General features: G+C 68.4%; 95 protein-coding genes, 2 tRNA genes and 2 riboswitches (1 of these 99 running past the window's edge). Of the genes, 45 read left to right on the plus strand and 52 right to left on the minus strand.

Annotation, left to right across the window (positions count from 1 at the left end; translation table 11 throughout):
• Both C560_RS0107185 and C560_RS0107190 read left to right on the plus strand, forming a co-directional pair.
• The coding region (locus C560_RS0107185; protein WP_026537666.1) for an IS3 family transposase at positions 1-289 on the plus strand (289 nt) is incomplete at its 5' end.
• 358 nt (positions 290-647) lie between these two features.
• Complete coding sequence (locus C560_RS0107190) at positions 648-1055, plus strand: hypothetical protein (RefSeq protein ID WP_026537667.1); 408 nt, start codon at positions 648-650, stop codon at positions 1053-1055.
• 120 nt (positions 1056-1175) lie between these two features.
• Here the strand turns inward: C560_RS0107190 and C560_RS0107195 are convergent.
• The 7 genes from C560_RS0107195 to C560_RS0107225 form a co-directional block, all read right to left on the minus strand.
• Positions 1176-1248 (minus strand) — tRNA-Asn (locus C560_RS0107195).
• 135 nt (positions 1249-1383) lie between these two features.
• A tRNA-Asn gene (locus tag C560_RS0107200) sits at positions 1384-1456 on the minus strand.
• A gap of 53 nt (positions 1457-1509) precedes the next feature.
• Positions 1510-3465: a DNA primase gene (dnaG, locus tag C560_RS0107205; protein WP_026537668.1), complete on the minus strand. Its 1956-nt coding sequence runs from the start codon at positions 3463-3465 to the stop codon at positions 1510-1512.
• A 52-nt stretch (positions 3466-3517) separates the two neighbouring features.
• Complete coding sequence (locus C560_RS0107210; RefSeq protein WP_026537669.1) at positions 3518-4807, minus strand: deoxyguanosinetriphosphate triphosphohydrolase; 1290 nt, start codon at positions 4805-4807, stop codon at positions 3518-3520.
• The gene (dusB, locus tag C560_RS0107215) at positions 4800-5978 is read right to left on the minus strand and encodes a tRNA dihydrouridine synthase DusB (protein WP_018774562.1); all 1179 of its coding nucleotides are present in this window, start codon (positions 5976-5978) and stop codon (positions 4800-4802) included. The genes C560_RS0107210 and dusB overlap by 8 nt, the downstream gene beginning before the upstream one ends.
• Positions 5979-6077: 99 nt before the next feature.
• Entirely contained in the window at positions 6078-7571 is a 1494-nt protein-coding gene (locus C560_RS0107220; protein WP_231494290.1) for a YibE/F family protein, read from the minus strand.
• A 69-nt stretch (positions 7572-7640) separates the two neighbouring features.
• A complete protein-coding gene (locus C560_RS0107225; RefSeq protein ID WP_026537671.1) occupies positions 7641-9014 on the minus strand; it encodes an FAD-binding oxidoreductase in 1374 nt (457 codons plus the stop codon).
• A 257-nt stretch (positions 9015-9271) separates the two neighbouring features.
• On the opposite strand from C560_RS0107225, the gene C560_RS21395 reads away from it, so the two are divergent.
• From C560_RS21395 to C560_RS0107250, 4 genes are all read left to right on the plus strand, one after another.
• Positions 9272-10036, plus strand: coding sequence for an alpha/beta hydrolase (locus tag C560_RS21395; protein WP_043422761.1), 765 nt, complete (start codon positions 9272-9274; stop codon positions 10034-10036).
• Positions 10036-10848, plus strand: a complete 813-nt coding sequence (locus tag C560_RS0107235; protein ID WP_026537672.1) for a DUF1295 domain-containing protein — start codon at positions 10036-10038, stop codon at positions 10846-10848. The genes C560_RS21395 and C560_RS0107235 overlap by 1 nt, the downstream gene beginning before the upstream one ends.
• Before the next feature lie 46 nt (positions 10849-10894).
• Positions 10895-11749 (plus strand): lysophospholipid acyltransferase family protein, encoded by an 855-nt coding sequence (locus C560_RS0107245; protein ID WP_026537673.1) that lies wholly within the window; start codon positions 10895-10897, stop codon positions 11747-11749.
• A gap of 70 nt (positions 11750-11819) precedes the next feature.
• Entirely contained in the window at positions 11820-13259 is a 1440-nt protein-coding gene (locus C560_RS0107250) for a short-chain fatty acid transporter (RefSeq protein WP_081801647.1), read from the plus strand.
• Between the two features lie 100 nt (positions 13260-13359).
• Here the strand turns inward: C560_RS0107250 and C560_RS0107255 are convergent, their stop codons facing one another.
• The 3 genes from C560_RS0107255 to C560_RS0107265 form a co-directional block, all read right to left on the minus strand.
• Positions 13360-14373, minus strand: coding sequence for a GNAT family N-acetyltransferase (locus tag C560_RS0107255; protein WP_026537675.1), 1014 nt, complete (start codon positions 14371-14373; stop codon positions 13360-13362).
• Positions 14374-14375: 2 nt separating this feature from the next.
• Entirely contained in the window at positions 14376-15761 is a 1386-nt protein-coding gene (locus C560_RS0107260) for a glycine--tRNA ligase (RefSeq protein ID WP_018774570.1), read from the minus strand.
• 150 nt (positions 15762-15911) lie between these two features.
• Entirely contained in the window at positions 15912-16877 is a 966-nt protein-coding gene (locus C560_RS0107265; RefSeq protein WP_026537676.1) for a DMT family transporter, read from the minus strand.
• A gap of 33 nt (positions 16878-16910) precedes the next feature.
• Between C560_RS0107265 and C560_RS0107270 the strand changes: the two genes are divergently transcribed.
• Positions 16911-17147 carry an RNA-binding S4 domain-containing protein gene (locus tag C560_RS0107270; RefSeq protein ID WP_018774572.1) on the plus strand — a complete coding sequence of 79 codons (237 nt, stop codon included), beginning with the start codon at positions 16911-16913 and terminating at the stop codon, positions 17145-17147.
• A 57-nt stretch (positions 17148-17204) separates the two neighbouring features.
• On the opposite strand, the gene C560_RS0107275 is transcribed toward C560_RS0107270, so the two are convergent.
• The gene (locus tag C560_RS0107275) at positions 17205-17861 is read right to left on the minus strand and encodes an alpha/beta hydrolase (RefSeq protein ID WP_026537677.1); all 657 of its coding nucleotides are present in this window, start codon (positions 17859-17861) and stop codon (positions 17205-17207) included.
• Positions 17862-17955: 94 nt separating this feature from the next.
• Here C560_RS0107275 and C560_RS0107280 point away from each other — a divergent pair, with 94 nt between their 5' ends.
• The gene (locus C560_RS0107280) at positions 17956-18825 is read left to right on the plus strand and encodes an SGNH/GDSL hydrolase family protein (RefSeq protein ID WP_026537678.1); all 870 of its coding nucleotides are present in this window, start codon (positions 17956-17958) and stop codon (positions 18823-18825) included.
• Between the two features lie 113 nt (positions 18826-18938).
• Positions 18939-19544: a hypothetical protein gene (locus C560_RS0107285; RefSeq protein WP_231494296.1), complete on the plus strand. Its 606-nt coding sequence runs from the start codon at positions 18939-18941 to the stop codon at positions 19542-19544.
• A gap of 18 nt (positions 19545-19562) precedes the next feature.
• Here C560_RS0107285 and C560_RS0107290 read toward each other — a convergent pair whose 3' ends face one another.
• The 3 genes from C560_RS0107290 to mmsB all read right to left on the minus strand — a co-directional run bounded on the left by C560_RS0107290 (position 19563) and on the right by mmsB (position 22687).
• Entirely contained in the window at positions 19563-20123 is a 561-nt protein-coding gene (locus C560_RS0107290; RefSeq protein WP_026537680.1) for an isochorismatase family protein, read from the minus strand.
• 138 nt (positions 20124-20261) lie between these two features.
• A complete protein-coding gene (locus C560_RS0107295) occupies positions 20262-21746 on the minus strand; it encodes a CoA-acylating methylmalonate-semialdehyde dehydrogenase (protein ID WP_026537681.1) in 1485 nt (494 codons plus the stop codon).
• Positions 21747-21784: 38 nt separating this feature from the next.
• Entirely contained in the window at positions 21785-22687 is a 903-nt protein-coding gene (mmsB, locus tag C560_RS0107300) for a 3-hydroxyisobutyrate dehydrogenase (RefSeq protein ID WP_018774577.1), read from the minus strand.
• Between the two features lie 204 nt (positions 22688-22891).
• Here mmsB and C560_RS0107305 point away from each other — a divergent pair, with 204 nt between their 5' ends.
• A complete protein-coding gene (locus C560_RS0107305; RefSeq protein ID WP_018774578.1) occupies positions 22892-23791 on the plus strand; it encodes a LysR family transcriptional regulator in 900 nt (299 codons plus the stop codon).
• Positions 23792-23932: 141 nt separating this feature from the next.
• Here C560_RS0107305 and C560_RS0107310 read toward each other — a convergent pair whose 3' ends face one another.
• The 3 genes from C560_RS0107310 to C560_RS0107325 all read right to left on the minus strand — a co-directional run bounded on the left by C560_RS0107310 (position 23933) and on the right by C560_RS0107325 (position 28168).
• Positions 23933-25315 carry an MFS transporter gene (locus C560_RS0107310; RefSeq protein WP_026537682.1) on the minus strand — a complete coding sequence of 461 codons (1383 nt, stop codon included), beginning with the start codon at positions 25313-25315 and terminating at the stop codon, positions 23933-23935.
• 166 nt (positions 25316-25481) lie between these two features.
• On the minus strand, positions 25482-26621 hold the full coding sequence (gene metX / locus C560_RS0107315) for a homoserine O-acetyltransferase MetX (protein ID WP_026537683.1): 1140 nt from the start codon (positions 26619-26621) through the stop codon (positions 25482-25484).
• 11 nt (positions 26622-26632) lie between these two features.
• A riboswitch (SAM riboswitch) is annotated at positions 26633-26748 on the minus strand.
• 103 nt (positions 26749-26851) lie between these two features.
• Positions 26852-28168: a bifunctional o-acetylhomoserine/o-acetylserine sulfhydrylase gene (locus C560_RS0107325; RefSeq protein WP_026537684.1), complete on the minus strand. Its 1317-nt coding sequence runs from the start codon at positions 28166-28168 to the stop codon at positions 26852-26854.
• A gap of 61 nt (positions 28169-28229) precedes the next feature.
• Positions 28230-28345: riboswitch (SAM riboswitch) on the minus strand.
• A gap of 182 nt (positions 28346-28527) precedes the next feature.
• Here C560_RS0107325 and C560_RS0107330 point away from each other — a divergent pair.
• Complete coding sequence (locus C560_RS0107330; RefSeq protein WP_026537685.1) at positions 28528-29166, plus strand: VOC family protein; 639 nt, start codon at positions 28528-28530, stop codon at positions 29164-29166.
• A 184-nt stretch (positions 29167-29350) separates the two neighbouring features.
• Here C560_RS0107330 and C560_RS0107335 read toward each other — a convergent pair whose 3' ends face one another.
• On the minus strand, positions 29351-30118 hold the full coding sequence (locus tag C560_RS0107335; protein ID WP_026537686.1) for a CPBP family intramembrane glutamic endopeptidase: 768 nt from the start codon (positions 30116-30118) through the stop codon (positions 29351-29353).
• 110 nt (positions 30119-30228) lie between these two features.
• Here C560_RS0107335 and C560_RS0107340 point away from each other — a divergent pair, with 110 nt between their 5' ends.
• The gene (locus C560_RS0107340) at positions 30229-30909 is read left to right on the plus strand and encodes a histidine phosphatase family protein (RefSeq protein WP_026537687.1); all 681 of its coding nucleotides are present in this window, start codon (positions 30229-30231) and stop codon (positions 30907-30909) included.
• Positions 30910-30934: 25 nt separating this feature from the next.
• Here the strand turns inward: C560_RS0107340 and C560_RS0107345 are convergent, their stop codons facing one another.
• From C560_RS0107345 to tdh, 5 genes are all read right to left on the minus strand, one after another.
• A complete protein-coding gene (locus C560_RS0107345) occupies positions 30935-32167 on the minus strand; it encodes an amidohydrolase family protein (RefSeq protein ID WP_026537688.1) in 1233 nt (410 codons plus the stop codon).
• Positions 32168-32178: 11 nt separating this feature from the next.
• A complete protein-coding gene (locus C560_RS0107350; protein WP_026537689.1) occupies positions 32179-33354 on the minus strand; it encodes an NAD(P)/FAD-dependent oxidoreductase in 1176 nt (391 codons plus the stop codon).
• A 25-nt stretch (positions 33355-33379) separates the two neighbouring features.
• Entirely contained in the window at positions 33380-35743 is a 2364-nt protein-coding gene (locus C560_RS0107355; RefSeq protein ID WP_051533047.1) for a SulP family inorganic anion transporter, read from the minus strand.
• A 715-nt stretch (positions 35744-36458) separates the two neighbouring features.
• Positions 36459-37670 (minus strand): glycine C-acetyltransferase, encoded by a 1212-nt coding sequence (locus C560_RS0107360; RefSeq protein ID WP_026537691.1) that lies wholly within the window; start codon positions 37668-37670, stop codon positions 36459-36461.
• An 83-nt stretch (positions 37671-37753) separates the two neighbouring features.
• Entirely contained in the window at positions 37754-38800 is a 1047-nt protein-coding gene (gene tdh, locus C560_RS0107365) for an L-threonine 3-dehydrogenase (RefSeq protein ID WP_026537692.1), read from the minus strand.
• 167 nt (positions 38801-38967) lie between these two features.
• Here tdh and C560_RS0107370 point away from each other — a divergent pair, with 167 nt between their 5' ends.
• Positions 38968-39876, plus strand: coding sequence for a LysR family transcriptional regulator (locus C560_RS0107370; protein WP_026537693.1), 909 nt, complete (start codon positions 38968-38970; stop codon positions 39874-39876).
• A 2-nt stretch (positions 39877-39878) separates the two neighbouring features.
• Here the strand turns inward: C560_RS0107370 and gatB are convergent, their stop codons facing one another.
• The 4 genes from gatB to C560_RS0107390 all read right to left on the minus strand — a co-directional run bounded on the left by gatB (position 39879) and on the right by C560_RS0107390 (position 44882).
• Entirely contained in the window at positions 39879-41384 is a 1506-nt protein-coding gene (gene gatB, locus C560_RS0107375) for an Asp-tRNA(Asn)/Glu-tRNA(Gln) amidotransferase subunit GatB (protein WP_026537694.1), read from the minus strand.
• Positions 41384-42937, minus strand: a complete 1554-nt coding sequence (gatA, locus tag C560_RS0107380) for an Asp-tRNA(Asn)/Glu-tRNA(Gln) amidotransferase subunit GatA (RefSeq protein ID WP_026537695.1) — start codon at positions 42935-42937, stop codon at positions 41384-41386. The genes gatB and gatA overlap by 1 nt, the downstream gene beginning before the upstream one ends.
• A gap of 4 nt (positions 42938-42941) precedes the next feature.
• Positions 42942-43238: an Asp-tRNA(Asn)/Glu-tRNA(Gln) amidotransferase subunit GatC gene (gatC, locus tag C560_RS0107385; protein ID WP_026537696.1), complete on the minus strand. Its 297-nt coding sequence runs from the start codon at positions 43236-43238 to the stop codon at positions 42942-42944.
• Positions 43239-43415: 177 nt separating this feature from the next.
• On the minus strand, positions 43416-44882 hold the full coding sequence (locus tag C560_RS0107390; RefSeq protein WP_026537697.1) for a CitMHS family transporter: 1467 nt from the start codon (positions 44880-44882) through the stop codon (positions 43416-43418).
• Between the two features lie 169 nt (positions 44883-45051).
• Between C560_RS0107390 and C560_RS0107395 the strand changes: the two genes are divergently transcribed.
• Entirely contained in the window at positions 45052-46836 is a 1785-nt protein-coding gene (locus C560_RS0107395) for a sensor histidine kinase (protein WP_026537698.1), read from the plus strand.
• A complete protein-coding gene (locus C560_RS0107400) occupies positions 46829-47500 on the plus strand; it encodes a response regulator (RefSeq protein ID WP_026537699.1) in 672 nt (223 codons plus the stop codon). The genes C560_RS0107395 and C560_RS0107400 overlap by 8 nt, the downstream gene beginning before the upstream one ends.
• Positions 47501-47593: 93 nt before the next feature.
• Here C560_RS0107400 and C560_RS0107405 read toward each other — a convergent pair whose 3' ends face one another.
• From C560_RS0107405 to C560_RS0107450, 10 genes are all read right to left on the minus strand, one after another.
• Complete coding sequence (locus C560_RS0107405; RefSeq protein WP_026537700.1) at positions 47594-49309, minus strand: SulP family inorganic anion transporter; 1716 nt, start codon at positions 49307-49309, stop codon at positions 47594-47596.
• Between the two features lie 116 nt (positions 49310-49425).
• Entirely contained in the window at positions 49426-49809 is a 384-nt protein-coding gene (locus C560_RS0107410) for a RidA family protein (RefSeq protein ID WP_026537701.1), read from the minus strand.
• A gap of 114 nt (positions 49810-49923) precedes the next feature.
• Positions 49924-50427, minus strand: a complete 504-nt coding sequence (locus tag C560_RS0107415) for a GNAT family N-acetyltransferase (protein ID WP_018774599.1) — start codon at positions 50425-50427, stop codon at positions 49924-49926.
• 123 nt (positions 50428-50550) lie between these two features.
• Positions 50551-51387, minus strand: coding sequence for an inositol monophosphatase family protein (locus C560_RS0107420; protein WP_051533048.1), 837 nt, complete (start codon positions 51385-51387; stop codon positions 50551-50553).
• Positions 51384-53747, minus strand: a complete 2364-nt coding sequence (ligA, locus tag C560_RS21400) for an NAD-dependent DNA ligase LigA (RefSeq protein ID WP_269320021.1) — start codon at positions 53745-53747, stop codon at positions 51384-51386. Before ligA ends, C560_RS0107420 begins: the two co-directional genes overlap by 4 nt.
• 91 nt (positions 53748-53838) lie before the next feature.
• Complete coding sequence (locus C560_RS0107430) at positions 53839-54627, minus strand: PP2C family protein-serine/threonine phosphatase (protein ID WP_026537703.1); 789 nt, start codon at positions 54625-54627, stop codon at positions 53839-53841.
• Positions 54628-54782: 155 nt separating this feature from the next.
• Entirely contained in the window at positions 54783-56081 is a 1299-nt protein-coding gene (locus tag C560_RS0107435) for an adenylate/guanylate cyclase domain-containing protein (protein ID WP_026537704.1), read from the minus strand.
• Positions 56071-56670 carry a PH domain-containing protein gene (locus C560_RS0107440; RefSeq protein WP_026537705.1) on the minus strand — a complete coding sequence of 200 codons (600 nt, stop codon included), beginning with the start codon at positions 56668-56670 and terminating at the stop codon, positions 56071-56073. Before C560_RS0107440 ends, C560_RS0107435 begins: the two co-directional genes overlap by 11 nt.
• Positions 56663-57595 carry a biotin--[acetyl-CoA-carboxylase] ligase gene (locus C560_RS0107445; protein WP_026537706.1) on the minus strand — a complete coding sequence of 311 codons (933 nt, stop codon included), beginning with the start codon at positions 57593-57595 and terminating at the stop codon, positions 56663-56665. Before C560_RS0107445 ends, C560_RS0107440 begins: the two co-directional genes overlap by 8 nt.
• A gap of 185 nt (positions 57596-57780) precedes the next feature.
• Positions 57781-58671 (minus strand): SDR family oxidoreductase, encoded by an 891-nt coding sequence (locus tag C560_RS0107450; protein ID WP_026537707.1) that lies wholly within the window; start codon positions 58669-58671, stop codon positions 57781-57783.
• A 204-nt stretch (positions 58672-58875) separates the two neighbouring features.
• On the opposite strand from C560_RS0107450, the gene C560_RS0107455 reads away from it, so the two are divergent.
• The 5 genes from C560_RS0107455 (at position 58876) to C560_RS0107475 (ending at position 66316) form a co-directional block, all read left to right on the plus strand.
• Entirely contained in the window at positions 58876-60459 is a 1584-nt protein-coding gene (locus tag C560_RS0107455) for an acyl-CoA carboxylase subunit beta (RefSeq protein WP_018774608.1), read from the plus strand.
• Positions 60456-60671, plus strand: a complete 216-nt coding sequence (locus C560_RS0107460; protein ID WP_026537708.1) for an acyl-CoA carboxylase subunit epsilon — start codon at positions 60456-60458, stop codon at positions 60669-60671. The genes C560_RS0107455 and C560_RS0107460 overlap by 4 nt, the downstream gene beginning before the upstream one ends.
• A 121-nt stretch (positions 60672-60792) precedes the next feature.
• Entirely contained in the window at positions 60793-62493 is a 1701-nt protein-coding gene (locus C560_RS0107465) for a DUF885 domain-containing protein (protein ID WP_442853145.1), read from the plus strand.
• A gap of 543 nt (positions 62494-63036) precedes the next feature.
• Positions 63037-64593, plus strand: coding sequence for a glycoside hydrolase family 71 protein (locus C560_RS0107470; protein ID WP_026537710.1), 1557 nt, complete (start codon positions 63037-63039; stop codon positions 64591-64593).
• A gap of 256 nt (positions 64594-64849) precedes the next feature.
• Positions 64850-66316, plus strand: a complete 1467-nt coding sequence (locus C560_RS0107475; RefSeq protein WP_026537711.1) for a dicarboxylate/amino acid:cation symporter — start codon at positions 64850-64852, stop codon at positions 66314-66316.
• 104 nt (positions 66317-66420) lie between these two features.
• On the opposite strand, the gene C560_RS0107480 is transcribed toward C560_RS0107475, so the two are convergent.
• Entirely contained in the window at positions 66421-66987 is a 567-nt protein-coding gene (locus C560_RS0107480; RefSeq protein WP_026537712.1) for a hypothetical protein, read from the minus strand.
• A 205-nt stretch (positions 66988-67192) separates the two neighbouring features.
• On the opposite strand from C560_RS0107480, the gene C560_RS21405 reads away from it, so the two are divergent.
• From C560_RS21405 to C560_RS21410, 4 genes are all read left to right on the plus strand, one after another.
• Positions 67193-67591 carry a YbjQ family protein gene (locus C560_RS21405; RefSeq protein WP_043422764.1) on the plus strand — a complete coding sequence of 133 codons (399 nt, stop codon included), beginning with the start codon at positions 67193-67195 and terminating at the stop codon, positions 67589-67591.
• An 83-nt stretch (positions 67592-67674) separates the two neighbouring features.
• Complete coding sequence (locus C560_RS0107490; protein WP_026537713.1) at positions 67675-68376, plus strand: TetR/AcrR family transcriptional regulator; 702 nt, start codon at positions 67675-67677, stop codon at positions 68374-68376.
• A gap of 1 nt (position 68377) precedes the next feature.
• Positions 68378-70924, plus strand: coding sequence for an MMPL family transporter (locus C560_RS0107495; RefSeq protein WP_026537714.1), 2547 nt, complete (start codon positions 68378-68380; stop codon positions 70922-70924).
• 223 nt (positions 70925-71147) lie between these two features.
• Complete coding sequence (locus C560_RS21410) at positions 71148-71723, plus strand: alpha/beta hydrolase (protein WP_051533049.1); 576 nt, start codon at positions 71148-71150, stop codon at positions 71721-71723.
• A 61-nt stretch (positions 71724-71784) separates the two neighbouring features.
• Here the strand turns inward: C560_RS21410 and C560_RS21415 are convergent, their stop codons facing one another.
• The gene (locus tag C560_RS21415; RefSeq protein WP_051533050.1) at positions 71785-73311 is read right to left on the minus strand and encodes an HNH endonuclease; all 1527 of its coding nucleotides are present in this window, start codon (positions 73309-73311) and stop codon (positions 71785-71787) included.
• A 133-nt stretch (positions 73312-73444) separates the two neighbouring features.
• Complete coding sequence (locus C560_RS0107510) at positions 73445-74200, minus strand: class I SAM-dependent methyltransferase (protein ID WP_026537715.1); 756 nt, start codon at positions 74198-74200, stop codon at positions 73445-73447.
• A 204-nt stretch (positions 74201-74404) separates the two neighbouring features.
• On the opposite strand from C560_RS0107510, the gene C560_RS0107515 reads away from it, so the two are divergent.
• From C560_RS0107515 to C560_RS0107525, 3 genes are all read left to right on the plus strand, one after another.
• Positions 74405-75091, plus strand: a complete 687-nt coding sequence (locus tag C560_RS0107515; protein WP_026537716.1) for a Maf family protein — start codon at positions 74405-74407, stop codon at positions 75089-75091.
• A gap of 169 nt (positions 75092-75260) precedes the next feature.
• Positions 75261-77114 carry an ATP-binding protein gene (locus tag C560_RS0107520; protein WP_026537717.1) on the plus strand — a complete coding sequence of 618 codons (1854 nt, stop codon included), beginning with the start codon at positions 75261-75263 and terminating at the stop codon, positions 77112-77114.
• Between the two features lie 96 nt (positions 77115-77210).
• Positions 77211-77942 (plus strand): glutamine amidotransferase, encoded by a 732-nt coding sequence (locus C560_RS0107525; RefSeq protein ID WP_018774622.1) that lies wholly within the window; start codon positions 77211-77213, stop codon positions 77940-77942.
• A gap of 101 nt (positions 77943-78043) precedes the next feature.
• On the opposite strand, the gene C560_RS0107530 is transcribed toward C560_RS0107525, so the two are convergent.
• A complete protein-coding gene (locus C560_RS0107530) occupies positions 78044-79456 on the minus strand; it encodes an MFS transporter (protein ID WP_026537718.1) in 1413 nt (470 codons plus the stop codon).
• Between the two features lie 318 nt (positions 79457-79774).
• Here C560_RS0107530 and C560_RS0107535 point away from each other — a divergent pair, with 318 nt between their 5' ends.
• The 5 genes from C560_RS0107535 to C560_RS0107555 all read left to right on the plus strand — a co-directional run bounded on the left by C560_RS0107535 (position 79775) and on the right by C560_RS0107555 (position 87088).
• The gene (locus tag C560_RS0107535; protein WP_370124960.1) at positions 79775-81166 is read left to right on the plus strand and encodes an MFS transporter; all 1392 of its coding nucleotides are present in this window, start codon (positions 79775-79777) and stop codon (positions 81164-81166) included.
• A gap of 1 nt (position 81167) precedes the next feature.
• Complete coding sequence (locus C560_RS0107540; protein ID WP_026537720.1) at positions 81168-83471, plus strand: molybdopterin oxidoreductase family protein; 2304 nt, start codon at positions 81168-81170, stop codon at positions 83469-83471.
• On the plus strand, positions 83468-85027 hold the full coding sequence (locus tag C560_RS0107545) for an FAD-dependent oxidoreductase (protein ID WP_026537721.1): 1560 nt from the start codon (positions 83468-83470) through the stop codon (positions 85025-85027). Before C560_RS0107540 ends, C560_RS0107545 begins: the two co-directional genes overlap by 4 nt.
• Positions 85028-85665: 638 nt before the next feature.
• Entirely contained in the window at positions 85666-86304 is a 639-nt protein-coding gene (locus C560_RS0107550; protein ID WP_026537722.1) for a hypothetical protein, read from the plus strand.
• Positions 86305-86380: 76 nt separating this feature from the next.
• Positions 86381-87088, plus strand: coding sequence for a hypothetical protein (locus tag C560_RS0107555; RefSeq protein WP_026537723.1), 708 nt, complete (start codon positions 86381-86383; stop codon positions 87086-87088).
• 16 nt (positions 87089-87104) lie between these two features.
• Here the strand turns inward: C560_RS0107555 and C560_RS0107560 are convergent, their stop codons facing one another.
• From C560_RS0107560 to C560_RS0107575, 4 genes are all read right to left on the minus strand, one after another.
• Positions 87105-87650, minus strand: a complete 546-nt coding sequence (locus tag C560_RS0107560) for a flavodoxin domain-containing protein (RefSeq protein WP_026537724.1) — start codon at positions 87648-87650, stop codon at positions 87105-87107.
• Positions 87651-87783: 133 nt separating this feature from the next.
• Positions 87784-88257: a DUF805 domain-containing protein gene (locus tag C560_RS0107565; RefSeq protein WP_018774634.1), complete on the minus strand. Its 474-nt coding sequence runs from the start codon at positions 88255-88257 to the stop codon at positions 87784-87786.
• 155 nt (positions 88258-88412) lie between these two features.
• Positions 88413-89111 (minus strand): hypothetical protein, encoded by a 699-nt coding sequence (locus C560_RS0107570; RefSeq protein WP_026537725.1) that lies wholly within the window; start codon positions 89109-89111, stop codon positions 88413-88415.
• A gap of 28 nt (positions 89112-89139) precedes the next feature.
• Positions 89140-90555: an NAD(P)H-quinone dehydrogenase gene (locus tag C560_RS0107575; protein ID WP_026266637.1), complete on the minus strand. Its 1416-nt coding sequence runs from the start codon at positions 90553-90555 to the stop codon at positions 89140-89142.
• Between the two features lie 105 nt (positions 90556-90660).
• Here C560_RS0107575 and C560_RS0107580 point away from each other — a divergent pair, with 105 nt between their 5' ends.
• Positions 90661-91479 carry a purine-nucleoside phosphorylase gene (locus C560_RS0107580; protein WP_026537726.1) on the plus strand — a complete coding sequence of 273 codons (819 nt, stop codon included), beginning with the start codon at positions 90661-90663 and terminating at the stop codon, positions 91477-91479.
• 69 nt (positions 91480-91548) lie between these two features.
• Here the strand turns inward: C560_RS0107580 and C560_RS0107585 are convergent, their stop codons facing one another.
• The gene (locus C560_RS0107585; RefSeq protein WP_018774638.1) at positions 91549-92028 is read right to left on the minus strand and encodes an RrF2 family transcriptional regulator; all 480 of its coding nucleotides are present in this window, start codon (positions 92026-92028) and stop codon (positions 91549-91551) included.
• Between the two features lie 127 nt (positions 92029-92155).
• Here C560_RS0107585 and C560_RS0107590 point away from each other — a divergent pair, with 127 nt between their 5' ends.
• Positions 92156-93895 carry a phospho-sugar mutase gene (locus C560_RS0107590; RefSeq protein ID WP_026537727.1) on the plus strand — a complete coding sequence of 580 codons (1740 nt, stop codon included), beginning with the start codon at positions 92156-92158 and terminating at the stop codon, positions 93893-93895.
• Here C560_RS0107590 and nirD read toward each other — a convergent pair.
• Positions 93892-94272 (minus strand): nitrite reductase small subunit NirD, encoded by a 381-nt coding sequence (nirD, locus tag C560_RS0107595; RefSeq protein WP_026537728.1) that lies wholly within the window; start codon positions 94270-94272, stop codon positions 93892-93894. The genes C560_RS0107590 and nirD overlap by 4 nt on opposite strands.
• Positions 94273-94528: 256 nt before the next feature.
• On the opposite strand from nirD, the gene nirB reads away from it, so the two are divergent.
• The 6 genes from nirB (at position 94529) to C560_RS0107625 (ending at position 101723) form a co-directional block, all read left to right on the plus strand.
• Complete coding sequence (nirB, locus tag C560_RS0107600) at positions 94529-97222, plus strand: nitrite reductase large subunit NirB (RefSeq protein ID WP_026537729.1); 2694 nt, start codon at positions 94529-94531, stop codon at positions 97220-97222.
• A 2-nt stretch (positions 97223-97224) separates the two neighbouring features.
• On the plus strand, positions 97225-98259 hold the full coding sequence (gene cobA / locus C560_RS0107605; RefSeq protein ID WP_026537730.1) for a uroporphyrinogen-III C-methyltransferase: 1035 nt from the start codon (positions 97225-97227) through the stop codon (positions 98257-98259).
• Between the two features lie 8 nt (positions 98260-98267).
• Complete coding sequence (locus C560_RS0107610; RefSeq protein ID WP_231494291.1) at positions 98268-99494, plus strand: uroporphyrinogen-III synthase; 1227 nt, start codon at positions 98268-98270, stop codon at positions 99492-99494.
• Positions 99495-99692: 198 nt separating this feature from the next.
• Complete coding sequence (locus C560_RS0107615; RefSeq protein ID WP_043422767.1) at positions 99693-100592, plus strand: FAD-dependent oxidoreductase; 900 nt, start codon at positions 99693-99695, stop codon at positions 100590-100592.
• A 160-nt stretch (positions 100593-100752) separates the two neighbouring features.
• Positions 100753-101451: a deoxyribose-phosphate aldolase gene (deoC, locus tag C560_RS0107620; protein WP_026537733.1), complete on the plus strand. Its 699-nt coding sequence runs from the start codon at positions 100753-100755 to the stop codon at positions 101449-101451.
• Positions 101452-101504: 53 nt separating this feature from the next.
• Complete coding sequence (locus tag C560_RS0107625; RefSeq protein ID WP_018774646.1) at positions 101505-101723, plus strand: hypothetical protein; 219 nt, start codon at positions 101505-101507, stop codon at positions 101721-101723.
• A 70-nt stretch (positions 101724-101793) separates the two neighbouring features.
• Here C560_RS0107625 and C560_RS0107630 read toward each other — a convergent pair whose 3' ends face one another.
• Entirely contained in the window at positions 101794-102624 is an 831-nt protein-coding gene (locus C560_RS0107630) for a metal-dependent hydrolase (RefSeq protein WP_026537734.1), read from the minus strand.
• 4 nt (positions 102625-102628) lie between these two features.
• Positions 102629-106315 carry a transcription-repair coupling factor gene (gene mfd, locus C560_RS0107635; RefSeq protein WP_026537735.1) on the minus strand — a complete coding sequence of 1229 codons (3687 nt, stop codon included), beginning with the start codon at positions 106313-106315 and terminating at the stop codon, positions 102629-102631.
• A 288-nt stretch (positions 106316-106603) separates the two neighbouring features.
• Here mfd and C560_RS0107640 point away from each other — a divergent pair, with 288 nt between their 5' ends.
• The 5 genes from C560_RS0107640 to C560_RS0107660 all read left to right on the plus strand — a co-directional run bounded on the left by C560_RS0107640 (position 106604) and on the right by C560_RS0107660 (position 110839).
• Positions 106604-108169 (plus strand): SDR family oxidoreductase, encoded by a 1566-nt coding sequence (locus C560_RS0107640; protein WP_026537736.1) that lies wholly within the window; start codon positions 106604-106606, stop codon positions 108167-108169.
• A gap of 48 nt (positions 108170-108217) precedes the next feature.
• Positions 108218-108715: a DUF2505 domain-containing protein gene (locus C560_RS0107645; RefSeq protein WP_026537737.1), complete on the plus strand. Its 498-nt coding sequence runs from the start codon at positions 108218-108220 to the stop codon at positions 108713-108715.
• A gap of 4 nt (positions 108716-108719) precedes the next feature.
• Positions 108720-108941, plus strand: a complete 222-nt coding sequence (locus tag C560_RS0107650) for an SCO4848 family membrane protein (protein ID WP_018774651.1) — start codon at positions 108720-108722, stop codon at positions 108939-108941.
• Positions 108942-109052: 111 nt separating this feature from the next.
• The gene (locus C560_RS0107655) at positions 109053-109496 is read left to right on the plus strand and encodes a VanZ family protein (protein WP_081801648.1); all 444 of its coding nucleotides are present in this window, start codon (positions 109053-109055) and stop codon (positions 109494-109496) included.
• Positions 109497-109525: 29 nt separating this feature from the next.
• The gene (locus C560_RS0107660; protein ID WP_026537739.1) at positions 109526-110839 is read left to right on the plus strand and encodes a UDP-glucose dehydrogenase family protein; all 1314 of its coding nucleotides are present in this window, start codon (positions 109526-109528) and stop codon (positions 110837-110839) included.
• Between the two features lie 10 nt (positions 110840-110849).
• Here C560_RS0107660 and sufU read toward each other — a convergent pair whose 3' ends face one another.
• The 3 genes from sufU to C560_RS0107675 all read right to left on the minus strand — a co-directional run.
• Positions 110850-111305, minus strand: a complete 456-nt coding sequence (gene sufU, locus C560_RS0107665) for a Fe-S cluster assembly sulfur transfer protein SufU (protein ID WP_026537740.1) — start codon at positions 111303-111305, stop codon at positions 110850-110852.
• Between the two features lie 11 nt (positions 111306-111316).
• Complete coding sequence (locus C560_RS0107670) at positions 111317-112624, minus strand: SufS family cysteine desulfurase (protein WP_026537741.1); 1308 nt, start codon at positions 112622-112624, stop codon at positions 111317-111319.
• Between the two features lie 861 nt (positions 112625-113485).
• Positions 113486-115343 carry the 3' portion of a helix-turn-helix transcriptional regulator gene (locus C560_RS0107675; RefSeq protein ID WP_026537742.1) on the minus strand. 866 nt of this gene lie beyond the right edge of the window, so the window shows 1858 of its 2724 coding nt (coding positions 867-2724); the start codon falls outside the window, past its right edge — the gene reads right to left on this strand; it ends in the stop codon at positions 113486-113488.

The raw sequence follows: 115343 nt of genomic DNA on the forward strand, positions 1-115343 counted from the left end.
TTCGGATCAGGGTTTCCAGTACCGGCACATCTCCTGGCGCGTTCTTCTGGAGGGTGCCGGCGCGGTTCAATCGATGTCCCGTAAGGGCAACTGCTACGACAACGCGGTGATCGAGAACTTCTTCGGTCACCTCAAGGAAGAGCTCTTCCACCATGTCCGGTTCATCAGCACCGACGCACTGGCAGAGGCGCTGCACGAGTACATCCGCTGGTACAACACCGAACGAATCTCAACAAAGCTCGAGGGCCTGAGCCCGCTGCAATACCGGACCCAGGCCCTCGCAGCCTAGGCTCTTACCAACCAGTCCAACTTTCGGGGACCAGTTCAGGACCACGGCTGGACATGTCCCCACCGGCATCCCGCCAGCACCGAGCATGCCCCCCCCGGGCAGCCGCGCTGAGCCGACCACATGCCGGGCATGCCCATTCTTCGCGGCTTCCCCGGCGGGGCATGCCCATTCTTGGCGCCCGGGGCTGGACATATCGGCACTATGTCCACCCGTCAGGACCACGACCGGACATGTCCCCCGGGCAGCCCGAATAGCGTGTACACCGGGCACAACCGCACCCAGAGCCCTGTCCCTGGCCCGCAGCCCTGCGCCCCGTCGCACCCTGTTCGACGTCCGCGGCGGGCGATAAAGTTATTTCATGCCCGACAGGCAGGATCACCCGCCCCTTCCGGCCACTTGGCAGCGGTGCGACGCCGGAATCCTGCCCCTGTGGTGGGATCGCTTGTGCGCCCAGACCAGTCCGCAGTCGGCGGCCCTGTTCGCCGCCGGCCTGTTCACCGAAGACCGCCGGCGCCCAATTGCCCAGTGGTACAACCCTGCCTATGACTCCGCCCTCCTCGTGGCACCGGAATCTTCCCCGGAGTGGCCGGTGCAACGGTTCGGCATCTTCTATGCGCCCCCGGGCGGCGGATTCACCCAGGTGCACTCGGCGCCGCATGAATGGCACCCGCGGGAGCCGCGGAAGTCACCCACCGAGCAGGAGGCCTTCCAGGCAGCGGTCGCCGAGGCCCAGCGCTTCCTCCAGGTGGAAATGTACTTCGTCTGATCCCGCCACCTGAACTGCCCTTGGGACGTCCGGCTGGAAGCCCAGCCCGCTGACGGAGTAACAAACGGAGAAATAAAAAAGGCCCCGCGGCTGGTTTTCACCGGCCGCGGGACCTGTCCGCTCCTCCTGCTGGACTTGAACCAGCAACCCTTCGATTAACAGTCGAATGCTCTGCCAATTGAGCTAAGGAGGAATGAAGCAGGTACGACATTAGCAAAGGTTTTGCCGGTAGGGAAATCGGCCGCGGAGCCGGCGCCAGCCAGTCACGAAATACCCCCTCCGGGTATAAAAAAGTCCCCGTTCCGGAACCCGGAACGGGGACTGCGCGCTCCTCCTGCTGGACTTGAACCAGCAACCCTTCGATTAACAGTCGAATGCTCTGCCAATTGAGCTAAGGAGGAATGAAGCGGGTATAAGCCTAGCAAACACCAGCCCGGGAAACGAAATCGGCGGCTCAGGCGTCCGAGCGCAGGGACCGCCGCTGCATCTCAAGCTGCATGAGTTCGCGATTCAGCCGCTGGAATTCCTCGGGGTCAGCCGAGGCGTCCAGGCGCTGCAGCTGGCCCATCTTCTCGGCCTTGACCCGGGTGATCTGGAGTTCGAACAAGCGGGCGAGGATGTCCTTGCAGTAGCGCAGGACGCCTTCGGGAGTGTTGGCCGGCAGGGGCACCACGGAGAGCTCGGACACGAGCGGGCGCAGCGGTTCAGGGACCTCCTGCAGCAACTGCTCGACCCAGCGCACCGGGTCGCCGGAAAACCCGAGTCCGGTGGCCCGGATGGCCTCGTGGATGGCCAGATAGGCGGGGGTGGAGAACCGCGCTTCCGAGAAGCGCTGCCAAGTCTCGCCCTCGAGCATGCCGGGTTCCTGCAGCGCGACCTCGAGCGCCTGACGCTCCATCGCCGCCACGGGGTCCCGGGGATCAGGGCGATTGAAGGACGGGAGTACGGCCGACGGCGGCAAGGGGGCAACGCCGGGCGCGGTCCCGGCGTAGCCGCGGCCGGACCCGGCATAGCCCTGCCCGCCGCCCTGCCCATGGCTCTGGGCCTGGCCGCCGCCCGGCGGAGCCGATGCGGCCTGCGCGGCGCGCTTGGTCGCCGCACCGACGGCCCTGCTGACCTCCTCGACCGGCATCCCCAGCCAGCCGGCGAGCTCCCGGGCATAGGCCGGCCGGATTCCGGCGTCGCGGATCTGCGCCACCACGGGCGCGGATTCACGCAGGGCCGCGATCCGGCCCTCGACGGTGTCCAGATTGTGCCGCTTCAGGGTGGCCCGGATGGCAAACTCAAACAGCGGTCGGCGGCTCCCGATCAAGTCCCGGACGGCGGAGTCGCCCTTGGACTGGCGCAGTTCGCAGGGGTCTGCGCCGTTGGGTTCGACCGCAACGAAGGTTTGCGCGACAAACCGCTGGTCCTCTTCGAAGGCGCGCAGGGCCGCCTTCTGCCCGGCGGCGTCGCCGTCGAAGGTGAAGATGACCTCTCCCCCGCTCCCGTCATCGGAGAGCAGCCGGCGGGCGATCTTGATGTGCTCGGTGCCGAAGGCGGTCCCGCACGTGGCTACGGCCGTCGGAATTCCGGCCAGGTGGCAGGCCATGACGTCGGTGTAGCCTTCGACGACCACCAGCTGGCGGTCCTTGGCGATGTTCCGCTTGGCGAGGTCGATTCCGTAGAGGACCTGGGACTTCTTATAGAGCGCGGTTTCGGGGGTGTTCAGGTACTTCGGACCTTGGTCGTCCTCGTAGAGCTTGCGTGCGCCGAAGCCGATGGTGTCGCCGGCGATGTCCCGGATCGGCCAGATCAGCCGGCCGCGGAAACGGTCATAAATCCCCCGGCCACCTTCTGAAAACATGCCTGTGAGCTTGAGCTCGGCGTCCGTGTAGCCGCGGCCGCGAAGGTGTTTGAGGAGCGAGTCCCAGCCCTGCGGTGCGTAGCCCACACCAAACTGTTCGGCCGCCGCACGGTCGAAGCCGCGCCCGTAGAGGAAGTTGCGGCCCTCCGCGGCGCCGGGGGTCAGCAGCTGGGCGCGGAAGAACTCGTCGGCCACCTTGTGCGCGTCCAGGAGACGCTGGCGCCGGCCGATGTCCTCCCGGTTGGGCCCGGACCCGCCGTCCTCGTAGTGGAGCTCGAAGCCGATCCGGTGGGCCAGCTTCTCGACGGCCTCGTGGAAGGAGATGTGGTCCAGCTTTTGGACGAAGGAGATGACGTCGCCGTCCTCGCCGCAGCCAAAGCAGTGGTACCGGCCAACCTGGGGGCGAACCGTGAAAGAGGGTGAGCGTTCGTCGTGGAAGGGGCACAGACCCTTGTAGGACCCCAGCCCGGCACCCTTGAGCGTCACGTAGCCATCGACGACTTCCTTGATGTCGGTGCGCTGGCGCACTTCATCGATGTCTTCACGTTTGATCAGGCCGGCCACAGTGCCATCCTAGTCCCCGGGTACGACGCCGACGGTCCGGTCATGGCGGTCTTCACCACAGCGACGGCAGGCTGCCCACGAGACGCTCGTACATGGCCAGCGCCGAGCCGTCCGTCAGCGACGCGACCTGATCGATGACGACGCGCAGCCGCGCGGCGTCGTCGCCCGCGTCGAGCCAGTCGGCGGCGAACATCGGCTCCAGGTGACGCTCCCCCGTGGCGCTGAGCGCAGTGACGAGGGCATGCAGGACCTCGCGCTGGCGCTCATAGATGGGCTGCCGGTGTTCGGTGGTCATCACGAAGGTAGTGGCGAGGCCCTTCATCACCGCGATTTCCATGACGGTCTCATCCGGGACGATCAGCTCCGCGTTGTAACGGGTCAGGTTTTCCGGGCCGTAGACCGTGCGGGTGGCCTCCAGCGCGCTCTGGCAGAAGCGGCCGATGAGCTGGCTGGTCATGTCCTTGAGCGCCGCCATGGCCTTACGGCTGCCGTCGGCCTCGCGCACCCAGACATCCGTGGCCTCGAGCCGGGCCAGCGCGGCGTCGATCGCGGCGGGATCGTTGTGCGGCAGATACCACTGCTTGGCGTAACCGACGACGCGGGCGCGGTGGTCCGGGTTGTCCATCCAGCGCAGCTGGAAATGCCCTGCCACGATCGCGTCCTCGACGTCGTGCACCGAGTAGGAGATATCGTCCGCCAGGTCCATGACCTGCGCTTCGAGGCAGGACCGGCGTTCCGGGGCGCCGTCGCGGATCCAGTCGAAAATGGGGAGGTCGTCCTCGTAGGCGCCGAACTTGCTGGTCCGCTCCCCGTGGATGACCGGGGCGTTTACAGCGGACCACGGGTATTTGGCAGCGGCGTCGAGGCTGGCCCGGGTCAGGTTCAGGCCGGCCGGCCGGCCGTCGGCGGCCAGGACCTTTGGCTCCAGCCGGCTCAGCAGCCGCAGCGTCTGGGCGTTGCCTTCGAAGCCTCCGATCGCGTGCGCCACCTCGTTGAGGGCCGCTTCGCCATTGTGGCCGAAAGGCGGGTGGCCCAGGTCATGGCTAAGGCATGCGGTGTCCACGACGTCGGGGTCACAGCCCAGCGCACGGCCCAGTTCGCGGCCCACCTGGGCGACTTCGAGGCTGTGGGTGAGCCGGGTCCGGACGAAGTCGTCGGTATCCGGGGCCACCACCTGGGTCTTCGCGCCGAGCCGGCGCAGCGCAGAGGAGTGCAGGACCCGTGCACGGTCACGCTCGAAGTCCGACCGGTAAGTGCTCTTGGGCGGCTCCTCAACCCAGCGGGCCCAGTCGCGGGAGGTGTAGCCGTCCAGGACGGGGGCGGTGGTCCGGGTCTCAGCCACCGGAGACGTCCAGTTCGGCGAAGGAGATGTCGCGGGTCTGCGCGTCGTCCAGCGTCCGGTTCAGCAGCCAGTCCTTCGGGAGTGCCGGTTTTTTCGGAGAGCCGGCGCGGCCGCGCGGACCCTCGGCGTCGCCTCCGGGATACGGCGAGTCGAGGTCCAGCTGGTCCAGGGTCCCGCGCAGCACCTCCAGGCTGGTGACGAGCGCCAGCTTGGTCCGCAGTTCGCTGCCGACCACGTAGCCCTTGAAGTACCAGGCAATGTGCTTGCGGATTTCGCGCAGGGCCTTGCCCTCGTCCCCGAACGTCTCGACCATGAGCTCGGCGTGCCGGTACACGCTCTCGGCCACCTGGCGCAGGTCCGGCCGGTGCCGCTGGTCGCTGCCTTCGAACGCGGCCATGAGGTCGCCGAACAGCCAGGGCCTGCCCTGGCAGCCGCGGCCGACGACGACGCCGTCCACACCCGTTTCGCGGACCATCCGGACCGCGTCCTCCGCGGACCAGATATCTCCGTTGCCGAGGACGGGAATGTCCGGCAGCGCCTCACGCAGCCGGGCAATGGCGGACCAGTCGGCCTGGCCGGAATAGAACTGGGCGGCCGTGCGGCCGTGAAGGGCGACGGCGGCGACGCCGGAATCGCGGGCGATCCGGCCGGCATCGAGGTAGGTCAGGTGGTCCTCGTCGATGCCCTTGCGCATCTTGATGGTCAGCGGGACGTTGCCCTTGGAGGCTTCCTTCACCGCTGTCTGGACGATCGAGGTGAAGAGGTCGATCTTCCACGGCAGGGCCGATCCGCCGCCGCGCCGGGTGACCTTGGGCACGGGGCAGCCGAAGTTGAGGTCGATGTGGTCCGCCCGGTCCTCCTCGACCAGCATCCGGACGGCCTGTCCGACGGTGACGGGGTCCACGCCGTACAGCTGGACGGAGCGGACTTTTTCGTCGTCGTCGTGCGAAATGATGCGCAGCGACTCCGGCGTGCGCTCGACGAGGGCGCGGGAGGTGACCATCTCCGCCACATACAGGCCGCCGCCGTATTCACGGCACAGCCTGCGGAAGGCGGAGTTGGTGATGCCCGCCATGGGCGCCAGGATCACGGGGGTGTCCACGGTGATCGGGCCCAGCTTCAGGGGCGGGAGTTCCAGCTTGGGGGCGGGAGGGGTTGCTACAACAGTCACCCGACCATTGTCTCAAAGACGGGCAAATCGGCCCGGTCCCGCTCCCGCTATGTGGAAATCTCCCCTCTACGGCAGCGTTTGGGCGCCGCAGATCCCCCGTCAGCCCCGCAGTGCGGCCCGCCGCCCGCGGCGGGTGGCAGCACCGGCGCCGTCGGACCCGCCCGATTCGGACCCGCCCGGTTCGGACCCGCCCCAATCCGGCGCGGTCCGGTCCGGCCGGCCCCGATCCGTCCGGCTCCGATCCGGCGCGTCCCCATCCAGACGGCCCACATCCGGCTGGCCCACATCCGATGCGGACCTTGCCACCACACCGCCCCTGATGCCGGTGGCCTTGACCACCAGCACAGCGATGAGGGTGGTGACCGGCACGGCCAGGACGAGTCCCACGGAGCCGACGAGGGTGCGGATGACTTCCTCGGAGAGCTCGGCGCTGGTCAGGGCGTCCCCGAGCGGCCGCTCGTAGAGCATGACCAGGATCAGCACCGGCAGGGCCGCACCGGCGTAGGCAAACGCGATGGTGTAGACGGTGGAGGCGATGTGGTCCCGGCCGATCCGCATGGCGGACGTGAAGAGCTGCCGGGCGCTGGTTTCGGGGGCGAGTTCCCACAGTTCCCAGACGGCCGAGGACTGCGTGATGGTGACGTCGTTGAGCACGCCCAGCCCGGAAATGATCAGTCCGCACAGGATGATGCCGGAAATCGAGATGTTGTCCGAGATGTTGGTCAGTGTGGCAGCGTCGTGGCTGCCCACACCGGCGAGGTTGGCGGCGTCGGTGGCCCAGGCCGCCAGCAGCGCTGTGATGGCGAGGCCGAACATCGTCCCGAGCAGCGCCGTCGACGTGCGGGCCGAGAAGCCGTGGGCGAAGTAGAGCACCCCGATCATGATCACCGTGGATCCCACGAGCGCCAGCAGCAGCGGCGGCTTGCCCTCGACCAGCCCGGGCAGCATGAATGAGACAAGCACGACGTAGGCGCCGACGAGTCCGATCAGCGCCCGCAGGCCGCGCCAGCGCGCCACGGCGATCACGACGACGGCGTAGAGCACGGCCAGGAAGATGATGGGCAGTGTCCGGACAAAGTCGACGAAGACGTAGGCCGGCGCGCCCTGGCCCGCGGCGCCCTGCACCCTCGAGAGGTTCAGGTAGCGGATGCCGTCCCCGGGCTTCACGCCGTGGGACTTCGCCACGTCGGGGTTGATGACCACCTTCACCGGGTTGCCGCCCTTGTCCGGCTCGGTGTAGGCAAACGTGCATTGCGAGCCCTCGTTCGGGGGCTGCGGCGCGGCGCCGGAACCGGGGGCGCCCTGCTGGGCCGCGGCGTCGCCGCCGGCCTGGACATCTGAACAGCTGCCGACGACGACCCGCTGGATCTTGCCGGTATCAAACGTCACCCCCGGGGCCGCCGCGTACGGGCTGGCCAGCGTGATGCCTTCCTTGCTTCCCGAGGGCCACATGAAGGCCATGGCCGCCAGGGTCAGCAGCGTCAGCGGGATCAGGATGGCCGCCAGGATCCAGTTGGCCTTCCTCCGCGCCGCCAGCATTTGAGGCGTGGGCTCCGGATGTTCGTTATGGGAGTGCGAGTGTCCGGCGCCCATCAGCAGTTCAACCTCATGCCGAAAACTCTACGGCGTGGGCGGGGCCGCCCCGGACCGATGGCGCCGCGCTTACGCCGGCGCGATGTTCTGGTTGACGTGGAAGAGGTTCTGCGGATCGTACTTGGCTTTGACCTCCCTCAGCCGCTTGTAGTTCTCCCCGTAGTTCTCCGCAATCCTGGGCAGATCATCCCCGTCCATGAAGTTGATGTAGCCGCCGGGAGCCGAATAGGGCCGCAGCGCGGCCGCGTAGTCCCGTACCCACGCGATGTTTGCCTCGTTTTCCGCGGGGTCCAGCCACTGCGCCGCGATCACGGGCGAGAACTTCACGTTCCGGTTGGCGAACGCCGTGTCCGTGGCGCCCACCCGCTGGACCGCACCATCGATGGGGTAGAGGTGAACCGCGGTCTGCACGCTGGGGACCTTGCTGCCGTGTTCGATGTGCGCGGCGATGGCGCCGTCGTTGAGCTCGGCCAGAAAATCCGCTTTCCAGTAGGCCTGCATGCCGGGGGGCTGCAGCGGGTCGAAAGCGGTGTTCAAGGCGGGGTACGGCATCGGCCCCACCATGGATCCCGCCGCCGGTGCGGCGTCCAGGAACGGCTGCCAGCGTGCCGGCCCTTCCGCCGGATCGCCGGTCCACATGCCGACGACGACGCACACCGGTTTGCCGTGCCACTCCTCGGGCAGGAACGGAACTGGCGGACCTTGGTGGAAGCCCAGGAATGCGCCAAACTCTTCGGGGGCGCTGGCCATGTGGTCCCGGTAGAACCTTGCCACCGTCTCAGCATGCTCGATGGGGTAAATGATGATGCCGGCGTGGACCATGTCCACGGGGTGCATCCTGTACTCGAACGATGTCACGACGCCGAAGTTCCCGCCGCCGCCGCGCAACGCCCAGAACAGGTCCTCGTTCTCGCTTTCGCTGGCGGTAAGGAACTTGCCCTCGGCCGTGACGACGTCGGCGGAGAGGAGGTTGTCGCAGCTGAGGCCGTACTTGCGGCTCAGGTACCCGATGCCGCCGCCGAGGGTCAGCCCGGCGATGCCGGTCGAGCCGACAATGCCGCCAGGAGTTGCCAGCCCGAAGGCATGGGTCGCGTGGTTGAAGTCGGCCCACGTCGCACCCGGCTCCGCGCGCGCCGTCGCGGCTGCGGGGTCGACCCGGACGCCGGTCATGTTGGAGAAGTCGATGACCAGGGCGTCATCCCAGGTGCCAAAGCCCGGGGCGCTGTGTCCTCCTCCGCGGACCGCCAGGTCCAGGGCGTTGTCCCGGGCGAAGTTGACGCAGGAGATGACATCGGCCACCTGGGATACCTGGGCCACCGCTGCCGGCCTTTTATCGATCATGCCGTTGAAGACCGCACGTGCCGCGTCGTAGCCGGCGTCGCCGGGCGTGATGATCTGTCCGCGGACTTGCCCGCGCAGGCTATCGAACTGTGTTCCGTTCATTTTCTATACCGTCGATTTCGTCGTGAGATTCGACCGGACGGTCCTCTGCGCTCCCAGCCGGCGTGGCGCCCGGAGGTTTACCTGCACATGCCTACTCTTACCGGATTCCCACGTCAAGGGTTCACGGCAAGCCGCACCCATCACCGGGGGCGCCGGCTCCGAATCCATACTGGGGGACCACCTGTCTTGACGGGAGGGGGCCGCAACCTATGGTTGGTAATTGACGGACGAAGGACCGGAAGGACACATACGTGGCTATGCGCAAACTCGACGACCGCGAGCCGGAGGCGGGCCGTTCCGGGCCTGCCGCCAAAGCCGTGCTGACCATCGCCGAAGCCGCCGGGGAGACCCGCGGAGTCGCGTTGGTCCTGCACGGCGGACGGGCCGACAGTTATGACGCCGTCCGCGGCCGGCACCTGAGCCCGGCCCGGATGGTGCCCTTCGCCCGGGCGCTTCACCGGCAGGGTGGCCCGCATGGGCTGGCCGTGTGGACCCTGCGCAACCGGTACCGCGGCTGGAACGGGGAGGACATGTCCCCCGTTCACGATGCCCGCTGGGCGCTCGCCCGGATCAACCAGGAACATCCCGGCGTGCCGGTGTACCTGCTGGGCCACTCCATGGGCGGTCTCACGGCGCTGTGCGTGGCCGACACCCCGCAGGTCGAGGCCGTCGTCGCGCTCGCCCCGTGGCTCAATCACAAAACCTCGGTCCAGCCTGTCGCAGGCCGCCGGGTCCTGATCGTCCACGGGACCGAGGACCGCTGGACCAGCCCGGCGAAATCCCTGGACTATGCCCGGCGAGCCGAGGGCGTCGCCGCGTCCGTTGACTACGTCTCGCTCAAGGCTGCCGGCCACTTCATGGTCCGCCGGCTGGCGCTGTGGAACGTGCTGGCGAACGGCTACGTCCTGGATGCCTTCGGCGAGGCAACAGGCGCCGAGATCTCCGGCGCCAGGGACGCATTGCGCGGCGCCCTCGGCAGCGCCCCGCCGGCAGCCGGAACACGTATGCCGGTGGTGTTGTGATGCCGCCGTTCCCGCTCGACGCTTTCCTGGCCAGCCTGCCATGGGTCATCGCGGGACTCGTGGTGCTGCTGGGAGTGACGTTCGCGGTTGCCGTGCGGCAGAACCGGCACTCGGTCATCGACACCGTCTGGGGCCTTGGCTTCGTGGTGGTGGCCGGCATCTCCTGGGGGCTTTCCGCCGGATACGGCGACGCCGGCAGGCGGCTGCTGCTGCTCGCCCTGGTTGCGGTCTGGGGTATCCGCCTCGCCGTCCACATCGGGGCACGCGCGCGCGGCGGCCACGAGGACCCGCGCTACGTGGACATGCTTTCCGCGGCGCCCGGATCACGCAACGTCTATGCCCTGCGGCGGGTCTACCTGCCCCAGGGGCTGGTGATGTTCTTCGTCTCGCTCACCATCCAGGTCGGCATGTTCGCCACGGGAGGCCTGGGCTGGCTGGCCTTTGCCGGCGTCCTGCTCTGGATCCTGGGCTTCGTGTTCGAGACGGTCGGCGACTGGCAGCTGGCGCAGTTCAAGGCCGATCCCGCCAGGCGCGGCACCGTCCTCAACACCGGCCTGTGGCGCTACACCCGCCACCCCAACTATTTCGGCGACGCCGCCGTCTGGGCAGGGCTCTTCCTCGTGGCCGCCGATTCCTGGCCGGGGGTCCTGACCATCCTCTCCCCCGCCCTGATGATCTGGACTCTTGCCGGCAAGACCGGGAAGCCGCTGACGGAAAAAGCAATGTCCGCCCGTCCCGGTTACAAGGAATACATCGAATCCACCTCCGGCTTCCTGCCCTGGCCGCCCCGGCGGCGGGTGGGCGGGCACTGACATGCGGGGCCCGGGAGGTGCCCGGCATGGGCTGGGCTGGCGGCCCGTGAAGTGGCGGCCGGAGCCCAGCGACCGGTTCTACCGTTTCATCGTCCGCACCGGGCTGGCGCTGCGCTGGCTGTTTCGGATCCGCGTCCTCGTCACGGGCCGGGAGCATCTGCCACCCGGGCCGCCCGGCGCATCAGTCCGCGGCGCATCCACCCGCGCCCCGTCCCGTCCGGTGGTGCCCGGCCGGGGCGCCGTCGTCGCGATCACGCACTTCGGCTACCTCGACTTTGCCTTTGCCGAGATGCTGCTGTGGTGGCACAGCCGGGCCCAGCTGCGTTTCCTCGTCACGCAGGGCGCCGCCGACCACTGGTTTGCCGGCCCCGCGGTCAGCGCCGCCGGGCATGTGGTGGTCGGGTACGGGTCGGGGGCACACGCCTACGACGCCGCCGTCGCCCGGCTGAGGGAGGGCGAATACGTCGCCGTCCTGCCCGAGGCCGGCGTGAGCCGCAGCTTCACGGTGCGCGAATGCAAGACCGGTGCGGTGCGGATGGCCGCCGAGGCCGGCGTGCCGATCATCCCGGTCTCCATCTGGGGCGCCCACCGGCTGATGACCCGCCACCATGCCTTCTCGCCGCGGCGCGCCTGGCGCGCCCCGGTCCGCATCCACGTCGGCGAACCGATCCTTCCCGGCTCGCTCCCGGACCCGGCCGACGACGCCCGGACGGCGACGGCGCGCCTGGCCAAGACGCTGCAGGACGGGATCGACGCCGGCATCGCCGACTTCCCCCTGCACCCGGCCCCCGGGGCCTGGTGGATGCCGGCAGGTCTCGGCGGAGGCGCCCCGACGGAGGAGGAACGACGCCGGCTCGACGAGGCCGACGGCCCCCGGCGCGCGGGTGCCCGGCGCCGATAAGCCCTACTTCCGCCATCGTCTTGACTAAACTCCATGGGGTACAAAAAGCACTCAATGGAGAGGGACACCTGTGGCAAGCACAGTCGTGACCAAGGGCGGAACCGAAGAACGCGGTCTCGCCCGGATAGCCCAACGAATGGCGGCGTGGACGGAGCGGTGGTTCCCGGACGCCTACATCTTCGCCCTCGCCGGCGTCGTCATCATCGCGGTGGCCGCCCTGGCCATCGGCGCCACGCCCCAGGCGATCGCCGACTCGTTCGGCAACGGCTTCTGGGACCTGACGGCCTTTACCCTGCAGATGGCCATGGTGGTCCTCACCGGCTACGTCGTAGCCACCTCCCCGCCCGTTGCGGGGCTGATCAGCAGGCTGGCCCTCGTGCCGTCAACGGCGCGGACCGCGGTGAGCTTCGTGGCCGTGCTGGCCATGTCCGTGTCCTTCCTCAACTGGGGGCTCAGCCTGATCTTCGGCGGGCTGCTGGCCCGCGCGATCGCCCGCCGCAAGGACCTGACGGTGGACTACCGGGCCCTGGGCGCGGCGGCCTTCATGGGCCTCGGCGCCGTCTGGGCCCTGGGGCTGTCCTCCTCTGCCGCGCAGCTGCAGGCCACGGCCGCGTCACTGCCGCCGGCGCTGCTGAAAATCACGGGCATCCTGGACTTCGGCACCACAATTTTCACCTGGCAGTCGCTGCTGACGCTGGCCATCCTGATGGCCCTGACCACGGTGATTGCGCACTTCTCCGCACCCCAGGGCGGTTCGATCCGCACCGCAGAGGATCTGGGCGTAGACCTGGACGATGAGCCGGCCGAGTCCGCGCCGCGTTCCCGGCCGGGCGAATGGCTCGAATACAGCCGGGTCCTGCCGATCCTGGCCGGCGTCCTCACGCTCGGCTGGCTCGTCTCGCAGTTCCTCACCAAGCCGTTCCTCAGCGTGGTCAGCAGCCTCAACGGCTACCTGCTGGTGTTCCTCATCCTGGGCCTGGTCCTGCACGGGACGCCGCGGAACTTCCTGCAGGCAGTCACGAAGGCCGTCCCGGCCACCGCGGGCATCCTCGTGCAGTTCCCGCTGTACGCGGCGATGGCGGCCATCCTGACCAAGGCCACGGGAGCCGGCGGTATGAGCCTGTCCACGCACCTCGCGGCGTTCTTCTCGGACATCGGCAGCGGCGGCGGCTTCGCCGTCGTCATTGCCCTGTACACGGCCGTGCTGGGCATCCTGGTCCCCTCCGGCGGCGGAAAATGGCTGGTGGAGGCGCCCTACGTGATGCAGTCGGCCACCGACGTGCAGATGAACCTCGGCTGGACCGTGCAGATCTACAACATCGCCGAGGCGCTGCCGAACCTGGTCAACCCGTTCTTCATGCTGCCGCTGCTCGCGGTGCTGCGCCTGCGCGCCCGGGACCTGGTGGGCTTCACCTTCCTGCAGTTCGTCTTCCACCTGCCAGTGGTCCTGCTGCTTGTCTGGCTGCTGGGCATGACCTTCGACTTCGTGCCGCCGGTGATGCCCAAATAACTGCGCCCCCAACCACTGTGTCTTAACGCAGGCTGACCCGCAGCTGCGGCCGTTATCAAGCTTCATTACGGCCGCAGCTGCGGGTCAGTCGGGGTGAGGCCTAGGCCGGGTCGGAGACGACGAGCGTTTCCGAGCCCTGGACGTGGGCCTTGCCGCTCTCGAGCAGCGGTTCGACGACGGTGCGCAGGGCGGTCATTGCGTCGTCCAGTTCGAGCATCACCGGGTGCTGGTAAGCGATCAGGGCCAAGAGGTCCCGGACGGCGGCCCGGGCTTCATCCGCGCCGAGCTTGGGTTCGTGCCCGAGGAAAACCTCAGTGGGCCCGGCCGAGCCGCCGGCGCCGGCACCTGCATCTGCGCCGCCGTCGGCCCCCGGAGTTGCCGCCGCGTAGCTGATGGCGAACCCCTCCAGCCGGCCCTTGCGGCTGGCCGCGATGCCGTGCCCGAAGGCGCTGGCCTTGGGCGCCCGCAGCACGATCGCTCCGTGGGCGCCGCTGAGGTCATCGAGGAACAGGCGCTGCACTGCGGCGACGCTCAGCTCCCCCGGGCTGTCCCAGCCGTGCACGGCGGTGTAGTAGCGTCCCACGACGTCGCTGAGCTCCACCGAGCCTGTGGCCAGGTCTTCGACCTGGTCGGTGGCCGCGGACTCCGACCCGTCGCCGAACACCGGCAGCTTGAGCGGTGCCGGGTCAACCACGACGAGGCGGGAACGCTGGATCGGGGCCAGGCCCGCGGCCTCGGCAAACGCCGCCCCGGGGGTGCCCGGCTCCACTTTGCAGCGCAGTCTGGATACGCCCGACGGCGCCTGGGCGGCCTCGTGCCGCAGCATGGTCAGCAGCGTGGACCCGAGGCCGGCGCGGCGGTGGTCCCGGGCGACCTCGACATACGCCCAGAGCCGTTCCGGGTGCAGCGAGGCCTCGTGGACCACGGCGGCCGCCACGGGAATGGCGACACCGTCCACGACGTCCTCGGCCACGATGCAGCGGCGCCACGGCGAGTTGCCCGAGGGCGCCAGCGTGCCGCGGAATTGTCCGGCCTGGACGGTCTCAGGGCCGCCCCAGATTTCCAGCAGGGCCAGGTCGTCGCCTTCCCGCCATTCCCGGTATGCGATGGCCATGATCAGGCGCCGATCAGCCGTGCGGCCAGGTAACCCTCCACCTTGTCCAGGGAGACGCGTTCCTGGCTCATGGTGTCGCGTTCGCGGATGGTGACGGCCTGGTCCTCGAGCGTGTCGAAGTCCACGGTGATGCAGAACGGGGTGCCGATCTCGTCCTGGCGGCGGTAGCGGCGGCCGATGGCGCCGGCGTCGTCGAACTCGATGTTCCAGCTCTTGCGCAGCTGCGCTGCGAGGTCCTTGGCCTTCGGGGACAGGTCCTCGTTGCGGCTCAGCGGCAGCACGGCAGCCTTCACCGGCGCCAGGCGCGGATCGAGCTTGAGCACGGTGCGGATGTCCACCCCGCCCTTGGCGTTGGGGGCCTCGTCCTCGGTGTAGGCATCGATCATGAAGGCCATGAACGAGCGGGTGAGGCCGGCGGCGGGCTCGATCACGTACGGGGTATAGCGCTCGTTGGTGGCCTGGTTGAAGTAGCTCAGGTCCGCGCCGGAGGCCTTGGCGTGGGTAGAGAGGTCAAAGTCGGTGCGGTTGGCGATGCCCTCGAGCTCGCCCCACTCCGAGCCCTGGAAGCCGAAACGGTATTCGATGTCCGTGGTGCCCTTGGAGTAGTGGCTGAGCTTGTCCAGCGGGTGCTCGAAGAAGCGCAGGTTCTCTTCGCGGATGCCCAGGCCCGTGTACCAGGACATGCGTTCCTTCATCCAGTACTCGTGCCACTGCTCGTCGGTGCCGGGCTCGACGAAGAATTCCATCTCCATCTGCTCGAACTCACGGGTGCGGAAGATGAAGTTGCCGGGCGTGATCTCGTTGCGGAAGGACTTGCCGATCTGGCCGATGCCGAAAGGCGGCTTCTTCCGCGAGGTGGTCAGGACGTTGCCGAAGTTCACGAAGATGCCCTGGGCCGTCTCGGGCCGCAGGTAGTGCAGGCCTTCTTCGCTGGCGACGGGGCCAAGGTAGGTCTTGAGCAGCCCGGAGAATTCGTGCGGCTCAGTCCACTGGCCGCGGGTGCCGCAGTTGGCGCAGGCGATGTCCTTGAGGCCGTTCTCGGCGGGACGGCCCTTCTTCTCCTCGTACTCTTCTTCGAGGTGGTCCGCGCGGTAGCGCTTGTGGCAGGACAGGCACTCCACCAGCGGGTCGGAGAACACATCGACGTGGCCGGAGGCCTCCCAGACCTGGCGGGGAAGGATGACGGAGGAATCCAGGCCTACGACGTCTTCGCGGCCGCGGACGACGGACTGCCACCACTGGCGCTTGATGTTTTCCTTGAGCTCGGCGCCGAGCGGCCCGTAGTCCCAGGCAGAACGGGAGCCACCATAGATTTCACCGGCCTGGAAAACGAATCCCCGGCGCTTGGCGAGGGAAATGATCTGGTCGAGGACGGATTTTGCTGCCATGGGAACTCCAATTTTCTACAGGGCCGCTGGGTGCGGTCCGTGGTGTTGGCCCCGGGACGCCGGCTGGTTGCCGGCCGGGACGATACGAACAAAGCGATACGAACAAAGCGGTACGAACAGTGCGATGCAAACTCCAAGCCTACCGGCCCGCTACCGCTTCAGCGCGCCCTTGGGCCAAGGCAGGGTGGCCAGGACGATGGCGCCGAGCGTCAGGACCGTGCCGAGGACTGTCGGGAGGGTGATCACCGTTCCGGGCACCGGCAGTATCAGGTCCAGCCCGAGGGACCCCAGCAGCTGGCCGGCGATCATCCCGAGGCCGGTGACCAGCACGCCCAGGCTGCGGACCAGGAGGGCGCCGATGCCGATGAAGATGCAGCCGAGCGGGCCGCCAAGGTAGTACCACCACTGCGCCGGGAGGGGGTTGCCGGCACCGGCCACGGCGAGTTTGATCAGCCATGCCACCCACAGCAGTGCCGCTCCGGCGATGAAGTTCACCAGTGTCGCGGCGATGGGGGTGCCGTAGTGCACGGTGGCTGTGCCGTTCATGGCCTGCTGGAAACTCATCAGGAACCCGGCCAGGAGCGGAAGCAGCACGGGAACCAGCAGCTGCAGCCCGGATTCCCCGGCGCTGAACCGGGGCGACACCGCCCAGGCGACGGCGGCGACGGTGAGCACACTGCCGAGCACCCGGATGCCGGTAATGGGCCTCTTTCCCGCCGGTCCGATCCCCATCCGGTCCACCAGCAGGCCGCTGAGGGTCTGCCCCGTCACGGCGGCCACCGTGAAGAGGGCGACGCCGAGCAGTCCCACGGTGAAGGACTGGGCGAAGACGAAGAGGGCGCCAATGCAGCCGGCCAGGACGTAGTACGGCGGAAACTGCCGTTCGCGCACGGCCGGCAGGATCCGTGCCAGCCCGGCCCGGCCCCGGGGCAATGCCAGGGAAATGGCCACCATGACGGCCAGCCCGGTGCTGAAGCTGACGACGGCGGCACCGATTCCGTCCCCCAGCGCCACCCCGAGCGCACCGTTGATCCGGCCCTGGATCGGGATGAACAGTCCGGTCGCGACGGCCATGGGCAGGCCGACGATCAGCGGCAGACGGGGGGTGTGGGTCATTGGTGTCACCTTAGGTCAGGCATCATTGCTTGTATGAGCAATCCGGAATTCGAAGACATCACCATCCGCGACAGCATGATCCGGCTGGGCCAGCTGCTGAAACTTGCGAATCTGGTGGAGGACGGCGTGGAGGCCGCGGAGCTGATCAAGAACGGGCTGGTGAAGGTCAACGGCGAAATCGATGAGCGCCGCGGCCGCCAGCTGCACGACGGCGACACCGTCACCGTAAACGGCCGGACCGTGCGGATCAGCGCGCCCCCGGCCGCCTAGCCGCCCGCCCGCTTCTCCGGTGCGGCTGCTTCTCCGGCGCACATTTCCCCGGCGCGGCTACTTCTTGGAGTTGAGCACCACGTGCGTGAGGAACTCCGAGACGTGACCGATTTCCTGCTGGTTGATGCCGTGCCACATGCCCGTGTAGAGGACTTTGGTGAGCTTCACATGCTTGCGGACCCAGCCGATGGTGTAGTCGATCTTGTCCTCGGTGATCACGGGGTCCTGCTGGTCCCGGCCCCAGAAAAGCGGCACAGTGCCGTCCAGTTCGCCGTCGCGGAAGCTGGGGTCATCACCGGCGTCGACGACAAACCCGGACAGGCCGACGACGGCGGCAAAGTCCCCCGGGCGCTGCCGCAACAACGTGGTCGCCATGGCCATGCCCATCGAGAATCCCAGCAGTGTCACCGACGGGTGGTTGGCTTTGACGCCGTCGAGCCAGTCCTGGACATACGCTGCGGCGACCTTGACGGCGTCGAGCGAATAGTCAATGGACGCTGTCAGCGGGAACCAGGTGAAGCCCGGACCCATGGCGATCGGGGCGCGCAACGAGGCCACCGCGAAGTCCTGCGGGAGCATTTCCGCCAGGCTGAGCAGATCCTGTTCGTTGGCGCCGTAGCCATGCAGCAGGACAAGAAGCGGCTTGCCGGCCCGTTCCTGCTCCGGCTGGGACCATTGGACGACAGGGGCGGGGAAGGCGTCAGCGTGAGTCATGGAACTATTCTTACAGTTACCCGTCGGTAACAACTGACGGTGGCGCAGCTTATCGGGAACGGTGCAGGATAAGGGGGTGAGCAATACCGATCCCATGGAAAATTCACCGGGCACCTCAGCCGCCGCCGCAGACACCGTCACCCACCCTTGGACCCGCTATGTGGCGATGGGCGACTCTTTCACGGAGGGCATCGGCGACCCGGAACCAGCCAGTCCGGGCGGCCACCGGGGCTGGGCAGACCGCGTGGCCGAAGAACTCAGCCGTGGGCACAACGACTTCGCTTACGCCAACCTGGCCGTCCGCGGCCGGCTCCTGCAGCAGATCGTGGACCAGCAAATGGCGCACTGCCTGTCCCTCAAACCGGACCTCATCACGCTCTCCGCAGGCGGCAACGACCTCATCCGCCCCGGCGGCGATCCGGACGTGCTGGCCGAAAAGCTGGACTCGGTGGTGCAGATCCTCAGCCTGGGCGGCGCCACCGTTGTCCTGTTCAACGGCCCGGATACCGGCTCCACGGTGCTTGGCCGCATCCGCAGCAAGGTGGCCATTTACAACGAGAACCTGCGCACGATCGCCGCCCGCCACGACGCCGTGATCGCGGACATGTGGTCGCTGCGCCAACTCAATGACCCGCAGATGTGGAACGTCGACCGGCTGCATTTCTCACCGCTGGGCCACCACACGATCGCGGCCATGGTGCTGGATTCGCTCAACGTCGAGCACACCCTCCAGCCCCTCTCCCCCAAACCGCTGCCACAGCGCAGTTGGCGCGAGGCGCGCAGCGGGGACCTGGTGTGGGCCAGGGAGTATTTCGTCCCCTGGGTGGTGCGGCGGCTGCGGCACCGCTCCTCCGGCGACGGCATGACGGCCAAGCGGCCGCTGGCCGGCCCGGTGTTCGGTCCCGGCGTTCCGCTTGGCTCCGGCGAAGGCCCGCCCGGCGCCGAGGCCCCCGTACGATCCTGAGGCTGCGGTCCTGAGCCTGCGGGGCATAAGCTGGAGGAACACTTCTCCGGCCCTACCGATGAGCCCGCAGATGAGAAGGCCCAGCAGCTGAAAGGCCCAGTACCGTGAGCAGTATGTTCTTCTGGATCATCGTGTTGTCGTTCCTGGTTCCCGTGGCGATGCGCCTCTACCGCAGGTCTGCCCGCGGCCGGAACCAGGGCACGCCGGGACAGTTCGGCCGGTTCCCCGGCAACCAGAACAACCCCGGCCAGGGCAACCAGCCGCGGGACGGCTACACCCAGCAGGACTACTTCGGCGGCTTTGGCCAGCTGGGCGCCCCGAAGCAGTCGGGCCCGGCCAACGAGCCGTACCCCAACCCGCAGTACCCCAACCCGCAGTATCCCAACGCGGGGTACCCGCAGCACCCCAGTCCCCGGTTCCCCGACCAGCCGTTCCCGAACCAGCCGTATCCCGGCCAGCAGTACCCGAACCCGGCCGGTTACCAGTCCCCCGTCCCGTACGAGGACAGCCCCGAGTACCTGAACAACCCGCCGCAACCGCAACGGCATGAACCGGCGCCGGGCGCGGGACAGCCGCAGGCGCCGCAGACTCCCCCGCCGCCGTCGGCCGGACAGGGCTACAGGGCCCGCAAACTGGCCGAACTCGACCAGCAGTACACCGACGGCAAGCTGTCCATGGAGGACTACATGGCCCAGCGCGCCGAAATCATGAAGGGCTAGGGTCCCGAAGGGCTAGGATCATGCAGTACCGGCGAAGCTGACGTCGGCCGCGTTGACCGTTCCCGCCGTCCGCCCCGGCGCCTTGTGGTACTGCCAGTACAGATTGGTGTGGGCCACCACCAGTGCCGGCGGCGGAGCGCCATAATCGGTCAGGTCCTCGGTGGTGTGGGCGTCCGCGACCAGCGTGACATCGTAGCCGCGGGTGATCGCGCCGTGCAGGGTCGAGCGGATGCACTCGTCGGTCTGCGCTCCGGCCAGGAAGACGCGGCCGATTCCCCGCCCGGCCAGCACGGACTCCAGGTCGGTGCCCTCGAAGGCGTCGCTGTACTCCTTGGCCACGAGCGGCTCCGAACTGCGGCGGGCGAGCTCCGGCACATACTGCCAGCCGTCGCTGCCGCGCGGCAGGTCCTCACCGCTGTGCTGGACCCAGACGACGTCCACCCCGGCGCCGCGCGCCTTGTCCACGAGGGCGGCGATAGTTGCGACGACGTCGTCGCGGCGGTAGGCCTCCGCGACGACGCCGACCTGCATATCGACGACGAGCAGTGCCGTGTTGGGGCGGTTGACGAGCGTGGTCATGGTGCCTCCCGGATCGTGGCTGTCCCTGCCTGCCTACTCTATTCCCCGCCCCTAAAGCAACGCGGGGTCACTTACGGCCCATGATCCGGTGTCGGATGGGCGCGAAGTGACCCCGCGTTGCTTGGAAGGGGTGGCGCGTCAGTCGACCTGGGGGAAGCCGAGGTCGATCACCGAGGTGGACGGGTCCGGCCAGCGGGTGGTGACCACCTTGCCGCGGGTGTAGAAGCGGATGCTTTCGGGCCCGTACATGTGGGTGTCGCCGAAGAGCGAATTCTTCCAGCCGCCGAAGGAGAAGGTGCCCACCGGCACCGGGATGGGCACGTTGACGCCCACCATGCCGGCCTCGACGTCGAACTCGAACTGGCGGGCGGCGCCGCCGTCGCGGGTGAAGATGGCCACGCCGTTGCCGAACTCGTTGTCGTTGACCAGCTTCACGGCGTCGGCGTAGGTCTCGACGCGGACCACCGAGAGGACGGGGCCGAAGATCTCGTCGTCGTAGACCTTCATCCCGGGCTTGACGTGGTCGATCAGGCTGACCCCGATGAAGAAGCCGTTGGAGTCGAATTTGTGCTCGCGGCCGTCCACCACCACGGTGGCGCCTTCGTTGGCCGCGCCAGCAACGTAGGAGGCCACCTTATCGCGGTGCTCGGCCGTGATGAGCGGGCCCATCTGGGAGGCCGGGTCCGTGCCCGGGCCGATCGTGAGGGCAGCCATGCGGGTGCTGATCGCCTCCACGAGGTCGTCGGCGATGCTGCCGACGGCGACGAGGACGCTGACCGCCATGCAGCGCTCCCCGGCGGAGCCGTAGGCGGCCGAGACGGCGGCGTCCGCGGCCATGTTGAGGTCCGCGTCCGGCAGGACCACCATGTGGTTCTTCGCACCTCCCAGGGCCTGGACGCGCTTGCCGTGATCGGCGGCGCGCTTGTAGATCGACTGGGCGATCGGCGTCGAACCGACAAAGCTGACGGCCTTCACCGCCGGGTGTTCCAGCAGGACGTCCACGGCTTCCTTGTCGCCGTGGACCACGTTGAGCACGCCGGCCGGCAGGCCGGCCTCGGCGAAGACCTGGGCGATGAAGACAGCCGAGGACGGGTCCTTCTCGCTCGGCTTGAGCAGCACGGTGTTTCCGCAGGCCAGGGCGCTGCCGATCATCCACAGCGGCACCATGGCGGGGAAGTTGAACGGCGTGATGCAGGCGACGACGCCGACCGGCTGGCGGACCGAGTGGACATCGACGCCGCCGGAGACCTGCTCGGAGCGCTCGCCTTTGAGCATGTGGGAGAGCCCGGTGGCGAATTCGATGTTCTCCAGGCCTCGGGTGATTTCACCTTCCGCGTCCGAGAGGACCTTGCCGTGCTCACTGGTCAGCAGGGCCGCGAGTTCGGGCCGGCGCTGCATGAGCAGTTCACGGACCTTGAAGAAGATGGCGGTGCGCCTGGCCAGGCTTGTGGCGCGCCAGCCGGGCAGGGCGGCGCGGGCGGCCTCGACGGCCTCCTCGACGCGGGCGGCGGAGGCCAGGGCGACCTTTTTCTCCTGCTCGCCGGTGGCCGGGTTGAACACGGGGCCGAAGCGCTCGGCGTCGGAAACCAGGGCGCCGTTGATGAAGTGCGGAATGCGTTCCATGGGTGGGTCTCTTTCGTGAAGGGGAGGGCCGTGAAGGGCTAGTTGGCGGACTCGAGGGTGCCGTCGACGAGCTTGACGATCATCGAGCAGTCCTGGCCGGACTGGCCGGAGTCGATGAGGCGCTGGAAGAGCTGCTGGACGTGCTCGCCGAGTTCCAGCGGGGTGCCGGTGTCCCGCGCGGCGCTGATGGCCAGGCCGATGTCCTTGTTGGCGAGTTCGGTGGTGAACGTCGGGGCGAAGTCGTTGTTGGACGCCGCAGTGGGCACAACGCCGGCCACGGGGTACCAGGTGCGCAGCGCCCAGCTGTCGCCGGAGGAGACCGACGCGATGTCCCAGAAGACCTGTTTGTCCAGGCCGAGGCGGTCGGCGAGGACCGCGCCCTCGGCGGTGGAGGCGAGGTTGATGAAGAGCATGAGGTTGTTGCAGATCTTCGCGGCCTGGCCGGTGGTGGCGCCGCCGGTGGGGATGATGTTCGCGGCCATGGGGCGGATGTATTCGGTGGCGTCGGCGACGGCGCCGGGCTCGCCGCCGATCATGAACGTCAAGGTGGCGGCCTTCGCGCCGCTCATGCCGCCGGAGACGGGAGCGTCGACGAAGCGGAAGCCGGCGGCAGCGGCGGCGTCGTGCAGGGCCTGCGCGGAGGCGATGTCGATGGTGGAGGAATCCACCAGGAGGGTCCGGGTGTCCGCGTGGGCAAGGACGCCGTCCTCCCCGAGGTACACGGCGCGGGCGTGCTCGCCCTTGGGGAGCATGGTGAAGACGACGTCGGCGCCGGCGACGGCCTCGGCGATGCTGCCGGCGGCCTTGACTCCTCCGGCCTCGGCGGCGGCGAGGGCTGCGCTGTTGAGGTCGAAACCGCGGACCTCGTGTCCGGCGTTTGAGAGGTTGACGGACATGGATCCGCCCATGTTTCCAAGTCCGATCCAGGCGATGACTGCCATGGCTTAAGCTCCTTTGCTTGATGTGCTGCCGGCGCCTTGACGCTCCGGCCTGAAAGCCGAAACCGCGGCGCCCCGGTGTCCACCATCACACCCTGTTAGAGTGCAATCAAGGTAAAAAATCACAGATGCCATGTGCACAGATGCACAATCATGGCTCTGGCTTCCTCATCCGCCACACTCGCTGCAAAGGGGACATGAGTGGACTTGCGCCGGCTTCCGAGCCCCGATGACCTGCTGATCCTGCTGACCGTGGCACGGCTGGGCCGGTTCAACGCCGTGGCGGAGACGCTCGGCACCACCCACACCACCATTTCCCGCCGCGTCCTGGCCCTGGACAAGCAGCTCGGCGGCCGGACGCTCGAACGCAGCCCGCACGGCTGGGAGCTGACCGAACTCGGCAGCCAGGCGGTCGCTGCGGCGGAAGCCATCGAGGGCACTCTCGGTGCCCTCTCCAGCAGCATTGCCCGCTCCGGCGATGTGGTCTCCGGCCTGGTCCGGATCAGCACCCCGGACGGCTTCGGCGCCGAATTCCTGGCCCCGGCCCTCGTGCGGCTCCAGCGCGCGAATCCGCTGCTCAACGTCGAGCTGCTCAGCGCCACCCGCAAGGTAAGCCAAAACCGCTCCGGCGTGGACCTGGAAGTGGTGGTGGGCAACATGGAGGTCACCACCGCCCGCGCCATCTTCCTTAGCAACTATTTCCTCAGGCTGTACGCCAGTCCCGGCTATGCGCAGGAGCACGGCCTTCCGGCAACGCTCGACGACGTCCGGCAGCACGGCTTTGTCTCCTATGTGGAATCGGCGCTCCAGGTGGCCGAGCTGGGCCACCGTTCCACGCAGCTGCCGGTGCCGCGGTCCAGCTTCCAGGCCACAAGCGTCTTCGCCCAGCTGGAGGCCGTCCGGCGGGGCGCCGGGATAGGCCTGCTCCCCAATTTCCTCGTGGCGGGCCGGCCGGGGTTCCTGCCCGTCCTGCCGGACGACTTCCAGCGCCAGCTGCCCATCTGGGCTGTGGCCCGGCCCGAGGCGCTGCGTTCGGCCCCGGTCCGTGCCGTGCTGGAGGCGATTCGCGGCGAAATCCGGGAGCGGCAGGATGTGCTGTCCGCCTGAGGCCGCGCCAGCGCAGCCAGACGTGGGCACGCGGCGACAGCCTGCCGTGTTGGCCTGCCGCGTTAACGCAGACTGCCCGGGTCCGCGCCGTGCGCGGATCCGGGCAGTCTGCCCCAACGGGTCTGATGGGGCCGGTGAGGATTACCGCTTGCTGGCGGCGAGGAGGTCAGCGGTGCCCTGGGCGTCGGCGGCGTCGACGTCCCGGAGCGAGATGCCGCGGGTTTCCTTAAGGAAGAAGACCGCAACCAAAGTGACCACACAGGCGCCGAGGAGGTAGATGGCGACCGGGACGGAGGACTTGTACTGGCCCAGGAGCGCGACGGCGATGATCGGCGCCAGCGAACCGGCCACAATCGAGGTGACCTGGTAGCCGAGCGAGACACCGGAGTAGCGCATCCGGGTCGGGAACATTTCGGCCATGAGCGCCGGCTGGCCGGCGTACATCAGGGAGTGGAACAGCAGGCCGATGGTGATCGCAGCGAGGATGATGAAGTCGTTCTTGGTGTCCATCATCGGGAAGGCGAAGAAGCCCCACGTGCCGCCGAGGATGGCGCCGGCCATGTAGACGGGCTTGCGGCCGACGTTGTCCGAGAGCCTGCCGACCATCGGGATCACGGCGAAGTGGATGAAGTGGGCCACGAGCAGCAGCAGCAGGATCCGGGAGGTGTCCGTCTGGACGACGACCTTCAGGTACGTGATCGAGAAGGTGACCACGAGGTAGTAGAGGATGTTCTCGGCGAAGCGCAGGCCCATCGCGGTGAAGACGCCCCGCGGGTAGCGGCGGAAGACTTCGGCCACGCCGTAGCCCTTGTTCTCGACTTCGACTTCCTTTTGGGCCTCCAGGAAGATAGGGGCGTCCTGGACCTTGGTGCGGATGTAGTAGCCGACCAACACGATCACGGCGGAGAGCCAGAAGGCGACGCGCCAGCCCCAGCTGAGGAAGTCGGCGGAGGACAGCAAGGAGGACAGCGTGAACAGCACGGCGGTGGCGAGCAGGTTGCCGAGCGGAACGGCCGACTGCGGCCAGCTGGACCAGAACCCGCGGGACTTGCTGGGGCTGTGCTCGGCGACGAGCAGGACGGCGCCGCCCCATTCGCCGCCGACGGCGAAGCCCTGGGCAAAGCGCAGGAAGACCAGCAGCGCCGGGGCCCAGTAGCCGATCTGCGCGAAGGTGGGCAGACAGCCCATCAGGAAGGTGGAGACGCCCACCAGGAGGATGCTGACCTGGAGCAGCTGCTTGCGGCCGAACTTGTCGCCGAAGTGGCCGAAGACGATGCCGCCGATCGGGCGGGCCACGAATCCGACGGCGTAGGTCAGGAACGCGGCGATAATGCCGTCGAGTTCCGTGCCCGAGTTGGGGAAGAACGTTTTGCCGAAGACCAGCGTGGCGGCGGAGGCGTAGAGGAAGAATTCATACCACTCAACCACCGTGCCGGCCATAGAGGCCGTTACTACCTTCTTCAGTCCGGACGTTTGGACGTCCGGCTCGTCTGCGCGCGTTGTCGCGGCGTTTTCCGTGCTCATGAGAACTCCTTCGGTGTCGCCTTCGACACCCTGCGGACCATTGGACTGAGGACGCCCGTGATGTAGGGCACATGGCGTCATTCCCCATGAGTATGGACGCTCCCGCGCTGAGCCTCAACGGCCATTAGTGCAGAGCGCATCTGCAAAAATGCACAAGCAGGCGGGCCTAGCGGCCGAAGAAGGTCTCCCGGAGCTGCCCGCTGAGCTGGCCTATTTCGGTCAGGAAGCCGTCGTGGCCGATCGGCGCTTCGATAATGTGCAGTTCCGCTCCGCCCGGCAGGGCCTCGGCCAGCTGGCGGGACTGGGCCGGGAAGTACAGGCGGTCCGAGTCCACCGCCGCCACGAGGAACTCTGCGGTGGCCGGGGCCAGGGCCTCCGAGAGGCTGCCGCGCCCGCGGCAGACATCGTGGCTCATGAGGGCTTCGGTAATGGCGATGTAGCTGTTGGCATCGAAGCGCCGGACCAGCTTGCTGCCCTGGTGGTCCAGGTAGCTTTCCACCTGGTAGCGCCCGCGTCCGGCCAGCGATCCGGCTTCCAGGGGCGTCTCGGACTCCTGGGCGTTCCGGCCAAACCGGCCGTCCAGTTCGGCCGCGGAACGGTAGGTGATGTGCGCGATGCGGCGGGCGAGGGCGAGCCCAGCCTCGGGCTCGGGGCCGCCGTAGTAGTTCCCGCCGTTGAAGTGGGGATCCTGGCGGATGGCCAGCGTCTGGGCCTGCGCAAAGGCAATCTGTTCGGCCGTGCTGCTGGGGCCGACGGAAATCACGGCGCAGCGTCGGACCCGGCTGGGGTAGGTGACGGCCCATTCAAGGGCGCGTGCGCCGCCAAGCGAGCCGCCCACCACGGCGTACCAGCAACCGATGCCCAGGGCGTCGGCCAGCCGCGCCTCGGCAGCGGTGGTGTCGCGCAGGGTCACGAGCGGGAAGCGCGATCCCCAGGGGCGCCCGTCGGGGGCCGGGGTGGAGGGTCCCGTGGAACCGTAGCAGCCGCCCAGGATGTTGATCGAGACGACGAAATACTTGTCCGTGTCCACGGGCGCTCCGGGTCCGGCGAGCTGTTCCCACCAGCCGGGTTCCCCGCTTTCGCCGCGGGTCACATGCGTGTCGCCGGTCAGGGCGTGTTCAATGAGGACAGCGTTGGAGGCGTCAGCGTTCAGGGTCCCCCACGTCTCGTAGGCGAGGACCACATCCGGCAGCAGGACCCCGGATTCGAGCTGCAGATCACCGATCCTGACGGACTGGACGGTCCCGTCCGGGGTCCGGGATGGTTTGGTTTCGGGTACACCCGTGCGGGTGACGGCAATCGTCATGTGAGGACCTATCTTCGCGCTTGCCTGCCGTCAGCTGACCGGCAGGCCAGGTCTTCACCCGGGGCACCCCGCCGCAAAAGGAGGGTTGCCGGCCAGCAAGCCGGGGCTGTCGCTGGCACTCATGACCTGGTACGAGTCTACGAAACACGGTGCGGAAATCACGAAGATTGTGACTTCCATGTGACAGCCCCCTGGCCGGCCGCCCCTTGCGGGGAGGCCGGCCGGGGTGGCTAGGCGGACTTGGCCGCGCGGAATCCGGCGTCGAGGTCCGCGAGGATGTCGTCGATGTGCTCCAGTCCCACCGACAGCCGCACCAGCCCGGGGTTCACGCCGGCGATCGTCTGCTGTTCGGGCGAGAGCTGGCTGTGGGTGGTCGACGCCGGGTGGATCACCAGGGACCGGACATCGCCGATGTTCGCGACGTGCGAGTGCAGTTCGAGGGCATCGACGAACCGCTTGCCTGCCTCCGCTCCCCCGGCGATGTTGAACGCCACGACGGCGCCGGTCCCCTTGGGCCCATACTTGCGGCCGCGCTCGTACCAGGGGCTGGAGGGCAGTCCGGCGTAGGCGACCGATTCGACGTCGTCCCGCCCCTCCAGCCATTGCGCCACCTTGGTGGCGTTGGCCACGTGGCGCTCGACGCGCAGGCTCAGCGTTTCGATGCCCTGGGCGATGAGGAAGGCGTTGAACGGGGACACCGCGGAGCCGAGGTCGCGCAGGAGCTGGACCCGGGCCTTGAGGATGTAGGAAAGGTTCGCGCCCAGTGCGCCGTCGGCGCCGAGGTCGCGGGCGTAGACCAGGCCGTTGTAGGTGGGGTCCGGGGTGTTGAAGCCGGGGAACCGCTCCGGGTCCTTCCCGAAGTCGAAGTTGCCGGAGTCCACGATCACGCCGGCGATTGCGGCGCCGTGCCCGCCGAGGTACTTGGTGGCGGAATGGACCACGATGTCCGCGCCCCACTCGATCGGCCGGATCAGGTAGGGGGTGGAGAGCGTGTTGTCGACCACCAGCGGCACGCCGGCCTCGTGCGCCACGCGGGAGACGCCCTCGATGTCCAGCACGTCCTGGCGGGGGTTGGAGACCACTTCGCCGAAGAACAGCTTGGTGTTGGGCTGGACGGCGTCCCGCCACTGGTCCAGGTTGTCCGGGTCCGCCACGAAGGTCACGGAGATGCCGAACTTCTTCAGCGTGTGGGCGAGCAGGTTGTAGGTTCCGCCGTAGAGGCTGGGGCTGGCCACCACGTGGTCCCCGGCCTCGGCGATATTGAGGATCGCGAACGTCTCGGCGGCCTGGCCGGAGCTGAGCAGCAGGGCCGCGAGGCCGCCTTCCAGGCTGGCCACGCGCTGTTCGACGGCGTCCTGGGTGGGGTTGCCGATCCTCGTGTAGATGGGCGCGAGTTCGGCGAGCGCGAAGCGGTTCGCGGCGCTTTCGGCGCTGGGGAACACGAACGACGTCGTCTGGTAGATGGGCAGGGAACGCGCGCCGGTGGCGCTGTCCGGCTCCTGGCCGGCGTGGATCTGGCGGGTTTCAAAGGACCAGGCGTTGGACATTGATGCTCCTCGAGTCACTGGGCACAGCACCGGCCGGGGCTTTCGGCCCGGACCGGGACAGGCGCCGCGCTTGCCCTCCGGCGGGCGCCGGACGGCCAGGTCTTCACCCGGGGCACCCCACCGCGATACGAGGGTTGCCGGCCAGCAAGCCGGGGCTGTGCGCTGGCACTCATGACCTGGCTTCAGTGTAGGAATGGCGGCGCGGCCCTGGATAGCTTTGTGACGAAGATGAAGACGGCCTCCGTGGCGGCGCGCTGATCGGCGCGTCCCGGGCCGCCCCGATCGGCGCGCCGGGACATCCCACGACGGTAAGGCGAGCCTAAGCTGAGAGGTCCATCACAAAGTGCCAAGATGATGGCATGCGCATGGATCACGTCTCTTACGCCTGTGAACACGATGGCTTGGCAGCCACCACTGAACGTATTGCGTCTGCCCTCGGCGTTGAAGCCGTGAAGGGTGGAGTGCACCCCCGTTTCGGGACACGCAACATGATTATCCCGCTCGCGGGACACAAGTACCTGGAAGTCGTGGAGGTCCTGAACCACCCGGCCTCCGACAAGGCCCCGTTCGGCCAGGCCGTCCGGGCACGCTCCGAGGCCGGCGGCGGCTGGATGGGCTGGTGCGTCGAGGTTGACGACCTGGCCCCGTTCGAGGAGCGGCTCGGCCGCGCCGCCGTCAACGGCAACCGGAAATTTCCCGACGGCCGCGAACTGGTCTGGAAGCAGATCGGCATCCTGGGGCTCATCGCCGACCCCCAGGTGCCCTACATGCTCAAGTGGGAGGGTGACCCGGAGCTGCACCCGTCCAACGCTTACGCGAGCGATGTCAAGATGTCCGCACTGACCATTGCCGGTTCGGCAGCCCGCGTCACGGAGTGGCTGGGCGAACAGGTTGAAAAGCCGCTGGAAGACGTTGCCGTGAACTGGATCGCGCCGCACGGTACTCCCGGCATTCTCTCCGTCACCTTCGAGACCGCCTCCGGAGCGGTCACGATCTAACGCTCCACCTGCCCCACGCTTCGGCCGCCATCTCTTAGGTGCCAACGATGTCACCTAGGAGACGGCGGCCGAGATCATTTAAGGCCGGGCAGGGTGCCGGCCCCTAAACGCAACGCGGGGTCACTTCTGGCCCATCCGGGGGCTCCGGATGGGCCAGAAGTGACCCCGCGTTGCTGTGTGAGGCTCAGCCCAGGCCCACGGCCTTGCCGAACAGGCTGAACCCCACGAACGCCACGGTGTCCAGGATGGCGTGGGCAATCACGAGCGGCATCACCCGTTTGGTCCGCGTGTACACCAGCGCGAAGACGACGCCCATCACCGCGTTGCCGATGAACGGCCCGAACCCCTGGTACAGGTGATAGCTGCCGCGGAGCAGGGCGCTGGCGGCAATGGCTGCCGGCACGCTCCAGCCCAGTTTCCCGAGCCGGTCCAGCAGGTACGCCACCACAATCACTTCCTCGACCACCGCGTGCCGGATCGCGGACAGGACCAGCACCGGCACGGTCCACCAGTACGCGTCCAGGGCGCTGGGGATGATCGCCGTCGTGATCCCCATCGCCCGGCCCGCCGCGTAGAGCCCCAGGGACGGAATGCCGATCAGCGCGGCGAGTCCCAGGCCCTGCAGCAGGTCCTTGCCGGGCCGGGCGAAGTCGAAGCCGATCCTTCGGAACGCCGAGGTCCCGCGCTGACCGGCCGGCCAGTGCTCGGTGAGGAAATAGATCACGAGGGCCACCGGGACCAAGGCGAAGACGATGTCCAGCAACTGGTACGTGAGGTCGAAGTATTCGCGCGCGCTCTGCGAACGGTTCAGGGTGGATGTCCCCTGGGCCAGCGGCGCCGTGGTCATCTTGTCCAGCAGCTGCACCAGGGAGTAGACCGCGGACTGCCCCAGCGACAACCCCAGGACAATCAACACTTCGAACCGCAGCCGACGGCGGGAGGGAACCAACATGGTTCTATCTTGCCTGCACTTGCCGATAGTTTGCTGGTGCCCGCGTGCGGCCGGCCGAACGGGGTTTCGCCTGCGGCGCTTGCTTTTTGGGAGCCCTATGCTTGGGGACTATGAGCGCGCCCCGGAAAATCATCATGATCCGGCACGGCCAGTCTGCCGCCAATGCCGACACCTCGATCTACAACCGTGTTCCGGACTACCGGATCCCGTTGACACCCCTTGGCCTGGAGCAGGCCACCGCGGCCGGGGACGAGGTCCGGCGCCAGCTGGACGGCCGCCCGGTGTGCGTCTACGTCTCCCCGTACCTGCGCGCCTACCAGACCCTGGAGGCGCTGAATCTCGGCCCGCTCGTGGAGCGGGTGATCGAGGAACCGCGCCTGCGCGAACAGGACTGGGCGAACTTTCAGATCGCCGGCGACATTGAGGACCAGAAGGAGCTCCGCAACGCCTACGGGCACTTCTTCTACCGCTTCCGCGAGGGCGAGTCCGGTTCCGATGTGTATGACAGGATTTCCTCCTTCATGGAAACCCTGCACCGGCACTGGTCCAAGCCCGGCTATGCCCCGAACGCGCTGTTCGTGACGCACGGCTTGACCATGCGGCTGTTCTGCATGCGCTGGTTCCACTGGTCGGTGGAATACTTCGAGTCCTTGAACAACCCGGAGAACGCCGAGGTCCGCACCCTGCTGCGCACCGCGCGTGGCAAGTACGAGCTCGACAAGCCCTTCACACAGTGGGAGAAGAGGCGCGTGGACGAAACCGTCCTGGACGCGCCGCCCATGATGTTCTAGGGCCGCCCGTCAGCGGACCGGCCGGCTAACGGATGGGCTGCGCTACGCCTGCCCGCCACACCGCGTGCGTCAAGGGGATGCCGGGCCGGTAGGCCAGGTGCGTGGCGGAAGGCGCGTTGAGCAGATGCAGGTCCGCCCGGTGTCCGACGGCGATCGAGCCCACCGCGCGTTCGCCGTCGACGTCGTTCCCGGACTCCCGGCCCAGGGCCAGCGCGCCGCCGTACGTCGCGGCGCGCACCGCCTCGTGGACGCTGAGCCGCATCTGCAGCACGGCGGTGGTGACGCAGAACGCCATGGAACTGGTGTAGGACGTGCCGGGGTTGCAGTTGGAGGCCAGCGCCAGCTGCACGCCCGCGTCGAGCAGTTCCCGGCCGGGGGCCAGCGGCTGCCGGGTGGAAAGATCGCAGGCCGGCAGGCAGGTGGCAACCGTGCCGCGCTGCCCGGATCCGGGGGTGCCGCTGCCGCCGGCGGCGTCCCACCCGGACCAGCTGGCGGCGAGGGCATCGACGTCCGCGGCCGAAAGGTAGTTCACGTGGTCCACGCTGGCGGCGCCGACTTCCACCGCCAGCCGGACGCCCGGGCCCTCGCCGAGCTGGTTGCCGTGGACGCGCAGCCCCAGCCCGGCGGCCTTGCAGGCCAGGAGCACCCGGCGGGACTGGTCCTCGTTGAAGGCGCCCTGTTCGCAGAAGACGTCGGCCCAGCGGACGTAGGGCCGGACTGCGGTGAGCATCGGCCCGCAGACCAGCTCCGTGTATTCCTCCGCGTCCATCCCGGCGGGCACGAGGTGCGCCCCCAGGTAGGTCACCTCGTCCGCCACGGTGGAGGCGATGCGGGCGCTGCGGGCCTCGTTCTCGAGGTCCAGCCCATAGCCGGTTTTGGTCTCCAGGTAGGTGGTGCCCTGCGACACGGCCTCCGCGACGCGGCCCATCGCCAGCCGGGTGAGGTCGAAGTCGCTCGTGCTCCGGGTGGCTCCGGTGGTGACGGCGATCCCGCCGGCGCTGTAGCTTTGTCCCGCCATCCGGGCCTCGAACTCGGCCGTGCGGTCCCCCGCGAAGATCAGGTGCGTGTGCGAGTCGACCCAGCCCGGCAGGAGCGCCCGGCCCCCGGCGTCCACCCGTTCGTCCGCGGCCGGGGCGTCGGCTGCGGGGCCGAGCCAGGAAATCCGCTCCCCCTCGATCACCACCGCCGCGTCGCGGAGGACGCGGTGTTCCGCGTCCTGGGTCATCAGTTCGGCGATATTGGTGATGAGGGTACTCATGGATCCATTCTTCAGCGCCGGATGGACCAGCGGGTCGCGGCCAGCGCCTCCGCTGTCCGGGATGCCGGACTGGCGTCCCGTGCCGGGGGCACCGACGGGGACACAGTCGGGGTCACAGCCGGGGGCACCGGCATAGCCGGGGCTGCGCCGGCGGGGCCCTGACCGGCCAGGATCAGCCCGGCGGCCAGTTCCGCGATGGCCGAGGAGGTCTGGAATCCGTAGCCGCCCTGGCCGGCGAGCCAGAAGAATCCGGTGGCTTCGGCGTCGAACCCCACCACCGGGACGCTGTCGGCGGCCTCCGTCCGCAGCCCCGTCCACGCCGTGCGGACGTTCCGGATCCCGAGTGTCGTGATCGTGTTGAGCCGGGCGATGAGCCGTTCGACGTCGCCCGGGTACGGCTGTGCGTCCTCCGGGCCGCTCGGGACGGATTCCGACGGCGAGATGAGGACGTGCGTTCCGTCGGGGCGGAAATAGAAGGATTCGTCGGCAGCGGCCACAAAGGGGCTGGACTCCGGGAGCGGATTCTCGACGTCGACGATCGCCGCGGTGCGCCGGTACGGCTGCAGCTGGACTTTTTCGACGCCGCTGAGGACGGCGAGCTCGTCGGCCCAGGCGCCGGCGGCGTTGACCACGACGGCGGACTGGAAGCCTTCCTGCCCGGCGCCCAGTTCCCAGCCGGTGCCGAGGCGCTGGGCCGAATGGACCCGGGCGCCGGTGATGATGTCCACGCCTCCCGCTTCGGCGCGGCGCCGGTGGTCCTCGAGCAGCACGGGGGCGTTGCAGGCGAAGGATCCGGTGTCCAGGCCGGCGGCGCTGAACGAGTCCGGGACCAGGGCCGGGCATAGGTCCAGTGCCTCGGCGTGGGTGATCCGGCGCATGTGGCCGCTGGCCTGAGCCCGGACGGTGGCATCGTCCCCGATCAGCATGAAGCTGCGCGGGGTGAGCACCGGTTCCGGACGGTCGGCGTCCTGGGCGGCGATGAGGTCGAGCGTCCGGACGGTCAGTTCCTGGACCACGGGCGGGCCGTAGCTGGGAATCAGTTGCCGGGCCGAGCGGGCCGAGGTGTGGTAGGCCAGGGTCTGCTCGGCTTCGATCAGGGCCACGCTGCATTGCCCGGCCAGGGCGGAGGCGAGGGACAGGCCGGCGATCCCGCCGCCGACAATTACGACATCGTAATGAGCTGACATGGTCCCATCCTTGCAGATTCTCGGGTCAGGCCGTGCCGCGACCTGCGCCCGGGCGGCCGGCGCCGTCGGTGGCCCGCGGAAGCGGGTCCAGATGGCTGATGCCCGCCGGAGTCACCTGCAACACCTGGGCCGTGGCGATGTCGTAGAACAGGCCCGTCAGATGCAGCTCGCCCGAGCGCAATGCCTGCCGCAGGCTGTGATGCCGCTGCAGTTGCTCCAGCTGGATGGCGACGTTGACCATGGCCAATTGATCCGTCTCCCCATACCCGGCATTCGCCGCCTCGGCCTGCACCGTGTGACCCGCGCGGAACGCTGCCATGCTCGGCCGGGCGTGGTCCAGCCAGACGTCGACGGGGTCGCGCCCGGTCCCTGCCATGGCAGTAGAGGGCTCCGGCGCCGTTGCCGCCTCGGCCATCAGGGCGGACATCGCTCCGCAGCCGGAGTGTCCGCAGATGACCACGGACTTGACGGAGAGTTCCTTGAGCGCGAATTCGAGGGCGGCCTCCACTGACGGATCGAGGCTGTCACCGCCCGCAGCGTTACCGACAACGTTGCCCACGTTGCGAACGGTAAAGAGGTCTCCGGGGCCGCTGCTGGTGATCAGGTTCGGCACCAGCCGGGAATCCGCGCAGGTAAGGAACAGCGTGTCCGGGTCCTGCCCGGCGGAGAGTTCCTGCACGTGGGGACGGAGCAGGTGAGCGTGGCGGCGGTGGTAGTTGTCCACGCCGGCCAGCACCGGACTGAGCGGGCCTGGCACTTCGGGCGTCGGGCCGGTGTGTCCGGTCCGCCCATGCCGCTGCCAGCTGCGCCAGGGGGCAAACCCGCCGCGAAGAGCCGAGCGTGAACTGCCGCGCGCCGGCGGGCGGTCTTGGGCCTCGCGAAGGGTGGCGGTGCCGCTTTCCTCGATCTCCACGGTGCCGCCGTTGATGACGTGGCGCCGGCGCCAGGCGTCCAGGGTGTCCTGGACCGGGTGATCAAGGAAGTCCACCTCCAGCTCGACGGTCACGTGCGATCCTGACGGCACGGACGCGAGCACGTGGCTGAGGCGGGGAAGCGCCAGGAAGCTGCAGGAGCCGTCAATGACCACACGCCAGCGCTGTTCGTCCCGCGCGCCGAGCGGTTCGGCGTGGATCCCGGCCCGGACCACGCGCCACAGCACAGCTGCCATGGCCAGGGCGAGCCCGGTGACCACCCCGGCCAGGAGGTTCACGAACACGACGGTCAAAACCGTGACAACGTAAATGGCCAGGTCTCCGGTTATGCGTGCCGTGGTGAAGTCAGCCACCTTCACCAGCCGCACGCCGATGATGATCAGCAGACCCGCCAAAACAGCCACCGGAACCAGTTCAATGACACCGGCCAGCAGAAGCGAGAAGAACAGCACCCAGACGCCGTGAAGAATAGCGGACTTGCGGGTCCGCGCCCCGGCTTCCAAGTTCGTGGCGCTGCGCACGATCACCCCGGTGATGGGAAGGCCGCCCAACATGCCGGAGGTGAGGTTTGCGGCGCCTTGGCCAACGAGTTCGCGGTTGAAATCGGTGCGTTCGCCCTGGTGCATCCGGTCCACGGCCACCGCGGAAAGCAGCGACTCGACGCTGGCCACCAAGGCGATGGTCACGATTCCGACGGCGACGGCGCTCCAGTGTCCGGCCGGAAGTTGCGGCAAGGACAGCGCGTCCAGCAGGGACCCGTCGAAGGTGATTCGGTCGACGTCGGACGCCAACGGGAGCGACAGCGCCGTGGCGGCGACTACCGCCACCAGCGGTGCGGGGACACGCCGCAGGGGTGCCGGCATGTACTTCCAGCCAAGCAGCAGCAGGATCACGGCGACGCCCAGAACCGCGGTCTGGGGGTCCAGCGAGGCGAAGCTGGCCGGGAGGGCTTTGACGTTCTGCCAGGCTGATTCCCCGGCCTCGGCGCCGAGCAGCACATGGGTCTGCTGCAGCACGATGATGATGCCGATTCCGGCCAGCATGGCGTGCACGACGACCGGTGCGATGGCCAGGGCGACACGGCCAACCCGGGCGAACCCGAGGAGCGCCTGCAGGACGCCTGCAGCCGCGGTGATGGCGCAGGTGGCCGGCCAGCCGAACTGTTCTATCAGGCCGGCGACAATGACGGTCAGGCCTGCGGCGGGGCCGCTCACCTGCAGGGGCGAGCCGCCCAGGGTGCCCGCCACGATCCCGCCGATGGCTGCTGCGATCAGGCCGGCCATCACCGGCGCGCCGGACGCCGCCGCGATGCCCAGCGACAGCGGGACCGCCACGAGGAACACCACAAGGGACGCCGGTAAATCCCAGCGAAGCCCGGAGGTCAGGACTGTTCGGAGGGGAATCCGGCTGCCGGTGGCAGCAGGGGTGCGTGGATCCGTGACGGCAGGTGCGGGCATGTCAGTCCTTGGCTCGTGGGGCGGGTCCTGATCCACGCTATTGACGCCGCCGCCGGGCCCGCAAGGATGTCTGTCGTGAGAAGAAACACGAGGTCAGAGCCGTAAGAATGCCCGTAACAGAGCCATATTGCCCGGTCCGGGCAGCGGCTCCGGCGCGGCCTCCGGCGGCCGCCACGGCCCCGAAGAAATCACGGACAAATTCAAGTCACATGGGAAACCGGGCGCCTTTATGGGGCCAGGCCTCAAAAAGAATTCACGTGCGCGGCGGCTGTTTACGGGAAATGAGCAGGGTGGCACACGGCGGGACACTAATCCGCGTCGTCCTTTACGAAGCACGAGCCGCCGGGACGCACTCCTTCACGACAGCGAGTCTGATCCGGTCCCGGGGGTGACGAGCCCAGTGGCCCACGGTGGTTTCGTCCTTCCCTGGTCCGCACGACTGGACATGTCCCCCTTTGCCGCGGGCCAGCCCGGGACATGCCCTTCGTTGCTCGTGGCCGTTGGACATAGTGGCATTATGTCCAGTCCTCGCCGGCGGAGCTGGGCATGTCCCGCGGACAAGCCAGTGAAGAAAGCCGGGTTGAACGCGCAAGGCCGGGCAAGGCCAGGATGAACGCGCAAGGCCGGGCCGGGCAAAGCCAGGGTGAACGGGCCGAGCCGGGCCCCTGGAGTGGGGCCCGGCCCCTGGAGTGGTGCCCGGCCTCAGGGATCCGGCCTAGGCTGCGGCCACCGCAGCGCGGCTGCGGACGAACGCCTGGACGCAGGCCTCGACGTCGTCGGGGCTGTGAGCGGCCGAGAGCTGGACGCGGATCCGGGCGGCGCCCTTGGGCACCACCGGGTAGCTGAACGCCGTGACGAAGACGCCGTTGTGGAGCATGGCGTCGGCCACCTTGGCCGCCATGACGGCGTCGCCGAACATCACCGGGACAATCGCGTGCTCGCCGGGGAGCAGGTCGAAGCCTTCCTCGGACATGCGGCTCCGGAACAGCTCCGCGTTCGCGAAAAGCTTGCCGCGCAGTTCGCCGGAGCTTTCCACGAGGTCCAGGGCCTTGAGCGTGGCGGCGACGATCGCCGGGGCCAGCGAGTTGGAGAACAGGTACGGGCGGGCCTTCTGGCGGAGCATCGCCACGACCTCGCCGCGGCCGGAGACGTAGCCGCCTGAGGCGCCGCCGAGGGCTTTGCCGAACGTGCCGGTGTAGATGTCCACACGGTCCGAGACGCCGGCGTGCTCCGGGGTGCCCGCACCGGTGGCGCCCATGAAGCCGACGGCGTGGGAATCGTCCACCATGACCAGGGCGTCGTACTTTTCGGCGAGGTCGCAGATCGCTTCGAGCGGGGCCAGGAAGCCGTCCATCGAGAAGACGCCGTCCGTGACGATGATCTTGCGGCGGGCCGGGTTCTCCTGGGTGGTGGCCTCGATAAGCTTCGATTCGAGATCCGCCATGTCCTGGTTGGCATAGCGGAAGCGCTGGGCCTTGCAGAGCCGGATGCCGTCAATGATGGACGCGTGGTTCAGGGCGTCCGAGATGACGGCGTCTTCCGGGCCGAAGAGGGACTCGAACACGCCGCCGTTGGCGTCGAAGCAGCTGGAGAACAGGATGGTGTCCTCGGTGCCGAGGAACGCCGAGACGCGCTTTTCCAGTGCCAGGTGCAGGTCCTGGGTGCCGCAGATGAAGCGGACGCTGGCCATGCCGAAGCCGCGCTCGTCCATCGCGGTCTTCGCCGCCGCGATAATGTCCGGGTGGTCGGCGAGGCCCAGGTAGTTGTTGGCGCAGAAGTTCAGCACGTCGGCGCCGGACTCGCCGATCTGCCCGGCCTTGATGCGGTTGGCCTGCGGCGAGTCGATGTGCCGCTCGGTCTTGAACAGACCGGCGCTGCGGATCTCATCGAGTTCGTGCTGCAGCTGGTCCTTGATGGCTGAATACATGGGTTGGCTCCTCGGCTGGTTGGATGCGGGGGCAGAATGCTGTGTCTAGCTGGGGCCCGGAAGCGGGCGGTCAGGAAAGGGGCCTAGAAAACGGTCCAGTCGAGGACCACCTTGCCGCCGACGCCGGCGCGGGCCACCTCGAAACCCTTTTCCCAGTCGGTGGCCGGCAGCGTGTCCGTGACCACGGCCGAGATGTTCGCGTGCAGGACCGGGTTGGAGGAGAGCATGGCGCTCATCGCGTACCAGGTCTCGAACATTTCGCGGCCGTAGATGCCCTTCATGGTCAGCATGTGAGTGACCACCTTGCCCCAGTTGATGTCGATGGACTGGCTGGGCAGTCCCAGCATCGCGATCCGGCCGCCGTGGTTCATGTTGTCGATCATCTCAGGCAGCGCGGTGGGGTGTCCCGACATTTCCATGCCGATGTCGAAGCCTTCGCGCATGCCGAGTTCGCGCTGGGCGTCCTTGACCCGCATCTTCGACACGTCGATCGCGAGGTCGACGCCGAGCCGGCGGGCCAGTTCCAGCCGGGGCGCGGAGACGTCGGTGATCGCGATCTTGCGGGCGCCCGCGTGCCGGGCGACGGCGATCGCCATCAGGCCGATGGGTCCGGCGCCGGTGATCAGGACGTCCTCACCGACCAGCGGGAAACTCAGGGCCGTGTGGACGGCGTTGCCGAACGGGTCGAAGATGGCGCCGAGCTCCGGGGTGACGGAGGGGTCCTGGTGGACCCAGACGTTGGTCTCGGGGATCACCACGTACTCGGCGAAGGCGCCGTCGCGCTGGACGCCGACGCTGACGGTATTGATGCACATCTGCCGGCGGCCGGCGCGGCAGTTGCGGCAGATTCCGCAGACAATGTGGCCCTCGCCGGAGACCCGGTCCCCCACTTTGACGTCCAGGACGTCCTCGCCGGTCTCCACGACCTCGCCGTAGAACTCGTGGCCGGCGATCAGCGGAGCGTTGATGATGCCCTGCGCCCAGGCGTCCCAGGACTGGATGTGCAGGTCGGTACCGCAGATGCCGGTGGTCATGACGCGGATCTTGACGTCGCCGGGGCCGGTCTCCGGCTCGGGACGGTCGACGAGCTCGAACCCTGCGTGGGCGCCGGCCTTGTAGAGAGCCTTCATGGGCCTTCCTAACTGTGCTTTTGGTGTTCTGCTCCGCGCGTTCTGTTCCGCCGTGCGGCGCGGGCGTGTGGGACAACTCACCCCATTAGACCCACCAGAAAGCATTAGCACAACCGAATTTTTCTCAATCGACGAATTAGCAATTGCTGTTGCATAGAATGGCTGGCATGGAAATCCACCAGCTGGAGATGTTGCGCGAACTCGGAGCCCTGGGCAGCGTCAAGGCCGTCGCCGAAACCCTCCTGGTGACGCCGTCGGCCGTGTCCCAGCAACTGGCCGCGCTGCAAAAGACCGTGGAGGTGCCGCTGACCCGCAAGGAGGGCCGGAATCTGGTGCTCACGGAGGCCGGCCAGGTCCTTGCGGACGCCGGCGCCGCGGTGGTCAGCGCGATGGCGGATGCGAAGATGGCGATCGGCGCCTACCACGGCTCGCCGGTCGCGCCGGTGACGCTCAGCGGTTTCCACAGTGCCGGGCAGGCCCTGTTCGCGCCGCTGGCCCGGTTCCTGGACGGCCCGGGCCAGCCGCGGATCCTGCTCTCCGACGAGGACGTCGCCCAGCAGGATTTCCCGGCGCTGACGGCGCGCTATGACCTGGTCCTGGCGCACCGGATGGACCACAGCCCGCGCTGGCCCGAGGAACGCGTCGCGGTGATCCCGCTCGCGCACGAGCCCCTGGACGTGGCGCTGCCGGCGGGACACCGGCTGGCCGGCCAGCGCGCGGTGACGGCCGACGACGTCGTGGGCGAACCGTGGGTGACGAGCCGCGCTGGCTACTCCCCCGCCGACGTGCTCTCCGCCGTCGCGGCGGTCTCCAGCCGTGAGCTGAACATCGTGCACCGCATCAACGACTACTCGACCGTGGCGGCGCTCGTGGCGGCCGGCGGCGTGATCGGCCTGCTGCCCCGGCACACCGCGCGGCCCGTGTTGAACCCGGACATTGTGCTCCGGCCGCTTGAGGGCATCAGCACCCGGCGCCGGATCGACCTCCTGGCCAGGCCGGAGAACCTTAAACGCACATCGGTCATGATGGTCTGCGAAGCTTTGCAGACCATCATGACCGATTTGGTGGGCGGCTAGGGCTAGCCCTCGACGCCGAGGCGTTCCAGGATCAGCTCCTTGACGCGGCCGGCGTCAGCCTGGCCGCGGGTGGCCTTCATGACGCCGCCGACGATCGCGCCGATCGCCTGGAGCTTGCCGGCACGGATCTTGTCCGCGACGTCGGGCTGCGCGGCGAGGGCCGCGTCGATGGCTTCCAGGAGGGGGGCGTCGTCGGAGACCACGGCGAGGCCGCGCTTCTCGACGATTTCCGCCGGGGTGCCCTCGCCGGCGAGCACGCCGTCCAGGACCTCGGAGGCCATCTTGTTGTTGATCTTGCCGTCCTCCACCATCTTGTTCAGTTCCACGATGGTGGCCGGTGCGACGCCGAGCTGGCCGGGATCGACGTCGGCGTTCTTGGCGCGTCCGACGATCTCGCCCATCCACCATTTGCGCGCCACGGTGGCGGTGGCGCCGGCGGCGATGGTTTCCTCGATCTCGTCCATGACGCCGGCGTTGACGACGTCGCGGAACTCCAGGTCCGAGTAGCCCCAGTCGGCCTGCAGCCGTTTGCGGCGCGCGGCCGGCGGCTCGGGCAGGGTGGCCCGGAGTTCCTCGACCCATTCGCGGGACGCGGTGATCGGGACCAGGTCAGGTTCCGGGAAGTAGCGGTAGTCGTCGGCGTCGGACTTGGCCCGGCCCGACGTCGTGGTCCGTGTGTCCTCGTGCCAGTGGCGGGTTTCCTGGATGACCGGCTCGCCGGAGTCCAGCACGGCGGCGTGCCGCTGGATCTCGTAGCGGACAGCGTGTTCGACGGCGCGCAGCGAGTTGACGTTCTTGGTCTCCGAGCGGATGCCGAAGCGTTCGCGGCCGTGCGGGCGCAGCGAGACGTTGGCGTCGCAGCGGACGTTGCCGCGTTCCATCTTCGCGTCCGAGACCCCGAGGTTCTTGACGATTTCGCGGACGGCGGCCACGTAGGCCTTGGCGAGTTCGGGGGCGCGGTTGCCGGCGCCTTCGATCGGCTTGGTGACGATCTCGACCAGCGGCACGCCGGAGCGGTTGTAGTCCACCAGGGAGTAGTCCGCGCCCTGGATGCGGCCGGTGGCGCCGCCCATGTGGGTCAGCTTGCCGGCGTCTTCCTCCATGTGCGCGCGTTCAATTTCGACGCGGAACACAGTTCCGTCGGAGAGTTCGATGTCCAGGTAGCCGTCGTACGCGATGGGCTCGTCGTACTGGGAGGTCTGGAAGTTCTTCGGGGTGTCCGGGTAGAAGTAGTTCTTCCGGGCGAAGCGGCACGTCTCGGCGATCTTGCAGTTCAGCGCCAGGCCGATCTTGATCGAGGACTCGATCGCGGTCTTGTTCACCACCGGCAGCACGCCGGGCATGCCGAGGTCCACCTCGTTGACGTTGGTGTTCGGCTCGTCGCCGAAGACGTTCGGCGCGGAGGAGAACATCTTGGTCTTGGTGTTGAGCTCCACGTGGACCTCGAAACCCAGGACGGGATCGTACTTGTCCATCGCCTCTTCGAAGCTGAGGGTTGCGTCAGTCATTAGTGTGAGCCTCCGTGGCTTGAAACGGCAGAATCAGTGAGCGAGGGGGCCTTGTCCAGCAGCGGGCCGCCCCACTGCGCCTCGAGCAGGGATTCCAGGACCGCGCCGACGCGGTACAGGCGGGCGTCCTGGCGGGCCGGTGCCAGAAGCTGGATGCCCACGGGCAGTCCGTCCTCGTCGGCCAGGCCGCCCGGCAGGGACAGGCCCGGGACGCCTGCCATGTTCGCCGGGATGGTGGCGACGTCGTTGAGGTACATCGCCAGCGGGTCGTTGAGCTTCTCGCCGAGCTTGAACGCCGTGGTCGGCGCCGTCGGGGAAATCAGCACGTCGGCCTTTTCAAACGCGGCGTCGAAGTCGCGCTGGATCAGGGTGCGCACCTTCTGGGCCGAGCCGTAGTAGGCGTCGTAGTAGCCGGCGCTCAGGGCGTAAGTGCCCAGGATGATGCGGCGCTTGACCTCGTCGCCGAAGCCGGCGGCGCGCGTGGCGCCCATGACCCGCTCGATGGTCATGGGACCGTCCTTGGGCAGGACCCGCAGGCCGTACCGGACGCCGTCGAACTTGGCCAGGTTGGAGGACGCCTCCGACGGCATGATCAGGTAGTAGGCACCCAGGGCGTACTTGAAGTTGGGGCAGGAGACCTCGACGATCTCGGCGCCCGCGCCCTTGAGCAGTTCGAGGGATTCATTGAAGCGGTTCTCGACGCCGGCCTGGTAGCCCTCGCCGTGGAGCTCCTTGATGATGCCGATCTTCATGCCCTTGACGTTGCCGGTCCGGGCCGCGGCCACGAGGTCCTCGAGCGGGTCCGGCAGCGAGGTGGAGTCGCGGGGGTCGTGCCCGCCGATCACCTGGTGCAGCAGGGCCGAGTCGAGGACGGTGCGCGAGACCGGGCCGATCTGGTCCAGCGAGGAGGCCATGGCGATGGCGCCGTAGCGGGAAACGCCGCCGTAGGTGGGCTTGACGCCGACCGTGCCGGTGACGGCGCCGGGCTGGCGGATAGAACCGCCGGTGTCCGTGCCGAGGGCCAGCGGGGCTTCGAAGGCCGCGACGGCGGCAGCGGAGCCGCCGCCGGAACCGCCGGGGATGCGGTCCAGGTCCCACGGGTTGTGCGTGGGCCCGTACGCGGAGTGTTCGGTGGAGGAGCCCATCGCGAACTCGTCGAGGTTCGTCTTGCCCAGGATCGGCATCTTGGCGGCGCGCAGGCGCTCGACGACGGTGGCGTCGTAGGGGCTGTGCCAGTTTTCTAGGATCTTCGAGCCGGCCGTGGTGGGCTGCCCGATTGTGACGATGAGGTCCTTGACGGCGATCGGGACGCCCGCGAGGACGTGGAGCTCCCCGGCTTCGGCACCGCCGGCGGCGCGGATCGCATCCACTTCGGCGGCGACAGCAAGCGCCTCGTCGGCGTTGACGTGGAGGAAGGCGTGGACCTTTCCGTCGACGGCGGCGATGCGGTCCAGGTAGGCCTGGGTGACCTCGACGGCGGTGATCTCGCGGGCGGCCAGCTTCTCGGCGAGCGCGGCGGCGGAGAGGCGGATCAGTTCGTTGTTTTCAGTCATGGTCTTAGTCCTCATCCAGGATTGCCGGGACCTTGAAACGGCCTTCGTACGCGTCGGGGGCACCGGAGAGGGACTGCTCGGCCGTAAACGTGTGGCCCACCACGTCCTCGCGGAACACATTGGTCAGCGGAATCGGGTGGGACGTGGCCGGGACGTCATCACCGGCGGCTTCACTGACGGACTTCACTGAATCCACGATGACGGCGAGTTCGCCGGCCATCCTGTCCAGCTCTTCAGCACTCATCTCGATGTGCGCGAGTTGCGCGAGATGCGCGACGTCGTCGCGGTTGATCGCAGCCATGGATCTCCCCTGCAAGGTATGGATAATTTTCCGTCCCAGTCTACGTGGGTTGAACTGCTGTTACCGTCCGGCGCCGAGAAGGACGACGACAAACAACGCGGGGTCACTTACGGCCTATCCGGAGGTCCGGGATGGGCGGTAAGTGACCCCGCGTTGCTTGGTGCAGGGGCGGGTTGGTCAGCCGATGCCGATGGCTCCGGTGAGGACGCCAACGCCGAGCATGACCAGGGAGATCACGGCCGTGCGCCACAGGACCTTCTTGTGGTGGTCACCCAGGTCCACCTTGGCGAGGGAGACCAGGAGCAGGATCGCCGGGACCAGGGGGCTCTGGAGGTGGAAGGGCTGGCCGGTGATGGAAGCGCGGGCCATGTCGGCGGCGCTGACGCCGTAGTGGGCCGCCGTTTCGCTCAGGACCGGCAGGACGCCGAAGTAGAAGGCGTCGTTGCTCATGAAGAACGTCATCGGGATGCTCAGGACGCCGGTGATCACGGCCATCAGCGGGCCCATGTCGGACGGGATGATCTGGACCAGCCATTCCGACATGGCCTTGACCATGCCCGTGCCGTTGAGGACGCCGGTCAGGACGGAGGCGGCCATGACCATGCTGACGACGGCGACAATCGAGGGAGCGTGCGCGATCAGCTGGGCGCTCTGGTCCTTGACCTTGGGGAAGTTGACCAGCAGGGCGATGGCGGAGCCAACCATGAAGACGAACGGGAGCGGAATGACGTTGGCGACGAGCGTCACCATGACCGCGACCGTCAGGCCGAGGTTGAACCAGAACAGTTTCGGACGGAGGGTCTTGCGGTTGGGGTCCAGGGCGGTGTCGGCCATGGCGGAGTCGCGGTCGTCAACGAGGGCATCGGCGCGCTCCAGCACTGCCACGGAGGATCCTTCCGGGGAGAGGGGCGAGACCCCGGGGCCCTTGCGGCCGCGGCGGATTCCGGTACCGCCGGCCGCGCTGCCGCCGGCTGAGTCGCCGTCGAACGCTGCAGCCGTATCCGGGACGCCCCAGATCTCGGGGGCAACGGCGCGGAGACGGTTGCGTTCCTGCAGGCCGAGCAGCCAGGAGAAGACCAGCACCACAATGAGTCCGGCGATGAGGGACGGGACCATGGGAACGAAGACATCGTTGACGTCGAGCTTCAGCGCGGAGGCGGCGCGGGCGGTGGGGCCGCCCCAGGGCAGGATGTTCATGGTGCCGTTGGCCAGGCCGGCCACGCAGGTCAGGACCACGGGGCTCATCTTCAGCCGCAGGTAGACCGGCAGCATCGCCGCGGTGGTGAGGATGAAGGTGGTGGAGCCGTCGCCGTCGAGGGAGACCGCTGCCGCGAGGATGGCCGTGCCCAGGACCACCTTGGCGGGGTCGTTGCCGAGCTTGCGCAGGATGAACCGGACCAGGGGGTCAAAGAGCCCGACGTCGATCATCAGCCCGAAGTAGATGATCGCGAACATCAGCAGCGCGGCGGTAGAGGTCATGGATTTCATGGAGTCCATGACCATCGGGCCGATGCCGAGGCCCGCGCCGGCGAAAAGCCCGAAGACTGTGGGAACAATGATGAGCGCCAGCACCGGCGTCAACTTCTTCGTCATGATCAGCACCATGAATACCGCGATCATGGCGAATCCTAGTAATACCAGCACGGCCGGCTCCTTCTTCGTTGAATGACACCACTCCGGTGTGATGCGCACTACAGACGTTAGAGTGGCGCCCGTCACGACTGGGCCTTTGGCTCAATTGATTGGCATACTGCTTATTGGATGCATTTTGCGCATTTTGCTCACGTCCGTACCAACCCCAGGCAGGAGCCCGATGAAGCGCCGCACAGCTCTGCCGGCCCTGCGCTTTTCGACCCAGACACTGTTGCTGCAGCTCGGCGTCGTGGCGCTGGTGGTGCTGCTGAGCAGCGCCGTCCACGCCTGGCTGAGCTATGACCGTCTGGGCCGCGAGGCGGAGAACCAGGCGCTGACCCTGGCCCGGACGGTGGCCTCGGACCCCTCGGTGCGGGCGGAGGTCCAGTCCATCAGCGCCCTTCCCGCCGCTCCCCCGGCGGCCGAGCTGTTGGCCGGTCCGTTGATGGCTGCCGCGGAGGGTGCCCGGACCCGCACCGGGGCCCTGTTCGTGGTCATTACGGACGAGACCGGCATCCGGCTGGCGCACCCGGACGCGGAGCGGCTCGGCGAAAAGGTCAGCACCGACCCCTCGGAGGCCCTCGCGGGCCGGGAGGTCACCACGCGGAACACGGGCACGCTGGGCCCGTCCGCCGGCGCCAAGGTCCCGGTGTACGCCCCGGGCTCGACGGCGGTGGTGGGTGAGGTGAGCGTGGGCTACTCCACCGAGACGATCAGCCAAAGCCTGGCCCGGGACATCATCCCCATCGCCGTCACGGCCGCCGGCGCGCTGCTGGCCGGCGTGCTGGCCTCCTTCCTGCTGCGGCGGCGGCTCCAGCGGCTGACCCTCGGGCTCGAACCCGAGGAGATCAGCACCCTGGTGCACGACCAGGTGGCCGTGTTGCAGGGCGTCGACGACGGCGTGATCGGCGTTTCGGCCGACGGCAGGGTCAGCGTGTTCAACGCCGCCGCCCAGCGGCTGCTCGGTGTCCCGGACCTCGCGGGCACGGCGTGGGCCGCCGCGCCGGTGCCGGAGCAGCTCAAGGCCTTGACCCGGGCCGATGCGGCCGAGGGTGAGGCGGTGGAACTCGTGGCCGGCGGCCGGGTGCTGGTGGTGAGTGCCCGCAAGGCCCTGCACGGCCGCGAGGACCTGGGCTGGGTGGTGATGCTGCGGGACCGGACCGAGCTGCAGCAGCTGACCCGCCAGCTCGACGCCGTCGGCACCATGTCCGCGGCCCTGCGGGCGCAGCGCCACGAGTTTGCCAACCAGCTGCACACGATCGCCGGCTTCATGAGCATCGGCCAGCCCCAGCAGGCCCAGGACTATCTCGCCAAACTGGCCGGCACCGGGCCGCTGGCATTCCCGGTGGACCAGGCCGAGCTGCTCCAGGACCCTTACCTTCAGGCCTTCCTCGGCGCCAAAGGCGTCGAGGCGGACGAGCGCGGCGTGAGCCTCCGCCTCGGCCCGGAATCCGTGGTCCGCGGCCACGTTACCGAACCCCAGGACGTCACCACAGTCCTGGGGAACCTGATCGACAACGCCGTGAACGCCGCCGTCGCCGGTTCCGCGGCCGAGCGCTGGGTGGAAGTCGAAGTGCTGGACGAACCGGGCATCAACGGAGGCGCCGGCACACTCCACATTGTGGTGGCCGATTCCGGCGACGGCCTGGGCGCCGGAATGACAGCCGCCGAGGCCGAGGCGGTCTTCGCGGAGGGCTACACGACCTCGGTTCGGCCGGCGCGCCCTGGCGCAGGGCAGGGTCTGGGGCTGGCGCTGTCCCGGCAGCTCGCGCGCCGCCGCGGCGGCGACGTGCGGGTGCTCGAAGCGGGCTCCCCCGGCGGCCCGGGCGCCGTTTTCGTCGCCACGCTTCCGGGAACCACCGAACCAGGGCCAACGCTGCAGGGACCCGCCCAACCGGTGACCCCTGAACTGCGAACCCCTGACCTGCGAACCCCCGAAACACGCCGAGAGGACAACGATGTCTGAGGATTTCAGGGTGCTGATTGTCGACGATGATTTCCACGTCGCCAAGCTGCATGCCGCCTACGTGGATTCGGTGGCCGGCTTCCTCGCGCTGCCGCCGGCCGGCTCGGCGTCCCAGGCGCTGCAGGCCATCCACAGCCTGCGCCCGGACCTGGTGCTGCTGGACGTCTACCTGCCGGACGCCTCGGGCCTGGACCTGCTGCACCAGCTGGACGTCGACACCGTGATCCTCAGCGCGGCCTCGGACACGGCCTCGCTGCGCCTCGCGTTCCGCCGCGGGGCACTGGGCTACCTGCTCAAGCCCTTCACAGCCGAATCCCTCTCGCAGCAGCTGCGCTCCTATGCACGCTACCGCCGGATCCTGGCCCAGCCGGGCTCCGTCAGCCAGGAGACGGTGGAGCGCGCCAAGCGCGCCCTGATCCCGGGCGACGTCGTCGCCTCGGCACGTCCCCGCTCCGCCACCGAGGCCGCGGTGCTCGAATCCCTGGTGCCCGGCGAGCAGTATTCGGCCGCCGACGTCGCCGCCCGGGTCGGCGTGTCCCGGGCCACCGCCCAGCGGTATCTGTCCGCGCTGGCGGACGACGGCGCCGTCGACATCCAGCTGCGCTACGGCACCACCGGGCGGCCCGAGCACCGCTACGGGATCCCGGCCCCGACCGGCCACTAGTCCGCCCTCCAGCCTCGCCAGCAGAAGCAACGCGGGGTCAGCTACGGCCCATCAGGACCGCCGGGATGGGCCGTAAGTGACCCCGCGTTGCTTCTAGGCGCCCTCGGGCCGTTTCTGTGCCGCCGCTTGCTCCGCCTGCACGGCCCTGTGGATGTTGCCGTGGATCATGTCCGCCCCGATGCGCTCGATCGCGCCGTCGCGCTCCAGGACCGCCCGAACCTCGGGCTTGAGCCGGGTCAGGCGCAGGTTGACGTCCGACTCGCGGGCGAGGTTCGCGATGTCCGCCATCTTTGTTGCCCCCTGCGAATCGACGAAATTGATCCCGCCGCAGTCGAGCACAATCCCGGTGAGCCCCGGCGTTGAATGGATGACCTCGCGCAGACGGTCCTCCAGCGCGTCGGCGGTGGCGAAGAACAGGCCGCCGTCGAACCGGATCACCGCAATGCCGGGAACGATCTCGTCGCCGGGGTGCCCATCGGCTTCACGGAAGACTTGGGTGCCCGGTTCGCGGCCGAGGGACGGCATCTCCGGGTGGGTGGCCACCCGGACGAGCCAGAAGAGCGAGAGCAAGATCCCTATCACGACGCCCGCCAGCACGCCGAAGATGAGGGTGCCGATGATCGCTGCGATCGCAATCCAGAAGTCAAACTTCTGCACCCGGGCAAGCCGCCGCATCTCGGGCACGTTCATCATGCCCATGACGACGGCCTCGATGATCAGCGCCGCCAGCACGGGCTTGGGCAGGTTCGAGAACAGCGGCGCCAGGAAGAGCAGCGTCAGCAGGACGGTGGCCCCGGAAGTGAGGGAGGCAAGCCCGGTCTTCGCCCCGGAGTGGTCGTTCAGCGAGCTCGCCGACAGGCTCGTCGAGACGGGCATCCCCTTGAAGAGTCCTGCGGCAATGTTGGCCAGCGACTGGGCAATCGATTCCTGGTTGATGTCGATCTGGTAGCGGTGCTTGGCAGCGAAAGCCCGCGCGTCCCCGGCGGTCTGGGAGAAGCCGATCAGGACCACTGCCACCGCCGCGAGCGCCACGGTGCCGATGTGGTCCCACATCAACTGGCCGTCCGGGACCTGAAGTGAGGGCAGGCCGCTGGGCACGTCGCCCACCAGGGCCACGCCTTTGGCCCCGAGATCGAACAGCGCCGCAGCCAGCAATCCGCCCACCACCAGGACCAGGGCGCCGGGGACTTGGGGAGCGACAGCTTTCAGCCCGAAGACGACAGCCAGCGCGATTGCCCCCACCACAACGGTGGTCGGCTGCGCCTCGCCAAGGGTCCCCAGCCATGACCACAGCTCCTGGATGGGGTTCGAGCCGGTGACCTCGGTCCCGGTGAGCTTGGGGAGCTCCCCGATCACGACGTCGATCGCCGCGCCGAAGAGGAAGCCGGTGACCACGGCCTTCGAGAGGAACTGCGCGATCCAGCCCATCTTGAGGACGGCAAGGAGCAGGAACAGGATCCCGGAGGCGAGCGTGATTCCCGCAACGAACGAGGCGACGTCCTGCTCTCCCGTGATGCCCGCCGCGAGGACGGCACTGGCAGCCACAGCCGCCAGCCCCGAGCTGGGGCCCATCGAGATCTGCCGGCAGGTGCCGAAGATCGCGTAGACGATGGCGCCGGCGGCCGCGGCATACAGGCCGTTCTGCAGCGGTATCCCGGCGATGCCTGCGTACCCGAGGTTCTTCGGAACGATCAGGGCCGCGACGGTGACCCCGGCGATCAGATCGCCGCGCAGCCACGAGCGGTCATAGGAGCGGAACTGGCCGATGAGGGGTACCCTGGTGGGCCCCTGCCCGGGTGCCTTGGTCATGGGCCTTTCATACCCCAAGTGCGGCCGTTCCGCCAGAGTTCCGGAAAGCAACGCGGGGTCACTTACAGCCTATGAAGGCGCCGTGGACCGGCCGTAAATGACCCCGTGTTGGTTTGCTAGGTGGCGCTCTTCTGGGCGACGAGTTCGATCTCTACGAGCATCTTGGGGTCCAGGAACGGCAGCACGTGAACGAGGGAGAGCGTGGGACGGATGTCGCCGAAGACCTCGCCGTGGGCCCGGCCGGCCTCTTCCCACTGGCTGATGTCCGTCAGGTACAGCTTGGACTGCACCACGTCCTCGAAGCCGAAGCCGGCGTCGGCCAGCACAGCGCCAAGCTTCTGCAGAATGTAGCTGGTCTGGGCATAGAAGTCCTCGCCCACGATTCCGTCCTCGCCGCTGGCGGCCGTCGCGGAGATGTAGAGGGTGTTGTCCACCTGGACAGCCCGGGAATAGCCGAGGGCCTGTTCCCAGGTGGAGCCGGTGCCGAAGGTCTTGCGCATGGTGGGCCTTTCGCAGTTGCCGCAGGGATCGGCACAACTGTAGGGCGCCGGGCGCCTGGGCCGCCAAACCGGGTTGTTTTATGTCGGCGGGACTGCGCGGGGCCTACGCCCGGGCTAGAGTTCCTGGCGGTAAACGAGCAGTTTGATGTCCGTGCCCGGCACGAGCCAGTCGCGCTCCGGCGCCCGGAGGAAGCCGGTCTTCTGGTAGAGGCCGTGGGCACTTTCCCAGCTCTCGCCCGTGGTCAGGGCCACAGCGTGGATACCGGGCAGGGCCCTGGCGTGCTCGATGATGGCCTGGACCATGGCCTTGCCGGCACCGCTGCGCTGCACGGACGGGTCCACCACGAGCATGCGGAACTCGAGCTCGTCGCTGAAGGCGATGTCCGCGTAGGGCTCGCCGGCGACCGCCAGCGTCACGGAGCCGAGGATCCGGCCCTCCCGCTCCGCGACCCAAACCGTCGCGGCCGCAGCGCGCTGCCCGACGTTCTGGATCTGCTGCATGTAGGGGTGGTCGGCGCTCTCAAAGTAGCCTGCCGCCAGGTAGGCGTCCCGGGTGATGCGCGCTATGGCGTCGAAGTCGGCCGGAACGGCGGGGCGAATGAGGATCTGCGAAGGCACCTGTCAATGGTACGGGCGCCCGGCCCGGGCGGTGCCCGGAAAGGCCGTTTCCGTGACTGAACTATCACTCAGGCCTATCATTCAGCCCCGGGGCCGGCCCCGTGCCGGTCCGGGGAGAGGGCTCTAGAGGGGGAATTTGCCGGAGAGTTCCAGCGGCCCGGCGCACGTCCATGCGGCCAGGCGCTCATCGTCGGAGGGGCCGCCGGCCAGGGGGCTGGTGAGCCGCGGCCGGCGCACCCAGCAGCCTGCCTCCTCGGCGATCAGGGCCCCGGCGGCGAAGTCGTGTTCGTTGAGCCCGCGCTCACCGTAGGCATCGTGCGTGCCGTCCGCCACGAGGCACAGGTCCAGTGCCGCGGACCCGAGTCGGCGCATGTCCGCGAAGCCGTCCATCAGGCTGCCGAGGCCCTCGGCCTGTTCCGCCCGCACGCCGGGATCGTAGCTGAAGCCCGTGGCCAGGATCTGGCCGGTCCGTCCGGGGATCGGGCCGAACAGGGCGGTCAGCTGGCCCTGTTCCTGGAGCCAGGCGCCCTCGCCGCGGGACGCGTAGTAGGTGCGTCCCAGCGCCGGTGCGCTGACGACGCCGGCCAGCCAGACGCCGTCGGCGTCGGCCACCGCCACGGAGGTGGCGTAGTAGACGATGTTGCGGATGAAATTGGTGGTGCCATCGAGCGGGTCGATCGACCAGCGGTAGCCGCTGGGCTCCGCCGGCAGGACGGTGCCGCCCTCCTCCCCCGTGATGATGTCCCACGGCCGGGCCGCGGTGATGACGTCCCGGACAGCGGCTTCGGCGGCGAGGTCGAAGGCGGTCACCCAGTCGCCGGAGTCGCCCTTGTTGCTGACGTCCAGGGCGGCAGTCTTCCGGGTGGCCAGGACGGCGGCCCCCGCCGCCGCGGCCGACTTGGCCAGTTCAAGCAGCCCGGGAATGCCGGGGGCGGGAGAACCCGCGGAGTGGGAACTCATTCGGCCGCCGCACCATCGGCGCCGGGAGCCTCGCCGTCGCCGGCCAGGACCGGGACACCGTCCGCGCCAGTGGCCTCGCCACCGTCCGCGCTGGCGTCCGCTCCGCCGCCGGCCGGCCCGTTCGCCAGCAGGGCGCGGAAGCCGTCCTCATCCAGGACCGGGACGCCGAGCTGTTCTGCTTTGTCCAGTTTGGTGCCGGCGTTCTCGCCCGCCACCACGTAGCTGGTGTTCTTCGACACCGATCCGGCCGCCTTGCCGCCGCGGATCAGGATGGCTTCCTTGGCCTCATCGCGGCTGAAGCCCTCGAGGCTTCCGGTCACCACCACGGTCAGCCCCTCCAGCGTCCTGGGCGTCGACTCGTCGCGTTCGTCCGCCATCCGGACGCCGGCATCCGCCCAGCGGTCCACGATGTCGCGGTGCCAGTCCTCGGCGAACCATTCGGTCAGCGCCTGGGCGATGACCGGGCCCACGCCGTCGACGTGGGCGAGCTCCTCCTCGGAGGCCTGCCGGATGGCGTCCATGCTGCCGAACGCGGTGGCGAGGGCGCGCGAGGCCCGCGGGCCGACGTGCCGGATGGACAGGGCCACCAGGATCCGCCACAGCGGCTGGGATTTCGCTTTTTCCAGCTCCCGGAAGAGCTTCTCCGTGGTGGCCGTGGGCTTGGACGGGGTCTTGGTGGTGGCCTTGGTGAAGAAGTAGGGCACCAGCTCGAACTCCCCGGTGCCGACGCCCTTGGAGCGCTTCTCCCGGCGGACTCGGACGTCCGCGAGCTGCTCCGGGGTCAGGTCGAAGAGGGTCGCCTCGGTGGTCAGCGGCGGTTCCGCGGGCTCGGCCGGCTGGGTCAGTGCGATGGCGGCTTCCCAGCCAAGGGCCTCGATGTCGAAGGCGCCGCGGCCGGCAAGGTGGAAGACGCGTTCGCGCAGCTGCGCCGGGCAGGACCGGGAGTTGGGGCAGCGGATGTCCACGTCCCCTTCCTTTCCGGGGGCCAGCGGCGTGCCGCACGCGGGGCATTCGGTGGGCATGATGAAGTCGCGGACGGGAGGGTCCTGCTGGTCCCGCAGCGCCAGCACCGGGCCGACAATTTCCGGAATGACGTCTCCGGCCTTGCGCAGCACCACGATGTCGCCGATCTTCACGCCTTTGGCCTTGACCACCTCCTGGTTGTGCAGGGTGGCCATTTCCACGGTGGAGCCGGCCACCTTGACCGGTTCCATCACGCCGTACGGGGTGACCCGGCCGGTGCGGCCGACGTTGACGGCGATGTCGAGCAGCTTGGTGTGGACCTCTTCGGGCGGGTACTTGTAGGCCACGGCCCAGCGCGGCACCCGGGTGGTGTAGCCCAAGGCCCGCTGAGTGGCGAAGTCGTCCACCTTGATCACAATGCCGTCGATCTCGTGGGTGAGGCTGTGCCGCTTGTCGCCGTAGCGCTTGATGAATTCGAGCACGTCCGCCAGCCCGGCCAGGACCTCGAAATACGGGCTCGTGGGCAGTCCCCACTCGGCGAGCTTCCGGTAGGTCTCGGACTGGCTGGCAGTGTCGAGTCCCTCGCGGGCGCCGATGCCGTGGACGTACATCCGCAGCGGACGCTTGGCCGTTTCCGCGGGGTCCTTCTGCCGCAGCGAACCTGCGGCGGCGTTGCGCGGGTTGGCCAGCGGCGCCTTGCCGGCCTCGATCAGGGCTTCGTTGAATTCCGCGAAGGCCTGCGACGGGATGAAGACTTCACCGCGGACTTCCATCTCAGCCGGGAAGCCGGTACCGCTGAGCTGCTGCGGGATTTCCTTGATGGTCAGGACGTTGTGCGTGATGTCCTCGCCGGTGGTGCCGTCCCCGCGGGTGGCGGCCCGGACCAGCGCCCCGTCGCGGTAGAGCAGGTTGACGGCCAGGCCGTCGATCTTCAGTTCGGTGAGCCAGGACGGCGGGTTGCCGCCGTTGCCGAGCTTGGCGACGCCCGCCTCGGCCTTGACCATCCAGGCCTCCAGCTCCTCGAGCGAGAAGACATCCTCCAGGCTGTACATGCGCTGCAGGTGTTGGACGGCGGCAAACGCCGCTGACACCTCGCCGCCGACTTCCTGCGTGGGCGAGTCGTTGGCCACCAGTTCCGGATGCATGGCTTCGAGCGTTTCCAGCCGCCGGTAGAGCTCGTCGAACTCGGCGTCGGAGATGATCGGCGCGTCCTGCTGGTAGTACGCGAAGCGGTGCTTGCGGACCTGCTCCACTAGGTCTTCGTACTCCGCACGGATGTCCCCGGAGGGGACCTGCTCCCCCGCGGGGTCTTGCGGATCCGTGCCATGCCGGGGGGCTGCTTCGGCTGCTTCGTCAGTCCCTGCTGCGGTCTCTGCTGCGGTCTTCCCTGTGCTCACAGACCTATCCTGCCCTAGATCCCGGACATTGTCCGGTCCAGGGTCCGGTCAGGGGTCCGCTTCCGCAGCAGGGCTGACGCCGACCACGAGGTCAGGCGGGCGCGTCCCCGTTTGCAGTCCGGGCATCGACAACGATCGCCGTGATGTTGTCCCGGCCGCCGCTGCGCAAGGCCGCCTGGATCAGCTCGTCCACGGCAGCCTGGGGGTCGGCCTCGGCCGCGAGGATGCCGGCGATCTTCTCATCGGTCAGTTCGCCATTGAGGCCGTCGGAGCACACCAGGATCCGGTCGCCGTCTTCAAGGGGAACCAGCCAGAAGTCGGCCTCGGAGTCATCCCCGGTTCCGAGCGCCCGGGTCACCACGTGCCTGCGCGGATACACGGCGGCCTCGGCCTCGGTGATCTGGCCGGTGTCCAGGAGTTCCTGAACCTCGGAATGGTCGACGCTGATCTGGGCGAGCCGGCCGTGGCTGTAACGGTAGGTGCGGGAGTCCCCGATGTTGAGGACAAGCCAGTACGGAACGTCCTGTTGTTCCACCACCACGACGCCGGACAGCGTGGTTCCGGCGCGCGAACCGGTGGCGTGACGGATGCCCGCATCAGCCATGAGCAGATACTCCTGCAGGATGTCCGCCGTCGCGTCCCGGCTGCCGGTCTTGAACTGTGGCAGCTCGGCCAGGGTGCGCACGCAGATGCTGCTGGCAACTTCGCCGGCCTCGTGCCCGCCCATGCCGTCCGCCACGGCGAAGACGGGGTCGGCGGCAATGAAGGCGTCCTCGTTCGCCTCGCGGCGCAGCCCCCGGTCCGTGCCGTACCCGCAGTGCAGCCGCGGTCCCTGTTTGCCGTCCGACGGCGGGATGGGGGCGTCTGGCGTTGCGTTCATGGCGGTCCTCAATACAGTGGTGCGCGGCTTCAGCGGTGCGCGAGGGCTGACGGCGGTCACAAACCCGGCCGGATCGCAACTGCCGGTCCGACTATTGCATATGCGCCGCTCAACTGAGAAGCCCGCCACGGGCTACCGCCGGGCTGATCCGGTGCTCAGTCCAGGATCAGGCCCCGCCCGCTGCCGGGCAGCAGCTGCACCGGGTGGATTTCGCCGAACCCCCGGACGTCCTCGGCCGGGCGGGGCACCAGGACGAAGCGTTCGTCCTGCTCCAAGGCGGCCGCGGTCATCGAATCCACCAGCACGGTTCCGGGGTCCGCTAGGGCAGTCAGGCGGGCGGCGAGGTTGACGGTGGGTCCGTAGATGTCACCGAGGCGGGAGAGGATGCGGCCCCAGACCATGGCCACGCGGGCCTGGGGCAGGATCTCGTCGTCGGTGAAGGCGCGGGACAGGGCCAGGGAAATCTCGGCTCCCGCCGCCGGAGTCTCGGCAATGTACAGGACTTCGTCGCCGACGGTCTTGACCAGCCGGCCGCCGCCGACCGAGATGATTTCGGCGCACTTGTTCTCGAAGCGCTGCACCAGCTGGGCGAGCGTCTTCTCGTTCATCCGGCGGGACAGGCTCGTGTAGGAGACAAGGTCGGCGAAGCCAACGGCCCGGGCCAACGGCAGGGGCGCATCGTCCTCGTCGCCTTCGCGGCCCTCTTCGCTGGACTGCAGCCCGGCTTCGGCCCGGACGGCCAGGCGCTGCACAGCGGCGTTGAGCTGGCGGCGCCAGGAGTAGGTGAGCATCTCCTCGAGGGGGTCGATCAGGTTCGGCAACTCGCTGACGAGCCGCTTGCGGGCAACGGCGTCAGTCACGCCCTGTTCCTGGACCATGTCCTCCACGAGGGCCTCGATCTGCCACACCACCATCCGGTCGGTCATCTGGCCGATGGCCCGGGTGATGGAAATGGCGGCTTCCTCGGTGAGCTTGCCGTCGCGCACCAGGTCCACGATGGTGGACAGGGCGGCCTGGTCACGCTCGGTGAAGGCCACGTCTTCATCCCCGAGGTTGGGAAAGCCAAGGGCGCGCCAAAGTTTCCGGGCAGAGAGCAGCGAGAGCCCGGCACCGGCGGCGACTTCACGACGCCGGAGCTTGCGCTCACCGCCCAGCAGCCGCGCTTCCAGGGCCTTGGCGGCGAGCCGTTCAGCGGACATCGTGCCGGTGGGCGGGGCCTCAGGTTCAGGTTCGGAGGGTTCGACGGCTTCGAATTCAGGTTCGGCGGGTTCGGCGGCTTCGAATTCAGGTTCGGAGGGTTCGACGAGCGCGCCTGCCTCGGTGTCGAAGGCGGTCCCGGCGTCGCTGTCGGCGGCAGCCGAACCGGCGGCAGCCGAACCGGCGGCGTCCTCGGGCTCCCGGGGCAATTCCGGGGCAGCGAGGTCGGTGTCCTGGTGGACGTTCTCAGCGTTCATCTCTTCCACCTTCTCTCGTCTCCCACGGCCAGGCCTCGCCTGGGTTGTAGGTCATGCCGTCGGCCCCGGACGCCTCGCCCTGGGGGAGGTCGTCGATGGCGTCCAGCAGGAAACTGCGGAATGTCGCCACCTCGGGGACATCGGGGACCACCGTTCCAAGGGGGTACCCGGTCTCCAAGGATATATTCCCGGAGTGCAATAGGCGCTGCAACAACGATTGCTCAATGGCCACATGGCGGACGGCCGCGAGGGGGATCTGCTCATCGCGCCGCCTTAACATGCCGTAGCGGGTAACTAAACGCTGGCTGGTGAGGATGTAGCGGGTGGCGTGCCATGCAATGACCCGCGGGAGGCAATAGCCCAGCAGCACCCATGCCGCCAACGCCAGGCACACGGCGACTCCCCAGGGAGTCCACTCCATGGGGATGAGGGGCAGGAGCCGCGTCGGGCCGCCCTTGACAACCCAGGCGCAGGCGTACGCGGCCGCAGCCGGAACAACAACGAACGTCAGCGCCGGGACAATGAGCATCCTGGGCTGGGGCCGGGTCACCACAATTACTTGCTCTCCCGGCAGGAGCACTTTACGCATAACCGCTTTCTGCCCCGCCGCTGCCCTGGCCGCCGGTCCCGGCCGGGTTCCACGGCCTCAGGTGCACGACGTCGCCGGCGGTCACCACGTGTTCATGGCCCGCGGCATCGACCACCAGGAGCGAGCCGTATTCGTCCAGCCGCGTGGCGTGGCCAATGATCTCGTGGTCGCCCGGGAGCTGGGCCCTGACCTGCTTGCCGAGGGTCGCGAGGAAGTGCTCCACCCGTTTGTGCAGCGACGGGCCACCGGCCAGGCCGGCGGTGGGGTCGCCGTCGGCGTTGCAGAAACTCCGGTAGAGGGTGGCGAAGCGGGACAGGTAGCTCTTCAGGAGCTCCGTCCGGTCCACTGTGTCCGGATTCTCCAGCAGCACGGAAGTGGCGGTGGGAACCGGGAGTTCGGGCTCTGTCAGCGTGACGTTCAGGCCGGTGCCGAGGATGACCGGCGGCGCGCCGCCGGCGCCGAGCGGGCCGAGCTGTGCCAGGATGCCGGCGATCTTCCGGCCCCGGACCAGGACGTCGTTGGGCCATTTGAGTTCCGCCGGAAGGCCTGCCGTTTCCGTCAGGGCCTCACGCAGGGCGAGGGCGGCCAGGAGGGACAGCCAGGAGTACCTGTGGGTCGGCAACGGCCGGCCGGCCCCGTTGACCGGCAGGAGCACGAGCGAGACGGAGACCGAGCTGCGGGCCGGCGCTTCCCACCGGCGGTCGAGCCGGCCGCGGGCGGCGCTCTGGTACTCGGCGGTCAGCACCGACAGGTCCGGCCATGCACGGGGATCCTCGGTCACCCCGCGGAGGAGATCGGCGTTGGTGGAGCCGGTGGATTCCAGCACCGTCAGGCGCGGAATTCCGTTGGCGGACAGGAACGCCTCATCGCTGAGGGCACTCAGGTCCAGGGGCGGACGGTCCGGGGTTTCCTGCACGGCTTCCATCCTTGAATCCTACCGAGGAAAGCGTGCCGGGGCCCCGGCCAGCCGACTCATATGCCTCCGCCGAAACTCCCCACCTTTGACCGGGACGTCCGGTGTGTCGGCCGGACACGCCGCAGATTCCGGGGTCCGGCCCTCAAATCAGGGGAAATTCCGCAGGGCAGGCGGTCGCAAAACACCCAGCAAGTTCAGAGGAAGATGTCCGGGACCAGCCGGGCCTCCGGCGCGCCGAGGCTGTACGGGCTGAAGTCCGTCACCCCTGCCGCCGCGAGAACCTGTTCATCGGTGTAGAAGTTGCCGCTCCGGCTCCCGCCGGCGGGGACCGCGTTGCCGCCGGTCAGCACGGCGTGGGCGGCGTCGGCCATGATGTCGGGGCTGCGGGCGCCCTTGACGATCATGTCGCCGCCGGGCATGTTGCGGATCGCCGCGGTGTCGATCAAGGTACGCGGCCAGAGTGAGTTCACGGCGACGCCGTCGGCCTTGAGCTCCTCGGCCAGCCCCAGCGTGGTCAGGCTCATGCCGTATTTGGCCATGGTGTAGGCCAGGTGCAGGCCGGCCCACTTCGGATCCAGGTTCAGGGGCGGGGAGAGCGTGAGGATGTGCCCGGCCGCGGAGACGCGCAGTGCCGGCAGCGCCATCTTCGAGAGCAGGAACGTGCCGCGCACGTTGATGTCCTGCATGAGGTCGTAGCGCTTCATGTCCACGTCGTCGGTGCTGGAGAGGTCGATCGCCGACGCATTGTTGATGACGACGTCGATCCCGCCAAAGCTGTCCACGGCGGCGCCGACAGCCCCGGCGACGTCGGCGTCGTTGCGCACGTCGCCGACCAGCGGCAAGGCCCGGCCGCCGGCGGCCTCGATCTGTTCGGCGGCGGTATACACGGTTCCCTCCAGCCTGGCGTGGGGCTGACCGGTCTTGGCCATCAGGACGACGTTGGCGCCGTCCCGGGCTGCGCGGAGCGCGATGGCCAGGCCGATGCCGCGGCTGCCCCCGGAGAGAAGGACAGTGCGGCCCTGGAGGGTACCGGCGGCCTGGTACGGCCCTGCGGCGGTGCCCGAAGCATCGTTGCTTGAAGTCATGCCCACACTCTAGCGGACCAATGTTACTCACGGGTAACAAAGCGGTGCGGGAGCTTCGCGGCGGGAAAATTGTAGGTTCCCTACAGCGGCACCGGCCAATACCGTCACTAGACTTGCCAGCAGAGCCCTGCTTTTGTGGATTCCAGCCAAAGGACCCCACATAACGGGCGCCGTACAACCTTGCGACAGAGCCGGAGAAACTTGATGAGCCACGATCTGACCACGACTGCGGGAAAGATTGCAGATTTCCGCGACCGCCAGGCCCGTGCCGAGCAGCCCTCCGGTCCGGAAGCGATCGCCAAGCAGCATGCGCGCGGCAAGAATACCGCCCGCGAGCGCATCGACCTGTTGCTGGATGCCGGCTCCTTCGTCGAATTCGACGCGCTGGCCGTGCACCGCTCCACCGCGTTCGGCATGGAGAAGAAGAAGCCCCTCGGCGACGGCCTCGTCTCCGGCTATGGCACGGTGGACGGCCGCCCGGTCGCGGTCTACAGCCAGGATTTCTCGGTCTACGGCGGCTCGCTGAGCCAGGTCAACGGCGAAAAAATCGTCAAGGTCCAGGAGTTCGCGCTGCGCAACGGCTGCCCCGTGGTCGGCATCCTCGACGGCGGCGGTGCCCGCATCCAGGAGGGCGTCGCCTCCCTGGCGATGTTCGCGGACATCTTCCGCAACAACGTCCACGCCTCCGGCGTCGTTCCGCAGATCTCGCTGATCATGGGCCCCTCCGCCGGCGGCGCGGCCTACTCCCCCGCCCTGACCGACTACGTGGTCATGGTGGACAAGACCTCGCACATGTTCATCACCGGCCCGGACGTCATCAAGACCGTCACCGGCGAAGACGTGGACATGGAAACCCTCGGCGGCGCCCGGCAGCACAACGCCAACACCGGCACCTCGACTTACCTGGCCTCCGACGAGGCCGACGCCGTCGAATTCGTCCGCGAGCTGCTCGACTTCCTGCCCTCCAACAACCTCGCCGAGGCCCCGGTGCTGGAGCACCAGCAGGAGCTGGAAATCGACGACGACGACCTCGCCCTGGACGCGCTGATCCCGGACTCGGCCAACCAGCCGTACGACATGCGCAAGGTCATCGAGCAGATTGTCGACGACGCCCACTTCCTCGAGATGCAGTCCCTCTATGCCCCGAACGTGATCATCGGCTACGGCCGGGTCGAGGGCCACACGGTGGGCATCGTGGCCAACCAGCCCATGCAGTTCGCCGGCACCCTGGACATCGCGGCCTCGGAAAAGGCCGCCCGCTTCGTCCGGCACTGCGATGCCTTCAACATCCCCATCATCACGCTCGTGGACGTGCCGGGCTTCCTGCCCGGCAAGGACCAGGAGTTCCAGGGCATTATCCGCCGCGGCGCCAAGCTGCTCTACGCGTACGCCGAGGCCACCGTGCCCAAGCTGACCGTGATCACCCGCAAGGCCTACGGTGGGGCCTACATCGTGATGGGCTCCAAGAAGCTCGGCGCGGACCTGAACCTCGCCTGGCCCACCGCCCAGATCGGCGTCATGGGCGCCCAGGGTGCCGTGAACATCCTGTACCGCCGCGAACTCGCCGCGGTGGCGGAGGACGGCGGCGACGTCGAAGCCAAGCGCGCCGAGGTGATCCGCCAGTACGAGGAAGAGCTGCTCAACCCCTACCAGGCCGCCCAGCTCGGCTACGTGGACGCCGTCGTCGCACCGTCCGAAACCCGGGTGCAGATCATCAAGGGCCTGCGCGCCCTCCGGGACAAGCGGGCCGCCCTGCCCGCCAAGAAGCACGGGAACATCCCGCTGTGAGCCCTGAGACTCCAGACGCACCTCTGCTTGCTGTCGTGAAGGGCGAGCCGACGCCGGAAGAGCTGGCGGCGCTGACCGCCGTCGTGCTGTCCCTGGGGCAGAGCCAGCAGGCGGCACCGGAAAGCCCCGGCGTCCGGCACTGGGTCCGCCGGCAGCAGCTTCGGCTGGCGCCCAGGCCGGGTCCGGAGGCCTGGCGCCGCAGCCTGGGCTGAGACGACCTGGTTGAGCGTCCCGGCTGGGCCAGCCCGCAGGCGAAATCTGCACGGAAAAAGTTGCGCGCGAAAAAGTTCAGTGACTCTTTCATAACCACCGCGGCCGGGCTAGTCTCGTCGGGTGACTACCGAAATCATCGCCTCAGACAACACTGCCCCCGCGCGCCAGCAGACCGCCATTGACGCCGTCGCCGACGCCTACACGGACACCCTGATCCGGCTCAACCCGAGCTTCGCCACCGAACTCGGCCTGCCCGGGCACGAGACCGAGTACCAGGACTTCTCCCCCTCCGGCCACGAGGAATTCGCGGCCGCCGCGCGCGAGGCACTCGCGGCGCTGGCCGGGCTGGAGCCGGTTGACGACGTCGACGCCGTCACCCTCGACGCCATGCACGAGCGGCTGGGCCTGCAGCTGGAAATCCACGAATCGGGCTGGGACACGGCCGACCTGAACAACATCGAGTCCCCGTCCCAGCAGATCCGCGCGATCTTTGACCTCATGCCGACCGATACCGCCGGGCAGTGGGAGCACATCGCGGGCCGGGCCCACAATGTCCCTGCAGCCATCGACGGATACATCGAGTCGCTGCGTTCGGCGATGCAGGACGGCAAGGTGGCCGCGGCCCGCCAGGTGTCGATCGTGATCGAGCAGGCCACCAAGCACGCCGCGGACGACGGCTTCTTCGCAAAGCTCGCCGCCGGCGCCAAGACTGCGGACGGCCCGCTCCCGGCGGAACTGCAGACCAGGCTCGACGCCGGCGTCGCGGACGCCCGGGTGGCCTACTCCCGGCTGGCAGGATTCCTCGAGTCCGAACTCCTGCCGGTTGCCCCCGCTAAAGACGCTGTGGGCCGTGAGCGCTACGCCCTGGCCTCGCGCGCCTTCCTCGGTGCCACCGTGGACCTGGAAGAGACCTACGCGTGGGGCGTGGAGGAGCTCGACCGCCTCATCGCCGAACAGGAACGGGTGGCCGGCGAAATCCGCCCCCGCGCCTCGATCGAAGAAGCCAAGGAGATCCTGAACAACGATCCCGCCCGGCAGCTCAAAGGCACCGACGCCCTCCAGGCCTGGATGCAGGAACTGTCGGACAAGGCCGTGGCCGAGCTCGCCGGCGTCCACTTCGAGATCCCGGACATCATGAAAACGCTGGAGTGCCGGATCGCGCCCACGGATGAGGGCGGCATCTACTACACGGGGCCCTCGGAGGACTTCAGCCGCCCCGGCCGGATGTGGTGGTCCGTGCCGGCCGGTGAAGACACCTTCACCACGTGGGCCGAAACCACCACGGTGTACCACGAGGGCGTTCCCGGCCACCACCTCCAGGTCGCCACCGCCACCTACCGCCGCGAGCTGCTGAACAAGTGGCGCCGCAGTGTGTGCTGGACCTCGGGCCACGGCGAAGGGTGGGCGCTCTATGCGGAAAAGCTCATGCAGGAACTCGGCTACCTCAATGATCCGGGCGACCACATGGGCATGCTGGACATGCAGCGCATGCGCGCGGCCCGCGTGGTGTTCGACATCGGCGTGCACCTGGAACTTGAGGTTCCCGAGCGCTGGGGCAGCGGCATCTGGACATCGGAGAAGGGCTTTGACTTCCTCCGCGCCAACCTGCCGATCAGCGAGGGGCAGCTGAAGTTCGAGTTCACCCGCTACCTGGGCTGGCCGGGACAGGCCCCGTCCTACAAGGTGGGCCAGCGGCTCTGGGAGCAGATCCGGGCGGAGCTCGAATCCCGCCCCGGCTTCGACCTCAAGGCGTTCCACACGAAGGCCCTGAACATCGGCTCGGTGGGCCTGGACACCCTCAAGCGCGCGCTCCTGGGGTAATCCGGGTTTCGGCGGCTGACCTGCACCGTCAGTGGCCAGACGGCCGGTTGGGGCGACTATTCGCGCAGCGAAGTCGCCGCAACCGGCCGTTCGCCTGTCCCGCGCCAAATGGACCTTGGACCAATAGTCGACTATTCTCTGGGGGACACATTTAGTGGGCTTTTCACGGCCCGGGTCGGCGGCTGGGGCTGCGACCCTAGTGTCCGGTGTACTTTGCTCTCCTGCAGGGCGCCGGTCATGCAAGTATCTCCGCAACTGCGGCATGGTCTTGCTGACCGTCAGTATGCGCGCGTCGGTCCTGCGGCACTTACGCGGGACGACGCCTATGAATCAGGCGCATGCAATAGAGGTACCAGCACCTTGGTCTCCGGTGCGAGCTATTGACAATAGAAACCCGCGTGAACGAATAGCGCCAGCATTCCGGCGCTCCCCGAGGAGCGCAGCGGAAAAGCTGTGCGCTGGGCTTCTGCCGAAACCTCACCGAGGGTTCCTGCAGCGGCTGACGATTGCCGGGCACAAACAAGACCCCATATTGGAGCCCCTATGAGGAATATCGCCTCATTCCTAAGACCACCGACCAATGACGCCGCGAAAGCGCGGACGCGGATCCGGAAGCGCACGGCGGCATCCGCGGTTGCGACGGCCGTCGTTGTGGCCGCCGCCACGATGAGCGCCCCGGCACCCCTGAACGCCGCGACGCCGACTGCCACGCCCACGGCAACGGCAACGGCCTGCAATCCGCTGCCCTTCAACCTCCCGGCGCCCGCGAACAGGCACACCTCGGCGAAGAAGGCGTGGGCCTACTACTTCCCGCCGTTCCCGCTCGCAGTCGACAGCCCCGACCCCACCCGCGACGTCTACCCGCGCTGGATGGATACCCACAACTCTCTCAACGGCGCGTACGACCTCCGGGATCGTCCGGTTGCTCCTCAGCGTGCAACCCAGACCACCTGGCGGCAGGCCGATTTCGAGAAGGAGGTCCGGCAGGCAGTCGGGGCAGGCCTGGACGGTTTCATCTGGGAATACAACAGCTCCACCGATATCCGCTGGCAGCAGCTGCCAGCGATGCTCGCCGCTGCCAAGGCAGTGGACCCGGGCTTCAAGATCATGCTCAGCCCGGACTTCATTACGGCCGCCGGCTCCACCTCTGACAGTGTCTACAACAACGTCATGAAGGTGAAGGACGACTCGTCGATCTACCGGAACAGTGCCGGCATCGTGCTCGCCCCGTTCTTCCCGGAGCGCAAGACACCCGCATGGTGGGATGGGCTCCGGAGCCGCCTCGCCTCCTCCGGCGTCAAATCCAACCTTGTACCCATCTTCATTTCCTGGGGCGGAGGAACACAGAAGACGGACTGGAACAACTCGGTGTCCGGGTATTCGCAATGGGGCACCCGCACCGCCAGCGGCGTTCCGACCCTCGCCAAGGAAAGCGCCGAAGCCCACCGCCGCGGCAAGACCTACATGCAGCCGGTGGCATTCGAGGATTCACGGTCCTACGACGGGCGATACTGGGAGTCATCCAACAGCTCCACCCTGCGCGATTCCCTGGCCTCGGCGGTCACCAGCAACGCCGACTCCATTGCGCTCATCGCCTGGAACGACTACACCGAGTCATGGGTGGCACCTTCCAAGCAACGCGGCTATGCAGTGCTGGACATGGCTGCCTACTACATTTCCTGGTTCAAGAACGGGGTCAAGCCCGCGATTACCCAGGATGCCCTGTACTGGAGCCACCGCTCGCACCCCACGAACGCTCCGTACTCGATGACCCCCATCGGTCGCAACGGCAAACCCGCACCGATGTACATCCCGAACGGTGACGCGGCGAAGAACGAAGTAGAACTCGTGGCCGTGCTGAAGACGCCGGGGCGCCTGACCATCACGCAGGGAAGCAACGTCAAGACCATGGATGCGCCGGCCGGGCTGACGTCCTTCAAGGTTCCGCTCGTGGCCGGGACCACGCCGTCCTTCAAGCTCGCACGCAGCGGAGCGACGGTCCAGACAGTCACGAGCAACACCCCGGTGCGCTCCTCCGTGGCGTACCAGGACATGATTTACCACGCAGGCGGCGGCGTCGCAGGCACCTGCGCACGCTAGGCCTTCCCGCACGAGAAGGCAGTTCGCGGCAGTGCTTCGCATGAACATTGCCGCGAACTGCCATCTCGCGTGGCCGGAGGCGGCCTGGCCCGCCCGGCGACGAGACAATCGCCACACCGCTTGCCGGAATAACTTCACAAAAGCCCCCGCCCGCGCGGAAATCCCGGGCGTTCCGCGGCGCAGGGCCAGCTGTGGCGCCGTAACATTTCTCAACATCCGTTCGTCATGCTATGCGCAACGGTCCTAGCGTGTTCCGGTGACCACTCAGACAAGCACCCCCGCACCCGCTGGAAAGACCGGGTTCCAGCTGCCCAAATGGGCCGGCTCGTTCGGCTTCCAGATCATTGCCGCCCTGATCGTCGGCCTGGGCCTTGGCCTGCTGGCCAAGTACACCGGCAGCACCAAGGCCAACCCCAACGCCCTCGGCACCACGCTGCAGACCATCGGCTCGAGCTACGTCTCGCTGCTGCAGACCGCCGTGGTTCCCCTGATCTTCACCGCCGTCGTCAGCTCCATCTCCAACCTGCGAGCCGTTTCCAATGCCGCCCGGCTGGCCTGGAACACACTGCTCTGGTTCGCGATCACCTCGCTGATCGCCGTGCTGATCGGCATCGGCCTGGGCGTGCTGCTGCAGCCCGGCGCCGGAACCGGCATCAACCAGGAAGCCAAGTACGCCGGCAAGTCCGGTGACTGGTGGGCCTTCCTGACCGGGCTGTTCCCGAAGAACTTCCTGGGCCTCGGCGCGACCACCACCGTCACTGACGGCGTCGCCACTACCGCCGTGAGCTTCAACGTCCTGCAGATCCTGGTGATCGCTATCGCCGTCGGCATCGCCGCGCTGAAAGTGGGCAAGGCCGCTGAACCGTTCCTGGCCCTGAACGCGTCCGCCCTCGCCGTCATCCAGAAGGTCCTCTGGTGGATCATCCGGATCGCGCCGCTCGGTACCGTCGGCCTGATCGGCAACGCCGTGGCCGTCTACGGCTGGGACACCATCGGCTCGCTCGGCAAATTCACCGTGGCGATCTACATCGGCCTGGCGCTAGTGCTGTTCGTGGTCTACCCGGCCTTGATCCGCAGCCACGGGCTGTCCGTCAGGCAGTACTTCTCCGGCGTGTGGCCGGCCGTGCAGCTGGCCTTCGTCTCCCGCTCCTCGATCGGCACGCTGCCGCTGACCCAGCGCGTGACCGAACGGAGCCTGGGTGTCCCCCGCGCCTACGCCTCCTTCGCGGTGCCGCTCGGCGCGACCACCAAGATGGACGGCTGCGCGGCGATCTACCCGGCCGTGGCGGCGATCTTCGTGGCCCAGTTCTTCGGCATCCAGCTCGACTTCACCCAGTACCTGCTGATCGCACTGGTGTCCGTGCTCGGCTCGGCCGCGACCGCCGGCACCACCGGCGCCGTCGTAATGCTGACGCTCACGCTCTCCACGCTGGGACTGCCGCTGGCCGGCGTCGGCCTGCTGCTGGCCATCGACCCGATCCTGGACATGGGACGCACCGCCGTCAACGTGGCCGGGCAGGCATTGATCCCGGCGATCGTGGCCAAACGCCAGGGCATCCTTGACGAAACGCTGTACAACGCGCCGCGGAACGGCGATCCGTTCAGCGAGGACAGCGAAGGCAGCGACAACGTCGACGACGTCGATGGCACCTCCGACCCCTCCGCCGCCGCAGCTCCCGCGGCCGGACGGGAAGAGCGGGACCTGGCTGACGCCAGGGCGTAACGGCTGAACGAGTGTTAACCAGAGAAGTCCCCGGCAATCCCCGGGGACTTCTCTGGTTTAACCGGCGTCGGCTTCAACCTGCGTCGGCTCCAGTCCGCACGGGCCTAGTGTCCGCCGATCACACCCTTTTCGGCGGCTTTGGTGACGGCGTCCGCTTCTGCCTGGGTCAGGGTGCCGTCCTTGACGGCCTGGTCCAGCCGGGGCTTCAGTGCGGCGGCGTGATTGGCCTGTTCCGCGGTACGCAATTCCGCCAGGGCAGCGGTGACCTTGGCTTCATCGATGCCGAGCGACTTCGCCAGGGAAGCGGCCAGGGCCTTCTGCATGGCGGCGCGGTCCGGCTTCTGCCCCGCGGCAGGTGGAGTGGCCGGCGGGGTGGCCGGCCTGTTGGCTTCGCGGAAAGTCTTCAGGGCGTCAGTGACCTTGGCCTCGTCGACGCCGAGCTTGTCGGCGAGCTCTTTGGCGCGGGCGCCGGACTCCGCACCGCCGTGGCCGCGGTGCCCACCGCGCATGCCGTGGCCGTCGGCGAAGTTGTTCCCCGGGGCACTCGAGCTGGGCGTCGGGGTGGGCGTCGGCGTCGTCGTGGCGGAGGCCATCCCGGCGACTCCGAGCCCTGCGCCCAGCGCCACGGCCGCGGCCCCGAGGCCTAGCGCGATTTTGGTTGTGCGTGACATCTGCTGTCTCCTGGATCTGCCGCGCGGTGACGGCGCTTGAAGCTGATGGTACGTGCGGGGAAGGCTGCTCCACGAGCACCTCCAGTCTGCACCTGCCCCAGCAGAGATAGCTGTTTCCCAGCTTTCACTTTCCTGTGAATCCGGCGGGGACGCCGGGAGGGCAAAAAGACGGCAAGAAGACGACAAAAGTCGATAGGCTCTGGGCATGCTGATCGTCACCTCGAACGACATTCCGGGCCACCGGATCGACGCCGTCTTCGGCGAAGTCATGGGCCTGACCGTCCGTTCCCGGGACATCACCGCCCAGGTCATGGCGGGCTTCCGTTCCCTGGGCGGCGGCGAGGTGCTGGAAATGACGCGGGCCCTCCACGACAGCCGGCAAGATGTCATGGCCCGGATGGTGGCCGAGGCCGAGCAGCGCGGCGCCAACGCCATCATCGCCATGCGCTTCGATACGTCAGCGATCGGGCAGAACTGGACGGAGGTCTGCGCTTACGGCACAGCCGTATTTGCCATTCCGCTCTCGCAGAACGAGCCCGGGGCCACTGGCCAGTCGATCTACCTGACCAATTCCGGCGACGAGGCAGCCCAGCTCAAGCCCTGAGCGCCGGGCCGCTTGCCAGCCCTACCGCTAGCAGCTTCCGAAAATACTTGCCCAGAGTGCAAACATGCACGTAGTGTAAGCGCGTGTTCCCATCGCCCTCCCCCTCCGCCGCCCAGGCCGCCGCATCCGGCGACCCCGGTGCCCCCTCGCGCCGCGAACTGAACAAGGCCGCTACCCGGCAGGCCATCACGGATGCCGCCATGGACCTGCTCCGCACGCGGGGACCCGGAAACTTCACCGTGGAGGACATCGCCGCCGCCGCCGGGATCTCCCGCCGCACCTTCTTCAACTACTTCGGCAGCACCGAGGCGGCGCTCGCCTCGGTGACGTTCGGCTTCCTGGACACGGCACTTCAGCAGTTCCGGCTCCGCCCGGCGGGCGAGCCCATCCTGGAATCTGCCCGCGCAGCCCTCGTGGAACTGGCCGATCCCATGACCGTGGCACCGGTGGCCGAGCTCTACAGCCTGGGCCAGACCAACCCCCAGCTCAGCCGCTCCGAGCTGGAAGCCTGGGACCACTGCACCGAACAGATCATCGACGCCGCCCGCGAACGCTTTGCGCTGACGGCGTCCGGCGACGTCGACGAGCTCTACCTCCGCGCCCTCGCCGGCTCCGTCATCTCGTGCGGAAAAGCCGCCATGGATGTCTGGTTTGCCCGCTGCGGCGGCGACCTGGCCCCCGAGTCCCTGTCCATCCTGCGCCAGCTCCTGATCGATTCCATGGGCCTCCTCGGCTCCGGATTCGCGTCCCACTCCCCCGCCACCCCTTCCCCAGATCGGCACTGACATGGCCCTGTTGCTCTACCGTCTCGGCAAGTTCTCCTACCGCCACCGCTGGCTCGTCATCTCCCTCTGGCTCGCCGTCCTGGTGGCCGTCGGCGGCGCGGCTGCGGCCTTCCACGGCACCATGTCCAACAACTTTCAGATCCCCGGCACCGAAACCCAGCAGATGGCGGACAAGCTCAAGCAGGAGCTGCCCAAGTCCTCCGGCGGCTCGGCCGGCATCGTGTTCGAGTCGCAGGACGGCCAGTTCACGCAGGCCGGCAAGGACGCGGTCTCGGCTGCGCTGACCAAGTTGAAAGCCCTCCCCGACGTTCAGGGCACCGTGGACCCTTTCGCCACCCAGGCCCAGCTGGACAAGGCCGTGACGGACCTTGCCGCCGGCGAGCAGCAGGCGTCCGCAGGGCGGGCGCAGCTGGACGCGTCGGCCGCCCGGCTGGCTGCTGGCAAGGCCCAGCTGGCCGCGGCCGAGCAGCAGATGACCGCGGCGGGCATGTCCGCCGAGGCCATCGACGCCCAGCTTGGCCAGCAGAAGGCTGCCCTCGCCGCGGGCCAGGAAAAGCTCGACGCCGGGACCAAGGAACTCGAAGCCGGCGCGGCCGAGCTCGCCCTGGCCAAGCGCCAACTGGAGGCCTCGCAGGGCATGCGGTTCGTGTCAGAGGACGGCACAGCGGCAATCGCCCAGGTCCAGTTCAAGACCTCGATCAACGGGCTGGCACCCGCTGTGCGCCAGCAGGTCCAGGACATCGCCCATGAAGTCTCCTCTGCCGGAGTGACCGCCCTGGCCAGCAAGGAAATCACGGAGGACGTCTCGGAGCTGTTCGGCATCTCCGAGATCCTCGGCATCGCCATCGCGGCGCTGGTGCTCATCGTCATGCTCGGAACCCTGATCGCCGCCGGGCTCCCCCTGCTGATGGCCCTGGTCGGAGTGGCAGTGGGCGTCGGCGGCACCTTCGCCCTCAGCGGCGCCGTCGACATGAGTTCCATCTCCCCGATGCTGGCGCTCATGCTGGGCCTCGCCGTCGGCATCGACTACTCGCTGTTCATCGTCAACCGGCACCGCGGCCAGCTCCTGGCCGGCATGGACGGCGAGGAATCCGTCGCCCTCGCCACCGGCACCTCCGGCAACGCGGTGCTGTTCGCCGGCCTGACCGTCATCATCGCCCTCGCGGCCCTTGTCATTCCGGGCCTTCCCTTCCTGGCCGTGATGGGCCTGTCCGCCGCCGCAACGGTGGCAGTCGCCGTCGTCGTCGCCCTGACCCTCACCCCTGCCGTGCTGTCCCTGATCGGACCCCGGCTGATCTCCCGCCGGGTCTGGGCGAAGGCGGAAAAGCACAACGCCGCCCCCGGCCACGAGAGCGCGGACCGTGCCCGGGACGAACGCCGCAGCCAACAGGGCTGGGGCGGGCTCGTCACCCGGCACCCGGTCCTGGCACTGCTGGCCGGTGTCCTGCTGTTGGGCATCGTGGCGCTGCCGGCCAGCCAGTTGCGGCTCGCGCTGCCCGACGGCGGGTCCGAGCCCGTGGAGTCGCAGGCGTTCAAGGCCTATGACGTCACCGGCCGCAGCTTCGGCGCAGGCATGACAGGCCCGATCGTGGTGGTGGGCGACTTCCCGGCCGGCCTGAGCGCGGACGAAGCCACGGCCAAGCAGCTCGACGTCGCCGACATCCTCCGCGGCACGGGCAACGTCACCGCCGCCGTTCCGGTGGCCCTGAGCGAGGACCGGCGCACCGCGGTGTTCCAGGTCATCCCCCGGGAGGGCCCGGCCAGCGCGAGCACGGTCCAGGTGGTCTCCGATCTGCGCGCCGAAAAGGACCGCATCAAGGAATCCGCCGGGGTCAGCATCGGGCTCACGGGGCAGACGGCCGGCAACGTCGACGTCTCCACCAAGCTCGGCGATGCCCTTCCCCCGTACCTGGCCATCGTCGTCGGGCTGTCCCTGATCCTGCTGCTGCTCGTGTTCCGCTCCATTGTGGTGCCGCTGCTGGCCACGGGCGGGTTCCTGCTCTCGCTCGCGGCCGCCTTCGGGGCCGTCGTCGCGGTCTACCAGTGGGGCTGGCTGGGGACGGTGTTCGGCGTCGAAAACCCGGGCGCCGTGCTGAGCTTCCTGCCGATCATCCTGATCGGCGTGCTTTTCGGGCTGGCCATGGACTACCAGGTGTTCATCACCTCGGGCATGCGTGAGTCCTTCATGCACGGCGAATCCGCCAGGCATGCGGTCCGCACCGGCTTCAGCCATGCAGCATCAGTGGTCACCGCCGCCGCCATCATCATGGTCAGCGTGTTCGCCGGCTTCATCTTCTCGCACCTGAACATGGTCCGGCCGCTGGGCTTCGCAATGGCCTTCGGTGTCCTGGTGGACGCGTTTGTGGTCCGCATGACGATCGTCCCGGCCGTGATGTACCTGCTCGGCGACAAGGCGTGGTGGCTCCCCCGCTGGCTGGACCGGATCCTGCCGGACGTCGACGTCGAAGGCGCCAAGCTCCGGCCCGGGGCTGCCGCCTCAGCCTCAGCCGACAGCGAGCCCGAGCCGGAGGAGATCGGCGCACGCTGACACTCACGGCTGGCCGATGAGTCGCCCTAAAGCCGAGTTGCCCTGAAGCCGCCCGCTGATCGTTTCGATCGGCGGGCGGCTTTTTCGTGCGTGCAAGCCCGAACAGTTCATGGGTCCGTTCGACGCCGATTTCTCACCAGGGTCGCAACGGCCACAGACGAACTTTGCTCACCAATTCCTGCCATCAGGCCGGAAAGCCAGCCCTGTATGTAGTATCTCCGGCATGGAAACTTTCCTCTGGCCGGGCTGTGAGCCCACTCACGGTGAGACCAAGGTCGCCGTGCTCGTGCCAGGTGCGGGGTACAAGGTCGAATCGCCTCTCCTCTACTGGCCTGCAGAACAGTTGAGGGACCGTGGCTGGCAAGTTCAGGCAATTCGCTGGACCGACGACGATGAACCTGGGGATGACCCCCACGGGTTCGCTGCCCGTGCAGTTCAGCAGGCGTTCGCCGAGTTTCCGCATGCCGACCATCGACTCATCGTGGCCAAGTCGTTTGGCACGTTCTCTATTCCGTGGGCGGAAGAGGCTCACGTGCCAGCCATTTGGCTCACTCCTATCCTCACGGATGATGTCATTCGGCGGACACTTGCTGAAACAAGTAAGCCGGATCTGCTCATCGGTGGATCCAAAGACAAGTTTTGGGCAACCGATGCGTTGTCAGAAACCGCACCGACGTTCGTTGACATTCTGGACGCCAATCACTCGTTGGAAGTCCCGAACGACTGGCGTGCCTCCTTAGCCGCTCACATTCAAGTGTTCACTGCCATCGAGCGCTTCCTAACCGGCCGACTCGTCTGACCGTCCCACTTCCTTCAACGGTAGAGAGTGCATCTCAAACCACCTCAAGCCTCCGGGCCGCTCAGGCCGCCAATGGGCCTGAGAGCCGCACACGCCTCAGCGTCTTCGCGCGGTGGCGCTCATCGCGGCGACGGCGGCGGGAATCCGGGCTCGCTTCGCCGGTGGGCGATCCGGGCAGGGGTGGCGCGGTGGAGTGGTAGGTGTTGCCGGTGGGGGTGGTGAGTTCGATGGTGTGCCTGCTGTTCCTGCCGTTGCCGGGTTCTGCTTCGGGGCTGGGGCGTGCGGTCCAGCCGGGGGCTTCTTTGGTGTGGTTGCAGGCTTCGCAGAGGCCGGCGCCGTTGGTGCCGGTTGTTTCTCCTCCGTGGTGCCAGGGGACGATGTGGTCCAGGTGGCGGATCGGGGCGTCGCAGTAGGGGGTGCGGCAGGTGTCGTCCCTGGCCTGGATGAAGCGGCGCAGGCCGGGTGGGAAGATCCGGGCCCGGGAGTCCATGCCGACGAGCTCGCCGGTGCCGGGGTGGGTATAGAGCCGGCGGAGCCAGAGCCGGAACGCGGCGTCGTCGGCCCTTCCTGCGGTGCTGCCCGGGTGAGGGGGATGGCCGGGTCCTGGTGGACCGCCGGCCAGGCTGCCCGGGGCCGGGGTGATGAGGGTGCGGGCCCAGCCGGGGACGGTGCCGTAGCCCGGGAGCCGGGCGGGTGCGGCGTCGGCCTGGAACAGGGTGCGGTCGGTCATGATGACCTGGATCTCGACGCCGCTGATCCCGCCGGGGGTGCCGGTGGTGCGTTCGACCAGGGCATCGGCCATCAGCTGCCCGCGGCCCCTCGGATCCCCGGCCGTGCGGAGGGTGTCGGCGTGCCCGCTGAGGGCCTTGTAGACGGCGACGCCGGCGGTCACGGGCAGCAGGGCGGTGAGGTGGCACATGGTGTCGGGGGCCGGGCGGAGGCTGACGTGCCGGGCGGATGCGGCGTGCGCGGCGCGCTGGGTCACGGAGCGGGGGTCACGCCGGTACGCGGCGGCCCGGGCCGCGGCGATCAGGGACCGGTCACCGGCGCCGGCGAACGTCCCGGTGTCGGGCGCGAGTTCGGCGTCGACGGCGGCCCGGTCCGCGGCGGTCAGGCAGGCGGTTTCGCGCACGAGCAGGGTGGCGCGCCATTCGTTGAGCTGCCCGGCCTGCAGCGCGGCGAGGGTGTGGGGCATTTCGGTCACGAGGGCCCTGGCCAGGCCCAGGAGCCGGCCGCCCCTGGCCGGGGATTCGCGCCGGGCCAAGGCAATCTGCGCGCCGATCCCGGCGCCGAGCTTCTCCGCCGGGACTCCGGCGGCGGCCTGTTCGCGGCGCTGCCGTGCATCACAGTCGAACGCTATCCGGGCCTGCAGGGCGGCCGCGGCCGACTTCATGTCCTCAAGCTCGCGAAGCTGGTCGATCATCCCGGCACTGTCCGTGGCCGGAAGGATCTCCGACATCATGCGGACCAGGTCCCTGACGGCCACCGGAGCACTGACCGGAACGGCGGCGGCGCGGCTCCCGGCGCGGCCGAGGCCGCCGTCGCCGTCTCCCGCCGGAACCACTTCGGGCCCCTGAATGCCGTCCATGAACCCAGTCTCCCAGAGACCTCCGACAATCTAAGCGACAGCTGGAAGAGACCCCGGAAAGCACGATTGGCCCACCTTTGGTGCCGCGTTCGTGCAGTCGATTTGTCGTCGCCGGGTTTGGGGAACTCGACCCTCAGCGTGCGGCCAGCCGGTAGACCGACACGTGACTGCGAGATTCCGCGGTGAATTCGCTGTGGTCCCAGTCTGCCCACCTGGACTCCAGCTCAAACCCGGCCATCCGGGCCATGAGATCGAGCTCGCTCGGCCAGATGTATCGGTGGGGTGTCCGTCCGATCCGCGCATCCCGCCCATCCGACAGTTCTGGGCCGAATCGCACATGGTGCGAGATGACATGCTGGCGGAGCACGTCATAGGTATCGACCAGAAGATACCCTGGCTCACTGACTTCGACTGTGGCGCGGTGTCCGGGTGGCAGCGAGCGCAGTTGCGGAACCCAGAGCTCAACAACGAAGCGCCCGCAACGTGCCAGGTGACGGGCAGCGTTCTGGAAACACCGGACCTGTTCGTCCTGCGTCAAGAGGTTGGCGATGGTGTTGAACACCAGGAACGCAAGCGAGAAATTTTCGCCCGCCGCGGCCTCGGTCATGTCGCCCTGAACGACTGGGATGTGGTCCTCGCCGACCTTCTCACGGAGGCGGGAGATCATGGCGTGAGACAGTTCGATGCCGCTGACCTGGACCCCCGCTTCCCAGAGGGGGATGGCGACTCGACCCGTGCCGATGGCAAACTCAACGGCCGGACCGTTACCCGCCAGCCTCGACAGCACCTCCACTGTGGGGCCTAGTACCTCGGGCGAGAACATTCCCTCTCCGGGCGTGTCGTACTGCTTCGCCGCGTCCTCGTCCCAGAGCTGTTGCTGGTTGATCATCCCGCCACTATCGCACCCCGCTGCGCAGATCATCCAGCGGCCGACGCCATCTGGTCGACCCAGGGCCCGCTGTCCGGCCCAGCCTGGGCATGTTGGTAGTACCGCGAACGTGGTTAGCGCATCGTCACAACGCAAACAGAGTCTTCCGGCCAGGCGCCTGTCCGGGGCTCCGGTCTCCACGCCCGCGTCAACTAGGCTGGAGCCGTGACCCGCCTCATTCTTGCCTCCCAGTCCCCCGCCCGCACCAAGCTGCTGCAGAACGCCGGCATCGCCCACGAGGTCCTCGTCTCGGACGTGGATGAGGACGCCGTGCAGGCCCGCTACGGCGTGACGGATCCGCATGACACGGCCCTGCTGCTTGCCCGGGCCAAGGCCGAGGCCGTCGCGTCCCTGCCCGAGGCGGACGGCGCAATCGTGATCGGCTGCGACTCGGTCTTCGAGTTCGACGGCGAGGCCCACGGCAAGCCGTACACGGCCGACGTCGCCCGGGAGCGCATGCTGCGCATGAGCGGCGGGATGGGTGTCCTGCACACCGGCCACTGGCTGGTCGACTGCCGCGACACGGACACCGACACAGAGGACGGCGACGGCGGCGCGCGCGGCACCGGCGCCACCCTGGGCTCTGTGTCCTCGGCCGAGGTGCACTTCATGGAAATGAGCACCGAGGAAATCGAAACCTACATCGCCACCGGCGAGCCGCTCCAGTGCGCCGGCTCCTTCACGATCGACGGCTACGGCGGGGCGTTCATCCGCAAGGTCGACGGCGATCCCCACACCGTCGTCGGGCTCTCCATCTCCACCCTGCGCGCCCTGCTCGGCCAGGCGAACGTGGGGATCACCGAGCTCTGGACCGGCGGGGCCGTGGACCCGGCGGACGTCCGCGCCGAGTAGCGACGGAATGCATGCCGGAGGAAAGACAGAGCGGGCGCGGAGTGAGCCAATTCGCCGCCCTTTGTGGCAACCCTACAAAGGAAGGGCCGTATACGCGCGGAATCCGCAAGTAATATCGGCGGAACCCTCAAAACCGCGCTAGGCTCCCTGAAGGAAAGAAGGAGACGCCTTGTCAGCAAATTCGGAGCAGTCCGCACCCACCGTGCCGGGATCAACGCAGTCATCTACAGCCGCGGGCATCCGCCGGCTGACCAAGGTGCTGATCGCCAACCGCGGAGAAATCGCGGTGCGCATCATCCGCGCCGCCCGCGATGAAGGCATCGCCTCGGTGGCTGTCTACGCGGACCCCGACCGCGACGCGCTGCACGCCCGGCTCGCGGACGAGGCCTACGCGCTCCGTGGCAACACCGCCGCGGAGTCCTACCTGGTGATGGACAAGATCATCGACGTCGCCCGCCAGTCCGGCGCGGACGCCATCCACCCCGGGTACGGGTTCCTGGCCGAGAACGCCGAGTTCGCCGCCAAGGTGATCGATGCCGGCATTACGTGGATCGGCCCCTCCCCCGAGGCGATCTCTGCCTTGGGCGACAAGGTCCAGGCCCGCCACATCGCCGAGAAGGTCGGCGCCCCCCAGGTCCCCGGCACCGCCGACCCGGTCGAGTCCGCCGAGGAAATCCTCGACTTCGTGGACAAGTTCGGCCTGCCCGTCGCCATCAAGGCGGCCTTCGGCGGCGGCGGACGCGGCATCAAGGTGGCCCGCACCCGCGAAGAAATCCCCGAACTCTTCGAATCCGCCGTGCGCGAGGCCACCGCCGCCTTCGGCCGCGGCGAGTGCTTCATCGAGCGCTTCCTGGACGCCCCGCGCCACGTCGAGACCCAGTGCCTCGCCGACGCCCACGGCAACGTCGTGGTGGTCTCCACCCGCGACTGCTCGCTCCAGCGCCGGAACCAGAAACTCGTCGAGGAAGCCCCGGCCCCGTTCCTCACCGAGGAACAGAACCGCAGGCTCTACGAATCTTCCAAGGCCATCCTCAAGGAGGCGGGCTACCTCGGCGCAGGCACCTGCGAATTCCTCGTCGGCCAGGACGGCACCATCTCCTTCCTCGAGGTCAACACCCGGCTTCAGGTGGAGCACTGCGTCTCCGAGGAAGTCACCGGGATCGACCTCGTCCGCGAACAGTTCCGGCTGGCCCGCGGCGAGGAGCTCGGCTACGGCGACCCGGAAGTCCGCGGCCACTCGATCGAATTCCGCATCACCGGCGAGGACCCGGGCCGGAACTTCATGCCCGCCCCCGGCACCATCACGCGACTGTTGAACCCCACCGGCCCCGGTATCCGCGTCGATTCGGGCGTGGAGCAGGGCGATGTCATCAGCGGCAACTTCGACTCCATGCTCTCCAAGCTGATCGTCACCGGCGCCACCCGCGCCCAGGCCCTGCAGCGCTCCCGGCGGGCGCTGGAGGAAATGGTGGTCGAAGGCATCCCCACCGTCATCCCCTTCGACCTCGCGGTGGTTTCCAATCCCGATTTCGCACCGGCCGAGGGCCCCTTCAAGGTCCACACCCGCTGGATCGAGACGGCCTTCGTCAACGACATTCCGGCCTGGACCCCGACGGGCACCGAGGCTGAAGCGGCCGACGCCGGTGACCGCCAGCGCGTCGTCGTCGAGGTCGGCGGCAAGCGCCTGGAAGTCGTGCTGCCGGCATCTCTGGGCTCGATCAGCAACGCCGCAGGCGCCAAGCCGGCCAAGGCCAAGAAGCGCACCCGCGGTGGCGGCGCACCCGCGGCCGCAAGCGGCAACGCCCTGACCTCCCCCATGCAGGGGACCATCGTGAAGGTGGCCGTCGCCGAAGGTGACACGGTCGCCGAGGGCGATCTCGTCGTCGTGCTTGAGGCCATGAAGATGGAACAGCCGCTCACCGCCCACCGCGCCGGGATCGTCATCGGCCTCGCCGCGGCGGCCGGCGAGACCGTGTCCGCCGGCGCCATCATCGCCATGATCGAGGACGGCGCCGCGGAGTAAGCGGCTCACAGTACGGCGACGGCGGACGGCAACCGCCACTGCCGGTCGCGGGCGCGCCTCTGGCGCCTCCGTGACCGGCCAGTAGAGACTTGGAGTGTGAAGCCATTCCTGCTCCTCGCCTCGCGCGCGGAAGACACCGCCGCCGAGGACGAATACCGCGCCTACCTTCGCTACTGCGGACTCCAGCCGGAGCAGCTGCACAGGATCCGGATGGAAGCCGCCCCGCTGCCCGAGCTGGAACTGTCCGACTATTCGGGCGTTATTGTGGGCGGCAGTCCGTTCACCTCCAGCGACCCTGCCGAGCACAAGAGCGCCACCCAGCACCGGGTGGAGCGCGAACTCGCCGGCCTGCTGGACAGGATCGTGGCCGAGGACTTCCCGTTCCTCGGCGCCTGCTACGGCGTCGGCACCCTTGGACTGCACCAGGGCGCCGTGATCGACCGGACCTACGGCGAGGGCCTCGGCGGCGTCACCATCAAACTGACGGCGGAGGGGCTGCAGGATCCCCTCCTGCGCGGGCTGCCGGAGAGCTTCACGGCGTTCACCGGCCACAAGGAAGCCTGCACCGTGCTGCCCTCCCATGCGGTGCTGCTGGCGAGCTCGGCCGCCTGCCCGGTGCACATGTTCCGGATCAAGACCAACTTGTACGCCACCCAGTTCCACCCCGAGCTCGATGCAGAAGGGCTCGTCACCAGGATCGACATCTACCGCCACGCCGGCTACTTCCCGCCGGAATCGGCCGAAATGCTCATGGCCGACGCCCGGCAGTTCACCGCGACGGAACCGATGAAAATCCTGCGGAACTTCGTGCAGCGCTACGCGCGCTGAGCCCCCGCGGCCCCGCCCCGCTGCCCCCGCCTGCGAACGAAGAAGCCCGGCGTGTTCACTGAACACACCGGGCTTCTCCCGTCAGGAATAGGGAACGGACGTTAGGCCACGTTGTTGGTGTAGTCGAGGTCCCGGGTTTCCTTGCTCACGAACAGGGCGATCAGCGTCAGCACCGCCATGGCGGCGAGGTAGACACCGACCAGCCCGGGGCTGCCCTTCCCCATTTCCCAGAGCCAGACGGCGATGAACGGGGCGACGGCCGCACCCAGGATGCTGGAGAAGTTGTAGCTGATGGCCGAGCCGGTGTACCGGACGTTCGTCGGGAACAGCTCCGGCAGGAGCGCACCCATGGGCCCGAAGGTCAGACCCATCAGGGAGAAGCCGATGATCAGCAGGGCCATGGTGCCCACGAACCCGGCGCTAAACAGCGGAACGAAGAGCAGGCCGAAGGCGATGATGCCGAAAGTTACAACGATCAGCATCTTGCGGCGGCCGTATTTCTCGGCCAGCGGGCCGGAGACCAGCGTGAAGATACCGAAGAATACGACGCCGGCGATCAGCATCCAGAGGAAGTCGTTGCGGGTGTAGCCCAGGCCCGGGACGAATGCGGCGGCGGCGGCCTCGGTCATCGGCTTGCCGGCCTTCTCCGCTGCGGCCTTCGCGGCGTCCAGGCTGGAGGCCCGGGTGCCGTAGGTCAGCGTGAACGTGGTCATCAGGTAGAAGAGCACGTAGGTGGCGAGCATGATGAACGTGCCCAGGATCAGCTTGCGCCAGCTGGACTTGAAGACCCGGGCCAGCGGCAGCTTGGCGACCTCATTGGATTCGATGACCTTGGTGAAGGCCGGGGTTTCGATCAGCTTGAGCCGGACGTAGAGGCCGATGATCACCATGACGGCGCTGAGCAGGAACGGTACACGCCAGCCCCAGGCCATGAAGGCGTCCGGCGTCAGGGCGTAGCTGAAGACCAGGAAGATCACGTTGGCGATGATGAAGCCGATCGGGGCACCCAGCTGCGGGAACGTGCCGTAGATGGCGCGCTTGTTCGACGGGGCGTTCTCGGTGGCGAGCAGGGCCGCGCCGCTCCATTCGCCGCCGAGCGCCAGGCCCTGGGCGAAGCGCATCACGACCAGCAGGGCCGGGGCCCAGAATTCCCAGCCCGGGACGGTCGCCGTCGGAAGGCATCCGATCAGGAAGGTGGCAATACCCATCGTCAGCAGCGAGGCCACAAGCGTGCCCTTGCGTCCGAACTTGTCACCGAAGTGGCCGAAGACCACCGAGCCGAGCGGGCGGGCGATGAACGCCACGCCGAACACGGCGAAGGATGCCAGCAGCTGGGTGGTCTCGTTCTGCCCGGGGAAGAAGAGCTTCGGGAAGACGAGCACAGCCGCGGTGGCGTAAACGTAGAAGTCATAGAACTCGACGGTGGTACCGATCAGGCTGGCGACAATCACGCGGCCGCGCGAATTCACCTGCTTGGTGGACCCATGCTCCGCGGAGGTTGCAGTGGATGACATGTAGTAACGCTTTCATGAAGACCGGTCGGATATTCCCCTAGAGCCCGATGCCCGGGGCCGCCGGCTAGGGATTCGTATACGTCTGATAATAGGTCCCACCGTCCAGTCAGTGGACAAATAGTCCGTCATTTGGACTTCGTGTCGCCGTCTCACGTGGTGGTCGTCACACCTATTCTCACACCGTCATAAAAGCCCCGATAGGCAAAAGTCACAGCGCGTTAATAAACCGCGTCCGTCCCGGAAACGCGGCGTCCCTACCTTTGAAGGACATCACCCCCCAAGGAGGTCTCCCAAGTGACTGCTGAACGCACCGCCGAAATCGGCACCGCAGAGGTCGGCGCCGCCAGTACCGGCGGCACCCTTACCCTCGACCACCGGCCCGGCCGCTGGATCGCCAACTGGGACGCAGAAAACAAGGAGCAGTGGGAGTCGGCCGGCCGCTCGATCGCCCGGCGCAACCTGAACTGGTCCATCTTCGCCGAGTTCCTGGGCTTCGTGGTCTGGCAGCTGTGGTCGATCGTGGTGGTCCAGCTTCCCTCCGCCGGCTTCAAGTTCTCCACCAACGAGATCTTCTGGCTGATCTCCATGCCAAGCCTCGTCGGCGCCACGCTCCGGATCCCCTACACGTTCATGGTTCCCCGCTTCGGCGGCCGCAACTGGACCATCGTCTCCGCCCTGTTGCTGCTGATCCCGACGATCGGCCTGGGCCTGTGCGTCGCCAACCCGGCCACCCCCTTCGGCGTCATGCTGTTCGTGGCAGCGCTGGCCGGATTCGGCGGCGGCAACTTCGCCAGCTCGATGGCGAACATCACCTTCTTCTACCCCGCACGGGAAAAGGGCTGGGCCCTGGGCCTGAACGCCGCCGGCGGAAACCTCGGTGCCGCCGTCGCACAGCTGGCCGTGCCGATCGCCATCACGCTGCTGGCAGCCGGCAGCGTGAACCTGCCCGTCGCAGGGTTCATGTGGGTTCCGCTGATCCTGCTGGCGGCCTTCGGTGCCTGGAAGTACATGGACAACCTCACCAGCGCCAAGGGTGACGTCGCAGGTTCGCTGGCCGCGATCAAAGAGCCGCACCTGTGGATCATGGCGCTGCTGTACATCGGCACCTTCGGCTCCTTCATCGGCTTCGCCGGCGTCTTCCCCAAGCTCATCAAGGACTACTTCCCGGCATTCTCCTCAATCTCCGTCGGCGCCGTGGCCCTGTCCCTGGCCTTCCTCGGCCCGCTGGTCGGATCCCTGGCCCGCCCCTACGGCGGGCGCATGGCAGACCGGATGGGCGGCGCCCGCATGACCGTCGCAGCCTTCGCCGCCATGGCCGTCATCACCCTCACCATGCTCTGGACCCTGCCGCTGAAGAACTTCTGGCTCTTCCTCTTCCTGTTCCTGCTCCTCTTCACCGCGAGCGGCTTCGGAAACGGCGCCACCTACCGCATGATCCCGATCATCTTCGCCACCTCCAGCCGGGCCGCCCGCTCCGGGGCCAGCACGCACACCACCCAGCGGCTCGCGTCCTCGGCCCTCGGCCTGATCTCGGCCATCGGCGCCTACGGCGGATTCATCATCCCCCAGGTCCTCAACGCCTCCAACACGGCCAGCGGCTCCTACACCTCGGCGTTCTACGGATTCGTGGGGGCCTACGTCCTGATGCTGGTGGTCTGCTGGTTCTGCTACATCCGCAACGCCAACCGAAACGCGATGGGACACGTCTAACATGACCAAAAGCGCCGACACGCACTGCCCTTACTGCGCCCTGCAGTGCGCCATGACGCTCACATCTCCAGCGGCTCTGACCCCGGCTGTCCAGCCGGGGTCAGACCCCGTACCGGCCACGCCGGCGCCCGACACCGCCCCCACGTCCGCGCCGCTCCTGACAGTCGCCGGACGCGACTTCCCCACCAACCGCGGCGGCCTGTGCCGCAAAGGCTGGACCTCCGCCTCGCTGCTGGACCACCCGGGCCGCGTCACTGAGCCCCTGCTGAAGGGCGCCGACGGCGTCCACCACCCGGTCAGCTGGGACGAGGCCCTCACGCGGATCGTCTCCGCCGTAAAGCGGGCCCGCCTCGAGCACGGGGCTGACGCCGTGGGCGTGTTTGGCGGCGGCGGCCTCACCAATGAGAAGGCCTACCAGCTGGGCAAGTTCGCCAGGCTGGCTTTGGGCACCTCACGGATCGACTACAACGGGCGGTTCTGCATGTCCTCGGCCGCCGCGGCCGGCATGCGCGCCTTCGGCCTGGACCGCGGGCTCCCGTTCCCGCTCGCGGACCTCGACACCGCCAGCACCATCCTGATGCTCGGCTCCAACGTTGCCGAGACCATGCCGCCCTTCGTCCAGCACCTCCAGGGGGCCCGCGACGCCGGCGGGCTGATCGTCGTCGACCCCCGACGCTCCGCCACCGCCGCGTTTACGTCCGACGGCGGCGGGCTGCACCTGCAGCCGTTGCCCGGCACCGACCTCGCCCTGCTCCTGGGCATCTCCCATGCGGTGATCCACGAGGGCCTCGCCGACGCCCGATACATCGCGGACCGGACCACCGGCTACGACGCCGCGCTCCGCAGCGTCGCCAGCTTCTGGCCCGAACGGGTCCAGTCGATCACCGGCGTGCCCGCCGGGCTGATCCGGGAAACCGCCCGGCGGCTGGCCGACGGCGCCCGCAAGGGCGGCAGCTACATCCTCACCGGCCGCGGCGTCGAACAGCACGTGGACGGCACTGACACGGCCACGGCCGCCATCAATCTCGCCCTGCTGCTGGGCCTGCCGGGCTCCGCGAGCAGCGGCTACGGCACGCTCACCGGCCAGGGCAACGGCCAGGGCGGCCGCGAACACGGCCAGAAGGCGGACCAGCTCCCCGGCTACCGGAAGATCACCGACCCCGCCGCACGCGCCCACATGGCCAGGGTGTGGGGCGTCCCCGAACCCCTGATTCCCGGCCCCGGCCTCCCGGCCGTCGAACTCCTGAAGTCCCTAGGACAGCCCGACGGCGTCCGGTGCCTCTTCGTGCACGGCGCCAACGTGGCGGTGTCCGCCCCGGATGCGAACGCCGTGATCGCGGGCCTGCGCAGCCTGGACTTCCTGGTGGTGTGCGACTTCTTCCTCTCCGAGACCGCCGCCGAGGCGGACCTGGTCCTGCCGGTGACCCAGTGGGCCGAGGAAGAAGGAACCCTGACCAACCTTGAGGGCCGCGTGCTCCGCCGCCGCCGGGCCCTCACTCCCCCGCCCGGTGTCCGCAGTGAGCTGTGGATCATGACCCGGTTGGCCGAAATGCTGCACGCGCCGTCCACCTTCAGCGAGGATCCGGAAACGGTGTTCGAGGAGCTCCGGCTCGCGTCCTCCGGCGGCCTGGCCGACTACTCCGGGATCGACTACGCCATGCTGGACCGCGGCGAGGCCGCCTACTGGCCGTACCCCGCCGGGAGCGCGGGTACGCCGCGGCTCTTCCTGGACGCCTTCGCCCACGCGAACGGCCGGGCCGTGTTCACGCCGGTGACGCCCCGGCGTCGTTCTTCCTCTTCGGGCTCCACGTCCGCGGCGGAACGCCGGACGGACCAGCGGGCGGACCAGCGGGCCGACCGCGCCGGCGCCGATCGTCCCGGCACGCCGATGACCCTCATCACCGGCCGCCTGATGGAGCACTACCAGTCCGGGGCGCAGACCCGCCGGGTGGCCGCCCTCGCCGAGGCCCAGCCGGAGGCGCGGCTGCAGCTCCACCCCGCCGCGGCCGCCGCCCAGGGGATCGCCGACGGGGATTACGTTTCGATTTCCAACGAACGCGGAGTGGTCAGCTGCCGTGCCGAGCTGAGCACGGATATCCGCCCGGAGACGGTCTTCCTGCCGTTCCACTTCCCGGAGCTCGAGAGCGCCAACCGGCTCACCGAGGCTGCCACGGACCCCATTTCCGGGATGCCCGAGTTCAAGACCAGCAAGGTGTGGATTCGGCCATCAGTTTCCCCGGATCCCTTGGCCGGCAATCACAGCGGCGTTCAAGCCCGTGTTCTTCAAGCAGAGGAGACCTCATGACTGAGCGGATTGTGGTGGTGGGCTTCGGGCCCGTCGCCGCGAGGCTGATTGACGAGCTGCTGCCGGCCGTGCGCAGCGGCATCGCACACCTGACGGTGATCGGTGAAGAGTCCGAGGCGGCGTACAACCGCGTGCTGGTGGCGGATCTGGGCGTCGGCCGGACGACACCGGCAGCGCTGGCCCTCGCGGATGCGGCGGCACTGGTGGCCGACGGCGTCGATGTCCGGCTGGGCGTCCGCGTCCGCCGCGTGGACCGCGCCCGTCAGCGGGTTTTGTTGAGCGACGGTACCTCGCCCGGCTACGAGCGGCTCGTTTTCGCTACCGGTTCACGGCCGGTCATCCCCAACCTGACCGGGCTCAACCCGGACCCGGCCGCGCCGGTGTTGCCGCCGGGCGTGACCGCCCTGCGCGATCTCCGCGACGCGTCCGTGCTCCACTCGGCCGTGGCGGGAGGCAAGCGAGTAGTGGTCCTGGGCGGCGGCGTGCTGGGCCTGGAGACGGCCCTCGCCGCGGCCGAGGAAGGCGCCACGGTGACCGTGGTGCACAACGGCCCGCATCCCCTGGGCCGGAACATCGACCGCGGCGGCGGTGCCGTGCTCGCGGCCTCCCTGCGGAACTGCGGCGTGCGGGTGGCCGGCAACGCCCGCTCGGTCGGCGTGGAACATAACGCGCCCGACGGCGGCTTCTCCGCTTTGCTGCTGGACGACGGATCCGCGATCGACGGCGACCTCCTGGTCCTCTCCTGCGGTGTCCGGCCGCGGACCGAACTGGCGGAGGGCTGCGGGCTCTCCACCGGTGCCGGGATCCTGGTGGACCACAAGCTCCGTGCCCACCACGAGCCCCACATTTTCGCGATCGGCGACTGCGCGGAGGTCCGCTGCCCGGACCCCGAGTGTGTGGAGTGCCGGACGACGCGCGGCCCGTCCGGGCTGGTCGGCCCGGGCTGGCGGCAGGCCGAATGGCTCGCCGACTACCTGACCCTGCTGGCGTCCGGCGCCACTGGCGACGCGGAAGCGTTGCCGGCCCTGCCGGCGGAACTGCCGGGCGTGATCGTGCTCAAGGCCCGCGGCATGAACATGGCCGTGGCCGGAGACGTGTCCGCAGACCCCTGGGACGAGGAAGCCCTGAGCGCCGGGGCAGTGAACGGCCGGGCCCGGCTGCAGATCGCGCAGTGGGCCGATCCCGAGCACGGCCGCTACGTCAAGATGACCACCCGCGCGGGCGTTCTGGAGGGGCTGGTGGCCGTGGGCATGCCGCGCACCTCGGCGGAGCTGGTGCAGCTCTTCGAGCGCGGTGCCGAACTGCCCGCCGACCGGTCGCTGCTCCTGCGCCTGGACGGACCGGACCAGCTCGCTTCCGCAGGTGCCGCCGACCCGGCCCGGACGGTCTGCCGGTGCGCCGGCGTCAGCGGGACGGCCATTGCTTCTGCCGTCTCCGAGGGCTGCGGGACGGTGCCCGAGGTATCGGCCTCCACCCGCGCCGGCACGGGCTGTGGCGGCTGCCACGACGACATCAGGAGCATCATCGAGGCCCACTTTCAAGGGGCGGCTGCCTGAATTCTAGTTCGCCGCGTTGTCGAAGTTCTTCTGCCACTGGGCGTGCTCGCGGCCGGCTTCCAACCGGCGGTTCGCAGTCCACCGGGGCAGATATTCGGGCGCGGGCAGCTCACGGAAGGCTTGGTCTTGGCCGTGGGTTCAGGCCGGGTGTGCACGGGCTTGGGTCTGGGGCGGGTCTGAACCGGCTTGGCCACAGGCCGGCCCTGGACGGGCTTGCGGGCGTAGCTCGACCGTGTGTCGGCGGCGTGGCGCCTCTTCCAGGCCACAAGCCCCCAGATGAAGAGTCCTGTCAGAGTGAGTTGCCAGTAAGTAACCAGTATCCCGATGACGACCAAGATAAGAAACAGGGCGGGGATCCACATAGCGACATTATGCCTACGCGGCACGCCCGGAGGTAGAGGCCTTTCTCCCGCGGTTTAGGCACTGCGGCGCTTGAGGCGTGAGGGCTCTGGCAAGTTCCGTTCCGCCAAGGCTACGCGACCTTCCACGCCACACCGGAATGACCACATACCGGGAAGCCCGGAGTTCAGGGCACTCAGCACCTCCGCTAACCGCGAAGCGGGCCTTTCTCCCCTTGGCACAGCCGGGGGCCGGGGATGCAATGAACGTAGGTTCCGTTCAGGCGCAGGAGGCATCCCATGAACGTCCCAGTCATTTTGGCGCTCGGTGCGATTATTGTGTTCGCCGTCGTGATGGGTGTTGTCATGTCTCGCGAAAAGGATCCGCAGCGGCGGGCGGCCGCGCTGACGCGCACCGGAGCGGCCGTCATGGCGGCGTTCACCGTCATCGGCGGAATCTTCATCGGCGGGTTCGCGATGCAGGACCCGGGCGGAACAACCGGGACGCTGATGACGCTCGCCTGGGTGGTGCCGATGCTCATCCTCGCGGTCTCGGCCTGGTTCTGGCCGGCGGCAACCGCTCCCCTGCTGCTCGCCCTCGCTTCTGCCTTCATTGCCGCGTGCGTGTGGCTCGCCTTCGACCCCGCTGCCCTGAGCGCCTTCCTCAGCGACAACGGCCCCGTCATCGCCGTCAGCGTGCTCGCGCTGGCTTTTCCGGCCGCCGTTCTCGGCCTGAAAGTTACCGCGCTGGCCGGCTGGCTGCTGGTGGCCCTGGGGGTACTGCCGCTGTTGATCACGATCATCGGAAGGTCGGGCGCGGTCGGATCGCTGATCGCGGCCAGCCTGGTTCCCCTGGCCTGCGGGATCGCCTATCTGCTGTCCGTCCGGATGGCCCGGGCCGGTTCGACGTCGGGAACGATTCACCCGGCGGCGGCCTGAGACTGCCGCGCCGCCGCCAAAGGCGGCCGCGTAACGCAAATCGGGCCACGGGCAAACGGCGGGTAGCATCGGGGCCATGAGCGCCGACGACGACGACATCACCGAAGAGCTGCTGGCTGACGCCGGGAAACTAACCGGGCTGAGCCTGGAACTGCTCGGGCTCGACCCGCACCCGGATGACATGACCGCCGAGCAGCGGCTCCAGTTTGATCCCGAGGACCTGGTCGAGATGGCCGCCGTTTCCCTGGACGACCGGCGCAAAGCCGTGGGCCAGACCCGCCTGCTGGCCGGTCTCCTGTGGAACTCAGCGAGCATCCTCATCGACCAGCTGTTCCGCGATCTCGGAACTCTCAGCGCTCTGGATGCAGTCACGCCCACCAACATTGCCGGGACCTCGGTCCTGTCCTCGCTGCCGCCGCAGTTCGCCGACGGTTACGACGCGAAATTCACCCAGAAGTTCATCGTGGTCGCAGCCGACGTCACCGCGTGCCTGGTCAGGGGCTGGACCGCCCCCGGCTGCCTCGCGGCGGAACTCGCCGTGCGCTGCCTGCTCGATCAGGCGGAAATCACCGAGGACATCTACGAACTCGACCTCCCGGACGACTGGCGGGCCGCCGTCGAGGAAGTCCTGCCGGAGGACGCCGAAAGTGCCGCACTGTACTCCGACGACGACGGCCCGCACAGCGGCGGCGCTGACGGCGACGGCGGCGGGAGCCTGGCTTTCGAGCACTGGTTCCGGCCCTTTGCCCCCGGCGACACCGTTCCGCCCTACGCCTGCTCCTGAGCCCTGCTGCTGGGCTCTACTGCTGGCGTCCTGGCTCGGCCAACTGGGCCAGGAAGTCCTCCGTGAAGCGCCGGACGCCGTCCCATTCGGTGTAGACGTAGTCACGGGACGTGTCCGTGTCCAGGGAGCCCTTGTCGCTGGCGATCTTCTTCATGACGTGCTTCTTGATGAACCCGTAGTGGGTGTAGAGCACGGCGCCGGCGAACAACCCGACGTGCGCGGGCCGCCACCCCGTGTCCTGCTCAAACTTCTCCACGTAGCCCTCCGCGGTCTGCTCGTCTCCGTGGGCGGCCATGCTCACCGAAACCAGGGCCGAAGGCAATCGTTCGAGCTCAGTGAGGTTCTTCTTGACGAAGTCCGCGACGTATCCCTCGTGCTTCCCCACGTGCACCGAAGCCGCCACGATCACGCCGTCGTAGCCGCTCGGAATCGGGTTTGGGGAATGCTTGAGGTCCGCCGTCTCCGCCTGGTGCCCGTTCGCCCGGACCACCTCGGCGATGTACTCCACGATATGGGCGGTTTGTCCCTCGACGGTCCCGTAGGGGATATAGATTTTGGCCATGTTCCAGTGTGGGAGCCGTGCGGGTCGGCACCATAGGGTCTAAGGCCCCCGCACGGCGATGCACCAGACTGCTGAAAACGAAGAATCCCTGCCCGGGTTCCCGGCCAGGGATTCTTCGCTCATCGAAAGCGCGCTAGTAGCCGGATGGCTGGTCGAACCGCTGGCCGGCCGGGTTGGACTGCAGGATAGTCATCACCAGCAGCGCCAGGCCGCCGAGGAACGGCACCAGGACCAGCAGGATCAGCCAGGCGCTCAGGTTCACGTCATGCAGACGCCGGGCCAGCAGGGCCAGGGACGGAACGATCGTCCCGAGCCCCCAAATGACAGCAAGGATCAACCCGATAATGGCACCGGGTCCTGTCACGGCGGCTCCGGACGCATTAGTCGTCGTGCCGGTGCTCGTGATGATGTTGATGACTATCCCCACGATGAGGGACACCAGCGCCCACCACCAGTACTCGCTGCGGCTGGCCCGGCCGGAGAAGGTGGCGTACTTCTTGAAAAATCGCTGGACGGCCTGCTGGAGGGTAGCCCCATAGAGCGGCGCCCAAAGCGGCGTCCCTCCGGTCTGGGGCGGAAATGCATTCGGTTGCTGCGGATAACTCATGTAGTCCCCTTGGATGAGTGCGAATGACGAGATTCATCCTAGGGCCGTCGGCACACAGGAATGCCTGTTGGGCGGCGAGAATTTACACCCCGTTCATCCGTTCGGGTGCACGTTCCCAGCTGGCTGTCGCGCCTCGGGACTTTCAACGCACCGTACTAGCCTCCCGGTTCGAACACGGATGAGCCGATCATGAAGATGCCGCGCTGCGGGATCCAGAAGTCCCCGAGCCTGTCCTGGACAGGAAGCGCCGCGGCCTGTCCCAGGCTTCGGCCCAACAGGTGTGCTGTGCTTTCGCGGACAATCCACATCCGGCGCGGGCGTGCACCGAAGCTTTGCCCGTTGGGCACCCTGCCCGTCAACCCGATGCGCCCCGCCCCCAGCACCGGACCGGCGACAGCCCCCATGGCCCGCAGGAACGTCCGGCTGCGCCACAACCGGTCCGGAACGGCACCGGACACCGCGGACATGAGCCGGGTGACAGGGGTCGCCGCCAGCGTCAGGTCCCAGCTCAGGTCTACCCCCTCCCCGACTTCCACGGTGAAGCAGTAGCCGTCGCGCCACCGGATGGAGATCCCGCCCGTTGAGACGGCTCCGAGGGCGCTGCCGAAGTAGCGGGGGCACGAGAATCCGGGGTCGGTGGTGCTGTGCATCGTCCAGATGCCCGCAGGGTCACGGATCCAGACCGAGGTGTAGCCCGGGCCGACGGAGGAGGCCGGAAAATGCCGCAGGGCCAGGATGTGGCCGGAGCTGAACGGAACGCCCATCACGCCGTAGCCGGCAAAACGTTCCTCCGGGCCGGAGGGCAGCCCGGGGTGCTGTTCCACGGAGTCAACAACGGCGCGTGGACTCTGCATGGCTACGGCCTCCGTCTTCGCAGCAGGACTACATGTGGACGTGGAGCCGCCGGGCCGCTTCGGAGATGGAGCCGCTCAGCGACGGGTACACCGTGAAGGTGCTGGCGACGTCGTCGACGTGCAGTTTTTGGGTGACGGCGAGGGAGATCGCGAAGATGAGCTCGGAGGCGTTCGGGCCTACCACCACCCCGCCGATCACGGTGCCGGATCCCTTGCGGGCGAAGATCTTGACGAAGCCGTCGCGGTGGTTGCGCATCTTGGCGCGGGCGTTGCTGCGCAGGGACAGTTTGATGACGTCGGCCTGGTACTTGCCCGAATCAATCTCGGCCTCGGAGACGCCCACGTTCGCAATCTCGGGCGAGGTGAAGATGTTGGATGCGACCTGGTGCAGCTTCAGGGGCATGACGCTGTCGCCCAGGAAGTGCGCGATCGCGATCCTGCCCTGCATCGCGGCGACGGAGGCGAGTGCCAGCACGCCGGTGCAGTCGCCCGCGGCGTAGATGTTCGGCGCAGTGGTGCGCGAGACGCCGTCGACCTTGATGTGGCCGCTCTCGGTCAGCGCGACGCCGGCTTCTTCAAGGCCGATGCCGGCCGTGTTGGGGATGGAGCCGACGCAGACCAGGCAGTGGCTGCCGGTCACCTTCGAACCGTCGCCGAGGGTGACCACGACGCCGTCGTCCGTGCGCTCGACGGTCTCGGCGCGGGCGCGGGAGAGCACCTTCAGTCCGCGGCGTTCGAAGACGCCCTCGAGGACCTCGGCGGCGTCGGTGTCCGAGCCCGGCAGGACGCGGTCGCGGCTGGAAATCAGGGTGACCTTGGACCCCAGGCCGTTGTAGGCCGAGGCGAATTCCGCGCCTGTGACGCCGGAACCTACCACGATCAGCTCTTCGGGGAGCACGTCCATGTTGTAGATCTGGGCCCAGTTGAGGATGCGCTCACCGTCCGGGCGGGCCGTGGGCAGCTCGCGCGGGTGGGCTCCGACCGCCAGCAGGATGGTGTCGGCTTCCACCGTCTCGGTGCCCTCGGAAGTGAGGACCTCGATGGTGTGGTTGTCCAGAAGCCTGCCGGAGCCGATCAGGATGCGGACGTTCTGGTGTTCCAGCCCGACCTGGATGTCCTCCGACTGCTTCCGCGCCAGCCGCAGCAGGCGGTCGTTGATGTGCTTGAGGTCCGCGCGCATCGTGGGCGTGCAGTCGCCGCCGTCGAGGTCGAATTTAACGCCGAGCTCGCCGGCCTCGCCGACGCGGGTCATCAGGTCTGCCGTCGCGATCAGGGTTTTGGACGGAACGACGTCGGTCAGCACCGCGGAGCCGCCGAGGCCGGCACGCTCGATGATGGTGACCTGCGCCCCCAGCGAGGCGGCGACCATAGCGGCTTCGTAGCCACCGGGTCCTCCGCCGAGAATTGCGATACGGGGTGAACTGAAGTCAGGATGCGTAGTCACAATCCACCATTGTCCACCATCCGAACCGGAGCCCCAAGAATCCGGGCCGCGCGCGTCCATTCGTGCATGCTGGGCAGCAGGCCCGGCGCAGGATAACTTGTACCAGTGAGCTATACAGAATTCCTGAATGCAGACCCCTTCGACGCCGCCCGCGACGCCGCCGCCTACATCGCCGAAGAGACGGGCGTCGACACCCATGACGTCGCGCTGGTCCTCGGCTCGGGCTGGGGCGACGCCGCCGAACTCATCGGCGATACCACCGCCACCTTGTCCGCCGCCGAAATCCCCGGCTTCTCCGCACCGTCAGTGGTGGGGCACGTGGGCACCATCCGTTCGGTCCTGACCAAAGAGGGCAAGCGGGCCCTGGTCCTGGGCGCACGCACGCACTACTACGAGGGCAAGGGCGTCCGCGCCGTGGTGCACGGCGTGCGCACCGCCGCCGCCGCCGGCTGCAAGACCCTCGTGCTGACCAACGGCTGCGGCGGGCTCAACGAAAACTGGGCGCCCGGCACGCCGGTGCTCATCAGCGACCACATCAACCTCACCGCCACCTCCCCGCTGGAAGGGGCCACGTTCGTGGACCTGACGGACCTGTACTCCGCACGGATCCGCGGGCTGGCCCGCGAAGTCGACCCGTCACTGGACGAGGGCGTCTACGCCCAGTTCACCGGCCCGCACTACGAGACACCCGCCGAGGTGCAGTACGCCAAGCGGATCGGCGCCGACCTGGTGGGCATGTCCACGGCACTTGAGGCGATCGCCGGCCGTCACGCCGGCATGGAGGTCTTCGGCATCTCGCTGGTGACCAACCTTGCCGCCGGGATCAGCCCCGTGCCGCTCAGCCACGAGGAAGTCCTTGAGGCCGGCCAGGCCGCCGGGCCGCGCATTTCCAAGCTGCTCGCAGACATCATCGCCAAGCTCTGATCTGGGCCGAATCCAGGCTCTGGGGCCAGAGAGTGGCCCCCCGACAGGTCCTGGACGACCCGGCTGCCGCTATTCCGCGGCCAGGTAGTCCAGGACCTTTGCCTTGTCCGCCGGGAACCGCCGCTCCATCGAGTCCGCGATCCCGGCGATGCTCTGGCGCGCCAGCGCCTGCCGCCACGCGAGTTCGGCCTGGCGCATGGTCTGGGAAATGAGGCACGTCCGCGCGAAGTTCTCCTGCCGGTCCGGCTCCGGGACATTCCCGAGGATCGCCTCGCACCGGAAAGCCGGCTCCTGGCCCTCCAGCGCCAGCACGATGTCCAGCACGGTGATGTTTTCGGGCCGGCGCGCCAAAAGAAATCCGCCGCGGGGGCCCGAAACCGAGTCCAGGACGCCGGCCCGGACCAGCGACTGAAACTGCTTGTTGAGGTAGGCGGCCGGGAGTTTGTAGTACTCGGCCAGCCGGGCGCTGTTCACCGGTTCACCGGGCGGTGTCCAGGCCATGTTGACGCAACTGTGCACGGCCCATTCGATGCCACGGCCCATCTTCATATTCCAGACGCTACGTGTCCGGAAATTTGGGTGTCAAGGTCCCGCGAAAGCTCCCGAGATGGAACTGAAACCCGAACTCTCGATTGTCTGGGCAGGAATCGCCCGCGTTTGGCGATAGTTTGGTTCCATGACGTCTTCTGATGCCGAACTCGCCCGACTCCTGAGCGATGCCCGCGATTGGGCAAGCCAAGACCCGGACCCCGCCACCGCTGCTGCCCTCGCAGAACTGATCCGCCTCACCGACGGGGGCGTGGCCGCGGCCCGCCAGGAACTGGCCGACAGCTTCAGCGGCACCCTCCAGTTCGGCACCGCCGGACTGCGGGCGGCCCTCGGCCCGGGTCCAAACCGGATGAACCGCGTGGTGGTCCGCCGCGCCGCGGCCGGTTTCACCGCCTTCCTCACCAACGCCGTCGAACAGGCCTCCCCCGGCACCCGGCCCCGCGCCGTCGTCGGCTACGACGCCCGCTACAACTCCGATATTTTCGCCCAGGAAACCGCCGCGATCCTTTCCGCGGCCGGGGTTGAGACCTTCCTGATGCCGGCCGCGCTGCCCACCCCGCTGCTCGCCTACGCCGTGCGGGCGCTGGACTGCGACGGCGGCGTCATGGTGACCGCCAGCCACAACCCGCCCCAGGACAACGGCTACAAGGTGTACCTCGGCCGTCATGCCGTCGAGGAGAGCGGCCGCGGCGCCCAGATCGTGGCACCCTACGACGCCCTGATAGCGGCGAAGATCGACGCCGTCGGCGCCCTGGATTCCATCGTTCTGGCCGCGGACGGGTGGACCGTGCTGGCGCCCTCTATCGCGGCCGACTACCAGCGCGCCGTCGCAGCCCTGGCGGTTCCTGAGCACTTCCCGGCCCGCGGGCTGAAGATTGTCCTGACCCCCATGCACGGCGTGGGCGGGGAAACGGCCGTCGCGGTGCTGAACGCCGCCGGATTCGACGACGTCACGCTCGTCACCGAACAGGCGCAGCCGGATCCGGACTTCCCCACGGTGAACTTCCCCAACCCGGAGGAACCCGGGGCGCTGGATCTGGCCCTCGAGGCGGCGACACGCACGGACGCCGACATCGTGATCGCCAACGACCCCGACGCCGACCGGGCGGCCGTGGCGGCGAAGGACCCTGACACCGGAGCGTGGCGCATGCTGCGCGGCGACGAGGTGGGCGCCCTGCTCGGTGCCCACGTCGTGGCGCGCCAGGCCGCCGCCGGCGAAGCACCGGCCGGTGTGTTCGCCAACTCGATCGTCTCTTCCCGGCTGCTGGCGCGGATCGCGGCCGCGGCAGGCTACGCCCACGAGGAAACCCTGACCGGCTTCAAGTGGATCGCCCGGGTGCCGGGGCTGGTCTACGGCTACGAGGAGGCGCTGGGCTACTGCGTTGCCCCGTCGCTGGTGCGCGACAAGGACGGCATTTCGGCCGCGGTCCTCATCGCCGAACTCGCGGCGGCCGCAAAGGCCGAGGGCAAGACGATCTTTGACACCCTGGACGAGCTGTACCTGGTGCACGGGCTGCACGCGAGCGACCAGCTCAGCATCCGGGTGGCGGACCTCGGCCTGCTGGACGCGATGATGAACCGGCTGCGCGTGAGCCCGCCGGAATCGTTCGGCGGCTCCGCCGTCGAGGCCGTCACGGACCTTGCCGAGGGCAGCGAACTCCTCCCGCCCACCGAGGGACTGCTGTACCTGACCCGGGACCTCAGCCGCGTCATCATCCGTCCCAGCGGCACGGAACCGAAGCTCAAGTGCTACCTGGAAGTCATCCGCAGTGTCGGCTCGGCCGCCGAGCTTCCGGCAGCCCGGGACGAGGCCCGCACGGCTCTGGACGGCGTTCTTGCGGACGTCCGCGAGGCACTGGGCCTCTAGAGCTGCACCTCAATGTACCCGCCCACAATCCGGGTACCGAAGGTGGCGAGGCGGAGTTCCGGGCTGCCGAGGCATTCCCCGGTGGCGAGGTCGTAGACCTCCTTGTGCAACGGCGATGCCACCGTGGGCCGGTCCCCGCGGGATCCGGTGATGCCGCGTGCCATGACGTTCGCCCCGGTGGCCGGGTCTTCTTGTGCGACGGCGAAAACCTCACCGGACAGGGTGCGGAACAGTGCCACCTGGCGGCCCGCAATCAGTGCTGCCTCGCCCCAGGCGGGTTCCAGGTCCGCCACGGCGCACACCCGGTGCCAGCCGGCTGCGGCTGAAGTAATTTGGTCCTCAACGTCGTGTACGGCGGTTTCAAGTACGGCGGTCATCCCGGCCCCTCTCTAGTACATCCCTTACGGGCTCAACCGCTGCTGCGGCCACATATTCAAGCTAGGTCCGCGGTGTTTCATCCGGACGCGCCGGATGTGTCCGGCGCGTAAAAGAGAGCTCACACGGCGGGAAATGCATTCGTGATGCAGAAGTTAAGATCACGAAACATAAGGGAAACTGAAGCGAAATTCCGGTTGCCTAGTCTGGGACGACAAGCTGCAGAGCACCGTCTGCGGCCCATGCGAAAGGCCCACCGTGACCGGACACCCCTCAAGCCACCCGAACCAGGGCGCAACCAGCGCCGCCCCGCGCCGCATTGTGGTGGCAGGCGGCGGCCCCGCAGCGCACCGGTTCGCCGATGCCATGCACGCCCGCGGACTCGATGGCTGGCACGTTACCGTCCTCACCGAGGAAGCCCACCTCCCCTATGACCGCGTCGCGCTGAGCAAGGCACTCACCGACGGCGACGTCGACCTCACCCTGGGCAGCGCTTCCATGTGGGACCACACGGCGCTGAACCTCAAGACCGGCGAGCGCGTCACCAGCATCGACGCCGCCGGCAAGACCGTCCAGACCGCGGCGGGAACCGTCTATCCGTATGACGAGCTGGTGGTCGCGACGGGCTCGGACGCTGCCCGCCTGCCCATCCCGGGCGCCGAGCTTACCCACGTGTACCGCACCCTTGAGGATGTCTGGTCCATCAACAAGGCCATCGCGGACCTCACCGAGAAGCTGGGCCGGAAGGTCAACGCGGTCACCATCGGCGGCGGTCTGCTGGGCCTGGAATCCGCCGCCGGCACCGAACAGCTCGGTGCCACCCCGATCGTCATCAACGGCTCGCCGTGGCTCATGAACACCCAGCTGGACGAGGGTGCCGGGCAGGCACTCGGCCGGCTGATCGAGGCCAAGGGCTTCACCGTCCACGGGGGCGTGTTCCCCTCCGAGGTCCTCTCCGACGACGACGGCCAGGTCACCGGCGTCCTCATGGCCGACGGCAGGATCATCGACGCCGACATCGTGATTGTCGCGATCGGCGTGCGGCCCCGCGACGAGCTGTTCCGGGCCGCAGAGGGCGCACCGCAGCAGTTCCAGCTCGGCCAGCGCGGCGGCGTCGTCATCTCCGACGACTGCTCCACCGAGGTCCCCGGCATCTGGGCCATCGGCGAGGTCGCCAACTTCGGCGGCATGTGCCTGGGCCTCGTGGCCCCGGCCAACACGATGGCCGAAATCGTCGCGGACCGGCTGCACGGCGGTGACGCGACCTTCCCCGGCTTCGACACCGCCACCAAGCTCAAGCTCTCCGGCGTCGACGTCGCCAGCTTCGGTGACGCCTTCGCCCGCACGGAACACGCGCTCGAGATCGTCTACGCCGACCCCGCCCGCGGCGTCTACCAGAAGATCGTCACCACCGACGATGCCAAGACCCTGCTCGGCGGCATCTTCGTGGGCGACGCCTCGCCCTACACGTCCCTGCGCCCCATGCTGGGCCGCGAACTGGCCGCCGAGCCCGGCGCGTACCTCACCGCCGCCGGCGGCGGCGACGCCGGGGACAAAGTCCTGGAAGTCAACCTGCCGGACGACGCCATCCTGTGTTCCTGCAACAACGTCTCGGCCGGAACCATCCGCGACACCGTCAACGGCTGCGGGAGCTGCGACGGCAACGCGCCCGTGCAGGAACTCGGCGAGCTCAAGGGCTGCACCCGCGCCGGCACCAGCTGCGGATCCTGCGTGCCGATGCTCAAGAAGCTGCTCGAGACCGAACTGACCAAGTCCGGCGTCGAGGTCTCCAAGGCCCTGTGCGAGCACATCGAGCTGTCCCGCCAGGAACTCTTCGACGCCATCCGGGTCCTGGAACTGACCTCCTTCGAGGAGATCATGGCCAAGTACGGCACCGGGGCCGGCTGCGATATCTGCAAGCCGACCATCGCCAACATCCTCGCCAGCCAGAACAGCGCCTACGTCCTGGACGCCGGCCGCGGCACCCTGCAGGACACCAACGACCGCGCCCTGGCCAACATGCAGAAAGACGGCACCTACTCGGTGGTTCCGCGGATCGCCGGCGGCGAGATCACCCCGAAGAAACTCGGCGTGATCGCCGCGGTCGCCGAGCAGTACGGCCTCTATACCAAGATCACCGGCGGGCAGCGGATCGACATGTTCGGCGCCCGGCTGGAGCAGCTGCCCGAAATCTGGAAGATCCTGGTGGATGCCGGCTTCGAATCCGGCCAGGCCTACGGCAAGAGCCTGCGCACGGTGAAGTCCTGCGTCGGCTCCACGTGGTGCCGCTTCGGGGTCCAGGATTCGGTGGCCATGGCCATCGCGCTTGAACTGCGCTACCGCGGCCTCCGCAGCCCGCACAAGCTGAAGATGGGTGTCTCCGGCTGCGCCCGCGAATGTGCGGAGGCCCGGGGCAAGGACGTCGGCGTCATCGCCACCGCCGACGGCTGGAACCTGTATGTCGGCGGCAACGGCGGCGCCACCCCGGCGCACGCCCAGCTGCTGGCCAAGGACCTCGACGACGAAACCCTGATCAAATACATCGACCGCTACTTCATGTACTACATCCGCACGGCCGACCGCCTGCAGCGCACCGCGCGCTGGCAGGAAGAACTCGATGGCGGCATCAAGCACGTCGAGGACGTGGTGGTGCACGACACCCTGGGCATTGCCGAGGACCTGGAGGCCGCCATGGCCAAGCACGTTGACACCTATGTCGACGAATGGGCCGACACGCTGAAGGATCCCGAGCGCCTCCGCCGCTTCCGCTCCTTCGTCAACGCCCCGGACCAGAAAGACGATTCGATCACTTTCGTGTCCGACGAGCGCGGCCAGATGCGCCCCGCGACAGCGGAGGAGAAGGCGCTGGCCGGTCAGCAGCCGGTCCTGATCGGGGCTTCCATTCCGGTCCGTGCCACCACCCCGGGACTGTCTGACGAGAACGAGGTATAGCCATGCAGCTCACCATTGACCTCACCGGACGCGAAGTCCTGGTCACGGGCGCGGACCACGCCGCCCGTCAGGCCGTGCGGCGCTATGAGGCGGCCGGCGCCGTCGTGTTCCACCTCAGCACCCCGCAGGGCGCCGGCATCGACAGGCCGTTGCCCGAGCGCCCGTTCCTGGTGGCGGCGGTCGACGACGGCCAGCCGGGCTGGGAGGCCCTCCTGGGCCGGTGCCGCGCCACAGGCATTCCGGTGGCGGCCGAGCCCCCGGCCGGTCCGGCGGGCCACGTCACGCTGGTGGGCGGCGGCCCCGGGACCACCGAGCTGCTCACGGTCGCCGCCGTCGCCGCGCTGCGCGATGCCGACGTCGTCTTCTACGACCGGCTCGCCCCGTACCAGGATCTGCCGTCCCTGACCTCGGCAGAGCTTGTGGATGTGGGCAAGAAGCCCGGCCACCACAAGGTCAGCCAGGCCGACATCGAAAAGCTCATGGTGGAAAGCGCGCTGGCCGGCAACAACGTGGTCCGCCTCAAGGGCGGGGACCCCTATGTGTTCGGCCGCGGCGGCGAGGAAGTCGCATCCTGTGTCGCGGCCGGGGTTCCGGTCCGCGTGATCTCCGGAGTCACCAGCGCCATCTCGGTTCCGGCCGCCGCCGGCATCCCGGTCACGCACCGCGAAGTCAGCCACATGTTCACCGTGGTCTCCGGCCATGCCCCGCTGACCGAGAACGAATTGACGCACCTCGCCGGGCTCGGCGGAACCATTGTGGTCCTGATGGGCATCGGCACCCTGCACCACCTCGCAGCCGGACTCCGCCGGGCCGGGATGCGCGCCGACATGCCGATGGCGGTCGTCGAACGCGGCTACCGCCCCGGCCAGCGCACCACGATCGCCGAGCTGGGCACCATCACCTCCGCAGCCGCGGGCTGCAGCAACCCCGCCGTCCTGGTGATCGGGGACGTTGTCCGGGTGGCCGAGGCCAACCGGGGCTGCGCCGGGGCCACGGCGGAGCTCGACCGTCTGGCCGCATCACTGATGGAGGCTTAAGGATTCCCATGAGCGCACTGAACGCCGTCGCCGCAGCCTTCCCGGAGCCCGGCGCACCCCTGTCCCCGTTGAACCCCGCACTAACCCCCGCATTAACGGCCGGCGCACCCGCGGCGGAACCCGCTGAGGACGCGACCGACCGGGACCTTCCCCTGGACGGCTTCCGGATCGGCGTCACCTCGCACCGCCGCTCGCAGGACCTCATCGAGGCCCTGGAACGCCGCGGCGCCGAGGTGCTTCACGCCCCGGCCTTGAAGATCGCGCCGGTCCGGGAGGACCAGAGCCTGATCGAGGACACCCGGGCGATCATCGCCGCCCGGCCCGACCTTTGCATCGCGACCACCGCCTACGGCATGCGCCGCTGGTGCGAGGCCGCGGACACGTTTGGCATTGGCGACCAGCTGTTGGAGACCCTCTCCGCCACCCGCATGTTCGTCCGCGGACCCAAGGCCCGCGGCGCCGTGCGCGCCGCGGGCCTCGCCGACGTCGGAATCAGCAGCGACGAAACCACGGCCACGCTCGTGGACATGCTCCTGGCCGAGGGTGTGCGCGGCAAGACAGTCGCGGTGCAGCTGCACGGCTACACCGATGTCCGCCAGCTCGAGCGCCTGCGCATGTCCGGCGCCACCGTCCTGACCGTCACCCCGTACCGCTGGGTCAAGCCCGACGGCGCGGACCGGTTGCCTAAGCTCATCGAAGCCGCGTGCAGCGGCAACCTGGATGTCCTGACGTTCACCAGCGCCCCCGCCGTGGACGCCATGTGGAGCACGGCGCACGAGATGGGCGTCTACAAACAGCTCGTGGAGAGCCTGAAGACCACCGTGGCGACCGCCGTCGTCGGGCCCATCACCGCGCAGCCCCTGCTCGATGCCGGGCTGCACCCGCTGATCCCGGAACGGTTCCGGATGGGCGCCCTGATCCGGCTGGTCTGCGAGCATCTGGCGCTCAACCACGTCCGCCGGCTCGACACCGTTTCCGGCAGCGTGGAGCTGCGCGGCCGATCGCTGCGCATCAACGGCGAGGCGGTCGAGATGGCGCCCGCACCGCTGTTGCTGCTGCGCGCGCTGATCGGCGCCGGCGGGGCTGTGCTGTCCCGCGAGGCGCTCTCGGACCTGCTGGAGCTGCGCGGTTCCGTGCATGCCCTCGACATGACCGTCAGCCGGCTGCGGTCCGCGCTGCCGGACACCCGGCTGGTGGAAACCGTCGTGAAGCGCGGCTACCGGATCCGGGTGTAGCGGAGGCGGCCGAGCTGTCTGCACGAAGCGCCCTCCGCCGGGGGTGTGACCCACGGCATTACCGGCCGGTAAATACTGGCGAACAGGCAGGGCAGAAGCGGCAACACCCGGGAAACACCCCGGAAAAATCGGACGCCTACGCTGGGGTTCATCAAGCACACCGGCCACACGATGGCCACCCAGCGAAAGGGCCAGCACATGTCCGCTCCGGCAATGTCTCCCACCTCCACCTCCGCCCTGGCAGGCGCTTCGGCTGCCGCAGCCACAACGGCCGCCCGGCCCAGGATCGTCATCGCCGGCGCCGGCCGGGCCGCCCAGGCCCTCGTCCGGCAGCTCGCCCGGACCCCGTTCGCCGGCGCCATCACGGTCCTCAGCAACCGGGACGACGCCCCCGAGGAATTGCTGGAGCTCGCCGTCCTGCCCCAGGTGTCCGTCCGCTTCGGCCAGCCCGCCAGCTACATCGACGCGGACAACCGCCGCGTGACCACCGCCGACGGCATGGAGTTCGACTACGACGAGCTCGTCATCGCCACCGGTTCTGCCCCCGCCGAGGCGCCGGTGGAGGGTGCCGCCCGGTGCCTGAGCTATTCCACGATCGACGACGCCGCCGGGCTGGGCGAGGCCGTCAAGGACGTCACCCGGGTCCTCGGCCGCCGCCCCCTGGGCATCCTGGTCGGCACGGGTTCGGCCGCCGGCCAGGCCGAGGCCGTGCTCCGGTCCCGCGGCGTCCGCCCGGTCCGCACCACAGTCCGTCCCGCCGCCGTCGTTCCCACCGCCGCCGGGTCCGCCCTGCCGGCGTCCGGCATCGTCTTCGAGGACGGCTCCAGCATGAACGGCGACCTCGTGATCCTCGCCGAGGAGCGCATCGCGCGCGACGAACTGGCCGCCACGGCCGGGCTCGCCACCGCTGCCGGCGGCGGGATCGTCATCGGCCAGGACTTCCGCACCTCCGTGCCGGGCATCTGGGCGATCGGCGACGCGGCAGCTTACGACGGCGTCCGTCTCGGGCTGCTCGTGGCCTCCGGTTCCGCGGCGTCGGTGTGCGCTTCCCAGTTGCTTCAGGCCACCATGGCCCGGCCCCTGGCGGCCGCCGCGTAGACGCGCCGGGGAGGCCCGGCCGGGGCATCCGCCGGGCACATTCCTATGGCAAGATGGTTCCCTGATAAGCCGCGCACCACGCGGCGCCGCCAGGGCCCGCAGGCCCACAAGGCCCGGGAAGGGACCGCCGCGTCCCAGGCCCGCCACGAAAGGGACCACCATGAGCCAAGAAGCCGCCACCGGGGGGACGCCCAACATCGCCTCCTACATCGACCACACCCTGCTCAAGCCGGAGGCCAGCGAGGCGGAGATCCTCAAGGTCTGCGCCGAGGCGGCGGAGTACCACTTCAAGTCGGTCTGCGTGAACCCGGTCTGGGTCAAGACCGTCAAGAAAGCGCTCAAGGGCTCCGGCGTCCTGACCTGCTCCGTGGTGGGATTCCCGCTGGGTGCCACGCCGAGCGACGTCAAGGCCTTCGAGGCCCGCGGCGCGGTCCTGGACGGTGCCGAAGAAGTGGACATGGTCATCAACATCGCCGCGGCCCGTGCCAACGACAAGGGCGCGCTGGTGGATGACATCGCCGCCGTCGCGGCCGCCGTGCACGAGGGCGGAGCCATCCTGAAAGTCATCATCGAAACAGCGCTGCTGGACGATGACCAGAAGGTGCTCGCCTGCGAGGCCGCGGTGGAAGCCGGGGCGGACTTCGTGAAGACCTCCACGGGCTTCAACGGCGGCGGGGCCACGGCCGACGACGTCGCTCTCATGCGCCGCACCGTCGGCCCGGACCTGGGTGTCAAGGCCTCCGGCGGCGTGCGTTCCCTGGCCGATGCGCAGGCTATGATTGCTGCAGGTGCAACACGTATTGGCGCCAGCTCCGGTATCGCGATCGTCAAGGGTGAACAGGGTTCGTCCGCGTACTGACCGTGCCGGCACCGCCCACAGTTTTTGAGCCCCCCGGGGCCGAGGAGGAACGAATGTCCAGCAACACCACCCCGCAGACCGAAAACAGCCTCGGCTCGACCATCGTCATCTTTGCCGCGATGATGGTCTTGTTCCTCGGTGCGATCTACTCGCTGTCCTTCCTGACGCTGGACAACACCTGGCCGATGGCTGTCTGCCTGGTCCTCTTCGCCGCAGCGTTCTGGATCCCGCAGACCCTGCTGGGCCGCTCGGATTCGGCCGGCGAAAACTAGCCACTCCTTCCGCTTAAATGACTGAAGCTCCGGATCATCCGGAGCTTCAGTCATTTAACCGGCTGCAGTTCTAGCCGGGCACCAGCGCGAACAGGCCCTTGACCAGCCCCGTGCCGAGCGCCAGGGCCGCGGGGAAGTGCGCTTTGGCCACCGCCAGGCCGGCACCAAACATCCCCACCATGGCGTAGCCGCTCACCGGGATCAGGACGAACCATTCCCGCCGCGATCCCGCCCGGCCCAGCAGCGGGATGGAGAACGCCCCGTTGGCCCTCCAGACGTTCTTCAGCAGCGGCAGTTTGCGCAGGACCTTCGGCGGCTTGATCACCAGTGGCCAGAGCAGCGGCACTCCCCCGGTGGTGATCATGTCCCCCACAATGTGCACCAGCACCCCGGTGAGCATCGAAACCGGCAGCCAGGTCCACTGGTGCGGCGCGAACCACGTCACGAGTCCGGCCATGAGCAGCCCGACGATCCAGTTGCTGATCCAGCCGAATTTCGGGAAGAGTTTCAGTGCCTTCGCGGCGATGTTGATCATGAACATGCACAGCAGGCCGGCCCCGACGGACAGCAGCCCCCACTGGGTCTGCATCTGCCACTGCCCGGCGATCGTGGCCAGCAGCACGAAGAACGCCGCGCCCAGCACCGAATGCGTGCCCTGCCGGTGGCCCCCGCTGGCGTTCTCAATGCCGCGCGCCACCAGGTTGGACAGCGGCGGCAGCGCGTGCGCCACCGTGCTGGCGCGGTGGTCCCAGTCGCAGACCAGCGCGGTCCCCGCCGTCGCCATGGCGCCGATCACGATTCCGGTGGGATCCAGCGGGTACCAGCCGAGCGCATACGGGCCGGTCGAGGCAATGGCTACCCACGCCGCGGCTCCCGACGCGGCGTGATGTCCTCCCATCATTCTTTTATTTCACCGCCGGCGTGGCAGAGACAGGGGCGTCGGAGAAGATGTTGCGGATCACGCCGTTGGCCCACTCCAGGATCTCGGCGTCCTGCAGGTCCCGGCCGCCGATCCTGGCGGTCTTGGGCTTCGGGACGAGCACGGCGTCCAGGGCAGGCTTCGCCTGCGCGCCGGGGTACATCCTGGTCAGGCGCATGAGCTTGGACTCGGGCAGCTGCGCCGGGGAGAACTTGATGAAGTTGCCCTGCAGCGCGACATCGGACAACCCGGCCTCGCGGGCGCCCACCCGGAACCGGGCGACGTCGATCAGGTTGGTGGCCGGCAGCGGCAGTTCGCCGTAGCGGTCCACGAGCTCCGCGAGGACCTCCTCGATCGCCTCGTAGGTGATGGCGCTGGCGAGCTTGCGGTAGGCTTCCAGGCGCAGCCGCTCGCCCGGCACGTAGTCGTGCGGCAGGTGCGCGTTGACCGGCAGCTCGATCTTCATTTCGGCGGCCTTCTCCTCGGCCTCGCCCCGGTATTCGGCCACGGCCTCGCCGACCAGCCGGATATAGAGGTCGAAGCCGACGCCCTGGATGTGGCCGGACTGCTCGCCGCCGAGCAGGTTGCCGGCCCCGCGGATTTCCAGGTCCTTCATGGCCAGCTGCATGCCGGCGCCGAGCTCGTTGTGCGTCGCGACGGCCTTGAGCCGTTCCAGCGCCACCTCGCCGAGCGGCTTTTCCGAGGGGTAGAGGAAGTAGGCGTAGGCGCGTTCACGGCCGCGGCCCACACGTCCGCGCAGCTGGTGCAGCTGGGAGAGGCCGTACTTGTCCGCGCCGTCCACGATCAGGGTGTTGGCGTTGGAGATGTCCAGGCCGGTCTCGATGATGGTGGTGCAGACCAGGACGTCGAAGCGTTTTTCCCAGAAGTCCACGATGATCTGTTCCAGCCGGCTCTCGGACATCTGCCCGTGCGCCACCTCCACCCGGGCCTCCGGGACCAGTTCGCGGATCTTCGCCGCGGTGCGGTCGATCGTGGACACCCGGTTGTGGACGAAGAACACCTGGCCTTCGCGCATCAGCTCACGGCGGATCGCGGCGGAGGTCTGCTTGTCCGTGTACGGGCCCACGTATGTCAGCACGGGGTGCCGTTCCTCCGGCGGGGTGGCCAGGGTGGACGTTTCGCGGATGCCGGTCAGGGACATTTCCAGCGTCCGCGGAATCGGGGTGGCGCTCATGGCCAGGACGTCGACGTTGGTGCGCATCTTTTTCAGCGCCTCCTTGTGTTCGACGCCGAAGCGCTGCTCCTCGTCCACGATCACCAGGCCAAGGTCCTTGAAGCCGAAGTCCTTGGACAGCAGCCGGTGCGTGCCGATCACGACGTCCACGGAACCGCTCTTGACGCCGTCGGCGGTTTCCTTGGCCTCCTTGCCGGTCTGGAAGCGGGACAGCGGCTTGACGACGAGGGGGAAGCCGGAAAACCGTTCGGTGAACGTCTCGTAGTGTTGCTGGGCGAGCAGCGTGGTGGGCACCAGCACGGCGACCTGCTTGCCGTCCTGGACCGCCTTGAACGCGGCCCGGACCGCAATCTCGGTCTTGCCGTAGCCGACGTCGCCGGAGATCAGCCGGTCCATGGGGATCTCCCGCTCCATGTCGGCCTTGACCTCGTTGATGGTGGTCAGCTGGTCCGGGGTCTCCACGTACGGGAAGGCCTCCTCCAGTTCCCGCTGCCACGGGGTGTCCGGGCCGAAGGCGTAGCCGCGGGAAGCCATCCGGGCCGAGTACAGCCGGATCAGCTCCCCGGCGATCTCCTTGACCGCCTTGCGCGCCTTGGACTTGGTGCTCGCCCAGTCCGCGCCGCCCATCTTGCTCAGCGCCGGAGTGTCGCCGCCCACGTACCGGGTGACCTGGTCCAGCTGGTCGGTGGGCACGAACAGCCGGTCGCCCGGGGCCCCGCGCTTGGACGGGGCATATTCCAGGACCAGGTATTCGCGCACGCCCTCGCCGCCACCGGCAACCTTGCGCTGGATCAGCTCCACGAACCGGCCGATGCCGTGCTGTTCATGCACCACGGAGTCGCCGGCCACCAGCTGCAGCGGATCCACGGCATTCCGCCGCTTGGACGGCATCCGGCGCATGTCCTTCGTGGACCCGGCCGAGGTCCGGCCCAGCAGGTCAGCCTCGGTCAGCAGCGCCAGCTTGAGCGGATCCAGGACAAAGCCGCGGCCGACGGCGGCAGTGGTCACCTCGATCAGCCCGGCCTGCGGATCCGCCTCGAGCGTGTCCACCCGCGCGCACGGGATGTCGTTGTCGTGGAAGAGTTCGGCGAGGCGCTGCGCCGGGCCGGGGCCCTCGGTGACCACGACGATCCGCCACTGGTCCCGGACGCGGGAGCCGATGAAGTCCATCATTTCCGCCACGTCGCCCTGATAGCCTCGGGGTTCCCGGGCGTGCAGGTTCAGGACGTCGACGTCGGGCAGCAGCTCTTCGTCGCTGGCCAGCGATGTGATGGACCACCAGGAGACGCCGTGCTCGAGGGCGGCGGTGCGGGTATCGGTCAGCGAACGGAAGCTGGCCGAGTGCAGGGCAACGGAGGCCGCGGACGTCAGGTCGAGCGGCGCCGTCCCGCCGTCGGACGCCGTGGACCAGGCAGCCTCGAGGAACTCCTCGTTCGTGGCGGCGAGGTCGTGGGCCCGGGTGCGGACCTTCTCCGGCTCGATCACCACCGCGATGGAACCCGCCGGGAGCTGGTCCAGGAACGGCACCATGGCGTCCACCAGCACGGGGGCCAGCGATTCCATGCCCTCGACGGCGATGCCGCCGGCGATCTTCTCCAGCATGTCCGCGGCGGCCGGGAGCTGGGACTTCAGGGTGGCGGCGCGGGACATGACGGAGGGCGTGATCAGGATTTCGCGGCACGGCGGGGCGTGGAGTTCGGTGGGATGGTGCAGGCCGGGCGCGGTCAGCGAGCGCTGGTCGGCGACGGCGAACCAGCGCATCTGGTCCACCTCGTCGCCAAAGAACTCGACCCGGATGGGGTGGTCCTCGGTGGGCGGGAAGACGTCCAGCATGCCGCCGCGGACGGCGAACTCGCCACGGCGGGTCACCATGTCCACCCGGGCGTAGGCGGCGTCGGCAAGGCTCTTGACGACACCGCTGAAGGGGGCCTCCTGGCCGACCTTCAGGGTCACCGGCACCAGTTCGCCCAGGCCCGCGACGATCGGCTGCACGACGGCGCGGACGGGGGCCACCACCACGCGCAACGCACCGCCGGTGGACGATTCGGGGTGCGCGAGCCGCCGCAGCACGGACAGCCGCCGGCCCACGGTGTCCGAGCGCGGGGAGAGCCGCTCATGCGGCAGCGTCTCCCAGCTGGGGAACTCCGCGACCGCGTCGGCCGGCAGGAAGGCGCGCAGGGCCTCGGTCAGGTCCTCGGCCTCGCGGCCGGTCGCGGTGACGGCCAGGACCACGGGCACTCCCCGGCCCGCCCCGGCCGTGCCGGCTTCGGCAAGGCCAGCTTCGTTCCCCGCCAGGGTCGCGAGTCCGTCCGCCATTTCCGCGAGCAGCGTGGACCGCATTCCGGCCGGGGCGCTGATCTGGTAATCCTCGCTGCGGGCGGCGAACCCGCGGGCGGCCTCGGCCTGGATCCGGGCGTAGTTCCGGTCTTCGGCGAGGACACGGCGCAAACCGGTGAGAGAGGGGCCGTTGAGGCTCATAGCTGTTGCTCCTGATGGGATCACGGGGTGCAGGCAACACGAATAGCCGAAATTCGTGAGAATCCCGGGCCCTCCAAGCCTACCGCGGAGCCCCGGGGCCCGCCGACGGGCCCCGGCCGACGAGACTGCCCACGTGATCTGCCCGGGCCCCGCCGACGGGGCTAGGCTGGCTGGAGGAGCGCCGGCCCCTCCAACGCGGGCCCATCCAAAGCGGGCCCATCCAAAGCGGGCCCCGCACCGAATGGCTTGGTAGGCCACCCGCCAACCGCTGGCTGACAAGGAGTCACCATGAACGGCACAACCGCAACCCCTGAACCCGCTGGAACTCCTGCTCCAGCCCCGCAGGCAGCCACCGCAAAGGCCGCATCCCCGAAGACCGTGCTCGTCACCGGGGCCACCGGCTACATCGGCGGCCGGCTCGTCCCCCGGCTCCTGGAAGCCGGACACAGGGTCAAAGTCGTGGTCCGCACCCCGGCCAAGATCGCCGGCGTGCCGTGGCTGGACGACGTCGAGGTGATCCACAGCAGCCTCGACGACGGCGACGCCCTGCAGGCGGCGCTCGACGGCGTCGACGTCCTGTACTACCTGGTCCATTCCATGGCGGCCGGTGCCGGCTTCGAGGCCAAGGAGAAGGCGATGGCCGGGACGGCTGCCCGGGCCGCGGCCGCCGCCGGGGTGGACCGGATCGTCTACCTCGGCGGCCTGCACCCGGCCGGCGCCGAACTGTCCACCCACATGCGCTCCCGCGAGGCGGTGGGGAAGGTGTTCCTGGACAGCCCGGTGGACGCAGTGGTCTTCCAGGCCGGCGTTGTGATCGGCTCAGGCTCGGCGTCGTTCGAAATGATCCGGCACTTGTCCGAGACGCTCCCGCTGATGCCGGCCCCGAGCTGGGTGCGCAACAAGATCGAGGCGATCGCCGTCCGCGACGTCCTGTACTACCTCGTGGCCGCGGCGTCGCTGGAAGGAACCATCAACCGGACCTTCGACATCGGCTGCCGCCAGGTGCTCAGCTACGCCGGAATGATGCAGGAATACGCCGCCGAGGCCGGCCTGCCGCACCGGGTGGTGCTGGCGCTGCCGGTGCCTGCCCCCAAACTGGCCGGTCTGTGGGTGGCGCTGACCACCCCGATCCCGCTCTCCATGTCCCTGCCGCTCGTCGAATCGCTGCAGCACGACGCCGTCGCCGCCGAGCACGACATCGACGCGTACATCCCTGTGCCGGAGGGCGGCCTGACCCCCTACCGGCGGGCCGTGGCCCTCGCCCTGGGCAAGGAACGCGACGGCCAGGTGGAGACCACGTGGGCCAGCGCCGGCGTCGACGCCGATCCCCTGCCGAGCGACCCGGACTGGTCCGGCCACGCCGTGTACGTGGACGAGCGCAGCTTCCAAAGCGACGTGGACCCCAAGTATGTGTGGACCGTCATCGAAGGAATCGGCGGCCGGAACGGCTGGTACTCCCTGCCACTGGCCTGGCAGGTGCGCGGCTGGCTGGACAAGCTCACGGGCGGGGCGGGGCTTCTGCGGGGCCGCCGGCACCCGCACCTGCTGGCCGAGGGCGAGGTGGTGGACTGGTGGCGGGTCGAGAGGATCGACCGGGGCCGGCTGCTGCGGCTGCGGGCCGAAATGCGGGCCCCGGGCCGGGCCTGGCTCGAACTTTCCGTGGAGCCGGAGGGGACGGGCAGCCGCTACCGCCAGCGCGCCATTTTCTTCCCCAAGGGCCTCAGCGGCCGGCTCTACTGGCTCGCGGTGCTGCCGTTCCACAGCATCATTTTTCCCGCCATGTCAAGGAATATCACCGCCGCCGCCCGGGATCTGGAAAACCTCGAATCGGAGCCAGCCGGGCACACGACGTAGGATGTTGGAGCCCGAAACGTCCACTTCCACATCACGGAGGACCCCCCTATGGCCCTGAGTGCATCCACCACCGTTCCGCACAGCGTTGACCGCGTTACCGCGGTTTTCGTCAATGAAGACTTCCTGCGCCACACGAGCGAACTCGTTGGCGGCACCCTGGAATCCTTCGCCATCGACGGAGACCCCGCCGGCGCTTTCAGCACCACCACCGTGCGGACCATCCCCACCACCCGGATGCCCGACATCGCCCGGAAATTTGTCGGCGCAAGCCTGAAGGTGACGCAGCTGGAGGCCTGGGAGGCCCCCTCCGCCGACGGTTCCCGGCAGAGCACGATCTCCCTGAAGGTCTCCGGCGCACCGCTGGACGTGAACGCTGTCCAGCGTCTCGTGTCCGATGGCGGCAGCACCCGGATCGAGCTCGAGGGCGACGTGACCTCCTCGGTGCCGTTCCTCGGCGGCAAGATCGCCGACGCCGCAGAACCCATGGTCGGCAAGGCCCTGAACCTGCAGTCCCAGCAGGCCCAGGCCTGGCTCGAAAGCCACTGACCCAGTGGAACTGCCCGCGGTCCTCGCCGTCGTCCTGATCGTCGCCGGCGTCTGGTCCCTGGTTGTCTGGCCGCAGTTCCTGCGCCGGGTCATGAAGGATCCGCGTGCCCGCGACGCCAACGGCAAGGCCACACGCTTCCTGACCGTCCATGTGGTCCTGGTCAGCATCTCCATGCTGCTGGGGGCCGCGACGGCGGCGATAGGCGTGGCCGGGCTGCTCAGCTAGCATCCGGCACACCGGCGGTCATATGCCCGCCGGTGTGCCGGTTTCCTGCTTTCAGGGCGTGCCGGCCGCTAGAATCAGCAAAAAAGGTGCACCGCTGAAAGGGGACGCCAATTGCTACCCCGCCGCGTCGCCATCTGGGGCCTGTGCGCGTGTGTTCCGGTCCTCGGCCTGATTGCCTTCTGGCCGGTGCCCGTTGACCGGGGTGCGGCCACTTACCTCAATCGGTGGCTCCGGCAACTGCACCGCTGGGGCGTCCCTCCCTGGTTCGACTACGGGGTCGTGGAATTTTCCTCGAACGTGGTCCTGTTCGCTCCGCTGGGCGCCCTGGTCGCCATCATCCTGGGCCGGCGGCTCTGGTGGGGCGGGGCCGTCGCCGGGTTCATGCTCTCCGTCGTGATCGAACTCGGCCAAATGACATTCCTGCCGGCGCGCTTTCCCTCCGCGGCCGACGTCGCCGCGAACACGATCGGCGCCATGGCCGGCGCGCTGGCGGCCAGGCTGTTCATGGCACGCCGAGAGGCTGTTCGATCCCGACGTCCACCACGTACCCTGTGAACAGGGCCCGACGGGAGGAAATCGGAACTATGCGGATTTCGGTCATTGGTTGCGGTTACCTGGGCGCGGTACATGCTGCCTGCATGGCAAAGCTGGGTCACGACGTTGTCGGAATCGACGTCGACGAACACAAGGTGGCCCAGCTTTCAGCAGGCCATGCCCCCTTTTACGAACCCGCGCTCGACGACCTGTTGTCCCAACTTGAGGAGTCGGGCCGGTTGCGGTTCACCACCGACATGGCGGCCGCCCGCGGCGCCGAGGTCCACTTCATCTGTGTCGGAACACCGCAGAAGCGCGGCGAAAACGGCGCCGACCTGCGCTTCGTCGACGCCGCCGTCGCCTCGCTCGCTGAGTACGTCTCCCCCGGCGACGTCGTCGCCGGGAAATCCACGGTACCGGTGGGAACCGCCGCGGGGCTGGCCGAGGTGCTGGCGGACGCAGAGCCCGGCGCCTCGCTGGTCTGGAATCCCGAGTTCCTGCGCGAAGGCCATGCCGTGACGGACACTTTGAACCCGAATCGGTTTGTCTACGGCACGCCGGACGGCAGCGAAGACCATCCCGCGGTGGCCGTCCTCGACAGGGTCTACGAGACGCCCCTCGCAGCCGGCACACCCCGGTTGGTGACGGACTACGCCACGGCGGAACTGGTGAAGACGGCAGCCAACTCGTTCCTAGCGACCAAGATCTCCTTCATCAACGCCATGGCCGAGGTCTGCGAAGCCAGCGGCGCTGACGTCACCCGGCTGGCTGATGCGATCGGGCTCGACGAGCGGATCGGGCGGAAGTTCCTGAACGCAGGCATCGGATTCGGCGGCGGGTGCCTGCCCAAAGACATCCGTGCCTTCATGGCCCGCGCCGGCGAGCTGGGGGCGGACCAGGCCCTGACATTCCTGCGGGAAGTGGATGCGATTAACATGCGGCGCCGGACCCGGGTGGTGGAGCTGACGCGCGAACTGTGCGGCGGGTCCCTGCTGGGCCAGCGGGTCGCCGTCCTGGGTGCGGCGTTCAAGCCCGAAAGCGACGACGTCCGGGACTCCCCCGCGTTGAGCGCCGCCGCGCAGCTGCAATTGCAGGGCGCAGTGGTGACGGTCACCGATCCCCAGGCGCTGCCCAACGCCGCCAAGCGGTTCCCCGAACTCCAGCTGGAACCGGACCTTGAGACGACGCTGCACCGGGCCAATGCCGTGCTGCTGCTGACCGAGTGGCAGGTGTACCGGGAGCTGGATCCGCACGCGGCCAAAGCCCTCGTGTCCGCGCCGCGCATCCTGGATGGCCGCAACGTCCTGGACCCTGCCAAGTGGCGGGCCGCCGGGTGGACCTACAAGGGCTTGGGCCGGCCCTGACGTGTTGCCGTCAGGCCGTCAGCGCCTGGCCGAGGGCGTCCTCCGCGGCCACCCAGGAGAGCATGGCGCATTTGACCCGGGCAGCGTAGCGGGACACGCCCTCGAACGCCGCGGCGTCGCCGAGGACCTCGGGGTCGGCCGGCACCTTGCCGCGCGAGCGCAGCACCTCGCGGAAGCTGTCGATGACGGTACGGAGTTCCGCGACGGTCATGCCCTCGGCGAGGTCCGTCAGCACGGACGCCGAGGCCATCGAGATTGAGCAGCCGTCGCCGTCCCAGCGCAGCTCACTGACCTTCCCGCCGGCCACGGACACCCGGACCGTGATTTCGTCGCCGCAGGTCGGATTCAGCTGGTGCGACTGGCCGCAGCTGGCCTCCTTAGGTGCGTCCGCGGCGGCCAGGCCGCTGCCGTGCCGGGCCTTGGCGTGTTCGAGGATGATCTGCTGGTAAAGCTGGTCAAGACTCATGGATGTCCGTCCTAGGCTTGGAAGTAGGCACGGACATCGGCGGCCGCGTTCAGGAACGCGTCCACATCGTCCGTGGTGTTGTAAAGGTACGTGCTGGCGCGCGTCGTCGCTGTCAGCCCGAGCCGGCGGTGCAGGGGCTGGGCACAGTGGTGGCCGACGCGCACGGCGATGCCGCGGCTGTCCAGGAACTGGCCGACGTCGTGCGCGTGGACGCCCGCGACGTCGAATGCCGCCAGGCCAATCCGTTCCTGCCCGGCCGCGGGACCCAGCACCCGGATCCCGGGGATGGATTCCAAGCCACGCACGAGTCGCTGGCCGAGTTCGGCTTCCCAGGCGTGGATGCGGTCCATCCCGGTTTCGCTGAGGTAGTTTACCGCCGCGGCGAGAGCCACCGCCTGCGAGATGCGCTGGGTGCCGGCCTCGAAGCGTTGCGGGCTGGGCAGGAAACCTGCCCGTTCCATCGTGACGGTGGTGATCATGGAGCCGCCGGTCAGGAACGGCGGCATCGCGTTGAGCAGCTCCGAGCGGCCAAAGAGGGCGCCGATGCCGGTGGGGGCGAGCATCTTGTGCCCGGAGAACACCGCAAAGTCGACGTCGAGCGCCTTGACATCCAGGGGCAGGTGCGGGGCGGACTGGCAGGCGTCGAGCACCACGAGGGCCCCGGCGGACCGGGCCAGGGCCACCAGGGCGGCCACCGGGTTGATGGTGCCGAGCACGTTTGACGCGTGCGTGAAAGCCAGGACGCGGGTGCGCGGGCCGATGATGCCGGCGGCGGCCTCCAGGTCCAGTGCGCCGGCGTCGTCGATCGGGATGAACTTCACGACGGCGCCGGTCCGGGCCGCCAGCTCCTGCCAGGGGATCAGGTTGGCGTGGTGCTCCATCTCCGTGACGACGAGCTCGTCGCCGGGGGCCAGGGCGAACCGGGCCGCTTCGGGTCCGGCGCCCGGCAGGGACGCGTTGAGGAAGGAGTACGTGAGCAGGTTCAGGCCCTCCGTGGCGTTGGAGGTCCAGATCAGCTCATCCCACTCCGCCCCGACAAAGTCCGCCACCGTTTCCCGGGCGTTTTCGAACGCCTCGGTGGCCTCGACGGCGAGGTGGTGTGCCCCGCGGTGGACCGCGGAGTTCCGCTGCTCATAGAATTCCTGCTCGGCCGCGAGCACGCTGAGCGGGTTCTGCGAGGTGGCACCGGAGTCCAGGTAGACGAGCGGCCTGCCGTTGACGTGCTGCTGCAGGATCGGGAAGTCGTTGCGGATCCTCAGGACCTCCTCGTTTCCGAGCGCGGCGGCAGAGCGGCGGAGGTGGGCTGGGGTGGCAACCATGGCGGAGACTCCTGGATCGGCGTTCGCTGCGGCGTACGCCGCGCCGGCCTGGCAGCCAGCGCGGAAAATACGTCACACAGATTAAGCCTAATTATCCCACGTTCCCGCCGCGCTCCTGCGCGGCCGCCGCGCGGACCCGCACACCGCGGAACTCGGTGGGGGTGACATCCAACGGCGGCGCCGGAACCTCTAGCCGGCCAGCACTGCGGTGGCGGGCGCTTGCCCGACGTGCCGGCGCTTGATGCCGGGACCGGCGCAGGAATGCCCACAAGGCGGCGTCACACGCCGCTACCCCCTGCGGCGATCCCCGACGGCGCACATGCCCGGTTAGCGCTTCTCGATGGCGCGGACCCGCGTTCAGACCGATTAAGGGAGCCGGCGGCGGCTGGGGGGAGAGCCTCGGTCTCAGAAGGCTCTGACGCCGCCGGCTCCGACCTTGGCGTGTGGCTGCCCGTTGGGGCACCGCACGGTTCCAATGAAGGAGTTGGTGGAAAAGATTACGGCCCGATCACCTCTAATGGTGGCAGTGGCTGCATCCGCAAGCAAGGAATTCGAGACCATACTTTCCTCGGTCCATGCTTGCGGTTGATAACCGCCCTCAAGTTCCTCATTTTGAGACCTTTGTGAGCTGTTCGGGTTGGAGCTGTCGGGGTTGGAGCTGTTCGGGTTGGAGCTGTTCGGGTTGGAACTGTTCGTGGGACTGGGTTAAGTCAATCGCCCGGACCGGCTCTGCACACGAGTAGCGTTTACCCGACTTCTGACGCCCTACTCGCCTTGGCACTACTTGGAGCTACTCCCGCTGCTCCCGCGGCCACCCGTGCTGTACGCAGCCTTAGCCAATTCATGTCCTGCCCGGTCCGGTCAGGAGTGCAGGGGGCCGAGGTCCAGGAGGTCCGCCCGCCGGCCAACGCCGAGCTTGGCAAAGATCCTGGACAAGTGCCCCTCAACGGTCCGTAGGGACACACAGAGCGCGGTGGCGATCTCGGCGTTCGTGGCCCCGCCCGACACCAGTTCCAGGACTTCGGTCTCACGGGCAGTCAACGGGGCGCCATGATCGCTGCGGACGACCTCTAATTGCGCGGCCATTCCGGCCTCCACGAGGCGGTGGTGGACCCGGCGCTGGACCGCGGTAAGCCTCCACCGCTCCGGGTCGTCTGCCAGGATACGCTCTGCCTGCTGGGCGGCTTCAAGGGCAAGGAGCCCGTGCCCTGCATTGAGCGCGTCGTCGCTGATGCCAATGAGGTCGGACGCATCGGACGCCGACACCGCTCGCGCGTAGGACTCCACCAGCCGGGCCTCCGGGCCGTCGACCGCTCCGCTGCTGAGGGCGAGTGCCTCGGCGCCCGAAGTGTCACCGCCGCGGAGCGCGAGCCGCCTGATATCGGTTTCAACGCCGCGCAGGCTCTCGTGCAGGGCCTCGTCCGCCAGCCGCGCCAACGCCCCGGCACCGCTCCCTCCGGGCCCCTCGCCGGGTTCAGCCGCCCGGCAGTACGCCTCTGCCAGCAGGTGAAGGGTTTTCGGCTCCCGGTACACCGAAAGCCGGTAGGCCAGCACATGCTGGCGGGCCTCATGGTGGCGACCGACGGCGCCTGCGGCATAGGCCGCGACGGCGCGCGCAAACGGCAACAGGCCCAACGGGTCGGCGATTGTCAGTTCCTCCACACCAAGCCGCAGTTCGGCCAGGCTTTCACGCATCCTGCCCTGCCGCAACCGCGAATATCCCCGCATGAGGTGCAGCATGCCGCCGCTGTACAGCAGCCGTCCAGGCTCACGGGCCGCGTAATCGTCCAGGACATTTCCGAGCCGGTCCCAGTCGCCGGCCGAGATCAGGTTCAAGCAGTGGCGCACCACGAGGTCCTCGTAGACCAGGGGGAGCTCCAGGCTCGCGTTTCGGGCCCCGCCCCATGCCTCGCCGTCCAGACGCAGCCCGGCCCGGAGTTGGCCTTGGGCGGTCAAAAGTTCGGCGAGGAGGGAAACTGCCGGTACCCGGATTTCGGGATAGGCGCCGGCCGCGTCGATGAGTTCGCGCAGCACGGTTCCAACTGCCGTGAAACTGCCATCCCACGGGCGGCTCAAAAGCTCTGTGGCCAGTCCCCCGGCGGCTGTCCCGTCCGACGGCCGTCCTGCCGGAGCGTGTCCGGGACCGCCGGCGCAAGCTGCGATTTCCGCAGACAGCGAATCCCGTGCCCGCGATTCCAGTTGCCCTGGTTCTATGGGCAACACCAAGCCTGGGCGTTGCGTGCCGGCGTCGGCATGCTGTTGCCGGGCCGGCGTCGCAGACCCGAGCCGGGCTGCGAGCAGGGCAGCCAGGTAGGACGGCCGTCCGGAGGGCACCGGCCGTGCGGCCTCGAGACACGCGACAGCGGCCTCGGTGTGCCCGGCAATGAAGTGCGAATAGGCCAACTGGATCCTGGCCTCGGGGAGGAACCGGGCGTCCCGGATGGCGCCAGCCGCCCGGGACGCGGTCGCAGGGTCCAAGTCCGTGTTCGCGGCGACTGCGGCCTGCAGGAGCTGGAGTGGAGGGATCTCTACGCCGCAATCCATGGACCAGCGCAGCCGGTTGAGGGCCGCTCCCGGCGCCGCAGCCCGCGCCGACGGAAGCGACAACACGCTCGAACGCAGGGCCGAACTGCGGCCGGCCGGGACCCGGTGGCGGATGATCTCGCCAAGGATCGGGCTGGCGGCCCGTACCAGCCGGTCCTGCCCCTTGGAGACAGCG

The organism is Arthrobacter sp. 9MFCol3.1 (assembly GCF_000620385.1).
In the GTDB taxonomy this organism is placed as follows: Bacteria; Actinomycetota; Actinomycetes; order Actinomycetales; family Micrococcaceae; genus Arthrobacter.

Bases quoted from the DNA above. Each gene is read 5' to 3' on its own strand.
- C560_RS0107355 (WP_051533047.1), bottom strand. From the start codon at position 35,743: ATGCCCGCACCTGCCGTCACGGATCCACGCACCCCTGCTGCCACCGGC.
- C560_RS0107585 (WP_018774638.1), bottom strand. From the start codon at position 92,028: ATGAAGATGGGCCGTGGCATCGAATGGGCCGTGCACAGTTGCGTCAAC.
- C560_RS0107530 (WP_026537718.1), bottom strand. From the start codon at position 79,456: ATGTCATCCACTGCAACCTCCGCGGAGCATGGGTCCACCAAGCAGGTG.
- C560_RS0107480 (WP_026537712.1), bottom strand. From the start codon at position 66,987: ATGTCACGCACAACCAAAATCGCGCTAGGCCTCGGGGCCGCGGCCGTG.
- C560_RS0107590 (WP_026537727.1), top strand. From the start codon at position 92,156: ATGACGTCTTCTGATGCCGAACTCGCCCGACTCCTGAGCGATGCCCGC.
- C560_RS0107555 (WP_026537723.1), top strand. From the start codon at position 86,381: ATGAGCGCCGACGACGACGACATCACCGAAGAGCTGCTGGCTGACGCC.
- C560_RS0107640 (WP_026537736.1), top strand. From the start codon at position 106,604: ATGAACGGCACAACCGCAACCCCTGAACCCGCTGGAACTCCTGCTCCA.
- C560_RS0107510 (WP_026537715.1), bottom strand. From the start codon at position 74,200: ATGATCAACCAGCAACAGCTCTGGGACGAGGACGCGGCGAAGCAGTAC.
- C560_RS0107405 (WP_026537700.1), bottom strand. From the start codon at position 49,309: ATGACCAAGGCACCCGGGCAGGGGCCCACCAGGGTACCCCTCATCGGC.
- C560_RS0107560 (WP_026537724.1), bottom strand. From the start codon at position 87,650: ATGGCCAAAATCTATATCCCCTACGGGACCGTCGAGGGACAAACCGCC.
- C560_RS21415 (WP_051533050.1), bottom strand. From the start codon at position 73,311: ATGGACGGCATTCAGGGGCCCGAAGTGGTTCCGGCGGGAGACGGCGAC.
- C560_RS0107220 (WP_231494290.1), bottom strand. From the start codon at position 7,571: ATGGGCGCCGGACACTCGCACTCCCATAACGAACATCCGGAGCCCACG.
- C560_RS0107350 (WP_026537689.1), bottom strand. From the start codon at position 33,354: ATGTCAGCTCATTACGATGTCGTAATTGTCGGCGGCGGGATCGCCGGC.
- C560_RS0107225 (WP_026537671.1), bottom strand. From the start codon at position 9,014: ATGAACGGAACACAGTTCGATAGCCTGCGCGGGCAAGTCCGCGGACAG.
- C560_RS0107410 (WP_026537701.1), bottom strand. From the start codon at position 49,809: ATGCGCAAGACCTTCGGCACCGGCTCCACCTGGGAACAGGCCCTCGGC.
- C560_RS0107495 (WP_026537714.1), top strand. From the start codon at position 68,378: ATGGCCCTGTTGCTCTACCGTCTCGGCAAGTTCTCCTACCGCCACCGC.
- C560_RS0107615 (WP_043422767.1), top strand. From the start codon at position 99,693: ATGTCCGCTCCGGCAATGTCTCCCACCTCCACCTCCGCCCTGGCAGGC.
- C560_RS0107395 (WP_026537698.1), top strand. From the start codon at position 45,052: ATGAAGCGCCGCACAGCTCTGCCGGCCCTGCGCTTTTCGACCCAGACA.
- C560_RS0107280 (WP_026537678.1), top strand. From the start codon at position 17,956: ATGGAAAATTCACCGGGCACCTCAGCCGCCGCCGCAGACACCGTCACC.
- C560_RS21395 (WP_043422761.1), top strand. From the start codon at position 9,272: ATGCGCAAACTCGACGACCGCGAGCCGGAGGCGGGCCGTTCCGGGCCT.
- C560_RS0107565 (WP_018774634.1), bottom strand. From the start codon at position 88,257: ATGAGTTATCCGCAGCAACCGAATGCATTTCCGCCCCAGACCGGAGGG.
- C560_RS0107435 (WP_026537704.1), bottom strand. From the start codon at position 56,081: ATGAACGCTGAGAACGTCCACCAGGACACCGACCTCGCTGCCCCGGAA.
- C560_RS0107445 (WP_026537706.1), bottom strand. From the start codon at position 57,595: ATGGAAGCCGTGCAGGAAACCCCGGACCGTCCGCCCCTGGACCTGAGT.
- mmsB (WP_018774577.1), bottom strand. From the start codon at position 22,687: ATGGCAGTCATCGCCTGGATCGGACTTGGAAACATGGGCGGATCCATG.
- C560_RS0107545 (WP_026537721.1), top strand. From the start codon at position 83,468: ATGACTGAGCGGATTGTGGTGGTGGGCTTCGGGCCCGTCGCCGCGAGG.
- C560_RS0107340 (WP_026537687.1), top strand. From the start codon at position 30,229: ATGAGCGCGCCCCGGAAAATCATCATGATCCGGCACGGCCAGTCTGCC.
- C560_RS0107440 (WP_026537705.1), bottom strand. From the start codon at position 56,670: ATGCGTAAAGTGCTCCTGCCGGGAGAGCAAGTAATTGTGGTGACCCGG.
- C560_RS0107455 (WP_018774608.1), top strand. From the start codon at position 58,876: ATGAGCCACGATCTGACCACGACTGCGGGAAAGATTGCAGATTTCCGC.
- C560_RS0107330 (WP_026537685.1), top strand. From the start codon at position 28,528: ATGCGCATGGATCACGTCTCTTACGCCTGTGAACACGATGGCTTGGCA.
- C560_RS0107430 (WP_026537703.1), bottom strand. From the start codon at position 54,627: ATGAACGCAACGCCAGACGCCCCCATCCCGCCGTCGGACGGCAAACAG.
- C560_RS21410 (WP_051533049.1), top strand. From the start codon at position 71,148: ATGGAAACTTTCCTCTGGCCGGGCTGTGAGCCCACTCACGGTGAGACC.
- C560_RS0107275 (WP_026537677.1), bottom strand. From the start codon at position 17,861: ATGACTCACGCTGACGCCTTCCCCGCCCCTGTCGTCCAATGGTCCCAG.
- C560_RS0107295 (WP_026537681.1), bottom strand. From the start codon at position 21,746: ATGGAACGCATTCCGCACTTCATCAACGGCGCCCTGGTTTCCGACGCC.
- C560_RS0107540 (WP_026537720.1), top strand. From the start codon at position 81,168: ATGACCAAAAGCGCCGACACGCACTGCCCTTACTGCGCCCTGCAGTGC.
- C560_RS21405 (WP_043422764.1), top strand. From the start codon at position 67,193: ATGCTGATCGTCACCTCGAACGACATTCCGGGCCACCGGATCGACGCC.
- nirD (WP_026537728.1), bottom strand. From the start codon at position 94,272: ATGACCGCCGTACTTGAAACCGCCGTACACGACGTTGAGGACCAAATT.
- C560_RS0107630 (WP_026537734.1), bottom strand. From the start codon at position 102,624: ATGATGGGAGGACATCACGCCGCGTCGGGAGCCGCGGCGTGGGTAGCC.
- C560_RS0107660 (WP_026537739.1), top strand. From the start codon at position 109,526: ATGCGGATTTCGGTCATTGGTTGCGGTTACCTGGGCGCGGTACATGCT.
- gatA (WP_026537695.1), bottom strand. From the start codon at position 42,937: ATGACTGAAAACAACGAACTGATCCGCCTCTCCGCCGCCGCGCTCGCC.
- C560_RS0107450 (WP_026537707.1), bottom strand. From the start codon at position 58,671: ATGACTTCAAGCAACGATGCTTCGGGCACCGCCGCAGGGCCGTACCAG.
- sufU (WP_026537740.1), bottom strand. From the start codon at position 111,305: ATGAGTCTTGACCAGCTTTACCAGCAGATCATCCTCGAACACGCCAAG.
- C560_RS0107400 (WP_026537699.1), top strand. From the start codon at position 46,829: ATGTCTGAGGATTTCAGGGTGCTGATTGTCGACGATGATTTCCACGTC.
- C560_RS0107345 (WP_026537688.1), bottom strand. From the start codon at position 32,167: ATGAGTACCCTCATCACCAATATCGCCGAACTGATGACCCAGGACGCG.
- deoC (WP_026537733.1), top strand. From the start codon at position 100,753: ATGAGCCAAGAAGCCGCCACCGGGGGGACGCCCAACATCGCCTCCTAC.
- C560_RS0107310 (WP_026537682.1), bottom strand. From the start codon at position 25,315: ATGAGCACGGAAAACGCCGCGACAACGCGCGCAGACGAGCCGGACGTC.
- C560_RS0107370 (WP_026537693.1), top strand. From the start codon at position 38,968: ATGGAAATCCACCAGCTGGAGATGTTGCGCGAACTCGGAGCCCTGGGC.
- C560_RS0107285 (WP_231494296.1), top strand. From the start codon at position 18,939: ATGTTCTTCTGGATCATCGTGTTGTCGTTCCTGGTTCCCGTGGCGATG.
- C560_RS0107610 (WP_231494291.1), top strand. From the start codon at position 98,268: ATGAGCGCACTGAACGCCGTCGCCGCAGCCTTCCCGGAGCCCGGCGCA.
- cobA (WP_026537730.1), top strand. From the start codon at position 97,225: ATGCAGCTCACCATTGACCTCACCGGACGCGAAGTCCTGGTCACGGGC.
- C560_RS0107550 (WP_026537722.1), top strand. From the start codon at position 85,666: ATGAACGTCCCAGTCATTTTGGCGCTCGGTGCGATTATTGTGTTCGCC.
- C560_RS0107190 (WP_026537667.1), top strand. From the start codon at position 648: ATGCCCGACAGGCAGGATCACCCGCCCCTTCCGGCCACTTGGCAGCGG.
- C560_RS0107235 (WP_026537672.1), top strand. From the start codon at position 10,036: ATGCCGCCGTTCCCGCTCGACGCTTTCCTGGCCAGCCTGCCATGGGTC.
- C560_RS0107470 (WP_026537710.1), top strand. From the start codon at position 63,037: ATGAGGAATATCGCCTCATTCCTAAGACCACCGACCAATGACGCCGCG.
- C560_RS0107270 (WP_018774572.1), top strand. From the start codon at position 16,911: ATGAGCAATCCGGAATTCGAAGACATCACCATCCGCGACAGCATGATC.
- metX (WP_026537683.1), bottom strand. From the start codon at position 26,621: ATGACGATTGCCGTCACCCGCACGGGTGTACCCGAAACCAAACCATCC.
- gatB (WP_026537694.1), bottom strand. From the start codon at position 41,384: ATGACTGACGCAACCCTCAGCTTCGAAGAGGCGATGGACAAGTACGAT.
- mfd (WP_026537735.1), bottom strand. From the start codon at position 106,315: ATGAGCCTCAACGGCCCCTCTCTCACCGGTTTGCGCCGTGTCCTCGCC.
- C560_RS0107570 (WP_026537725.1), bottom strand. From the start codon at position 89,111: ATGCAGAGTCCACGCGCCGTTGTTGACTCCGTGGAACAGCACCCCGGG.
- C560_RS0107335 (WP_026537686.1), bottom strand. From the start codon at position 30,118: ATGTTGGTTCCCTCCCGCCGTCGGCTGCGGTTCGAAGTGTTGATTGTC.
- C560_RS0107290 (WP_026537680.1), bottom strand. From the start codon at position 20,123: ATGACCACGCTCGTCAACCGCCCCAACACGGCACTGCTCGTCGTCGAT.
- C560_RS0107670 (WP_026537741.1), bottom strand. From the start codon at position 112,624: ATGGTTGCCACCCCAGCCCACCTCCGCCGCTCTGCCGCCGCGCTCGGA.
- C560_RS0107625 (WP_018774646.1), top strand. From the start codon at position 101,505: ATGTCCAGCAACACCACCCCGCAGACCGAAAACAGCCTCGGCTCGACC.
- C560_RS0107255 (WP_026537675.1), bottom strand. From the start codon at position 14,373: ATGGCCATCGCATACCGGGAATGGCGGGAAGGCGACGACCTGGCCCTG.
- C560_RS0107265 (WP_026537676.1), bottom strand. From the start codon at position 16,877: ATGACCCACACCCCCCGTCTGCCGCTGATCGTCGGCCTGCCCATGGCC.
- C560_RS0107360 (WP_026537691.1), bottom strand. From the start codon at position 37,670: ATGTATTCAGCCATCAAGGACCAGCTGCAGCACGAACTCGATGAGATC.
- C560_RS0107645 (WP_026537737.1), top strand. From the start codon at position 108,218: ATGGCCCTGAGTGCATCCACCACCGTTCCGCACAGCGTTGACCGCGTT.
- C560_RS0107260 (WP_018774570.1), bottom strand. From the start codon at position 15,761: ATGGCAGCAAAATCCGTCCTCGACCAGATCATTTCCCTCGCCAAGCGC.
- C560_RS0107420 (WP_051533048.1), bottom strand. From the start codon at position 51,387: ATGAGTTCCCACTCCGCGGGTTCTCCCGCCCCCGGCATTCCCGGGCTG.
- C560_RS0107325 (WP_026537684.1), bottom strand. From the start codon at position 28,168: ATGTCCAACGCCTGGTCCTTTGAAACCCGCCAGATCCACGCCGGCCAG.
- tdh (WP_026537692.1), bottom strand. From the start codon at position 38,800: ATGAAGGCTCTCTACAAGGCCGGCGCCCACGCAGGGTTCGAGCTCGTC.
- gatC (WP_026537696.1), bottom strand. From the start codon at position 43,238: ATGGCTGCGATCAACCGCGACGACGTCGCGCATCTCGCGCAACTCGCG.